Consider the following 113,729-nt stretch of genomic DNA (forward strand, 5'->3'; position numbering starts at 1 on the left):
CGAGTCTTCACAGGTCCCTCAGACCCCCAAGTCCTCCCGAATACCCAGGATCCCGTTCTGGGTCCAGATCCTGACCGGCCTCGTCCTGGGCGTGCTGCTCGGCTGGATCGCCAAGAGCGGTGACATCGGCTGGCTCACCTCCACGCTGCAGCACATCGGCGACCTCTTCATCCGGCTGCTGAAGCTGGCTGTCGCCCCGCTGGTCTTCTTCGCGATCCTGGTGTCGATCACCAACCTGCGGCAGGTCAACAACGCCGCCCGGCTCGCCACCCGCACCCTGCTGTGGTTCATGGTCACCTCGCTGATCGCCGTCGCCATCGGCCTGGCGATCGGCCTGCTCACCAACCCCGGCGAGGGCACCGGCCTCACCCCCAAGGGGGGCAAGCTCCCCGATCACGCCGGTTCCTGGATCGACTTCCTGACCGGCGTCGTCCCCTCCGACGTCATCACGCCGTTCACCGAGCTCAACGTCCTGCAGATCGTCTTCATGGCGGCCGTCGCCGGCATCGCGGCCCTGCAGCTCGGCGAGAAGGCCGAACCGGTCCTCAAGGTCAGCCGCGCCGCTCTCGAACTGCTCCAGAAGGCCCTGTGGTGGGTCATCCGCCTCGCCCCGATCGGCACCGTCGGCCTCATCGGCCACGCCATCGCGACGTACGGCTGGCACCTGATCGGCAAGTACGCGACCTTCACCGTCGACATCTACGTCGGCTGTGCCCTGGTGCTCTTCGGCGTCTACCCGCTGCTGCTGTCGACCGTCGCCAAGGTCAACCCGCTGCGGTTCTTCAAGGGCGCCTGGCCCGCCATCCAGCTGGCCTTCGTCTCCCGCTCCTCGGTGGGCACCATGCCCGTCACCCAGAAGGTCACCGAACGCCTCGGTGTGCCGCGCGAATACGCGTCCTTCGCGGTGCCGTTCGGTTCGACGACCAAGATGGACGGCTGCGCCTCGGTCTACCCGGCGATCGCCGCGATCTTCATCGCGCAGATCTTCGATGTGCCCCTGGGCATCGCCGACTACGTGCTGATCGCCTTCGTCTCGGTCATCGGCTCGGCCGCCACCGCCGGTCTGACCGGCGCCACGGTCATGCTGACCCTGACCCTCTCCACCCTGGGCCTCCCCCTGGAGGGCGTCGGCCTGCTGATGGCCATCGACCCGATCCTGGACATGATGCGTACGGCCACCAACGTCGCCGGCCAGTCCGTCATCCCGGTCCTGGTCTCCGCCCGCGAGAAGATCCTGGACCGCGACGCGTACAACGCGGCGAAGTCCTCGCCGATCGACGAGCCGGACGCATCCGAGGCCGAACAGCGGGTGACGGTGCCGGCCGCGGCGTAGGGCACACCGCTCGAACTGGAGCGCCCCGGATCCATGGCGATGGATCCGGGGCGCTCGGCCGTCGGCACTCGTGCGCCCCTCATGCCGCTGACGTCCTCGTATGACGTCTACGCCGTCTCCGTGTGGGCCGTTCCCGTGTGGGCCCGAATCGCGTCGGCCAGGGGCGCGTGTACGGCCGGCGGGAGGGCGTGTCCCATGCCGGGGATCTCGACGAGCCGTGCGCCGTTGATGACCTGGGCGAGGTGCTGGGGGTACGGGGGCGGGATCACCGGGTCGGCGGGGACGGCGATGACGAGCGTGGGGATCTCGTTCCGGGCGAGCTGGTCGGTGCGCAGCATCCCGTCATGGCCGGCGCGGCTGTGCGCGGTGGAAGTGCGGTAGTGGCCGGTGTGCTCGATGATGCGGCGTTCGAGAGAGCGGAAGTAGTCTGCGTCGAAGGGGAGTTGGCCACCGGCGAGTACGCGCCAGTGTGCGACACGGCGGTCCGGCTCGGCCTCCAGGCCGTGGTCCTCGACGGGACGGGACCACGGCTCCAGGACCTCGGGAGAGATCCAGGACAGTTCGTCCGCCGGCAGTCGGGCGCCGCCGGGGAGGGTGTAGGGGGTGGTGCTGAGGGCGCTGGTGCCGATGAGGCTGGCGCTGATCAACCGGTCGGGGTGGTCGGCGAGCGCCATCTGGGCCAGCATGCCGCCCATGGACATGCCGAGGTGGGCCCGGCCGATGCCGAGTCCGTCCAGGGCGGCGATCACGTCATCGGCGAGATCGGCGAGGCGGTAGGGCTGATCGGGGGCACCTCCCGTCCGAAGGGTGGGGGAGAGCGACCAGGTGGAACGGCCGGTGTCCCGGTGGTCGTAACGGATCACCCGGTGGCGGGTGGCGAGCGCTTCGATCAGCGGCTCGGGCCAGCCGAGGCCGGACGCCTGGGCGCCCATGATCAGCAGCAGTGGGGGCGCATCGGCCGGGCCGTGCTGTTCGGTCCGGAGACGGACACCGGGGGCGGCTTCGACGAACTGGCGCATGGGGGTCCTCCGGGGGCCGTGGGTGGTGAACGGCGGTCCGGGGAAACGCGGTGAACGACGGTTCTGGGAAATGCAGGCGGGGTTGCGCGCGTAGGTGTGCGCTGGCGCGTGCCCCAGTGTGTAACGAGACGTATCGTCTCGCCATTCCTGGATGACGTCACCGCGGGGAGGTGGGGGAGGGGAGGGCGTGAAGATCGTAGGCTTACTTTGCAGTAAAGGGGCGGGGAAGAAGGGCGTTTGGCGTGGGTGCTGTGAAGAGCAAGCGGGTGCCGCGGGCGGTGCGGGAGCAGCAGATGATGGACGCCGCGGTGCTGACGTTCGCGCGGCGCGGCTATCGGGCCGCTTCGATGGACGAGATCGCCGAAGTGGCCGGTGTCTCCAAGCCGTTGGTCTATCTCTATTTGAACTCGAAGGACGAGCTGTTCAGCGCGGTCATCCGGCGGGAGTCGGAGGCGCTGGTGGCCGCCGTGACGGCGGCCGTCGAGCCGGGGGCGCCGGCCGACCGACAGCTGTGGAGCGGGCTGAAGGGATTCTTCGCGCACACCACGGAGAATCCCGACGGGTGGGCGGTGCTGCACCAGCAGGCGCGGACGCAGGGGGAGCCGTTCGCCCGCGAAGTGGCCGCGATGCGGGCGGAGATCATGACCTTCGTGACGGCGCTGATCGGCGCGGCCGCCAAAGAGGCGGGCTGCGACGGCGAGCTGGCCGACCGCGAGGTGTCAGCGCTGGCGCACGCACTGGTCGGTGCGGCCGAATCGCTCGCCGAGTGGGTCAACACCGGTACGGACGAGGGCACTTCGGGTGAACGGGAGCGCCCGGCACCGAGGGACACCGCCGCCACGCTGATGAACTTCGCCTGGGCGGGCCTCGGCCGGCTGATCGGCGGGGGGCGGTGGTCGCCGGAGGGCTAGGCACCCGGCCCAGCCCTCCGGCGAGGGCTGGGCCGGGTGCCTCCGCGTGTTCACCTCCGCGCCGTCGACACGTTCACGTCCGCGCCGTCGGCGCGTGCCCGCCCTTGCCGTCGAAACGGACGCAGATGCCGTGGGTGTGGCTCTCACCCTTCCGCGGCGTGGCGAACACCTTTCCGCTGCCGGCCGGGCGCAGCTTGCGGGCGCCGTGCGCGATGACGGCCTCGATGCCGCCGCCATGTCGACGATCTTGGCTTTGTCCGGGGAGAACTCCATACCCTCGACGCTGTTTCCGGGCGATGCCCGGCACGTCAGGCGAAGGGGCAGCGTCCGACCGGCCATAAAGACGAGACCGGGCACTGGCCAACTTTCCTCCTCGGCAGTAACTTTACTCATCCGTAAAGTTACTGCCGGGTCAGGATTCGTTTGGCCGGCACACAGCACCACCACCCCGCCTCTCCCGATCACCTCCCCTCCCGCCCCCTCCCCTTCCGTTCTCTCCCGCCCCGTTCCTCCTTCGTTCACGCAACGCCACTCCACTCCACTTCGAAGAAGAAGATGAGGAGCCGCTCGTGTTCAGCCAGGAAAGCGCAGCCGCCAGCTCAGGCACCGGACCGGTCCCCGCCCCCAATCCGCCGACGGGAACCCCCCACTCAACGGGAGCCACTCCCGTCCTCACCCCGCCCCACAAGACCCTCGTCGACGGCACCGTACGAGAGGTGTCGGTGCCCGCCCTGGCGCCCACCGTCCACACCGGCTCGCTCGGTGACCTTCCCTTCACCAACGCCGCCGAAGCCCCCACCGAGATCGTCCTCGCCCGCAAGCAGCCCAGCGGCGCCTGGCGCGACATCACCACCGCCGAATTCGCCACCGAAGTGCACGCCGTCGCCAAGGGCCTGATCGCGCACGGTCTGCAGCCCGGCGACCGGCTCGCGATCATGGCCCGTACGACCTACGAATGGACCCTGCTCGACTTCGCCGCCTGGGCCGCCGGCCTGGTCACCGTCCCCCTCTACCCCACGTCCTCGGCCCACCAGGCGCAGTGGATCCTGCACGACTCCGGCGCTCGCGCCTGCGCCGTCGAGAACGTCGACGAGGCCCGCCTGATCAGCGGCATCCGCGCCGAGCTCCCCGCCCTCGACCACCTCTGGCAGTTCGACACCGGCGCCATCTCCCAACTGGTCGCGGCCGGAGGGGAGTGGCCGGACGCGGCGGTCGGCCAGCGCCGGGCCGCCGTCGTCCCGGAAGCACTCGCCACCCTCATCTACACCTCGGGCACCACCGGCCGTCCCAAGGGCTGCGCCCTCACCCACGCCAACTTCTTCGCCGAGGTCGACAACGCCATCGAGCTCCTCCACCCCGTCTTCAAGTCGGTCAGCGACGAGCCCGCCTCCACCCTCCTCTTCCTCCCTCTTTCACACGTTTTCGGCCGTATGGTCGCCGTCGGCTGCCTGCGCGCCCGCGTCCGCCTCGGCCACGCCCCCAGCATCGAGACCGACGACCTGCTTGCCGACCTGGCCGGTTTCCGCCCCACGTTCCTGCTCGCCATCCCCTACGTCCTGGAAAAGGTCTACAACACCGGCCGGGCCACCGCCGAGAAGATGGGCCGGGCCTCCTCCTTCGACCGCGCCTCCCGTATAGCCCGCGCCTACGGCGAGGCGGTCGAGGCCAGGGAACACGGCACCGGCCGCGGCCCCGGCCTGGGCCTCAAGGTGGCCCGCAAGCTCTATGACCCGCTCGTCTACCGCCGCATCCGCGCCGCCCTCGGCGGCAAGGTCCGCTACGCGATCTGCGGCGGTTCCCCCCTCGGTCACCGCCTCGCCGCCTACTACTCCGGCGCCGGCATCGAGATATTCGAGGGCTACGGCCTGACGGAGACGACCGCCGCCGCCACCGTCACCCCACCCCTGCGCCCCCGTATCGGCACCGTCGGCTGGCCCCTTCCCGGCACCGCCGTCCGCATCGCGGACGATGGCGAGATCCTGCTCCGGGGCGGGCACATCTTCTCCGGCTACTGGGACGCGGCGCTCGGCGCGGCCCGCCCGGTGACCGACCAGGGCTGGCTGCCCACCGGCGACCTCGGCGCTCTCGACGCCGACGGCTACCTCACCATCACCGGCCGCAAGAAAGAGATCATCCTGACGACCGGCGGCAAGAACGTCGCGCCCGCGCCCCTGGAGGACCGCCTCCGCGCGCATCCGCTCGTCGGCCAGTGCATGGTCATCGGCGAGAACCGCCCGTACATCACCGCACTGATCACCCTGGAACCGGACGGCCTCGCCCACTGGCGCCATATGAACAAGAAACGGGACGTCACGATCACGGAACTGGTCCACGACGAGCGCCTCCTCGCCGACCTCCAGCACGCCGTCGACGACGCCAACAAGCTCGTCTCGCGCCCCGAGTCCATCCGCCGCTTCGCGGTCCTGCCCGTGGAATTCACCGAGCAAACGGGGCATCTCACCCCTTCCCTGAAGCTCCGCCGTGCCGCCATCGCCCGTGACTTCACCAAGGAGATCGAGCGACTCTATGAAAGGAGGTGAAGAACTGGCCATCCCCTCTGGAGCGACGGCCCGCCGCACGTCAGACTGGAACCCCGTGTCACCTCTGTGGGGGAGGTGGCACGGGGCCTTCGACTCGCCCGTCGTGCTGTCTTTCCAGTCACTGCTGACACCCCGGGGCACCTTCATCACGGCCCTCAGGGGCACCACCCTCACCGGCTCCACGCCTCGCAGGGGCGCTCACCGTGGCGGTAACGCAACCGCCGTCTGCAAGTTGCAGGAATTGCACCAATACGCCCAGCCGTTCGCGTCCACGGACCGGGACCCGCACGCGAGACACGGGTCGCCCACGAAGCTCGCCGCCACCCAGCCGCCGGCCGATGCCGCCCGCCGCCCGATGGCCGTGCACTCCTCCGCGTAACAGGGGATGCACACCCCACCGCTCCGGCCCGGCAGCTTCATCGACCGCACCCCGCACAGGGCGCACGGCAATATGCCGACGTACTGCGCATCCAGGCCGACCGGCCTGCCGTTCCTCCTAAAGGCCGCCATGACTGCCTCCTCTATGCCGGGACGGTTCCGGTGTCGCCGCACCCGGAGCACTTCGTGGTGATCGTTTCGCCGCTCGACGTCTCCCACTCCACGGCGCCTCTGCCGCCGCAGTCGGGGCAGGGCTTCTGCGGGGGCATGTCCTCGCTCATCGTGCCCAAGGTATGCCACGTCATGTTCCGATGTGACCACTTTCCGTGATCGCTTCGTCATGCGTGGCAGTCCGGCTCGGAGGCGATGGCCAACGGTGGCTGCGTCCGTCGTGACGAGCGCCGGTGAGCCACGCACCCAGTGCCCGGCTCCCGGCATTGCGTCATGGCCGGCGGAACTTCGTTTCCCGTAAGCGGGGTACGCCTTTGGTTCGCTGGGGTGGCTGCCCGATCGGCGACGAAAGTGTCGGAGCGGGAGGTGAAAATTCATATTGCCGTCACTTAAGCGCGGTGGGGCGGACCGACGGCGGTACGAACGCGGCACAAAAGCAGCGTGGAGCCCTGCGAAGGCTGCGAGAAATCCGGAACGAAAGCCGGGGGCGAGAACGAAAGCGGCAAAAGGCAGGAGCCCCTCTCCCCACCGAAGTGGCGGAGCGGGGCTCCTTGGGTACTGCTAGGGGCGACCTGGAAGAGATTCCGGGCCGGGCAACTTAGTGCTTCGGCGTGACGTTCTCCGCCTGCGGGCCCTTCGGGCCCTGCGTGACGTCGAAGTCCACCTGCTGGTTCTCCTCCAGGGAGCGGAAACCAGAGGCGTTGATCGCCGAGTAGTGGACGAAGACATCCGGGCCGCCGCCGTCCTGGGCGATGAAGCCGAAGCCCTTTTCAGCGTTGAACCACTTGACGGTTCCGGTAGCCATAAGCCCTCCTTGGGCCAAAGGGTTGCCCTGCTCCAGAACCTGCAAACAAGTCTGAAAACTACAAAAGCCTGCGGGTCACATGCTCCGCAGGCTCTGTACTGCAAGGGAAACCAAACTGCAACTTGCGCTGAGCTTAGCATGTGCCGCTCGCGAGGTGGAAGAGCCAAAGATCACGTTTATTCGATCGCCGTTGCGGCCCCTACGCGGCCCCGCCGCATCGCCCCACAGCCGGCAGGTCTAGCCTCCGCATGTGGACAATTCAACCTTTGGAGACGCACCCGCGGGAGCCGAGGCCGACCACCGTCGCAGCCGGCCGCGGGTGGGCCACATCCAGTTCCTGAACTGCCTGCCCCTCTACTGGGGCCTCGCCCGTACCGGCACCCTGCTCGATCTGGACCTCACCAAGGACACCCCGGAAAAGCTCAGCGAACAGCTGATCCGCGGGGAACTCGACATCGCGCCGGTCACGCTCGTGGAATTCCTGCGCGCCGCCGATGACCTGGTGGCGTTCCCGGATCTGGCGGTCGGGTGCGACGGCCCGGTGATGTCCTGCGTGATCGTCTCGCAGAAGCCGCTGGAGCGGCTGGACGGCGCCCGCATAGCGCTCGGGTCGACCTCGCGCACTTCCGTCCGGCTCGCGCAGCTGCTGCTGGCCGAGAAGATCGGGGTACGGCCCGTGTACTACACGTGCCCGCCGGACCTCGGTCTGATGATGCAGGAGGCGGACGCGGCGGTGCTGATCGGGGACGCCGCGCTGCGCGCGAATCTGCACGACGGGCCGCGGCTGGGCCTGGAGGTGTACGACCTCGGCCAGATGTGGAAGGACTGGACGGGGCTGCCGTTCGTCTTCGCCGTCTGGGCGACCCGGCGGGATTATCTGGAGCGCGAGCCCGTCATGGTGCGGCGGGTGCACGAGGCGTTCCTCGCCTCCCGGGATCTGTCGCTGGAGGAGGTCACCAAAGTCGCCGAACAGGCGGCGCGCTGGGAGAACTTCGACGAGTCGGTGCTGGAGCGTTACTTCACCACGCTGGACTTCCGCTTCGGGGCCGATCAGCTGCGGGGCGTCGCGGAGTTCGCCCGGCGGGTCGGGCCGACGACCGGGTTCCCGGCGGATGTGCGGGTGGAGTTGCTGGGCGGGTAGCCGCCTGGGCGGAACCGTCCCGGCAGCGCGCCCCGGGCGCCGACCGGGGCCCCGCTACGCCGACGGCTCCGGGCCCCGGAGCACCTTGCTGATCGCCTCCAGGGTGGACTCCCGCATGCCCTGGACATAGCCCCTGGCGTTGTGGCCGCCGTCCTGGATGATGTGCAGATGGGCCTTGACCGGGCCCTTTCCGTACTCCCGGACGAAGCGTTCGAGGTTCTGCCGGCCGCTTTCCCGGGTGCCGGTCTGGAACTGGAGGTGGACGTCGGGCGCACCGGGCCGGGCCGCCAGCGCCTTGGCCAGCCGCTCCGGGTCGTTCGCCTGCATCTCCTTCTCGTGGCCGCGCCAGAGCGGTGAGTCCGGGCGGGTGTCGGGGCCGCTGGCGATCACGGCCTTGAAGCGGTCCGGGTGCTGGAGGACCTGCTTGAGGCCGACGAAGCCGCCCGAGGAGGAGCCCATGAAGGCCCAGCCGTCGCGTGACGCGTAGGTCCGGAAGTTGGCCTTGACCAGGTCCGGGACGTCGTCGGACATCCACGTCCCCATCTTCGGCCGACCCGGGATGTCGCTGCCGTCGTAGTAGTGGTCCGCGTCCGGGTTCAGTACCGGCATGACCACGATGAACGGCTTGCTCTTGCCCTGGGCCGCCAGCTCGCTGATCGTGCTCTGCAGCTTGAGGTCGGTGCCCATCCAGTAGTTCATGGGATAGCCGGGCCCGCCGGGCAGCGCGATCAGGACCGGGAAGGCGCTCTTGCGGTACCGCTCCTCGTAGTACTCCTTGGGCGCCCACACCCAGACCTTGCCGGTGAACCCGGACTCCTTCCCGTGCAGCGTCGTGACGCCGATCTTGGTGCCGTCGTCGAGGGTGTTGGCGATACGGAACTCCGCCTGCGGGCCGGTCGGCATCCGTACGGAGGCGTCGCCGGAGCCCGTCGATGCCCGGCCGTTGCCGCCGCCGTCCGGGCCGGTCCGGTTGAACGACATCGGCTCGCCGTTGTCGGAGAAGACGTCGAAGTGGTTCAGGACGAGGACGGCCGTCAGGCCCAGGACGGCGAGCAGGCCGCCGGCCAGCCACAGTCGCTTCTTCGGGCGGCGTCCGGCGCGGTACTCCCGTCGCGGGCCGTAGGGGGGCACTGCCCCGGGAGGCTGGTGCATGGACGTACTCCGGGCGGTCACGCTGCCGCGATGGGCAGGTTGGTCGACTTGCTCCCTGTTTGATGCGGAAAGCGGGGTGGAGGTTTCCCCGGACCGGGCATGACATGGGTCATAGGGTGGATGCGCCGTGACGAGGGGGAGGCAAGCCATGGAGCCGCTGGCTGGGGACGACCCACGGGCCTTGGGCGGGTACCGGTTGCTGGGCCGGCTCGGCGCGGGTGGCATGGGCCGGGTCTATCTGGGGCGCAGCGCGGGCGGCCGGACCGTCGCGGTGAAGGTCGTCCATGCGCATTTCGCCGCCGACGACCAGTTCCGGGCCCGGTTCCGGCGGGAGATCGAATCGGCGCGGCGGGTGGGCGGCGCCTGGACCGCGCCGGTGCTGGACGCCGATCCGGAGGCGGCCGCGCCCTGGATCGCCACCGGCTATGTCGCGGGCCCGTCGCTCTCGCAGGCGGTGAGCGAGGTCGGGCCGCTCGCCGAGCACTCCGTACGGGCCCTGGGCGCCGGGCTGGCCGAGGCGCTGGCGGCGGTGCACGCGCTCGGGCTGGTGCACCGGGACGTCAAACCGTCCAATGTGCTGCTGACCCTCGACGGCCCGGTGCTGATCGACTTCGGGATCGCGCGGGCCACCGAGGGCACCGCCTCGCTGACCTCGACCGGAGTCTCCATCGGCTCCCCCGGCTATATGGCGCCCGAGCAGATCCTCGGCAAGGGCACGGCCGGCGCCGCCGATGTGTTCTCGCTCGGCGCGGTGCTGGCGTTCGCGGCCACCGGCGCCGGCCCGTTCTCCGGGGACAGCTCGGCGGCGCTGCTCTACAAGGTCGTCCATGAGGAGCCGGAGCTCGGGCCGGAGCTCGATGGCGAACTGCATGAGCTGGTGGTGGCCTGCCTCACCAAGAGCCCCGCGGACCGTCCCGCCCCTGAGGTGCTCGCGGCGCGGCTCGCGGAGGAGCGCGGTGGTGGCGCCGCGGAGCTGGTACGCGCCGGCTGGCTGCCGGGAGTGCTGGTGGAGCGGGTCAGCCGGCAGGCGGTGGAGCTGCTGAACCTTGACGCGGGGGAGGGGGCGGAGCAGGGCGGGGCGGCGCGGGCGCCGCTCGGTGGGGCGTTCGGGCCGCCGGATCCGTCGTACGAGGCGACGCAGCCTTCGGCCGGGGCGGGGAACGGGGCGTACGGGGCGGGAGCGGCCGGGCGCGTGGCGGAGGCGCCGGGGTACGGGGCGGGTGCCGCGCGGACGGGCCCGGCGCACCCGGGGCCATCACACCCTGGGCCCTCGCGCCCGGGCCCGTCCTCCGAGGCGCCGCCGCAGGAAGCCGTGTCCGGGCTGGTGCCGTTCGACGCGCAGGTGCAGGGGCCCGCCGTCACGGGGCCCGGCATAGCGGGGGCAGGAGGTACGGATGGGGGTGCCGCTGGACAGGCGCCCGGGGCCGCCGGGCCCGCGATCCCGGCTCAGCAGCCCGGCCCTTCCCCAAGCTCTCAACTGCTCCCGCACGTTCTCGACTCCGCTCGAACAGGGGGGTCCCCCATGCGCAGGGGAGACCCCCATCCCGCCCCCTGGCCCGTCGCGGGGGCGTCCTCCGGCGGCCCGGCTCCCGCGCCGGGCGGCCCCGGGGCGGGAGCATCCGGCCCCGCCCTCGCCGATCTGCCGACCGGGGCCCCGGCCCCCAAGGAGCGGCGGATCGCACTCACCGGGGCGGTCGGCGGCAAGGATCGGCCGCGCCGGGTCAGCTGCTCGCTGGTGCTGTCGGTGGCCGGTGCGCTGGCCGCCGCGACCACCGCCGCGTTCGTCTTCCAGCTGCTGCCGGGCCGGGGCGGCGCCGACAACGCCGCGGAAGGGCCGCCGTCCGGGAGCAGGCCGACGCCCGGGGCCGCCCCCGAGAACGGGGACACCCGCGCCGAGGCCGCTGTCGCCAAGGGCTTCCTGGGCGCCTGGAAGGGCAGCGTCCGGACGCGGAGCGGGATCCCCAACGGGACCATGACCAGCGTCATCAAGCCCGGCGGCAAGGGCGACTACGTCATCCACACCACCTACGACGCGGTGCTGGTGGTCTGTGAGGCGAAGGCGAAGCTGGTGCGGTCCACCGCGACCAGGCTGGTGCTCACGGAACGCGCCGACGGCAAGCAGGGGCCGGGCTGTACCGGCAACCAGTCCACCGTGACCTACACCCTCCGCAAGGACGGCAAGATCGGCTTCACCTCGGACGACGACGCGGGCGGCACGCCGAAGGCGACGCTGACGAAGAGCGACTGACGAAGAGCGACTCACGAAGAGCCGCGGCTGAGGGCGGACGCTCGCCCCGGCCGCCACCACGGCTGTCGGACCCCTGGCGTACGCTGGATCGGTCGTTGAAACGCGTGGTTGTGCACATAGCGCGCGTCGTTATGTGCGTGATGCCTCGTGATGTCCGCCTCATGTCCGCCTCCGAAAGGGACGCCCCGGTGACCGAGAACGCCGACCTCCAGTCCGTACTCGACCGCGCCGCGCAGGGCGGCCGCATCACGCCGGAGGAAGCGCTCGACCTGTACCGCTCCGCGCCGCTGCACGCGCTCGGATCGGCCGCCGACGCCGTACGCCGCCGCCGCTACGCCGGCACCGAGCACATCGCGACGTACATCATCGAGCGCAACATCAACTACACCAATGTGTGCGTGACGGCCTGCAAGTTCTGCGCGTTCTACGCCCCGCCCAAGGACACCGCCAAGGGCTGGACCCGCGACCTCGACGACATCCTGCGCCGCTGCGCGGAGACCGTCGAACTGGGCGGCACCCAGGTCATGTTCCAGGGCGGCCACCACCCGGACTACGGCGTCGAGTACTACGAGAAGCACTTCTCGGCCATCAAGAAGGAATTCCCCCAGCTGGTCATCCACTCCCTCGGCGCGTCCGAGGTCGAGCACATGGCCCGGATCTCCAAGGTGTCCGTCGAGGAAGCCATCCAGCGCATTCACGCCGCCGGGCTCGACTCCTTCGCGGGCGCCGGCGCCGAGCTGCTGCCGGCCCGTCCCCGTAAGGCCATCGCCCCGCTGAAGGAGTCCGGCGAGCGCTGGCTGGAGATCATGGAGGTGGCCCATGGGCTGGGCGTGGAGTCGACCTCCACGATGCTGATGGGCACCGGCGAGACCAACGCCGAGCGCATCGAGCACCTCCGGATGATCCGCGACGTCCAGGACCGTACGGGCGGCTTCCGCGCCTTCATCCCGTACACCTACCAGCCGGAGAACAACCATCTGAAGGGCCGTACGCAGGCCACCCTCTTCGAGTACCTGCGGATGATCTCCATCGCCCGGCTCTTCCTCGACAACGTCGCGCACATCCAGGGCTCCTGGCTGACCGTCGGCAAGGAGGCGGGCCAGCTCTCCCTGCACTACGGGGCCGACGACCTGGGCTCCGTCATGCTGGAGGAGAACGTGGTCTCCTCGGCGGGCGCCAAGCACCGCTCCAACCGCCTGGAGCTGATCGACCTGATCCGCAAGGCGGGCCGGGTCCCGGCGCAGCGCGCGACGACGTATGAGCACCTGGTCGTGCACGACGACCCGGCGAACGACCCGATGGACGACCGCGTCGTCTCGCACATCTCGTCGACGGCCATCGAGGGAGGCACGGCGCATCCGGAGCTGAAGCTCGTCGAGGCGAACTGAGCGACGGATGCTGACGCTTCACCGGGTGCGCGGTGTCCGGCTCGTCGACGACGGCGAGTTGGCGGCCGGGTACGCGGTCGTGGTCTCCGGCGACCGGATCGCGGCCATCGGCCCGTACGAGCAGCTGTTCGCGGAATACGGGAGCAGGGCGCGGGTCCGCGAGTGGGACGGCGTGCTGACGCCCGGACGCCATGAGCCGGACGGCGCCGCGCTGTTGGAGGCCGTCTACCACCCTGATCCGCGCGAGGCGGACGAACTGGGCACCGAGCCGGTCAGGGGTGCGGCGCTGGCGGCCCTCGACATGACGGAGGCCCGCTGGGGCGCCGGCGCCCGGCGTGGGCTGCAACGGCTGCTCGGGTGCGGAACGACGACGCTGACCGGGCCGTTCACCCGGCCCGCGGTCCGTACGGCCGTCCAGCGGTCGGGGCTTGTGGAGCTGCCCGGGCTCGTGGGGCGGTCCGGGCTGGTGGGGCGGTCCGGAGACCGTCTACCCGGGGACCGTCCGCGCGCGCTGGCCACCGGCGGTGTGGCGAACTTCGCCGTTTTCGCGGAGGACGGCAGGTGTCTGGCCACCGTCCTGGCCGGCCGGCTGGTCTTCCGGCGGCGCTGAGGCCCGACGCTCCGGGATCCGACGCTCCGGGATCCGACGTTCTGGAGCGAGCGCCCTTCTCAAGATCGAGCAGCCCCTTCAAAGACGTCGCCGCCAAGAGATCGTCAATGCGGTCCCGTCGCATGTCAGGGCGGCGTCAACGGAAGGGACCGGGACATTCCCACCGGCATGATCGTTGCTGCGGGGACGGCCGGACCGGCCGCTCACGATGCACTGCACCGCTGCATCGCACGGATGTTCTGAGGGGAGCATACGGCCGTCCCCGCCCCCGTCCCCGTCCTGCGTTCCGCCGTGGGGTGTGCCCGGTGCGGGCCCGGCTCCCGCACGGTGGACAATGGGCGGGTGACCCGAGCAACCCTGGACAAGCAGCCGCACGAGGTCGCCGCGATGTTCGACGACGTGGCGGCGCGGTACGACCTCACCAACGACGTGATCTCCCTGGGGCAGGCCCGCCGGTGGCGCAGGGCGGTGGACCGGACGGTGGTCGCGCGGCCCGGCGAGCGGGTACTCGACCTCGCGGCCGGCACCGGCACCTCCTCGCTCCCGTTCGCCAGGACCGGGGCGTATGTCGTGCCGTGCGACTTCTCCGTCGGCATGCTGGGCGAGGGCAAGAAACGGCATCCGTGGCTGCCGTTCACCGCGGGGGACGGCACCCGACTGCCGTTCCGGGACGAGGTGTTCGACGCCGTCACCATCTCCTTCGGGCTGCGCAACATCCAGGACACGGACGCGGCGCTGGCCGAGCTCTACCGTGTCACCAAGCCCGGCGGCCGGATCGTGATCTGCGAGTTCAGCGAGCCGACCTGGGCGCCGTTCCGGACCGTCTACACCGAGTACCTGATGAGCGCGCTGCCGCCGGTCGCCCGCACGGTCTGCAGCAATCCGGACGCCTACGTCTATCTCGCCGAATCCATCCGAACCTGGCCCAACCAGCCGGAACTCGCCGCCAGGCTGCAGGGCGCGGGCTGGACCAAGGTCGCCTGGCGCAATCTGACGGGCGGTGTGGTGGCCCTGCACCGGGGGACCAAGCCGGCCGGCTGAGGGCGTCCGCGGGGGACGGCCCGCCAGGACAGCCGTCCCCAGGGACTCGCTGGCGTAACGGCCCTCCGCACCTCCCTTCACGGGGCGTGCATCACCGGGAACCATGCGTACGACAGCCGTTGGCACGCCACCACCTGTTCCCGTCGGGCCGCCACCGGTTCCCGCGGCGCCCACCGCCGAGCCCGGCGACGAACCCGGCGACGGTTCCCCGCCCCCTCACACATCGAGCCGTCAGCAATGCCGCCCGCTTCCCCGCCGGCGTGCTCACCGTCTCGGTCTGCCACGTCCCCAGCCGCCCGGTGTGCCGGTGCAGCGCGTCCTCTTCGCTGGCGACAGGCAGCTCGACGTCGAGCAGTGAGGCGTCCACAGTCTTCACAGACTCGGACTTCACGGGCTTCATGGGCTTCACGGGGCGTCACAGGCTTCATGGGCCAACCCTTCAGGTCTTCGATCACCAAGGCCCCATAGACTGCTCATGCCCAGTGCCGGTCGGCACCCAGCTTTCCAGATATCGACTTCCGGGAGACAGCGCCGTGACCGAGTCCGCGTCCGTGACCACACCCCGCTCAGAGCACAGCGCGGATGTGATCGTCGTCGGTGCCGGGCCGGCCGGCTCGACGACCGCCTACCACCTCGCCAAGGCCGGACTCGACGTCCTCCTCCTGGAGAAGACCGCGTTCCCCCGCGAGAAGGTCTGCGGCGACGGCCTCACCCCCCGCGCGACCAAGCAGCTGCTCGCGATGGGCATCGACGTCTCGGAGGAAGCGGGCTGGCTGCGCAACAAGGGCCTGCGCATCATCGGCGGCGGTTCCCGGCTCCAGCTCGACTGGCCGGAACTCGCCTCCTTCCCCGACTACGGACTCGTCCGCAAGCGCGATGACTTCGACGAGCAGCTGGCCCGGCAGGCCCAGAAGGCCGGCGCCCGGCTCTACGAGCGCTGCAACGTCAGCGGGCCCGTCATCAACGAACTCACCGGCCGTATCGAGGGCGTGCACGCCAAGCTCGGCGAGGCCGGGTCCGACTCACGGGACACGACCCCGGTCACCTTCCACGCCCCGCTCGTGGTCGCCGCCGACGGCAACTCGACGCGTCTGTCGCTGGCCATGGGCCTGCACCGCCGCGAGGACCGCCCCATGGGCGTCGCCGTACGCACCTACTTCACCTCGCCGCGGCACGACGACGACTACCTGGAGTCCTGGCTGGAGCTGTGGGACCGCCGCGGCCCCCAGGACCGTCTCCTCCCCGGCTACGGCTGGATCTTCGGTATGGGCGACGGCACGTCCAACGTCGGCCTCGGTGTGCTGAACACCTCTGCCGCCTTCAAGGAGCTGGACTGGCGGGAGATCCTCAAGGCGTGGTGCGCCTCCATGCCCGCCGACTGGGGCTACACCCCGGAGAACATGTCCGGCCCGATCCGCGGGGCCGCCCTGCCCATGGCGTTCAACCGCCAGCCGCACTACACCAAGGGCCTGCTGCTGGTCGGCGACGCGGGCGGCCTGGTCAACCCGTTCAACGGCGAGGGCATCGCGTACGCCATGGAGTCCGGCAGCCTCGCCGCCGAGGTCATCGTCCAGGCACACGGGCGCGCGACGTACACACAGCGCGAGCTGGCACTGGAGCGCTACCCGAAGATCCTCAAGGACACTTACGGCGGCTACTACTCCCTCGGCCGCGCTTTCGTGAAGCTCATCGGCAACCCCAAGGTCATGAAGGTCGCCACCCAGCGCGGCCTGACCCACCCCCTGCTGATGCGCTTCACCCTCAAGATGCTCGCCAACCTCACCGACCCGACGGGCGGCGACGCGATGGACCGCATCATCAACGGCCTGAGCAAGGTCGCGCCGAAGGCGTGACAAGGGGCGCGAGGAAGGCGCGACGGGGCCGATGGGTTTCGCCAACCCCTAAGGGCAGGTGCCGGGCGAGCCCCGACCCGCTCACTCCTCCTCGTCGGGGCTGCGCCGCATCAGGAGGTAGCCGCCGCAGCCCGCGACCGCGAGGGCGGCGCCGCCCGCGGCGATCAACACGGTGTTGCTCCGTTCCATGGAACCGCCGACGCCCGCACGCATCTTGCCGTGCGGTGTCTTGGCCTCGGCCCGGGTCCGGGCCGTGGCGCTCCACCGCTTGCCGTCCGGACACCGGCCCTCGATCCCCCACTCGGCCTGCCGGCCGGCCTGGCCGGCGCGGCCGGAGAGCTGGGCGATGACCCGGCCCGAGCCGCGGTATGTGCTGGTGCCGCCCTGGCGGTTGAGCGAGAGGCTGCCCTTGGCGAGGACCTGGCCGTAGCCGATGACGGTGCTGGGCAGCACCGCACGGTGCCCGCTGTCGCACATCACGGTGACGGTGATGGTCCCGCCCGGCCCGACGACCTCCGGGCTGACCGACGCGGACGGATCGGCGGACGCGGAGGGGGCGGCGACGCCGAGGGCCATGGCCGAGAGCGCGGAACCGACCAGGGTACGGCTGACTGGACGCATGGGGGTTCCTCCAGGAGTGCGGTTGCGGAGTGGTGATCCGCGAGCGTTAAGGCAGTGTCTTCGCGGCTTTTTCCGGTCTTTTCGCCGTCTTTTCGCTGTCTCTTCCTGGTGCCATGTCAAAGCAGCGCTCCACGGCCCGCACGTCGAGCCGTGCTCGGGGTTGGTCCGAAAGGGAGTCGGGGCGGGCCTGGGGAGGGGAGTTCGCGCACGTCCGCTGGCGTGTCGCGAGTGGCGCGGTTCGCCTGTTTGGCGCAGCCCGTTCGCTGCGCTTTGCCTGGGCCAGCTGGGTTGCTCGTCGTTGTCGGCTGTCCGCTGCGCTTTGCCTGGGCCGAGTTGTCCCGCCGTTTCGGTCGCCCGGCCGTGGGGGCGCCTGCGGCGGGCGTGCGCCCCACGTTGTCGGCTTTCCCGCCGTGTGGGTGTTTCGCCGTTGCGCCTGCGGCGGGCGTGGGGTTTTTCGGGTGCGGTGACGGGCCTCCGGACTCCGTCCTGCGGCCCGTGCCCTCCCGACGGTGGGCGAAAGAGGCCGGTGGGGGCGTGCATCGAGTGTCAGCTGTCTGTGATCCGGCTACGTCGCATCCCGTCAGGTCGCCCCGGAAGGCAGACCGTCCATGCCTCCCGCAGTGAACCCCCTCGCGCCCCACGCCGTGAATCTGGCCGAGAAGCTGTCGTTGTTCAGCGAGCTCTGGTCGCAGAACTGCCCCAAGGCGGACGAGGAGACCGCGTTCCTGCCGCTGGAGCCGGCCGGAACGCCGAACACCGGCGACATGGGTGGTGACCGGATCCGCCGGTGACGACGCTCGACTGACACGCTCGACTGACACACGCAAAGGGCCGCCCTTCCCAAGCGGGGGGAAGGGCGGCCCTCGGTAGCCGCGTATTTCAGGCGCTGCGCAATTCAGGCGCTGCGCACGCTCATGCGCTCTGCACGCTCATGCGCCTGCACGCCTACGCGCTGCGCTCGCTCACGATTCCGTGCGCGGCGGTCTCAGAGGACCCGTACCGCGCCGGTCGGCTGGTCGTAGCTGAGCGGGCGCTCGACGATGCCGGTGCTGGAGTTCTGCGCGCCGATGAAGTTGCCGTCGCCGACGTAGACGGCGACGTGGTAGGCACTGCCCGCGCTGCCCCAGTACAGGATGTCGCCGACCTGGAGGTTGCCCAGGCCGACCTGGGTGCCCCTGGTCGACTGGTTCTGCGAGACGCGGGGCAGGTCGATGCCGATCTGGCGGAACGCGGCCTGGGTCAGGCCGGAGCAGTCGAATGCGGAGGGGCCGCTGGAGCCCAGCACATAGGACTTGCCGAGCTGCGCCTTCAGGAAGGAGACCAGGGTCGCGACGCTGCCGGAGGCGGTGGAGCTCGACGGCGCGGACAGGGTGGTGCGCTCGGCGGAGCGCGAGGCGCGGGCCTGGGTGGCCTCCTCGGCCTTGCGTGCCGCCTCCGCCTTCCTCTCGGCCTCCGCCTTGGCCTTCTTCTCGGCGGCGGCCTGCTTCTTCTCCGCGACCTCGGCGGCCTTGGCGGCGGCGCTGTCCTGGAGCGCCTGCCGCTCGTAGGAGACCGCGACCTGCTGAGCGGTGTCGGCGCTCTTGGCGGCGGTGGTCGCGAGCGCCTCCGTGATGGTCGGCAGCTCCTGGGTCTCGGAGGCCGGCTTCTCGGTGGCGTTGGCCGGCATGGAGGCGCCGGTTACTGCGAGCGTGAGGAAGCCACCGGTCACGCCCGCGCGCAGCGCCCGCGAGGACGCGGAACGGCGGGGCTTCCGGTGGCTGGGTATGAGTGCGTTCGGGGACATGGCACCACGGCTATCAGGAGCCGGAGGTTGCTGCCAACAAAGGTGGAGTGCGCCACACTTGACGCGTACGCGCCGAATAAATCGGGCATTTGACTGTCCGTTGAACCGGAAGCGCGATGTCCGAATTTCGCGATCATGTTCCTACGCATGGCATTTGCTGCCCGATGCGGGCTCCGGAGGCGCCTACCACCTCTGCGCGCGCCACGCCAAGGCTTCCCAGCCGTCAAGGACTTATCGCTTCAAGTCGCGTGGGATAGGTCACTCGTGAGTGCCCGTTATGTTCCCGTTATGCGCCCGTGACTCGTGCGGAGCCGACGCGCCCAAGGGGGAGGCGCGCCGAGCTCCCGGACGGAGGGTGCGCCGTGCCCGCGAGTGACGGTGAGCGGTGCCCATGTGAGGCGGCGGGGCGTCGGCTTGCCGTCGGGTGTCGATCGCTCCCGACGGGAGATGCCGATCGTCCGCGAACGGAGTCGCGCGTCGTTCGTGCACGGCGGTACGCGCCGCTCGTGAAGGGAGGCGCGCACCGACGATCACGGTCGGATCGCGAGCCGACCACGCCTTCAGCCGCCCCTCCTATAGCAGTTGTGGCGGTCCAACGCCAATTTGCCTCCACGGTCAACCACTTGATATTGGCCAACCTGTCCTGACCAGCGCCGACCCGCGTGATTGTCACCTCTCGTGATCACCCGCGCGCTTCGTGTATGAAGATCACTGCTGATCCGACTTCATGATCGTTCGCCGGGTGGTGGAGATCACAAAGGCACTGCTCGACCCCGTGTCGCAGATCACAGGCCGACGGGCATAAGATGCAGTCGGCTTGGGCTTGTGAACTGCCTCACATAGCGCGATCTCCATGGGGGGCGGCCACGGAGCCCGAGCGGACCGCCATCCAGTCATCGTCGACTGAAGGGAGCGAGGACGGTGAACGCTTATGCGCCCATCCTCGTACTGGGAGCCCTCGGAGCAGGCTTCGCGATCTTCTCCGTGGTCATGGCCGCGCTCGTCGGGCCCAGGCGCTACAACCGGGCGAAGCTCGAAGCGTACGAGTGCGGAATCGAGCCGACCCCGCAGCCGTCCGGCGGTGGTCGTTTCCCGATCAAGTACTACCTGACGGCGATGCTCTTCATCATCTTCGACATCGAGATCGTCTTCCTCTATCCCTGGGCCGTCACCTTCGACGCCCTGGGGCTGTTCGGGCTCGTCGAGATGCTCCTCTTCGCGCTCACCGTCTTCGTCGCCTACGTCTATGTCTGGCGTCGTGGCGGCCTGGAATGGGACTAAGGGGCCACCAATGGGAATTGAAGAGAAGCTGCCGAGCGGCTTTCTGCTGACCACCGTCGAGCAGGCCGCGGGCTGGGTGCGCAAGTCCTCGGTCTTCCCCGCGACCTTCGGGCTGGCCTGCTGCGCCATCGAGATGATGACGACCGGCGCCGGGCGCTACGACATGGCCCGCTTCGGTATGGAAGTGTTCCGCGGCTCGCCCCGGCAGGCGGATCTGATGATCGTGGCCGGCCGGGTGAGCCAGAAGATGGCGCCCGTGCTGCGGCAGGTCTACGACCAGATGCCCAACCCGAAGTGGGTGATCTCCATGGGGGTTTGCGCCTCTTCGGGCGGCATGTTCAACAACTACGCAATCGTGCAGGGCGTCGATCACGTCATCCCGGTCGACATCTATCTGCCGGGCTGTCCGCCGCGGCCCGAGATGCTCCTGGACAGCATTCTCAAGCTGCACCACAAGATCCAGAGCGGCAAGCTCGGGGTCAACCAGCAGCAGGCGGCCCGCGAGGCCGAGGAAGCGGCGCTCAAGGCACTCCCGTTGATCGAGATGCCCTTCTCGACCGAAAAGAAAGGGCTGCCGCGGTGAGCGAGCAGGACGACCCGAACGCACCGGACCAGAACGTCCCGGCGCAACAGCGCGGCCACGCCGATGAGCTGATCGCGACCCGCCGCGGCATGTTCGGCCCCGCCAACGGCGGTGACACCTCCGGCTACGGGGGGCTCGTCCGGTCCGTCCGGATGCCCGGCGCGACGCCGCGGCCGTACGGCGGCCCGCGCGCCGAAGGCGCGTACGGAGAGTTCGACGAGATCGCCGACGAGCTGGAGGGCGCCCTCGACGAGCAGGGCCTGGTCCCCGAGAACGTCATCGAGAAGACGGTCGTGGACCGCGACGAGCTCACTTTCCATATCGCGCGGGAGTACCTCCCGGCCGTCGCCAAGATCCTCCGCGACGACCCGGCGCTGCGCTTCGAGCTGTGCACGGGCGTGAGCGGGGTGCACTTCCCCGGCGATCAGGGCCGTGAGCTGCACGCCGTCTACCACCTGCGCTCGATCACCCATAACCGGCTCCTGCGGCTGGAGGTCTCGGCGCCCGACGCCGATCCGCATGTGCCGTCGCTGGTGAGCGTCTATCCGACCAACGACTGGCACGAGCGCGAGACCTACGACTTCTTCGGCCTGGTCTTCGACGGCCATCCCGCGCTCACCCGGATCATGATGCCCGACGACTGGCAGGGCTTCCCGCAGCGCAAGGACTACCCGCTCGGCGGCATTCCCGTCGAGTACAAGGGCGCCCAGATCCCGGCTCCCGACCAGCGGAGGTCGTACAGCTGATGACATCCCCCACCACTCCCCGCGAGACCACCGAGGGCGCCGTCTACACCGTCACCGGCGGCGACTGGGACGAGGTCGCGGACGCGGCCCGCACGTCCGACGACGAGCGGATCATCGTCAACATGGGGCCGCAGCACCCCTCCACGCACGGTGTGCTCCGGCTGATCCTGGAGATCGACGGGGAGACCGTCACCGAGGCCCGCTGCGGCATCGGCTATCTGCACACCGGCATCGAGAAGAACCTCGAATACCGGACATGGACGCAGGGCAGCACGTTCGTGACGCGGATGGATTACCTGATGCCCTTCTTCAACGAGACGGCCTACTGCCTGGCCGTGGAGAAGCTGCTCGGTATCACCGACGACGTCCCCGACCGCGCCACCGTCATCCGCGTGATGCTGATGGAGCTCAACCGGCTCTCCTCCCATCTGGTGGCCATCGCCACCGGCGGTATGGAACTGGGCGCCACCACGGTCATGATCTACGGCTTCCGGGACCGTGAACTCATCCTCGACATCTTCGAGTTGATCACCGGTCTGCGGATGAACCACGCCTACATCCGTCCCGGCGGCCTCGCCCAGGACCTGCCCCCGGGCACCGTCGACCAGGTGCGCGGCTTCATCAAGAAGATGCGCAAGAACATCGTCGAGTACGACAAGCTCATCACCGGCAACCCGGTCTTCAAGGGCCGCATGGAGGGCATCGGCCACCTCGACCTGGCCGGCTGCATGGCCACCGGCGTCACCGGGCCCATCCTGCGCTCCGCCGGACTGCCCCACGACCTGCGCAAAGCGCAGCCGTACTGTGGATACGAGAACTACGAGTTCGAGGTGCCGACCGCCGACACCTGCGACGCCTACGGCCGGTTCCTGATCCGGCTGGAGGAGATGCACCAGTCGCTGCACATCGTCGAACAGTGCCTGGACCGGCTGGCGCCGGGCCCGGTGATGGTCGCCGACAAGAAGATCGCCTGGCCCGCACAGCTGGCCCTCGGTCCGGACGGCCTCGGCAACTCCCTCGACCACATCAAAAAGATCATGGGCACCTCGATGGAGGCCCTGATCCACCACTTCAAGCTGGTGACGGAGGGATTCCGGGTCCCGCCGGGACAGGCGTACGCCACCGTGGAGTCGCCCAAGGGCGAGCTGGGCGTGCATGCGGTCAGCGACGGCGGCACCCGCCCCTACCGGGTGCACTTCCGTGATCCGTCCTTCACCCATCTGCAGGCCATGGCGGCGATGTGCGAAGGCGGCCAGGTCGCCGACGTCATCGTCGCCGTCGCATCCATCGACCCCGTGATGGGAGGCGTCGACCGGTGACCACCGCATCGTCCCAGGGAGCGACCCCCAGGCCCCCGGTCAGTGTGGGGATGCCGCAGCTCCCCGCCCCCGACTACCCGGCCGACGTACGGGCCCGGCTCGAAGCCGACGCCGAAGGGCTGATCGCCCGCTATCCCGACTCCCGCTCCGCGCTGCTGCCGCTGCTGCACCTCGTCCAGGCCGAGGAGGGCCATGTCACCCGTACCGGTATCCGCTTCTGCGCCGAGCAGCTGGACCTGACCACGGCCGAGGTCACCGCGGTCTCGACCTTCTACACCATGTACCGCCGCTCGCCGGGCGGCGACTACCAGGTCGGGGTCTGCACCAACACGCTGTGCGCGGTGATGGGCGGCGACGCCATCTTCGAGGAGCTGAAGGAACACCTCGGCGTCGGCAACGGCGAGACCACCGAGGACGGCGCCGTCACCCTCGAACACATCGAGTGCAACGCGGCCTGCGACTTCGCGCCCGTGGTGATGGTCAATTGGGAGTTCTTCGACAACCAGACGCCGGACTCCGCCAAGCGGCTCGTCGACGACCTGAGGGCGGGCCGGACCGTCGAGCCCACCCGTGGTGCGCCGCTGTGCACGTACAAGGAGACGGCCCGGATGCTGGCCGGTTTCCCCGACGAGCGGCCGGGCGCGGTGGCGGCGACCGGCGGCGCGGGGCCCGCCTCGCTGATCGGACTCCGGCTCGCCAAGGGTGAGGCCGCCCCGGGCCGTGGCACCGACCACGTCATCGCGCCGCGCGCCGCGGGCCGGCCGCAGGACCAGGCCGGCGATGCGGCCGAGCACACGGACGAGGAGGGGGAGTGATGACGGTGGCACCCGAGTACGGCGGCACCTCGCGGCCGGAGGCCGGGGGAGAGACGAGCCCGGAGAAGATCCTGGCGCCCGTTCTGTCCGCCTTCTGGGACCAGCCCGAATCCTGGACCCTGGAGACCTATCTGCGGCACGAGGGCTACGCGGGCGCGCGCAAGGCGCTCGCGATGGCACCGGACGACGTCATCGCGTACGTCAAGGACTCCGGATTGCGCGGCCGCGGCGGCGCGGGTTTCCCGACCGGCATGAAGTGGCAGTTCATCCCGCAGGGCGACGGCAAACCGCACTATCTCGTCGTCAACGCCGACGAGTCGGAGCCCGGGACGTGCAAGGACATCCCGCTCCTGTTCGCGAACCCGCACGTCCTCATCGAGGGGATCGTGATCGCCTGTCATGCGATCCGGTCGAATCTCGCGTTCATCTATCTGCGCGGTGAGGTCGTGCCCGTGCTGCGGCGGCTGCACGAGGCGGTACGCGAGGCGTACGCGGCGGGCTACCTCGGCAAGAACATCCTGGGCTCGGGGCTCGACCTGGACGTCGTCGTGCACGCGGGCGCGGGCGCGTACATCTGTGGTGAGGAGACCGCGCTGCTGGACTCCCTGGAGGGCCGTCGCGGACAGCCCCGGCTGCGTCCTCCCTTCCCCGCGGTGGCGGGCCTGTACGCCTGCCCCACTGTCGTGAACAACGTCGAGTCCATCGCGTCGGTTCCCGCCCTCATGAACAAGGGCAAGGACTGGTTCCGGTCGATGGGCAGCGAGAAGTCCCCGGGCTTCACGCTCTACTCGCTCAGCGGTCATGTCGCCAACCCCGGCCAGTACGAAGGCCCGTTGGGCATCACCCTGCGCCAGCTGCTGGACATGAGCGGCGGGATGCGGCCCGGGCACCGGCTCAAGTTCTGGACGCCGGGAGGCTCCTCGACACCGCTGCTCACCGACGCACACCTGGACGTCCCGCTCGACTACGAGGGCGTCGGCGCGGCCGGCTCGATGCTCGGCACCAAGGCGCTGCAGTGCTTCGACGAGACCACCTGTGTCGTACGGGCCGTCACCCGCTGGACGGAGTTCTACGCGCACGAGTCCTGCGGCAAGTGCACACCCTGCCGCGAAGGCACCTACTGGCTGGTGCAGTTGCTGCGCGACATCGAGGCCGGCAAGGGCCGGATGGACGACCTCGACAAGATCGACGACATCGCCGACAACATCAACGGCAAGTCCTTCTGTGCCCTGGGCGACGGCGCGGCCTCGCCGATCTTCTCCTCGCTCCAGTACTTCCGCGAGGAGTACGAGCGGCACATCACCGGCAAGGGCTGCCCCTTCGACCCCGCCAAGTCGACCGTCTGGGCCGACAACGACGCTCACCTGGGGGTGAACGCATGACCGTCACGACCAACGCCCCCACTGGGGGCGGCGAGGCGGCCGTCCCGCCCGAGGACCTCGTCTCCCTGACAATCGACGGCATCGAGATCTCCGTTCCCAAGGGGACGCTGGTCATCCGCGCCGCCGAACTCCTCGGCATCGAGATCCCGCGCTTCTGCGACCACCCGCTGCTGGATCCGGCCGGCGCCTGCCGGCAGTGCATCGTCGAGGTCGAGGGGCAGCGCAAACCGATGGCGTCCTGCACCATCACCTGCACCGACGGGATGGTCGTCAAGACGCAACTCACCTCCCCGGTGGCCGAGAAGGCCCAGCGCGGGGTGATGGAACTGCTGCTGATCAACCACCCGCTGGACTGCCCGGTCTGCGACAAGGGCGGCGAGTGCCCGCTGCAGAACCAGGCGATGCAGGTCGGCGACCCGGACTCCCGTTTCGAGGGCAAGAAGCGGACGTTCCGGAAGCCGGTACCGATCTCCACGCAGGTGCTGCTGGACCGCGAGCGCTGTGTGCTGTGCGCGCGCTGCACCCGCTTCAGCGAACAGATCGCCGGTGACCCGATGATCGATCTGCTGGAGCGCGGCGCCCTGGAGCAGGTCGGCACCGGAGAGGGCGACCCGTTCCTCTCGTACTTCTCCGGGAACACCATCCAGATCTGCCCGGTCGGCGCGCTCACCTCCGCCGCCTACCGCTTCCGCTCCCGCCCCTTCGACCTGGTCTCCTCGCCGTCGGTGTGCGAACACTGCGCGGGCGGCTGTGCGACCCGTACGGACCACCGGCGCGGCAAGGTCCTGCGGCGGCTGGCGGCGGACGACCCCGAGGTCAACGAGGAGTGGATCTGCGACAAGGGGCGGTTCGCCTTCCGCTACGCGCAGCAGCGCGACCGGCTGGAGACCCCCCTGGTACGCGACGCGGACTCCGGCGAACTGGAGCCGGCGAGCTGGCCGGAGGCGCTGGCGGCCGCAGCCCGTGGGCTGGCCGCCGCCAACGGGCGCACCGGGGTGCTCACCGGCGGCCGGCTGACCGTCGAAGACGCCTACGCCTACGCCAAGTTCGCCCGGATCGCGCTGCACACCAACGACATCGACTTCCGGGCCCGGGTGCACAGCGCCGAGGAGGCCGACTTCCTGGCGGCCAGGGTCGCCGGGCGCGGCCGTGACCTCGGGGGCAGCGGGGGCGTCACGTACTCCGCGCTGGAGCAGGCGCCGGCCGTGCTGCTGGCCGGCATCGAGGCGGAGGAGGAGGCGCCGGGCGTCTTCCTGCGGCTGCGCAAGGCGCACCGTAAGCACGGACAGCGCACCTACGGGCTGGCCGGCCACGCCTCACGCGGGCTGATCAAGGCCGGTGGCACGTTGCTGCCGGCCGCCCCGGGGACCGAGACCGAATGGCTGACGGCTCTGTCTCAAGAGGGGTCGGCCGGCGTCGGCCTGGACGGCGTGGGAAAGGCCGCGGCCGAGGCGCTGCGGGCCGACGGCGCGGTGATCCTCGTCGGTGAGCGGCTGGCCGGGGTGCCCGGCGCGCTGACCGCGGCGGTGCGCGCCGCCTCCGTCACCGGCGCCCACCTGGTGTGGATGCCGCGGCGGGCGGGCGAGCGCGGCGCCCTTGAGGCGGGCGCCCTGCCGGGGCTGCTGCCCGGCGGCCGGCCCGCCACCGACCCCCGGGCCCGCGACGAGGTCGCCGCCGTCTGGGGCGTGGCCGAACTCCCGCACCGGCACGGGCGGGACACCGGCCAGATCATCGAGGCCGCGGCGACCGGTGAGCTCAGCGCGCTCCTGGTGGCCGGCGTGGAGACCGCGGATCTGCCGGACCCGGCGCGCGCGCTCACCGCCCTGGACGAGGTCGGCTTCCTGGTCAGCCTGGAGCTGCGGCCCTCGGAGGTCACCGAGCGGGCGGACGTGGTCCTCCCGGTGGCGGCCGTGGTCGAGAAGGCCGGCACCTTCCTCAACTGGGAGGGCCGGGCACGGCCGTTCGAGGCCGCGGTCAAGCCGGACCAGATGACCCGCAGGCATCTGCTGCCGGACGCCCGGGTGCTGCACATGCTGGCGGACGCTCTCGACGTCCACCTCGGGCTGCCGGATGTCCGCACCGTACGCCGCGAGCTGGACCGGCTCGGCGGCTGGGACGGCCCGCACGCGGCCGACCCCGTGGAGACCGGGCGCCCGCTGCCCCGCCCCGGCACCGGTGAGGCTCTCCTCGCGGGCCACCGGATGCTGCTCGACCAGGGGCGGCTCCAGGAGGGCGACGAAGCGCTGGCCGGCACCCGGCACGCCGCGGTCGCCCGGCTCTCGCAGGCCACCGCACAGGAGACCGGCGTCAAGGACGGGGACCTGCTGGCGGTCACCGGTCCGGCCGGATCGGTGCGGCTGCCCCTTCAGATCACGCCGATGCCCGACCGGGTGGTGTGGCTGCCGCTGAATTCCACCGGCGGTGGTGTCGCCGCCGACACCGGGGCGCGCCCCGGTGACCTGGTGAAGGTCTCCGCCGTGCCCGGTACCCCGGAGCGGGCCGAGGAGGGGGACGCATGATGCGGCAACTCGATCAACTGGCCACCGCGGGCACCGTGCTGGCCCAGGAAGACCTTTCGATGTTCGGCCGCGACCCGTGGTGGCTGATCCTCGTCAAGGCGGTCTTCTGCTTCGCGTTCCTGATGCTGACCGTGCTGTTCTCGATCGTCTGGGAACGCAAGGTCGTCGCCTGGATGCAGCTGCGGATCGGCCCCAACCGGCACGGCCCCTGGGGCATGCTCCAGTCCCTCGCCGACGGCATCAAGCTGATGCTGAAGGAGGACGTGGTCGTCAAGAAGGCCGACAAGGCGGTCTATGTCCTCGCGCCGGTCGTGGCGGCCGTACCGGCCTTCATGGCCATCGCGGTGATCCCGTTCGGCCCGGCGGGCAACGAGATCTCGATCTTCGGTGTCCGTACGCCGATGCAGCTGACGGACCTGCCGATCGCCATCCTCTACATCCTGGCCGCCGCTTCCGTCGGCATCTACGGCATCGTGCTGGCGGGCTGGTCCTCCGGCTCGACGTACCCACTGCTCGGGGGGTTGCGCGCCTGCGCCCAGATGATCTCCTACGAGATCGCGATGGGTGCGGCGTTCGCTTCGGTCTTCCTCTACTCCGGGTCGATGTCGACCTCGACGATCGTGGAGTCGCAGCAGGACAAGTGGTACATCCTGCTGCTGCCGGTCTCGTTCCTCATCTACATCGTGACGATGGTGGGGGAGACCGACCGCGCGCCGTTCGACATGCCGGAGTCCGAGGGCGACCTCGTCGGCGGCTTCAACACCGAGTACTCGTCCATCAAGTTCGCGATGTTCATGCTCGCCGAGTACATCAACATGGTGACGGTGGCGGCGGTCGCGACCACGCTCTTCCTGGGCGGCTGGCGGGCCCCGTACCCCGTCTCCACGTTCTGGGAGGGCGCGAACCACGGCTGGTGGCCGCTGCTCTGGTTCGTCGTCAAGGTGCAGCTGCTGCTGTTCTTCTTCATCTGGCTGCGCGGCACGCTCCCCCGGGTGCGTTACGACCAGCTGATGAGGCTGGGGTGGAAGGTCCTCATCCCGGTGTCGCTGGTCTGGCTGATGCTGGTGGCCACCGTCCGGGCGCTGAAGAACGAGGGCTTCGCCTTCCAGCAGATCGTGCTGTACGTCGCCGGGGCGGCCATCGCCCTGCTGCTGGTCTCCCTCGTCGCGGACTTCTTCCGGCGAGGTGAGGAGGAAGCCGAAGGGGAGAAGGACGGTGGCGGGGCCTTCGACCCGATGGCCGGCGGATTCCCCGTGCCGCCGCTGCCCGGTCAGAGCCTGCCGCCCGTGCCACGCCGACGCCCTCGCCGTGACGGTGAGTTGATTGTCAGTGGCGGGGTGGACACTGTCAGTGACAGAAACGGAAACGACGGAAAGGGGGGCGACGGTGCCTGAGTTCCAGAACCCCGTGGCCGGCTTCGGCGTGACCTTCCGGGCCATGTTCAAGAAGCGGCTGACCGAGCAGTACCCGGAGGAGAAGAAGCCGACGGCGCCGCGCTTCCACGGCCGGCATCAGCTCAACCGCCATCCGGACGGCCTGGAGAAGTGCATCGGCTGCGAGTTGTGCGCCTGGGCCTGCCCGGCGGACGCGATCTATGTCGAGGGCGCGGACAACACCGAGGAGGAGCGTTACTCCCCGGGCGAGCGCTACGGCCGCGTCTACCAGATCAACTATCTGCGCTGCATTCTGTGCGGCCTGTGCGTGGAGGCCTGCCCGACCCGCGCGCTGACCATGACCAATGAGTACGAACTCGCCGACAAGTCCCGCGAATCGCTGATCTACACCAAGGAGGAGCTGCTCGTCGGCCTGGAGGAGGGGATGGTCGACTCACCGCATGCGATCTACCCCGGCATGACGGAGAAGGACTACTACAACGGCCTGGTGACGGAGGCCGCGCCCGGCACCGTCCGTCAGGTCGCGGTCTCCGAGGGCGAGCAGCCCACCGATGAGGGGGTGCAGGCATGACCGCCCTCGCCTTCACCGCGACCTCCTCGGGGGAGGCCGTGCAGTTCTGGATCCTGGGCACCGTCGCCGTCTGCGGCGCGCTGGGCACGATCTTGATGAAGAAGGCGGTGCACAGCGCCCTCTCGCTCGCCGGGACCATGATCGTCCTGGCGATCTTCTATCTGGCCAACGGCGCGTACTTCCTCGGTGTCGTCCAGATCATCGTCTACACCGGCGCGATCATGATGCTGTTCCTGTTCGTCGTCATGCTGGTCGGGGTCACCGCGGCCGATTCCCTCAAGGAGACGCTCAAGGGCCAGCGTTGGCTCGCCGCGGGCCTGGGCATCGGCTTCGGCATCCTGCTCGTCGCCGGCATCGGCAACGCCTCGCTCAGGGAGTTCAACGGCCTGGGCGAGGCCAACGCCGGCGGCAATGTGCAGGGCCTGGCCGCAATCATCTTCACCAAGTACGTCTTCGCCTTCGAAGTCACCGGCGCGCTGCTGATCTCCGCGGTCGTCGGCGCGATGGTGCTCACCCACCGGGAGCGCACGGAGCGCGCCAAGAGCCAGCGCGAGCAGTCCGAGGCCCGGGTCCGCGAAGGCAAGCAGGTACCGCCGCTGCCCGCCCCCGGTGTCTACGCCCGGCACAACGCCGTCGACATCCCCGGACTGCTTCCGGACGGCACCCCGTCCGAGCTGACCGTCAGCCCGACGCTGCGGGAGCGCGGCCAGATCCGCGATGTCTCCGGTGAGTCGCTCGCCGAGCTGAAGGCGCTGGAGCAGCGCTCCGAGGACTGGCTGGGGCGGGGCTCCGACGAGGAGCCGGAGCCCCCGTCATCCGGTGGCGCGACACCGAAGGGGCACAAGGAGGGGGCCCAGAAATGAACCCGGTCTACTACCTCTATCTCGCCGCCCTGCTGTTCACCATCGGCGCGGCCGGGGTCCTGACCAGGCGGAACGCCATCGTGGTGTTCATGTGCATCGAGCTGATGCTCAACGCCTGCAATCTCGCCTTGGTGGTCTTCGCACGGATGCACGGGAATCTGGACGGCCAGATCATCGCGTTCTTCACGATGGTCGTCGCCGCGGCCGAGGTCGTGGTCGGCCTGGCGATCATCGTGTCGATCTTCCGCACCCGTCATACCGCCTCGGTCGACGACGCCAGCCTGATGAAGCTGTAAGGGGTCGCACAAAGTGGAGAACTTGATCGCGCTGCTTGTCGCGGCACCGCTGGTCGGTGCGGCCCTGCTGTTGTGCGGCGGCACACGTCTGGACCGCGCCGGCCCCTGGATCGGCTCGCTCTTCGCGGTGGCGTCGTTCGCCGTCGGGGCGGTGCTCTTCGCCGACATGCTCGGCAGGGGCGCCGAGGACCGTGCCCTGCATCAGCATCTGTTCAGCTGGATCCCGGTCGGCGGCTTCCGGGCCGATGTGGCCTTCCAGCTCGACCAGCTGTCGATGACCTTCGTCCTGCTGATCACCGGTGTCGGATCGCTGATCCACATCTACTCCATCGGCTACATGGAGCACGACGAGCGGCGCCGCCGCTTCTTCGGCTATCTCAACCTGTTCCTCGCGGCGATGCTGCTGCTCGTCCTCGCCGACAACTACCTGCTGCTGTACGTCGGCTGGGAGGGCGTCGGCCTCGCCTCGTATCTGCTCATCGGGTTCTGGCAGCACAAGCCCAGCGCGGCCACCGCCGCCAAGAAGGCATTCCTCGTCAACCGCGTCGGTGACGTCGGCCTGTCCATCGCGGTCATGCTGATGTTCACCACGTTCGGGACGTTCGCCTTCGGGCCGGTGCTCGCCGCGACGGCGGACACCGGTGAGGGCAAGCTGACGGCCATCGGGCTGATGCTGCTGCTGGCCGCCTGCGGCAAGTCGGCGCAGGTGCCGCTGCAGTCCTGGCTCGGGGACGCGATGGAGGGCCCGACCCCGGTCTCGGCCCTGATCCACGCCGCCACGATGGTCACCGCCGGGGTGTATCTGATCACCCGCTCCGGCGCGATCTTCAACGCCGCACCGGACGCCCAGACCGCCGTCGTCGCGGTCGGCGCGGTCACGCTCCTCTTCGGTGCGATCGTCGGATGTGCCAAGGACGACATCAAGAAGGCGCTGGCCGCCTCGACGATGTCGCAGATCGGCTACATGGTCCTGGCCGCCGGCCTCGGCCCGGTCGGCTATGCCTTCGCGATCATGCACCTGATCACCCACGGTTTCTTCAAGGCGGGCCTCTTCCTCGGCGCCGGTTCCGTGATGCACGCCATGAACGACGAGGTGGACATGCGCCGTTACGGCGGCCTGCGCAGGTATATGCCGATCACCTTCGTCACCTTCGGGCTCGGCTATCTGGCGATCATCGGCTTCCCGGGGCTGTCCGGCTTCTTCTCCAAGGACAAGATCATCGAGGCGGCGTTCGCCAAGGGCGGCACCGAGGGCTGGATCCTCGGCGGCGCGGCCCTGCTGGGCGCCGCGATCACCGCGTTCTACATGACCCGGGTGATGCTGATGACGTTCTTCGGCGAGAAGCGCTGGGCCGGGACGGCGGCCGCCGCCGAGCCGGGGCAGGCGGTCCAGCATCCCCACGAGGCGCCGAAGGCCATGACGATCCCCATGATCGTGCTGGCCGTCGGCTCGGTCTTCGCGGGCGCGCTGTTCAGCGTCAACGAAACCTTTGTGACCTGGCTGGAGCCGGTGACCTCGTTCGCGCACGGTCACTCCCCGCTCAGCGCCACCGCGATCACCGCCTCGACGATCGTGGTACTGCTGATCGGCGTCGGCCTGGCCTGGCAGATGTACGGCCGCAAGCCCGTCCCGCTCGCCGCACCGCGCGGCTCGCTGCTGACCCGGGCCGCCCGCCGCGATCTGCTCCAGGACGACGTCAACCATGTCGTCCTGGTGCGCGGCGGCGAGCATCTCACCCGCACGCTCGTCTACCTCGACCACTCCGTGGTGGACGGCGCGGTCAACGGCACGGCGGCCTCGATGGGCGGACTCTCCGGCCGGCTGCGCCAGTTGCAGAGCGGCTTCGTTCGCTCGTACGCGGTCCAGATGCTGGGCGGGGCCGCCGTTCTCGTCGCCGCGACCCTGCTGATGAGGGGTGTCTGAGCCATGGCGGATCTTTCCTTCCCCCTGCTGACGGCGACCGCCGCGGTACCGGCGATCGGCGCGATCGCCACCGCCGCGGTGCCCGCCGCCCGCCGCACCGCCGCCAAATGGGTGGCGCTGCTGTTCTCGCTGGCCACGTTCGCACTGGCGGTGCTGATCGCGGTCCGCTTCCGGCCCGGCGCCGAGGGCCCGTACCAACTGACCGAATCGCACGCCTGGATCCAGGACTTCGGCGTCCGCTACGACCTCGGCGTGGACGGCATCGCGGTCGCCCTGATCGCGCTGACCGCCCTGCTGATCCCGTTCGTCATCCTGGCGGGCTGGCATGACGCCGACCCGCCGACCGCATCTGATAGTGGCTCCGCCATGGGCGCGTCCGACAGTGGCTCCGACACGGCCACCCCCAACCGCCACTGGCGGCCCACCCAGGGCTTCTTCGCGCTGATCCTGGCCGTCGAGGCGATGGTGATCCTCTCCTTCGAGGCCACCGACGTCTTCCTCTTCTACATCTTCTTCGAAGCCATGCTGATCCCGATGTACTTCCTCATCGGCGGCTTCGGGGACCGCGCCGGACCGCACGGCGAGGAGCAGGCCGCCACCCAACGGTCCTACGCCGCGGTGAAGTTCCTGCTCTACAACCTCGCCGGCGGACTGATCATGCTGGCCGCGGTGATCGGGCTGTACGCCGTCACCGCCGACCAGCTCGGCAGCGGCACCTTCTCGCTGCAGCAGATCGTCGAGGCCCGGGCGGCCGGCACGCTGGACTTCGGCACCGGCACGGAACGGCTGCTGTTCCTCGGTTTCTTCTTCGCCTTCGCGGTGAAGGCGCCGCTGTGGCCGCTGCACACCTGGCTGCCCAACGCCATGGGCGAGTCCACCGCGCCGGTCGCGGTGCTGATCACCGCGGTGGTGGACAAGGTCGGCACCTTCGCGATGCTGCGCTTCTGCCTCCAGCTCTTCCCGGAGGCCAGCAGCTGGGCCACCCCGGCCATCCTGGTGCTCGCCCTGATCAGCGTGATCTACGGCGCGCTGCTCGCGGTCGGCCAGCGGGACATCAAGCGGCTGATCGCCTACGCCTCGATCTCCCACTTCGGCTTCATCATCCTGGGCATCTTCGCGATGACGTCCCAGGGGCAGAGCGGCGCGACGCTCTACATGGTCAACCACGGCATCTCCACCGCCGCGTTGATGCTGGTCGCGGGGTTCCTGATCACCCGCCGCGGCTCGCGGCTGATCGCGGACTACGGCGGCGTCCAGAAGGTCGCCCCGATCCTCGCCGGCACCTTCCTCGTCGGTGGTCTGGCGACCCTGTCGCTGCCCGGCCTGGCCCCGTTCGTCAGCGAATTCCTGGTTCTGGTCGGCACGTTCAGCCGCTATCCGGTGATCGGGATCATCGCCACCGTCGGAATAGTGCTTGCCGCGCTCTACGTCCTCGTCCTCTACCAGCGGACGATGACCGGCCCGGTGAAGTCCGAGGTCAGCCGGATGCCCGACCTCAGGGCCCGGGAGCTGGTGGTGGTCGCGCCGCTGATCGCGCTGCTGCTCTTCCTCGGGGTGTACCCCAAGCCGCTCACCGACATCGTCAATCCGGCGGTCGACCACACCCTGTCCGTCGTGGACAAGAAGGATCCCCAGCCCCCGGTGCAGGTCGACGCCGTCCCCGGCGGGGGCCGGTCCGGCCATACCGTGCCTGATCAAGATGTGGAGGCCGCGAAGTGAGTTCCGTGGCAAGTGTCCACAGCCTGTGGACAGTGGCGGCCGAGCTGCCGGGCGACATCCCGGCGCCGCATATCGAGTACGGCCAGCTGGCACCGACGCTGATCGTCCTCGGTGCCGCGGTGATCGGCATCGTGATCGAGGCGTCGCTGCCGCGCCGCAGCCGCTACTACGCCCAGCTGCTGCTGTCCGTGGTCGCGCTGTCCGCCGCGTTCGCCGCGGTGATCGGCCTGGCGGCCGGCGGCTTCGGCTCGGCCAAGGCCGGGATCGTCGCGATGGGCGCCATCGCCGTCGACGGCCCCGCGCTGTTCCTGCAGGGCACCATCCTGCTGGTGTCCCTGGTCGCCGTCTTCACCTTCGCCGAGCGCCGGCTCGACCCGGCGGCGCACGGCAAGAGAGTGGACTCCTTCGCCGCCCAGCCCGCGGCCGTCCCCGGCGGCAGTGCCGAACAGGCCGCGGTCAAGGCCGGGTTCACCACCACCGAGGTCTTCCCGATCGCGCTCTTCGCGGTCGGCGGCATGCTGATCTTCCCGGCGGCCAATGACCTGCTGACCCTCTTCGTCGCCCTGGAGGTCCTCTCCCTCCCGCTCTACATCCTGTGTGCGCTGGCCCGCCGCCAGCGCCTGCTGTCGCAGGAGTCGGCGATGAAGTACTTCCTGCTCGGCGCCTTCTCCTCGGCCTTTTTCCTGTTCGGCATCGCCCTCCTGTACGGCTACGCGGGCAAGGTCACCTACGCCGGGATCGCCGAGGTCATCGCGGACGGCGCCAAGCAGATCGATCCGGCGCTGGCCGGCACGATGGGCAATGACGCGCTGCTGCTGATCGGTGGGGCGCTGGTCCTGATGGGCCTGCTGTTCAAGGTCGGCGCGGTCCCGTTCCACATGTGGACGCCGGATGTCTACCAGGGCGCGCCGACCCCGGTCACCGGCTTCATGGCGGCCGCCACCAAGGTCGCCGCCTTCGGCGCGCTGCTGCGTGTGCTGTACGTCGTCCTCCCGGGCATGCGCTGGGACTGGCGCCCGGTGATGTGGGGCGTGGCGATCATCACGATGCTGGTCGGCGCCATCGTCGCCATCACACAGACCGACATCAAGCGGCTGCTCGCCTACTCCTCCATCGCCCACGCCGGCTTCATCCTCGCCGGTGTCATCGCCACCAGCGAGGAGGGCGTCTCCTCGGTGCTCTTCTACCTCGCCGCGTACTCCTTCGTGACGCTCGGCGCCTTCGCCGTCGTCACCCTGGTGCGGGATGCGGGCGGCGAGGCGACGCATCTGTCCAAGTGGGCGGGGTTGGGCCGGCGTTCACCCCTGGCGGCGGCCGTCTTCGCGGTCTTCCTGCTGGCCTTCGCGGGTATCCCGCTGACCTCAGGGTTCGCCGGGAAGTTCGCGGTCTTCAAGGCGGCGGCGCAGAGCGGCGCGGGCTGGCTGGTCGTGATCGGTGTGATCTCCTCGGCGATCGCCGCGTTCTTCTACATCCGGGTGATCGTGCTGATGTTCTTCAGCGAGCCGAAGCCGGAGGGGCCGACGGTCGCGGTGCCCAGCCCGCTGACGACCACGGCCATCGCGATCGGCGTCGCGGTCACGTTCGTGCTCGGTCTGGCGCCGCAGTACTTCCTCGACCTGGCCGGGCAGGCGGGGGTCTTTGTGCGCTGAGGGCGGTGCCTGAGCGCTGCGGACGGTCTCTGTGCACTGGAAAGACGGTCTCTGTGCACCGAGAACAGTCTCTGAGCGCCGCGGACGACGCTCCGCCGTACGGGCAACGGCCGCCGCCCGGCACCCTCTTGGGGTTGCCGGGCGGCGGCCGTCGTGTGTGCCGGGGCAGCCGGGCCGGTCAGCCGTCCATGCCGCCGAGGTCGGTCGGCATACCCGTCGGCATGTCGGTGGGCAATTCCGGCATATCGGGGATCTTCACGCTGCCGTCGGTCGACTTCGTGTACTTCTCCGTCGGGCCGTTCTTCCAGTCGACCGTCAGGCTCTTGCCGTCGGCGCTCGGCTTGAGCGTCCCCGTCGTGCGGGTGTCGTCCCCATCGGTGCACTTGAGGACGGCCGCGGTCACTCCGGCCATGTTCTGGACCTTGCCGAGACAAGCGGTCTTGGTGCCGTTGCTGAGCGCGACGGTGCCCTTGGCGATGGCGAGGATCAGCTTGCCGTCGGCGGACTTGGCCTCCCAAGCACCCTCGACCGCCGCGCTGTTCGCGGGTTTGTCCGCACCCTCCGGAGCCGACGGGGCGCTCTCCGGCGCCTTGCTCGCCGGGCTGTCCCTCTTGTCGCCGCCGCTGCCTCCGCAGCCGCCGAGCAGCATCGCGGCGATGGCGGCGGCCCCGACGACCTGCGTTGCCTTGCGCACGTACGCCTCCTCCGTCGTCGTACAGGGAAACGAGAGGCTAGCAGGCGGCCGGCGGCCCGGGGCGGCCGCGCGGAGCCGGCCCGGAACTGCGGCAACGCCGGTACGGAGTTGGTGTCCGGTCGTGACGTAAAAGTGGGTCAGGGAGGGTGAACTGGGGTGAAGGGGGCGGTCGGCCGCAACGGTGCCGACCGCCCTTGTCGAGGCTCGGCCTTGCCGAGGCTTCAGACCACGTCCGCCCCGGCCCCTCAGGGCGCGTCGCGGCCCGGGGCGGCCGTGGCGACGACGGCGGCCTCCACACCCAGCTCCGGCGCCGGCAGCACCCGTCCCACGACCTCGCCCAGGCCGATCCGGGCGCCGTCCGGCCCCGGTGCCCACGCGGTGAGGGTGACCTCGTCGCCGTCCTGGAGGTAGGGGCCCTTGCCCTGGGTGAGTTCCAGCAGGCAACCCAGCTGGTCGGGCTCGGGCCCGGAGACCGTACCGGAAGCGAAGAGATCACCGGTGCGCAGCGAGGCGCCGTTGACCGTCATGTGGGCGAGCTGCTGGGCGGCCGTCCAGTACATCGTGGAGAACGGCGGCCGGGAGACCGTCTCGCCGTTGATGCGCACCTCGATGCGCAGATCGATGCCGCCCGCCTCCGCGGCCGAGTCGTCGAGGTAGGGCAGCAGCGGGAAGTCCCGGGCGGGCGGTGGCGTACGGGCCTCGTCGAGGGCGTCGAGCGGGGTGATCCAGGCGGAGACGGAGGTCGCGAAGGACTTGCCGAGGAAGGGGCCGAGCGGCACGTACTCCCACGCCTGGATGTCGCGTGCGGACCAGTCGTTGACCAGGCAGACACCGAAGACATGGTCGCGGAAGGCGGCCAGGCCGACCGGCTCATGGAGGGTGGAGGGCGTGCCGACGACGAAGCCGACCTCGGCCTCGATGTCCAGACGGGCCGACGGACCGAAGGTCGGCGCGGCATCGTCCGGGGCCTTGCGCTGGCCGTGGGGACGGACCACCGGGGTGCCGGTGACGACAACGGTGCCCGACCGGCCGTGGTAACCGATCGGCAGATGCTTCCAGTTGGGCGGCAGCGCCTCCCCGTTGGGGCGGAAGATCCGGCCCACGTTCGTGGCGTGATGCTCGCTGGCGTAGAAGTCGACGTAGTCGGCGACCTCGAAGGGAAGGTGCAGGGTGACGTCGGCCAGCGGGTGGAGAAGCGGCGTCACGGCGGTGCGGTGCGCGGGGTCCGTCACGGCGGTACGGACGGCCGCGCGAACCTCCTGCCATACGGGACGGCCGGCGGCCAGCAGTGGGTTCAGGGTCGGCGCGGCGAGCAGCTCGGCGTGTGACGGCCGGACGGCGGCGGGCAGCGCGCTGATGTCGAGAACATGGTGGCCGTAGCGGACGCCGATCCTGCGCCGGTCGGGCGCGTCGGCCGTACTGAACACGCCGTACGGGAGGGTGTGCTCGCCGAAGGGGTCGCCTTCGGCGAGATCGAACGGGCTCTGCTCCGGGCGCTGGTGGGGCATGGACAGCTCCTTCGCTGCGCTGGTCTTCCGCTGCGCTTTGCCTGGGCCGGTTTGGTGCTCGCCGTTTTTGGCGGCCCCGCCATTGTGCCCGTCCGCTGCGCTCTGCCTGTCCGATGCGCATTACTTGAGCCGACGTTTTGGATGTCCGCTGCGCTTTGCCTGGGCCCCACGTTTTTGGCTGTCTGCTGCGCTTTGCCTGAGCCCACGTTTTTGGCTGTCCCGCCGTTGCTCCTGCGGTGGGCTGTGGTCCGCTGCGCGGGGCTGTTCGGCAGCGGCGCCGGACCTCCGGACTCCGTCCTGCGGTCCAGCACCTCCCGAGGGGGCGGGAGAAAGACGGTGGGGTGCACGTAGTCGGTCGTGTGCGCCTTGTGGACGCGGTCACGGACAGTTGACACTCGACGCTCGCCACCACCGGCCTTTTCCACCCACCGTCGCGAGGATGGGGGTACCTCCCATGCCCTTCAGGCTGGGGGGAGGGCCGCAGGACGGAGTCCGGCGGCCCGTCACCGCACCCGAAAACGGGGCGATGGCGATAAGTGCCGCCGCACCAAGGGAGGGACCGAAGTGAGCATCCCGGTAGCGGTCATTGGGGCCGGTCCGTACGGCCTGTCGGCGGACGCGCATCTTCGGGCGCGCGGCCTGCCGGTGCGGGTCTTCGGGCAGCCGATGGAGAGCCGGCGGGCGCGGATGCCGGCGGGCATGCTGCGCTGGACAGCGGTGAGCAGGCCGCCGCGCGGGCGGTGATCGTCGCCACCGGCGTGACCGGGATCGCTGCCGCCCGAACTGGCCGCCGCCGTCCCGGAGGGGCCGTCCGCAACGGGGGCGGTCTCGCACGGTTCGCAGCATCACGACCTGTCGGCGCTGGCCGGCCGGGATGTGATCGTGGTCGGTGCCGGGCAGTCGGCCCTGGAGAGCGCGGTGCTGTTGGCGGGGGCGGGCGTCGCGTCCGTACGGGTGGTGGCGCGCGGGCGCGCGGCGGTGGGCTTCGGGGTGCCGCCGGACCGTCAGCCCCGCCTGCGGCCCCGTACGCCGTTCGGCAATGCCTGGTCGCTGTACGCACTGACGTATTACGCGGTTTTCACGGGGCTGCCGGCGGCCGCGTCATTCGGCCCGGTGATGCGCTTCGTCTGCGGTCGGAGTTCGCCTCACCACAGCTGGCGCGGGCGGTGGCGCGGCGGACGTACGGGTGAGCGCCGGCGATGCAGGCCCGAGCGGCTCCCCGCCACCCCCACCTCGCAAATCCCACCCCGCACCCCTCCCACGCCCCTCCCGCAGCCCTGCCACACACACGTTTCCCGCACCACATCTCTCCCATCGCGCACGCCTCCCACACCAGTTCTCCGGCGCGCCAATCCATTACTAATGGGAGATGAAAGGGCATAACGCCCGAGTGGTCAGCGTGCTTCCCGGTGGTTCGGGGGACGGGCGCTCACGGTGATCGAAGTGCGACCGGATACGCTGGCCAAGGTGGAGACAGCGACAGATCGACATTAGGTTTGATCGTCAGCAGACAGGAGTACCCCTCGTGACCGTCGTCGGGCCCTTCGGGCTGAGCGTGCGGGACCAGGCTCTTGAGGCCGATGTCCAGGCCGGATTGGCGGCTGTCGAGGAGGGCCTGCTGGAGGCCACCAAGAGCGACGTGCCGTTCATCACCGAAGCCGCGCAGCATCTCGTGCGCGCGGGAGGCAAGCGGTTCCGGCCGCTGCTGGTGATGCTGGCCGCGCAATTCGGTGACCCGTACAGTCTCGGGGTGGTGCCCTCGGCCGTCGTCGTCGAGCTGACGCATCTGGCGACGCTCTATCACGACGACGTGATGGACGAGGCCGATGTGCGCCGTGGGGTGCCCAGCGCCAACGCCCGCTGGGGCAACTCCGTCGCGGTCCTGACGGGCGACTTCCTCTTCGCCCGGGCCTCGCACATCCTCGCCGACCTCGGGCCCGAGGCGGTCCGGATCCAGGCCGAGGCGTTCGAACGCCTGGTGACCGGCCAGATCCTGGAGACCGCGGGCCCGCGCGACGGCCGTGATCCCATCGACCACTATCTGGACGTCCTGGCCGGCAAGACCGGCTCGCTGGTCGCGGTCTCGGGCCGTTTCGGCGCCATGATGTCCGGTGCCGACGAGTCGGTGGTCAACATCCTCACCCAGTACGGCGAGCGGCTGGGCACCGCGTTCCAGCTGGCGGACGACGTCCTGGACATCGCCAGCGACTCGCACGAGTCCGGCAAGACGCCCGGCACGGACCTGCGTGAGGGGATCCCGACGCTGCCGGTGCTGCATCTGCGCGCCCTGGCCGAGGGGGAGTCCGGTACGGCCGAGGACCGTGCGCTGTCCGAGCTGCTGGCCGGCGACCTCACCGACGACGCCCGGCACGCCGAGGCGCTGGCCGCGCTGCGCGCCCACCCGGCGCTGGAGCAGGCCCGCCGCGACACCGTGCGCTACGCCGAAGAGGCCCGCGCGACGCTGGCGCCGCTGCCGTTCTGCAAGGCCAAGACGGCGCTTGAGGGGCTGTGCGACTCGGTGGTGCACCGCGCCGGGTGAGTGAGCGGGGCAGCGGGCGGGGCCGTCCCCTCAACCCCTCGGTTCACCTGCCGTCTCACCCTCTCAACCCCTGGTGTGACGTGCCGTCATATCGCGGCCGTCCCTCAGGGGGGTGATCAGTCTCCGGTCGTACGGGCTCGGCCGTGCGGTGACCGGATGTCATCCCTCAGCAGTACGACGAGTTGCTTCCGCGGGGTGACGCTTTGTGCCGGGCGATTTGGTGGGATGGGAAGCACCAGAGCACGGCGGACGGTTCACAATGAGCCCGAGGGGTGGGCGAGTGCATCGCGCAGCAACCGCCGCATACGACGGAGGTACGGCACATGCCACGGAACGAACCGACAGAGTTCACCGACGGAGCGGACGTGGAGCGCTCGCTGAAGCGCCGTAAGGCGATGCGGTACGCGGTGCCGGTCGCGGTGGCGGGGGTTGCGGCGGCGACGATCGGGCTGGTCCCGGCGTTCGCCGGCGTCGGTTCTCCCGATCTGCCGAAGATTTCGGCACAGGATTTGGTCGCCAAGATAGCCAGGTCGGATGTCCAGCAGCTGTCCGGCACGGTCCGGGTCAGCGCGGACCTGGGTCTGCCGTCCCTGCCGGGCGGTGCCGGCGCCAGCGCGTTCGGCGGCGAGGGTGAGCGGGGCGGCGAGCAGGGCGGGGACGGCGCGTCCGCGTCGCCGCAGAGCAAGCTGATGGAGCTGGCGTCCGGTGCGCATACGCTGCGCGTCGCCACCGACGGCCCCGACAGGCATCGGGTGTCGATCGTCGACAAGGCCGCCGAGTACAGCATCGTCCACAACGGCGCCGAGGTCTGGGCGTACGACAGCGGCAGCAACACCGCCATCCACAGCACGGCCGACGGCGCCCGGCGCGGCAAGCACCACGAGGCGCACAAGGGCCGGCCCGAGGGCCTGCCCAAGGGCCTGAAGGACGCCACTCCGCAGGACCTCGCGAAGGAGGCCCTCAAGGCGGCGGGCGACACCACCTCGGTCACGGTCGACGGCACGGCCAAGGTCGCCGGGCGGGACGCCTACCAGCTGGCGATCAAGCCGAAGCAGTCCGGCTCGACGATCGGAGCGATACGGATCGCGGTGGACGCCGAGAACGGCGTCCCGCTGAAGTTCACCCTCACTCCCAAGAGCGGCGGCGCGGCGGTGATCGACGCGGGCTTCACCAACGTCGACTTCGCCAAGCCCGATGCGAGCACCTTCTCCTTCACGCCGCCGAAGGGCGCCAAGGTCGTCGACGGCGACAAGGAGCACGCGAAGGCGCGGCAGGACTTCGAGGCCGGCAAGGGCCGCGAGGGCCTGAACAAGCACCACGAGGCTCTGAAGCACATCAAGGGCGGCCCGGACGGGTTCGACGTCATCGGCAAGGGCTGGACGTCCATCGCCAAGATCAAGGGTTCCGGCTCGGGGCTGCCCTCCGGCAAGGAGCAGGGCGCGGCCGGCGACGCGGGCAAGTTCCTCGACAGCATCGGCGACAAGGTGACCGGCTCCTTCGGCTCCGGCCGTGTCTTCAGCACCCGCCTGGTCAACGCCCTGCTGACGGACGACGGCACGATCTACGTCGGAGCTGTCGACAAGCAGTCCCTGATAGCCGCGGCCAACGCCGCGAAGTAAGGGAACGGGACGGTAGGAAGCAGCCGTCAGCCGTCAGCCGTCAGCCGTCACCGTCGGCCGTAGCCGAGGCGGCTGAGGGATCGCCGCGCCACTCGTCCCCGGGTGGCGCGGCGCAGCCCGTACCTTCGACGCCACACGTACGCCTTCGACGCCATACGTACGCCACGACACCGGGGGAGCCGATGGCACAGCCACCCGCCGCGGGGCACCGACGCGAACACCCGCCCGCCGAGGAGCGGGTGATCGAGACGCGCGGGCTGACCAAGGCGTACCGCGGCAGCCGGCTCGCCGTCGACGGTCTTGATCTGGCCGTACCGCGCGGCAGTGTCTTCGGCTTCCTCGGCCCCAACGGTTCCGGCAAGACCACCACCATCCGCATGCTGATGGGCCTGATCGAACCGACCGCCGGCAGCGCGCGGGTGCTCGGGCGGCAGATGCCCGGCGCGGGCCGCCGGGTGCTTCCCAAGGTCGGAGCCCTCATCGAGGGCCCGGCTCTCTACGGCTTCCTCAGCGGCCGCGACAATCTGCGGCGGCTCGACTCCGCCGACCCGGCGGCCGACCCCCGCACCCGCGCCGCGCGCGTCGGCAGCGCGCTGGAGCGGGTGGGCCTGGCCGCCGCGGCAGGCAAGAAGGCGCGTACCTACTCCCTCGGCATGAAGCAGCGCCTGGGGCTGGCCGCGGCCCTGCTGCAACCCCGTGAGCTGCTGGTTCTCGATGAGCCGACCAACGGCCTCGACCCGCAGGGCATGCGGGAGATCAGGGCCCTGGTCCGGGAGCTGGCGGCGGACGGCACCACCGTCTTCCTCTCCTCGCACCTCCTCGATGAGATCGAGCAGGTCTGTACCCATGCCGCGGTGATGGCCCGCGGCCGGCTGATCGCCCAGAGCACGGTCGCCGACCTCTCCGCCACGGTGCTCGGCTCACACGGCCTCGGCAGGCTGTCGGTGACCACCCCCGATACGGCGGACGCGGTGCGTGTCCTGAAGGAGCACGGCGTGACCGACCTCAAGGTCACCGACGACCGGGTGACGGGCGAGCTCCCCTCCGAGCCGGAACTCGCCGATCTGAACGCCGCGCTCGTCCACGCCGACATCCGGGTCCGCGCCTTCGGCGCTCAGCGCCCCTCACTGGAGGACGTCTTTGTGCAGCTGACCGGGGAGGGCTTCGATGTCGCAGGCTGAGGCGGTACTGCGCCGGCCCCGATCGCTGTGGTCGCTGGGCCTGCTGCGCAGCGAGATCGGTGTGACGTTCCGGCGCTGGCGCACCCTCGCGCTGCTGGCCGTCCTGGCGGGCGTACCGATCCTGGTCGGTATCGCGGTGAAGATCGAGACCGGGGACGGCGGTTCGGCAGGCGGCGGCCACGGAGGCGGCCCCGCGTTCATCTCGCAGATCACCAACAACGGACTCTTCCTGGTCTTCACCTCGCTCGCCGTGACGCTCCCGTTCTTCCTGCCGATGTCCGTGGGGGTGATCGCGGGCGACTCCATAGCGGGTGAGGCCAACGCCGGGACGCTGCGCTATCTGCTCGTCGCCCCCGCCGGCCGCACCCGCCTCCTGCTGGTCAAATACGCCACGACCATGACGTTCTGCCTGGTGGGCACCCTGACCGTGGCGATATCGGCCCTGGCCACCGGCGCGCTGCTGTTCCCGCTGGGCGATGTCACCCTGCTCTCCGGCACCTCCGTGTCCTTCGGCGCGGGGCTGCTGCGCGCGCTGGCCATCGCCTGTGTCGTAGCGCTCTCCCTCATAGGGGTGGCCGCCGTCGGCCTGTTCATCTCGACGCTCACCAGCAGCGGTATCGCCGCGATGGCGACGACGGTCGGCCTGCTGATCACCGTGCAGATCCTGGACACGATCCCGCAGCTGGACGGCGTCCAGCCCTATCTCTTCCCGCACTACTGGCTGTCCTTCGCCGACCTGCTCCGCGACCCCGTCTACTGGGACCAGCTCCAGAAGAACCTCGGACTGCAAGCGCTGTACGCCGTCGTCTTCGGCTCGGCCGCCTGGGCGCGGTTCACGACGCGGGACATCACGGCGTGATGCCGCCTGCCCTCAGCCCTTCGCCACCAGCCCGAAGCCGGCCCACCGCTCGGGCGGCATCTCTGCGGGGAAGACCGTAAGACCCACCAAAAACGGGGAGGTTGGCGCCAGGTACCGCATCATCCCGACCGTCGACAGCGGCAACCGCACCGCCGCCGCGCCGCAGCAGATCAGCGGCACCGCGGTCACGGTCCCGCACTCCGCGAGCACCAGCGCCGCCGAACAGCCCCGCGCAGCGGCAACCAGCCCACCGCGTGGGGGTACCGCCCACGCCGTTCAGGCAGTGGGGGAGCAACGGCGGGACGGCCACAACGTCGGCTCAGGCAAAGCGCGGCGGACGCCCGCAGCAAGCGTCACGGTGGGACAGCCGGAAACGTGGGGCTCAGGCCAAGCACAGCGCCTACCCGAGGACGGTCCAGGTGTCGTTGCCGGCCAGCAGTGCGGCGAGGTCCCCCTTGCCCTGCTGTTCGATGGCGGTGTCGAGTTGGTCGCTCATCTCGGTGTCGTAGACCGGCCGGTCGACGTTGCGCAGCACGCCGATGGGGGTGTGGTGGAGGGTGTCGGGGTCGGCGAGGCGGGAGAGAGCGAAGGCCGTGGTGGGCGACGGGTTGTGCGCGTCGTGTACCAGCACACCGTCCGCGCCCTCCTCAGCCACGTCGATGATCTTGAGGTCGCCGGTGGCCGGGTCGCGGACGACGCCCTTGGCGCCGAGGCCGTCGGCGGCCGGTGTGCCGAAGCGGATGGGCTGCCCGTGCTCCAGGCGGATCACGGCTTCCTGGGCCTGGTCCTTGTCCTTGAGGATCTCGAAGGCGCCGTCGTTGAAGATGTTGCAGTTCTGGTAGATCTCCACCAGAGCCGTGCCGGGGTGCTCGGCGGCCTGGCGCAGCACCGAGGTGAGGTGTTTGCGGTCGGAGTCGACGGTGCGGGCGACGAAGGACGCCTCCGCACCGATCGCCAGCGAGACCGGGTTGAACGGCGCGTCCAGTGAGCCCATCGGTGTCGATTTGGTGATCTTGCCGACTTCGGAGGTCGGCGAGTACTGGCCTTTGGTCAGGCCGTAGATCCGGTTGTTGAACAGCAGGATCTTGAGGTTGACGTTGCGGCGCAGGGCGTGGATGAGGTGGTTGCCGCCGATGGACAGGGCGTCGCCGTCGCCCGTGACGACCCAGACGGACAGGTCGCGCCGTGAGGAGGCGAGGCCGGTGGCGATGGCGGGGGCGCGGCCGTGGATGGAGTGCATCCCGTAGGTGTTCATGTAGTACGGGAAGCGGGAGGAGCAGCCGATGCCGGAGACGAAGACGATGTTCTCCCTGGCCAGGCCGAGTTCGGGCAGGAAGCCCTGGACGGCGGCGAGGACGGCGTAGTCACCGCAGCCGGGGCACCAGCGCACTTCCTGGTCGGACTTGAAGTCCTTCATGGACTGCTGGGCGTCGGCTTTGGGTACCAGGGAGAGCGCCTCGGTCTGTGAGGGGCTCTCCGAGATCGTCTCAGTCATTGATGGCCTCCTTAAAGATCTCCGCGAGCTGCTCGGCCTTGAACGGCATACCGCTGACCTGGGTGTAACTGTGGGCGTCGACCAGGTACTTCGCCCGGATCAGGGTGGCGAGCTGCCCGAGGTTCATCTCCGGCACGATCACCTTGTCGTAACGCTCCAGCACGTCGCCGAGATTCCCGGGGAAGGGGTTGAGGTGGCGCAGATGGGCCTGGGCGATGGTGTGGCCCGCGTTGCGTACGCGGCGTACCGCGGCGGTGACCGGCCCGTACGTCGACCCCCAGCCCAGGACGAGGAGGCGGGCCTGGCCGGTGGGGTCGTCGACGTCGAGGTCGGGGATCTCGATGCCGTCGACCTTGGCCTGGCGGGTGCGGACCATCAGGTCGTGGTTGGCCGGGTCGTAGGAGATGTTGCCGGTGCCGTCCTGCTTCTCGATGCCGCCGATACGGTGTTCCAGGCCCGGGGTGCCCGGGATCGCCCACGGGCGGGCCAGGGTCTGCTCGTCGCGTTTGTAGGGCCAGAACACCTCGGTGCCGTCCGCCAGGGTGTGGTTCGGCGAGGTGGCGAACTGCACGCGCAGGTCCGGGAGTTCGTCGACGTCGGGGATGCGCCAGGGCTCGGAGCCGTTGGCGAGGTAGCCGTCGGAGAGCAGGAAGACGGGGGTGCGGTAGGCCAGCGCGATGCGGGCCGCGTCGAGTGCCGCGCCGAAGCAGTCGGCCGGGGTCTTCGGCGCCACGATCGGCAGCGGCGCCTCCCCGTTGCGCCCGTACATCGCCTGCAGCAGATCGGCCTGCTCGGTCTTGGTCGGCAGGCCGGTGGAGGGGCCGCCGCGCTGGATGTCGACGATCAGCAGCGGCAGCTCCAGGGAGACGGCGAGGCCGATGGTCTCCGACTTCAGCGCCACGCCCGGGCCCGAGGTCGTCGTCACCGCCAGTGAGCCGCCGAACGCCGCGCCCAAGGCGGCTCCGATCCCGGCGATCTCGTCCTCCGCCTGGAACGTGCGCACACCGAAGTTCTTGTGCCTCGACAGCTCATGCAGGATGTCCGAGGCCGGCGTGATCGGATACGAGCCCAGATACAGCGGCAGATCCGCCTGCCGGGACGCGGCGATCAGCCCGTAGGACAGGGCCAGGTTCCCCGAGATGTTGCGGTACGTGCCGGCCGAAAACGCCCTGGTGGCCGGCGCGACCTCGTAGGAGACCGCGAAATCCTCCGTCGTCTCACCGAAATTCCAGCCCGCCCGGAACGCCGCGACATTCGCCTCCGCGATATCCGGCTTCTTCGCGAACTTCGCCCGCAGAAACTCCTCCGTGCCCTCCGTCGGCCGGTGATACATCCACGACAGCAGACCCAGCGCGAACATGTTCTTGCTGCGCCCGGCCTCCTTCCGCGACAGCCCGAAATCCTTCAACGCCTCGATCGTCAGCGTCGTCAGCGGTACCGGGTGGACGTGGTACGCCTCCAGCGACCCGTCCTCCAGCGGACTGGTCTCATAGCCGACCTTCGCCATCGGTCGCTTGGTGAACTCATCGGTGTTGACAATGATCTCCGCGCCGCGCGGCACATCCGCCAGATTCGCCTTCAGCGCCGCCGGATTCATCGCCACCAGCACATTCGGCGCGTCACCGGGCGTGAGAATGTCATGGTCAGCGAAGTGCAGCTGGAAACTCGACACACCCGGCAGCGTCCCGGCGGGTGCCCGGATCTCCGCAGGGAAATTCGGCAGCGTCGACAGATCATTACCGAACGACGCCGTCTCCGAGGTGAACCGGTCACCCGTCAGCTGCATACCGTCACCGGAATCCCCGGCGAACCGGATGATCACCCGGTCCAGACGACGGACTTCCTTGCCTTCGCTGCCGTCACCGGATGCGCGCTGTTCCCCGACAAGCGCTCCGTCGGCCTGCTCGGCGGGGCTACTGACCTGGCTCGTCACTGCTTCGGACCTCCCTCGGGGGTGCTTCCCCGCCTGAGGCAGGGCTCGGGACGTGTCGTACCGACCGGTTGTCCCAATATCCATCGTACGTGGGTAAGGGTGCCCTTCCCTGGGGTCGATCACATGCTGGACATCAAGGCGAGACGCTGCGCCGGCGCGCTTTGTCATAAAATCACCGCCCTCGTTCTCCCTTCTTCAAGACGCTCCGGACTCGTCCATTGGTTCTACGTCCGCAGTCCTGGTTCCCGGCCGGGTACGGTCCCGGCCTGCACATCTGAAAGCGTGTCAGTCGGTCAGGAGTTGAGATAGGTCAGCACCGCGAGCACCCGGCGGTGATCCCCGTCACTCTGCGACAGGCCCAGCTTCAGGAAGATGTTGCTGACGTGCTTCTCGACCGCACCATGGCTGACCACCAGCTGCCGGGCGATCGCGGAGTTCGTCCGGCCCTCGGCCATCAGCCCCAGCACCTCCCGCTCCCTCGGCGTCAGATGGGCCAGCACATCCTGCTTGCGGCTGCGGCCGAGCAGCTGCGCGACCACCTCCGGGTCCAGCGCGGTGCCGCCCTCGGCGACCCGCACCATCGCGTCGACGAACTCCCGTACCTCGGCCACCCGGTCCTTCAGCAGATAGCCGATGCCCCGGCTCGAACCGGCCAGCAGCTCCGTCGCGTACTGCTCCTCGACGTACTGCGAGAGCACCAGCACACCCAGCTCCGGGTGGTCCCGGCGCAGCCGGATCGAGGCCCGTACCCCCTCATCGGTGTGCGTCGGCGGCATTCGTACGTCCGCCACCACCACATCCGGCAGCGCGCCCTCGGCCGCCAGCTCCCCGATCACCTTGATCAGCGCCTCGGCGTCCCCCACGCCCGCCACGACCTCGTGGCCCCGGTCGGTCAGCAACCGTGTCAGGCCCTCCCGAAGCAGCACCGAATCCTCGGCGATGACCACCCGCACCCTGTCCTCCACGGTTCCGATTCCCCCATGCCTTGTCATCCCCCGCCCTGCCAGCCCCAGCATTCCAGCATCCGGACGGTGACGTGGCGAGGGACGGGGATGAGAGGGAGGCCGGGGATCGGGGTGCGGGAGGGGAGTGGGCGCGGGGGCCGGGCGGGGGTAATGGCTCTGGGGTAATGGCTCTGGGGTGGGGGTGCTGACGGTGGGCGGGGGCGTGAGGCGGGTGGGAAGCCGGGGCCGGCGGCCGGGGCCGGACCCCCGTCCCGGCCCCAGCCGCCGGCCGGTAGGCCGTCGCCGCCGACTACCCGGCCGCCGCTATCCGCGCCACGGCAGCTCGGCGGTGATGGAGGTCGGGCCGCCGTTCGGGGAGTCCACGAGCAGCAGGCCGTCGACGGATCCGAGCCGCTCGGCGAGACCGGCCAGGCCGGTGCCGACCTCGGTGTTCGCGCCGCCGCGGCCGTTGTCCCGCACCAGCAGCATGATCCGGTCCGCGGAGTGCCAGACATCCACCGTCGCGCTCGTCGCCCGCGAGTGCTTCGAGACGTTCTGCAGCAGCTCGGAGACGGTGAAGTACGCGATGCCCTCGATCGCCGCGGCCGGGCGCCGGTCCAGATCGACGGACACCGTCACCGGCACCGTGCAGCGCGCGGCCAGCGCGGACAGCGCCGGGCCCAGGCCCCGGTCGGTCAGGATCGCCGGGTGGATCCCGCGCGCCAGGTCCCGCAGCTCCTGCAGCGCGATCTTCACCTCGCCATGGGCCTCGTCCACCATCTTCGCGGCGGCGTCGGGATCCTCCGCCAGCTTCTCCCTGGCCAGGCCCAGGTCCATGGCGAGCGAGACCAGCCGGGCCTGTGCGCCGTCGTGCAGATCGCGCTCGATACGCCGCAGATCGGCCGCCGCGGTGTCGACCACGAACCCGCGGTCCGACTCCAGCTCCGAGACCCGGGTGGCGAGGGAGGAGGGGCCCAGCAGGCCATGGACCATGACCCGGTCCACCTGCGTCAGCCCGTGGATCACCCACGGCCCCGCCATCACGAGCAGCAGCCCGACGGCGCTGGTGACCCCTATCTCCAGCGGGGTGTCGACGTAGGCGCCGTTGCCGTGTCCATCGCCCCAGATCTGCATGCCCGGCCGGCCGAGATACGCGGGGAACGTCCACCGCCACAGCGGATAGGCCAGCAGTCCCCAGCCCACGGCCCAGAACGTCGTCGAGGAGATGAAGGAGAACAGCGCCCACGGGAAGTGCAGAAACGCGTACAGAAGGTGCCGCCAGGAGACCCCGCTCTTCAGCACGGCCCCGACCCATGCCATCAGGCCCGGCTTGGCCGCGCGGACCGGCTCGGGGTCCGCCACCTCCTGGCCCAGCAGGGCACGGGCCCGCGCCCGCTCCAGCCCACCCAGCGCCCGGCATCCGGCCAGCCCGCCCGCCAGCACCGGGATGCCCAGGAACGTGATCAGCAGTCCGGCGCCGAGCGAGATCACCGTTATCGCGTACGCGAACATGAGGACGGCCATCGGGACGCTCAGGAAGAGGTGGAGGTACTCCCGCCAGGTGTGCCCGGAGAACGGGGCACGCAGCCCTACGGGCACCCGGGAGCCGCGAGGCCGCGGTGCGTAAGCGGTATCCATCGTCTCGTCGTCCGTTCCGCCGGGCGCGGTCCCTGCCGTGGGCCCCTGCCGTGGGCCCCTGCCACGGCTGCCGTGCGCCGGCTCTGTTGCGTATGTCCAGGGTCTGGGGCCGCGCCCGCCCGCGCCATGAGGCTCTTCGCAGTCTTTTCCGGGGGTTTTCCCCACCCCGGACCTGGGTTGGGCGCAACGGCCAGGTCGGGAGGGGACGAGGGGCAGGGAGCTCGGCTGCGGTCAGCCCCCGCCTACCCGCCCGTCCGTGCCCGCCACGGCAGCTCCGCCGTCACCCGCGTCGGCCCGCCGACCGGTGAATCCAGCACGAACAGCCCGTCCACCGAGCCCAGCCGCTCGGCGAGCCCGGCCATCCCGCTGCCGCCGTCCAGCCGTGCCCCGCCCCGTCCGTCATCCCGCACCTGGATCAGCAGCCGGTCCCCGGCCCGCCACACCTCGACCTCCGCCCGCCGCGCCGCACTGTGCTTCGAGACGTTCTGCAGCAGCTCGGAGACGGTGAAGTAGGCGATGCCCTCGATGGCGGGCGCGGGCCGCTCGGGCAGGTCCACGGAGGTGGTGACCGGCACCGTGCAGCGCGCGGCCAGCGCGGACAGCGCCGGGCCCAGACCCCGGTCGGTCAGGATCGCCGGATGAATGCCCCGGGCCAGATCACGCAGTTCCTGGAGCGCCAGCTTCACCTCGCCGTGCGCCTCGTCCACCATGGCCGCCGCCGCTTCCGGATCCTCCAGCAGTTTCTCCTTGGCCAGGCCGAGCCCCATGGCCAGGGTGACCAGCCGGGCCTGTGCGCCGTCGTGCAGATCGCGCTCGATACGCCGCAGATCGGCCGCGACGGTGTCGGTGACCGTCGCCCGGTCCGACTCCAGCTGGGCGATCCGGCGCTCCAGTTCGTCGGACGGCGAGAGCAGCCCGCGCACCATGGCCCGGTCCACGTTCGACAGCCAACGGGTCACCCACGGCAGCACCGGCCACGCCACGAAGAGCGAGACGAGGGTGAGCGTGAAGGTGAAGACGGCCCACGGCAGCCGGATGAACGTGAAAAGCGCGTGCCGCCAGGCGACCGGATCCTTCAGACACGTCCACAGCCAGGGGAAGAAGCCCCGGTCGCGCGGCCGCAACGCACTCGGCTCCGGTACATGCACCCCGAGCAACACCCGTGCCCGCGCACGCTCCAGCCTCCCGTACTGCCGGCACACCATCAGCCCCACTGCCAACAGCGGCAGCCCGATCACCGTGACGGACAGCCCGAGCCCCAGCGTGAGCCAGACGACCACCAGCAAGAATGCGGCCACACCCAACGGGAAATTGGACAGAAGGTACGCGATTTCCCGCCAGGTCCAGGAGCTGAGGGGCGCTCTGGGCGCTGGTGGCGAGGTGCCGTCGAGGCCGCCTTGAGCAGCACTGAGCTGGGAATTGTCCGTCATGGTCCCCAGCCTGCCCGGCCCTGGCTCCGCGTGCCATGGGGTTCCTGGGGTGCAGCGGGTGGGGTTTGCCCTACCCCCCAGCGCCCCCTCCCCACCTCGGTCGGGTAACCGTTTGTGATCGATTGCCGTGCGCTTCGGGCCCTTTGCGTCCGTCAGGGAAGCCGCACCGGATCGCCGTGCGCACCCACGGGAGCGCCGTTCTGACGGCTCGTCCGTAGTCCGTGCCCTCGCGTGGGCGCTGGGGAGTGCCTATGTCGTTATCCACAGGATGGACACCGCGCGGCGGCGGGACCGTAAGGTGAGGCGATTAAGGAACGGAGGGGCGAGGGACGATGACGCGGGATCACGACAGCCGGTTGCCGGCGTCGGATTCCGTCCGGCGTCCCCCGTTGCAGAGCACAGGGGCCGCGTCGACATGGCGAGTGGGAGTACGGGCGTGACCGCGGGGGCAGGGCAGCGGACCGGCCTCAGCCGGGTGACCCTGGTCGGTGAGCGACGGCGCGTCGAGCTCGTCGTCCCCGCGCGGGAGCCCATAGGGGTGCTGCTGCCCGACATTCTTCGGCTGCTCGGCGAACGGGCGGGCAGCGGCCCCACGACGCGCCGGCTGATCACGCCCCATGGCGCGGTGCTCGCACCGCACGACTCCTTGGCCTCCGCGAACGTGCCCGACGGCGCCGTACTGCGCCTCATACGGGGGCAGGGCGGTGCCCCGCAGCGCCCCGAGCGGGACCTCACGGACGAAGCGGCCGCCCCCCTCGACGTCCGCGGCTGGGGCTGGGGCGAGCGGAGCAGAGCCTGGACCGCGGTGACGGCGAGCGTGCTGCTCGCGGCGGTCGCCGGGGTCTGCGCCGCCGTCTGGTACGCGGACGGCGGCACCGCCCTCTGGCTCGGCGTCGTGGCCGTGGCCGTCACGGTCGCCGGAGCGGTGAGCGGCGCCAGGGCCGGACGGACGGGACAACAGGTGCCGGGCGCCGCCCTGTTGCTGGCCGGTGGCGCTCTCGGCGTGATCGCCTCCTGGCAGGCGGCATCGGGCGGCAGCGCCAGACTGGCGGCCGTCGGACTGACAGCCGCTGCCGTGCTCGCGCTCCTCGGCCTGTGCACGTCCCTGGGGCGCGGCGGCCTGATCGGTGCGACGACGCTCGCGCTCGCGGTGGGCGCCTGGGAACTCGGGCTGGCGCTGACCACCCCCGCCCGTACGGGGGTTGCGCTCGGCTTCGTCTCCGTCCTCGTCCTCGGCCATCTGCCGCGGCTCGCCCTGATGGCGGCCGGTCTGACCCGTCTTGACGACCGGCGGTCCGGCGGCACCCCGGTCAGCAGGCACCAAGTGGCGGCCGCTCTGGGAGCCACGCACCGCGGGCTGGCGCCGGCCACCGTGGCGATGGCGGTATCGGCGGGTGCGGCGGGCGTCCTGGCGGCGGGTGCGCCCGGTGCCTGGACCGTGCTCGCCGCCGTCCTCCTGTGCGTCGTGCTGTTCTCGCGGGCGCGCGCCTATCCGCTGGCGGTGGAGGTGGTCGCCCTGTGGGCGGCGGGAACGGCCGTGTGTGTACGGCTCGTTCTGCTGTGGGCGACGGATGGTGGGGCGCCGGCGGGCGCACTGGCCGCGCTGTGTGCGCTGGCGGTGCTCCCGGTCGCCGGGCTCACGGTGCGGGTGCCCGCGCCCGTACGGGCGCGGCTGCGCCGGTGGCTGGACGTGGTCGAGTCGGTCGGCGTGATGGCGCTGATCCCGGTGGCGCTCGGGGCCTTCGGGGTCTACGGCCTGCTGCTGGACGCGTCCTGACCGAGAAGGCGGAGGAGAGGCCAGTGCGTACGGCAGGAGAATCGGGCACGTCGGGCGGGATGGACAAGCCGGCGCGATGGGGGCGATGAGTGTGACGGGCAGGGCGGGGATGACGGGCGAGGCCGGTGTGACGGGCGAGGCCGGTTTGACGAGCGAGATGGGCCGGACGGTCGGGATGAGTGGCGGGGCGGCGGGGGTCGGCGGCGCGCCGGGGGCGCATGGGGTGCTCGGCGTGCCTGGTGTGTCGGACGTGCCTGGGGAGTCTGGTGTGCCGGGCGTTCCTGGGGTGTCTGGGGCGCATGGGGTGTCTGGGACGTGTGGGACGTCTGGGGCGCATCCGGGGGCGTCGCCGGTGCCGGGGGCGGGGCCGATGCCTGTGGCGGCGTCTGCTCCGGGGGCGCCTTCGGCCGGGCCGCTGCCTGCCGCGCAGGGCCCTGTCTCCGCTGCCCTTTCGGCGCCCGCCGGGCAAGTCCCTGCCTCCTCGGCGCCTGCCGTGCACGCACCTGTGTCCGCTGCCCCTTCGGCGCCCGCCGGGCAGGCCCCTGCCTCCTCGGCACCCGTCGCGCAGCCGTCCGCCCCGGAAGCGCCGCCCGCCCCGGGGCGCTATGGCCGGTCCGGGCTGCCGGCGCGGACGCCCGTCTCCGTACCTCTGCTGCCGCCCGAACTGGCCGAAGGCCCCAAGCCACGGCGCGGTGACCCCCTGACCCGCCGTGCCGGGCGGGCGCTGCGCCGGGTGTTCGCCTCGTCCCCGGCCGCCGAGACGGCCGCCGTCACACATGCCGCGCACGCCATCCAGCAGCCCGTGACCACGGGCCGGCAGATCGCCGTGTCCAGCATCCGCGGCGGCGCGGGCAAGTCCACCGTCGCCGCCCTGCTGGCGCTCACATACGCCCACTACCGACCCGACCCGGTGCTCGCCATCGAGGCCGATCCGGCGCTCGGCACGCTGCCGCACCGGCTCGGCGCGCGGGAGGTGCGCTGGTCGGGCAGCGATCTGGCGCAGATCGTCGACCCGTCCATGCTGATCACGGACCTGACCGGCTACCTCCTGCCGTTCGCGGGCGGCGGCTGGCTGCTGCCCGGCAGCCAGGGCGCCATCGGCACGCGGCTGGACATCGATACGTACCGGGTCGTGATGACCTCACTGCGCCGGCACTTCGCGGCCACGGTCGTGGACTGCGAAACGCTGCCCGCCGAGGTGGCGCGCACCGCGCTGGTGACGACACAGGCGCGGGTGCTGGTCACCCCGGCGACCCCGGAGGGCGTGGCGGCCACCCGTTCCGTACTGGACTGGGTCGGCGGTCTGCACCCGGGCCTGCTGCCGACCACCGTGGTCGTGCTCACCCACTCCTCGCCCGACAGCGGGGTCGATGTCCGCAAGGCCGCCGAGCATCTGGGGGCCGGGGGAGCGGCGGTGCTCCCGTTGCCGTACGACCGCCATCTGGCGGCCGGTGGCGCGATCCGTACGGAACTGCTGGGGGAGCGGACGCGGGAGGCGGCGGCGCGGATCGCGGCCGAGGTGATGGATCGCGCGGTCTCACGGGAGCCGGGGAGGCGGCCGCAGGCGCAGCCGGATCAGTCAGCGCGCCAGCAGCCGGCGGGCCAGGCTCAGCCGGTTCCGCACGCTCCCCGCACACACCGGCCCCGGCCGATGCCGCAGGGGCACATCCCGTCGCAGCCTGCGCCGCAGTACCCCCAGATTCAGCCGCACCACACTCAGCCCCACCACACCCCGCCCCCAGCGACGCAGCAGACGCCTGCCGCACCGCCGACCGTGCCCGCGATGCCGGCTCAGCCCCCGGCGTCGGCCCCGCCCCCGGCCTCGTCCCCCGCACCAGCACCCACCCCGGTGCCCGCGGCCCCGACCACCTCAGCCACCCCCACCACGCCTACGACGCTCACGACGCCCACCACCCCCATCAGCCTCTCCAAGCCCACCACCCCCTCCGCCCCCTCCACCGCTACGAACCCCTCCACCCCCGATCTCCGCAGCCCATTCGACGGCGGCCCGGTTCCCTGACCCCCGTCCGCCCTGGCGGGCACCGCACCAGGCCGTCGCTGCCCGGGCCCAGGCCGGATGAAGCGCCGCACCAGGTGGGCACCAGGTGGGACAAAGGGATGCCCCAGGTGGGACGAAGTGGGCACAACCCACCATCGGCGCGATCCGGCTGCTCCAGACGGGCGGGGCAGGGCCTAGACTCCCGTGCGTACAGATCGTCGAAGTCGTTTAACAAGCGCAGTCAGGGAGCGAGGGCGGACGTGCCGGACACGACCGTACGCACCACCGTCGCCGCGGACTACTTCCAGGGCTATGCGGTCGTCGGGATCATCGCCGTGGTGGGCGTGCTCTTCGTCGCCGTGGCCTTCGGGGCCGGGCGGTTGCTGCGCCCTGTGGCGCCGACGCCCGAGAAGCTGCTGACGTATGAATGCGGTGTGGACCCGGTCGGTGAGGGCTGGGCGCACACCCAGGTCCGCTACTACGTCTACGCCTTCCTCTACGTCATCTTCGCCATCGACTCGATCTTCCTTTTCCCCTGGGCGACGATCTTCGCCGCCCCCGGTTTCGGCGGTGTGACGCTCGTGGAGATGTTCGTCTTCCTGGGCTTCCTCACCGTCGGCCTGCTCTACGCATGGAAGAAGGGCGTCCTGCAATGGACGTGACTCCCGCCTCGAACGGCTCCGTGGCCGCTTCCGAGGGCACCGCCCCCGAGTTCCTGCCGGAGCCCCGGCGCCTGGGCACCCTGGCCCGGCTCGCGCCGGAACCCATGAAGGTGGTCCTCAACTGGGGCCGCCGCTACAGCCTGTGGGTCTTCAATTTCGGCCTCGCCTGCTGCGCCATCGAGTTCATCGCCGCTTCCATGGCCCGGCACGACTTCATCCGGCTCGGCGTGATCCCGTTCGCGCCCGGCCCGCGCCAGGCCGACCTGATGGTCGTCTCCGGCACGGTCACCGACAAGATGGCGCCCGCGGTCAAGCGGCTCTACGAGCAGATGCCCGAGCCGAAGTATGTGATCTCCTTCGGAGCCTGCTCCAACTGCGGCGGCCCCTACTGGGACTCGTACTCCGTCACCAAGGGCGTCGACCAGATCATTCCGGTCGATGTGTACGTACCGGGCTGCCCGCCGCGGCCGGAGGCGCTGCTGCAGGGCGTCCTCAAGCTGCAGGAGAAGATCGCCCGTGAGTCGCTGGGGGAGCGGTACGGGCACCGGCGCGACGGTGCCGGCCGGCCTTCGGCGGCCGCGCTGCGCAGCGGGCTGGTGGCGCCGCCCGCCCCGAAGGCGGCGGTGGAGGAGCCCCGATGAGCGAGCAGCAGCCTGAGCGGAAGGCATCGGGAGAGACGTCGGCGAAGGCGGCAGAGACACCGCAGACACCGGCGATACCGCAGGCATCGCAGGCACGCCAGACACCGGAGACGGCGGCGTCGACACGAGCGGCTGAGTCGGCCGAGCCGGCTGAGGCCGCTGCGCCTGCTGAGGCCGGTACGCCCGTTGAGCCGGCCGAGCCGGTTGCCGAGCCCGTCGTCGGCTGGCTGCCGCGGCCCGCGAGCGAGATCTTCGGTACCGGGGCCACGGCGGAGCTGGCGTACGAGCTGCTGACCGTGGACGTGCCCGCCGACGGCTGGCTCACGGCACTGACGGCGGCTCGCGACGATCTCGGCTGCGCCTACTTCGACTGGCTGAGCGCCGTCGACGAGCCCGGCACCGGCTTCCGGATCTGCGCCCACCTCGCGAACGTGGCGCATCCGGGCGCCGTCCACCGGCTGGTCGTACGGACGACCGTGCCGCACGACGCCGCCGCGCTGCCCACCGCCGTGGGGGTGTACGCGGGGGCGGCCTGGCATGAGCGCGAGACCCACGAGATGTTCGGGGTGGATTTCACCGGCCATCCGCACCTCGTACCGCTGCTGCTCCCGGAGTCGTTCGAGGGGCATCCGCTGCGCAAGGACTTTGTGCTGGCGGCGCGGGTCGCCAAGGCGTGGCCGGGCGCCAAGGAGCCGGGAGAGTCCGGGCACGGTGGGCCCAAGCGTCGTCAGATGCTGCCCCCGGGTGTCCCGGATCCCAATGAGTGGGGCCCGCTGAAGGGCCAGCTGCCGCCCGCCCCCGCGCGGCCGGCGCGTGGTGCCCGTGCGGCGGGTGGTGCTCGTGGGGCGGGTGCCGCCGCGGGCGAGCGTCCGGCCCGGCGTACGCGGACCGCGGGCGCGGGCTCGGCGAGCCAGCAGGCGGCGGGCGAGGGGGCGACTCCGGCGACGGCGGACGCGGGCGCGGGAGCGGCTCCGGCCGAACGCCCCGAGCGTCCCGTCCGTGCCGAACGCCCTGAACACCCCGAACGTCCCCCCCGTGCCGAACGCCCGGACCGTCCCGCTCGCCGGACGCGTTCCGCGAGCGAGGGCTCGGCCAGCCAGCAGGCGGCCGAGGGTGCCCCGGCAGCGCCGAGCGCTCCGGCAGCCCCGCGCTCCGCCGACGCGCCCTGGCACCACGCACGCCCGGCCTTCGCCGACGCGGAGCAGAAACCGGAGCCCAAGCGGGAGCCGGGCACCAAGCCGGAGCCGGAGCCGACGGACCAGCCGAAGCCGGAGGCCGAGGCGGAGCCTGGGGCCCGGCCGGAACCGGAGGCGAAGCCGGCGTCGGCCGCCGAGCCGGAGCCCAAGGCCCCGCCCGCCACCGAACAGGCCCCGCCCGCGCCCGCCACCGAACAGGCCCCAACGCCGAAGCCCGAGCCCGAACAGGCCCCGGGCCCCGAGCCCGAGGCGACCCCCAAGCCTGAGCCTGAGGCGACCCCCGAAGCACCGGCCACCCCCGACCAGCCCCCCACCCCCCAAGACCCGGCAGGAGGCGAGACGTCATGAGCGATGCTCTCGACATCGCGCTCCGCCTCGCCGTCGTCTTCGTCGTGTTCCTGGCCCTCCCGCTGATCATCGGGCAGACCGAGCACAAGGTCATGGCCCATATGCAGGGACGGCTCGGCCCCATGTACGCGGGTGGCTTCCACGGCTGGGCGCAGCTCGTCGCGGACGGTGTGAAGTTCGCGCAGAAGGAGGACGTCGTTCCGGCCGGCGCCGACCGGCGGATCTTCCAGCTCGCGCCCGCCGTCGCCCTCCTGCCGTACCTCCTCGTCCTGGTCGTCATCCCGGTGGGGCCGCACAACGCCGTCGGGCAGGTCATCGACGCGGGCATCTTCTTCGTGCTCGCCGTCATGGGCGTCGGTGTGCTGGGCTCGCTGATGGCGGGCTGGGCGTCGGCCAACAAGTTCTCGCTGCTCGGCGGTCTGCGGACGGCCGCGCAGCTGCTCGCGTACGAACTGCCGATGCTGCTCGCCGCCGCGTCCGTCGCGATGGCGGCCGGCACGCTCTCCCTCCCCGGCATCCTGGACGCGTTCCAGTGGTGGTGGGTGCCGTGGCAGATCGTCGGCGGTCTGGTCTTCTTCACCGCCGGGCTCGCCGAACTGCAGCGCCCGCCCTTCGACATGCCGGTCGCCGACTCCGAGATCATCTTCGGCGCGTACACCGAGTACACCGGGCTGCGCTTCGCCCTCTTCCTCCTCGCCGAGTACGCGGGCATCGTCGTCCTCTGCGCGCTGACCACCGTTCTCTTCCTCGGCGGCTGGCACAGCCCGTTCGGCGGGGACGGCCTGGGCTGGCTGTGGACGCTGCTGAAGACCGCGATCCTCGCCTTCGGCGTCATCTGGCTCCGGGTCACCTACCCCCGGCTCCGTGAGGACCAGCTGCAGAAGCTCGCCTGGACGGTTCTCATCCCGCTCGCTCTCGCCCAGATCGCCCTGACCGGCGTCGTCAAGGTGGTGATCTCCTGATGGGCATCCCCGGATCAGGTCTGGCCAAGGGCCTGGCCGTCACCCTGCGGACATTGACGAAACGGTCGGTCACCGCGCAGTACCCGGACGTCCAGCCCGACCTCGCGCCGCGCACCCGCGGCGTCATCGCACTGTTCGAGGAGAACTGCACGGTCTGCATGCTGTGCGCCCGTGAGTGCCCGGACTGGTGCATCTACATCGACTCCCACAAGGAGACGGTGCCGCCGGCCGCCCCCGGAGGCCGCGAGCGCAGCCGGAATGTGCTGGACCGCTTCGCGATCGACTTCGCGCTGTGCATGTACTGCGGTATCTGCATCGAGGTCTGCCCCTTTGACGCGCTGTTCTGGTCCCCGGAGTTCGAGTACGCCGAGACGGACATCCGCGATCTGACCCACGAGCGCGACAAGCTGCGCGAGTGGATGTGGACGGTGCCCGAGCCGCCCGCGCTCGACCCGGCGGCCGAGGAGCCCAAGGAGGTCGGCGCCGCCCGTAAGGCCGCGGACAAACGCGCCGCCCAGGAGGCCGAGGCAGCCCAGCGGGAGGCCGAGGCAGCCCAGAAGCAGGCCCCCGACCAGCCCCAGGACCGACCGGACACACCCAAGGAGGGATCGTGACGCTCGCCGCCGCAAGCCATGGCTTTCTCTCGCCCACCGGTGTCGAGATCGCGTTCCTCCTCGTCGGCGTCGCCACGCTCGGCGCGGCGGTGATCACCGTCACGACCAGGCAGCTGGTGCACTCCGCCCTCTGGCTGGTCGTCGCCCTCGGCGGGATCGCCGTCGAATATCTCCTCCTCACCGCCGAATTCATCGCCTGGGTACAGGTGCTGATCTACGTCGGTTCCGTGGTCGTCCTCCTGCTGTTCGGGCTGATGCTCACCAAGGCGCCCATCGGCCGCTCCCCGGACGCGGATTCGGGCAACCGCTGGGCCGCGCTCCTCGTGGCCGGCGCCTCGGCCGCCGCACTGGTCTGGGTCGTCGTCGACGCGTTCCGTGCCACCTGGATCAACCTCGACGGTCCCGTCCACGGCTCCACCAGCGCCACCGGGCGCAGCCTCTTCCAGTACTGGGTGCTGCCCTTCGAGGCGCTGTCCGTGCTGCTGCTCGCCGCGCTCGTCGGGGCGATCGTGCTGTCCCGCAAGCACGGTGCGGCGGCCCCCCGGAGCGGTGCCGTCGCCCAGGCGTCCCCCGCCGGCCCGGCCGTCCCCGCCCCCGGAGAGGACCGCTGATGCATCTCGCTTATCCGGCCGTCCTTTCCGTCCTCCTCTTCTGCACCGGTCTGTACGGCGTGCTCGCCCGCCGCAACGCGATCCTGGTGCTGATGTCCGTCGAGCTGATGCTCAACGCCGTCAACCTCAACCTCGTCGCCTTCGACGTCTGGCTGCGCGACACCCTGCACGCGGGCCAGGCGCTCACCCTGTTCACCATCACCGTCGCCGCCGCCGAGATCGGCATCGGCCTGGCGATCGTGCTGCTCGTCTACCGCAACCGCGGCAGCTCCGACATCGACCGGCTCCGTGACCTCGCCGAGAAGGCGGGTGCGGCGGACCCGGACACGCAGCAGCCGGACACCGAGGCGGAGGCCACCGCGTGACGCTCACGACCACCGCCGTCCTCGTTCCCCTCCTGCCCTTCCTCGGAGCCGTCGCGGGCCTCCTTCTGGGCCGCGGCAGGCCCGGCTTCGTCCGGCCGCTGGCCGTCCTGCCGACGCTGGCCGCGGCCGCGCTCGCCATCGGCGTCGCCGTCGCACAGGGCGGCGGCGCGGCCACGGACGTCGCCACCCGGCTCACCCCGACCGGCTCGGTCCCGATCGACCTGTCCCTGCACATCGACGGCTTCGCCGCGCTGATCGCCGTCCTCGTCGGCGTCGTCGCGACCTGCGTGCAGATCTACTCCACCGGCTATCTGCGCGACGATCCGCGCTACCCCTCCTACGCCGCGCTGGTCTCGCTCTTCACCTCCGCGATGCTGCTGGTCGTCTACACGGGCGATCTGATGGTGCTGCTGGTCGGCTGGGAAGTCATGGGCATCTGCTCGTACTTCCTCGTCGGCCACTACTGGGAGACCGAGACCGCCCGCGCCGCCTCCCTCAAGGCGTTCCTCGTCACCAAGCTCGGCGATGTCCCCTTCCTCTTCGGCATCTTCGCGCTGGCCGCCGACACCGGGACCTTCCGGATCACCGGCATCCTCAGCTCCGTCGCCCGCGACGGCCTGGACCACCCCACCCTGATCGCACTGCTGCTGCTGGCCGGCGTCGCGGGCAAGTCGGCGCAGTTCCCGCTGCACACCTGGCTCCCGGACGCGATGGCCGGCCCGACGCCCGTCTCGGCGCTCATCCACGCCGCGACGATGGTGGCGGCCGGTGTCTATGTCGTGGCCCGTCTCCTCCCCGTCTTCGCCGCCTCCGCGGCCGCGATGATCGTGCTCGCCGTCATGGCCGCGGTCACCATGGTCGGTTCCGGTCTGGCGGCCCTGGCCCAGGACGACATCAAGCGCGTCCTGGCCTATTCGACAGTCGGCCAGCTCGGCTACATGACCGGCGCACTGGCCGTCGGCGACCGCGGTGCCGCCGTCTTCCACCTCCTTTCGCACGGTGCGTTCAAGGCGCTCCTCTTCCTCGGCGCGGGCGTGATCATCCACGCCGCGGGCACCAACTCACTGGCCGCCATGTCCAGGATGACCGGCCTGGCCCGGCGTATCCCGGACGCCTTCTGGACGATGACCGTCGCGCTGCTCGCGCTCGCCGCGATCCCGCCCTTCGCCGGCTTCTTCTCCAAGGAAGCCGTCCTGGGCGCCGCCGAGCACGCCACCATCGGTGACGCGCACGGCATCCCCGGCGCGGCCGGCTGGACCGTACTGCTCTCCGGACTGCTCACCGCCCTCCTCACCGCGGCCTACGCCACCCGCCTGTGGCTGCTGGTCTTCCGGGGCAGGGGCACCGAGGCCCCCGACCACGGTGCGCAGCCGATCGCCATGAACGCCGTGCTGTGGGTGCTCTTCATCCCCACCGCCGCGCTCGGCCTGGCCGCCCCCTTCCTGCCCGACTGGTTCGACGGGCGTTCGCTCGATCCGACGCTCACCACCTCCGTCCTGGGCACCGGTGTCGCCCTCGTCGGCGGCCTGATCACCTATGCCGCCTGGCGCCACACCACCGCCCTCGCCGTCCGCACCCCCATGGGCGCGGTCGTCATCGCCCCGGACACCGCCCCCGGGCTCTCCGAGGAGACGGCCATCGCCACCCACACCCCCGTCTACGGGAACATCGCGGGCGCCGCCGACCCCGCCGACCCGGGCCACCTCCTCCTCGGCCCGCTGCACCGCCACGCGGCCGTCGGCTTCCACCTCGACACCGTCTACTCCGCCCTGTTCGTGCGGCCCACCCGCGCCGCCGCCAGGCTCGTCGCCTTCCTCGACCGCGAGGTCGTCGACACCTACGTACGCGGTGCGGGCACCGCCCCCCGCTGGCTGGGCGCCGCCGTCCGCCGCGCCCAGACCGGCAATGTGCAGACCTACCTCGGCGCGCTGCTCGCGGGCTCGCTCGTCCTGGCCATCGCCGCCGTCCTCGTCGCTACGGGCACGGGGGCCTGACCGTGCTGCCATCCCCCGGGGGCAGGCCCCCGTACCCCCAGCCGACAGACCGCGTGGCCTGCCTCGCCGGAACCGGAACCCTGAGGAGGGCCTGACCCGTGAATCACACCGCCATGCAGATCCTCCTCGCGGGCATCGTCGTCCTTCCCCTCGTCGGCGCGCTGGCCGCCCTGCTCCCGGCCCCGGCCGGCCTCCGGGGCCGCAACCCCGACCAGGCCGTACTGCGCCATGGCGTGACCGTCACCGGAGTCGTCCTCGCCGCGTCCATCGCGCTGGCGGCCGGCTTCGACCACGATCACCCGGCCCGTATGCAGGCCACCACCGACCTCAGCTGGATCCCGGCGCTCGACATCCGTATCCATCTCGGCGTCGACGGCATCTCGCTCCCCCTTCTCGTCCTGACCGCGCTGCTCACCTTCCTCTGCGCGCTCTACACCTACTTCGCCATGCCAACGGGCCCGTCTCCCAAGGCATTTGTGGCCCTGCTGCTCTTCCTTGAGGCCGGCACCCTCGCCACCTTCGCCGTCCTCGACCTGATGCTGTTCTTCCTCGCCTTCGAGATGGTCCTCATCCCGATGTACTTCCTCATCGCCCGCTGGGGCGGGGCGGGAAAGCAGGCGGCCGCTTGGAAGTTCATCCTCTACACGCTGCTCGGCTCCGTCGTGATGCTGCTCGGCCTCCTCCTCATCGGCCTGAAATCCGGCACGTTCGACATGGTCGCACTCGCCACTGACAACGGCCCGAATGCCCAGCTCAGCCACACGGTTCAGCTGATCGCGGTGCTCGCCGTCGGCATCGGACTGGCCGTCAAGACCCCGATGTGGCCGCTGCACAGCTGGCTGCCGGACGCCCACACCGCCGCCCCCACCGTCGGCTCGGTGCTGCTGGCCGGTGTGCTGCTGAAGATGGGCACCTACGGTTTCGTGCGCATCGCGCTGCCCATCACGCCCGAGGGCATGCACACCTTCGCCCCGTACCTCGCCGCGCTCGCCGCCGTCGGCATCATCTACGGATCGCTCGCCTGCCTCGCCCTGGTCCGCAAGGGCGCCGGCGGCGACCTCAAGCGCCTGATCGCATACAGCTCCGTCGGCCACATGGGCTTCGTCCTGCTCGGCATCGCCAGCCTGAACCCCGCCGGCGTCAACGGCGCGCTGTTCGCCAACATCGCGCACGGCCTGATCACCGGCCTGCTCTTCTTCCTGGTCGGCGCCCTCAAGGACCGCACCGGCAGCACCGACCTCGACGCGCTCGCGGGCACCACAGGGGCCGGCCTCTACGGCCGGGCGCCGCGCTTCGGCGGCCTGCTCGCCTTCGGCGCCGTCGCCTCGCTGGGTCTGCCCGGACTGGCCGGCTTCTGGGGTGAGATGCTCGCGATGTTCGGCGCCTTCCAGCCGGCCGCGGGCCTCAGCCGCCCCGCCTTCCTCACGTTCATGGTGCTGGCCGGCCTGGGCACCCTGTTGACCGCCGCGTACCTGCTGCTCGTCGTCCGCCGCGTCTGCATGGGCGGCACCCCGCACCTCGCACCGATCGCCCCGCTCGCCGACGGGAGCGACCCGGACGACCCCGCCCCGGGAGAGCCCGCACCGGCCCCCGTCATCCCCGACCTCGCGCGCTACGAATACGCGGCCTGGAGCCCCCTGGCCGTCCTCACCGTCCTCGCCGGACTGTGGCCCGCGGCCCTCCTCGGCCTCACCGACCCGGCCGTCCAGCAGCTCCTCGGAGGCGGTAAGTGATGAGCCCGATGATCCCGATGGCCGCGTCCCCGGTGGCCTCTCTGGTCCAGTCCGTCGACTGGATCGCCATCGCACCACCCACCATCGCCGCGGCCGTCGCCCTGGTGGTGCTGGTCGCCGACCTCTTCCTCCCCGGCGCCAAGAAGCCGCTGCTGGGCTGGATCGCGGCGGGCGGCCTCGCCCTCGCGGTGCTCTCCCTCCTCCCCCTCCTGGACGGCGACCGCAGCACCTTCTGCCTCACGGGCCACCCGTCCGTCTGCAGTTACGTGGCCGACCCGTTCACCCTCGTCATCCAGTTCCTGGTGCTGGCCGCGGCGTTGCTGACCGCCCTGCTGTCGGTCGACACCATCAAGGAGCACGACCTGCCCACCGGGGAGTACTGGTTCCTGCTGCTCTCCTCGGCGGCCGGCGCGGCCCTGCTGCCCGCCTCCCGGGACCTCGCCACCCTCGTCATCGCCCTGGAGGTCGCCTCCCTCCCCGCCTTCGCCCTCGTCGGACTGCGTCGCGGTGACCGGCTCTCCTCCGAGGCGGCGCTGAAGTTCTTCCTCTCCTCGGTGGCCGCCACCGCAGTGATGCTGCTCGGTGTGAGCTTCCTGTACGCCGCCACCGGGAGCCTCCACCTCTCCCGGGTGGCGCAGACCCTCACCGACCTCCCCGACCCCCGGCTGGCCACCCTGGCCAGCGCCGGCGTCGCGCTCACCCTCGTCGGCTTCGCCTTCAAGACCGCGGCCGTACCGTTCCACTTCTGGGTGCCCGACACCTATGTGGGCGCGCCGCTCCCCATCGCCGCCTACCTGTCGGTGGTCGGCAAGGCCGTCGGCTTCTCCGGCCTGATCCTCGTCACGGTCCGCGGCTTCCCCACGTACGCGGACGTCTGGGGCCCGGCGCTGGCCGTCATCGCGGCGCTCACCATGACGGTGGGCAACGTCGCGGCGCTGCGCCAGAACCCGGACCGCGCGCACAGCGCCGTCCGCCTGCTCGCCTGGTCCTCCGTCGGCCAGGCCGGCTACCTCCTGGTCCCGATCGCGGCGGCGGGCTACCTCGACGACCCGGCCCGCGCGATCGGCGCCACCGTCGCCTACGCCCTGATGTACGCGGCGGTGAACCTGGGCGCCTTCGGGGTCGTCGCCCTGGTGGCCCGTACCCGCGCCGCCAACCGCGTCACCGACTACCGCGGCCTGTACGGCCGACGCCCCCTGGCCGCCTTCGCGCTCGGCTTCTTCCTCCTCAACCTGGCGGGCCTGCCGCCGGGCATCATCGGTCTCTTCGCCAAGGTCACGGTCTTCTCCGCGGCCGTCGACGCGGGCCTGGGCTGGCTCGCCGTGGTCATGGCCGTCAACGTGGTGATCGCGCTCTACTACTACCTCCAGTGGACGGCGGTGCTCTTCCGCGCCGAGGCGCCGGAGGAACGCCCGGCAGAGCGGCTCGCCACCGGGACGGCCGCCCCGGCCCGCGCCAGGGTCCCGGCCGCCCTCACCACCGCCATCACCGTCGCCGCGGTCCTGGGCGTCGCCCTCTCCGGGGCCCCGCAAGCCGTCCTGCGGTTCGCCTCAGGGGCGCTCCTCTAGCGGTACGGGCCTACGGCCACCCGTCCGGCCGTGGGCCCTCGGGGAGCCCGCTCGCCCGGCCCCACCCGTGCCACCGCGCGTGCACAAGGGAACTAGCCCTGCTCATCCCGCGTTGACCAGTGAGTAAGGGTCCACTGGAGAGTGGAGAAACAGAGCACAGGGTTCCCCTGCCGCACCGCTTGGAGGGCGTACCGTGCACCGCCGGCACAACGGGCTCAGAACCGCAGTACTCCTCGGGGGACTGTCCGCACTCATCATCGTCATCGGCGGCCTCTTCGGCCGTACGGGCCTGGTCATCGCCGTCCTCCTCGCGCTGGGCACCAACGCCTACGCGTACTGGAACAGCGACAAGCTCGCCCTCAGAGCCATGCGTGCCCGCCCCGTCAGCGAGTTCGAGGCCCCGGGGCTCTACCGCATGGTCCGCGAGCTCTCCACGGCCGCCCGCCAGCCCATGCCGCGCCTCTACATCTCCCCGACCCAGGCCCCCAACGCCTTCGCCACCGGGCGCAACCCCCGCAACGCCGCCGTCTGCTGCACCGACGGCATCCTGCGGCTTCTCGACGAACGCGAACTGCGCGGCGTCATCGGGCATGAACTCAGCCACGTCTACAACCGCGACATCCTCATCTCGTCCGTAGCGGGAGCCCTCGCCTCGGTCGTGATGTTCCTCGTCAACTTCGCCTGGCTGATTCCGATAGGCCGGTCCGACGACGATGAGGGCCCCGGCATCCTGGGCATGCTGCTGATCATGATCCTCGGGCCGGTCGCGGCCTCGCTGATCCAGCTCGCGGTCAGCCGCTCCCGCGAATACCAGGCGGACGCCTCCGGCGCACGGCTCACCGGCGACCCCCTGGCCCTCGCCTCCGCCCTGCGCAAGCTCGAACACGGCACTGCGCGGCTCCCGCTGCCCCCCGAGCCGCGCCTGGAGACCGCCGGCCACATGATGATCGCCAACCCGTTCCGCGCGGGCGAGGGCATGTCCAGGCTCTTCTCCACCCACCCCCCGATGCGCGAACGCATCACCCGCCTGGAGCAGATGGCGGGCCACCGCCCCTGAAGCCCCAGGGCGGCGCACCCGGCGGCTTCAAGGACGAGGCGTCGTCGGCTCGTCACACCCATGACGCCCGTGACACCCGTGACGTGATCGGTGCGGACGTCGGCACCGGCATCGAGATCAACACCGGCCGTGCCGGTGCAACGGCCCGCACAGGCAGGCGCGTCTTTTACCAGGCTGTAACGATTTTCCTCCGCGCCCATGGAAGGCTGCCGATCATGAAGTTCATCCTCAACATTCTCTGGCTGGTCCTGAGCGGCTTCTGGCTGGCGATCGGCTACGTCATCGCGGGCATCGTCTGCTGCATCCTGATCATCACCATCCCCTTCGGCATCGCCAGCTTCCGTATCGCGGGCTATGCCCTGTGGCCCTTCGGCCGTACGACCGTCGAGCGCCATGACGCGGGTGCCGGTTCGGCGATCGGCAATGTCATCTGGATCATCCTCGCGGGCTGGTGGCTGGCCCTGGGGCATATCGTCACCGGCCTGGCCCTGTGCGTGACGATCATCGGCATCCCCTTCGGCATCGCCAACTTCAAGATGATCCCGATCTCCCTGATGCCGCTCGGCCGCGAGATCGTTCCCACCGACCACCCGTTCGCGACCCGCTGACCGACCACCCCGGACCGGCCCCTCACGCCCGTACGCGTCATGCCCGTACGCGTCATGCCCGTACGCGGTTACGCCCGTACGAGCCCCCGAGGGGCCGTATACCGCCGGAACCCGAGCGGTTCGACGCCCGCCAGGCCCCCGATGAAGCGCATCACCGGCCCGTCGCCGTGCACGATGGAGCCGACCTCGCGCTCATGCGCCTCCGGGGCCGTCCACTCGCTGTAATTGACGACCCGCGTCCCGTCGTCGCTGAGGTGGAAGTGCGACGCGATCCCGCCCTCGCCGATCTGCCGGCCGCCCATCATCTCCACCAGGCCGTCGACGAGCTCCCGGGCCGCGTGGTGCCCCGTCGTCCGGAAGGCGACCCGTACGACGCAGCCCGCCACCTGCGGCTCTCCCTGCGGCAGCAGGCTGCGATAGAGCCGGAACAGTGTGGGCCCGGCGTCACCGGCGCCCTCGACGCCGTCCAGCACCGCCGCCATGCGCTCGCTCAGTCCTGCGCCCTCGGCCCGTAGGAACTCCTGGCGTGCCGTATCGCTCGTCCACTGCCCGTAGTTGAGCACGCTGTGCCCGTCCGTCCCGGCGAACAGTACCCGGGACAGGAAGCCCGCCGGCAGAGGTGTCTCCCCCCAGGCGCGGGCGACGCCGTCCAGGACGGCCCGCTGGCCCTCCGGGCTGCCCGCGTCCCACTCGCTGATCACTGCGGCGCCGGCGTCCGGCCGCCGGATCTCGGGGAACACGTCGGTGCGGAAAGGGGAGCCGTCATTGCGTGTGTCGTGAGCCGAAGTCATGCCAACACCCTGCAAGCTCAAGCGAAGTTGAGGTCAAACCTCCCCCGTGGCGCACCCCTCCGGACCGCGCCCCGGACGCCGACGGGGCGGCACGCCCACGGCGCACCACCCCGTCCGCTCCCCCCGAACCTCGGGCGGCTATCGGTAGTTCACGAACTGGATCGCGAAATCCAGGTCCTTCCCCTTGAGCAGCTGCTGTACCGCCTGCAGATCGTCCCGGCTCTTCGAGCTGACCCGCAGTTCATCGCCCTGCACCTGCGCCTTGACGCCCTTCGGGCCCTCATCGCGGATCATCTTGGCGACCTTCTTCGCGTTCTCCTGCGAGATCCCCTCCTGGATCGACGCGAAGATCTTGTACTCCTTGCCCGAGGGCTGCGGCTCGCCGGCGTCCAGCGCCTTCAGCGAGATCCCGCGCTTGACCAGCTTGGACTGGAAGATGTCGAGTACCGCCTTCACCCGCTCCTCGGCGTTGGCCCGCATCTCGATCTTCTCGCCCGACCATGCGATCGAGGCGTCCACACCCTTGAAGTCGTAGCGCTGCGAGATCTCCTTGGCGGCCTGGTTGAGGGCGTTGTCGACCTCCTGCCGCTCGACCTTCGAGACGATGTCGAAACTGGAGTCGGCCATGTTGAGTTGGCTCCTCATACGTAGATCCGTCAGGGGTACGGCCCCACCGGGACCGCCCCGCAAGCCTAGCCACCCGGCCATGATCCGGCGCTCGGGAATCGAGTGGCGAACCACCCCCAGCCATCGGGTATGGTTTACGTCGTTGCCACAGAGCACCGCCCCACAGCGGGTCTCCGGGCAGCAAACCCTGGCGGTGTGCCCGAGCGGCCAAAGGGAGCAGACTGTAAATCTGCCGGCTCAGCCTTCCCAGGTTCGAATCCTGGCGCCGCCACAAGTAGGGAAGCGGCCCCTGATCTGCGGAAACGTAGATCAGGGGCCGTTTTGGTGTGGCCCGCCCCGCCGCCGTCAGCGGCGGGGCGCGGCCTTGGCGGATCGGTTCATCCGATCAGCCGGTGGGTCAGTGCGATGCCACCGCCTTGACGGCTTCCGTTACCGGTACATCTCCGCCGATCAGCTCCAGCGTCCGGCCGGCGGTGCGCGGTTCGTCGAGCAGCGCTACCAGGGTGGCCGCCACATCGTCGCGGGTCACGTCGGCCCGGCCGGTCGACTCGGCCAGGGTCACCAGTCCCGAGCCGGGCTCGTCGGTCAGGCGGCCGGGGCGCAGGATCGTCCAGTCGAGTCCGGAGCGGGCCCGTACGTCCGCGTCCGCCGCGCCCTTCGCGCGCAGATACGCCGCGAAGACCGGGTCGGTGCCCTCCGGCGGCTCACGGTCCGCGCCCATGGACGAGACGACGAGGAAGCGCCGTACGCCCGCCGCCTCGGCCGCGTCCGCGAACAGCGCCGCCGCGGCGCGGTCCACGGTGTCCTTGCGTGCGGTGCCGCTGCCGGGGCCGGCGCCCGCCGCGAAGACGGCCGCGTCCGCACCCTCCAGATGCCGCGCGACGTCACCCACCGACGCCGACTCCAGGTCGCAGACCACCGGCTCGCCTCCCGCGGCCAGCAGATCGCCGGCCTGCTCCGGCCGGCGGACGATGCCCGCGACCTCGTCCCCGCGCCCGTGGAGCAACCGCTCCAGCCGCAGCGCGATCTGACCATGTCCACCTGCGATGACAATGCGCATGATGCCGACCGTACGCCCAAGCGGCGCCGCGCACCGCGGGACCGGCCGGTGCCGGGGCTGCGGATACCTCCCGCTCATGGGAGAGGAGCCGGGAGCGGGGAAGGAGCCGGGAGCGGGAGAGGAGCCGGGGGCGGGGGACGCTTCGGTGCCCTGGCTCAGCGCTGCGACTGCCGGGGCAGGTCCAGCGCCACGTCCACCGCCGAATCGCAGTACTCGCGCACCGCGCTGGTACGTGCCACCACCCGCCCCCGGTGCACCACGATCCGGCTGTAGGCGAGCGAGAGCACCCCGGCGATCCGCTCGCCGCGTACCGCCAGCAGTTCCGCCGGGAAGCCCGCCTCGACCCGTACCTCCGGCAGGCCCAGCGTCGCCCGCGCCGCCGAGCTCACCGTCTCGTACGCCGCCTCCGGCGTGGCCTCGCCCAGGGACGCCAGCAGATAGGCGGCCTCCAGGGGATCGCCGCGCCCCACCGGGTTCGCCACATCGCGCAGCGCCCCGCTGCCCGCCGCGACCCGCACCCCGGCCGCGCGCAGCAGCCGTACCGGGGCCGGCCGGGACACCCGGGAGCCGTAGCGCTCCAGGCCCGTGCAGTCGCCCTGCGGCAGACAGACGACGGCGACATCGGCGGCCGCCAGCTGTTCGGCGACCCGTGCCGCCACGCTGCGCGGCATCCGCGTCATGCCCGCGCACGGCCCGATGGCCACCCCGGGCCGCAGCCCGCCGGACATCGCCGCGAACCGCGCCAGCCGCGCCGGATCGTCACCGTCGGTGTGCAGGTCCACCGGGCAGCCGTGTTCGCCCGCCACCTCCAGGACGGCCTCGACATGCCCGGCCGGATCCGGATCGAGGTCCGGGCAGCCGCCGATCACCGAGGCGCCCATCTTCACCGCGTCCCGCAGCATCGCCAGCCCGTCCGCGCCGGCCACCCCGGTGAGCACCCGGGGCACCGCGACCGTCGCCAGGTCGGCGAGGCCGCGCAGCGATCTGCGGGCCTGCAGCACCGCCTCCAGCGCGCGCAGGCCCTGGACGCCGCCGATCCTGACGTGGCTGCGGGAGGCGGTGGCGCCGTGCCCGAGCTGCAGCAGCGCGGCCTCCGTGGTACGCCGTTGGACGTCCTCGGGGGAGTCGGAGGCGGGGCCGTCGGTGTCCGCCGTCAGGGCGGTGTCGCAGTGCGCGTGCGGTTCGGCCGGGGCGGGGAGCAGGAGGTAGCCGGCCAGGTCGACGCGGGAGCCCTGCGGGGCGAGGCTGCCGGCCGTTCCGACGGCCTCGATGCGCCCGCCGCCCAGCCGTACGTCCACGGTGCGGCCATCGGCGAGCCGGGCGCCGCACAGAACCAGCGCGCCCGCGTCGGACCGGGCACGCCGGCCGGTGCCGTGCGGCCGGCCCGGCTGGTCCGGCTGTGGCTGCGGCGAACTGCTGTCGGACATCGCGCTCCTCGAAGGCACGGGCGTGCAAGATCACGCAGCGGTGTTCCGAGCGTAGGGGGCGGCCGGGAGAGCGTCGCGCAGGCGCGAAATAGTCGTACCGGTGTGGTGCGGGGTCCCGCTGGAGTGGGGCCCGGATACGGATTTCACCTTTGGCTGCGGGCCGTGTAATGTCTTCATCGCTCGCCCCAATAGCTCAGTCGGCAGAGCGTCTCCATGGTAAGGAGAAGGTCTACGGTTCGATTCCGTATTGGGGCTCTGATGTGTGGGACACCTCGTCTTCGGGCGAGGGACTCTCCATCACAGCGGTGTAGCTCAGTCGGTAGAGCAAGCGGCTCATAATCGCTGTGTCACCGGTTCAAGTCCGGTCACCGCTACTGACAGTAGCCGATTGTGGGGTCGGTCCTCCGGTCGGCTACTCATCTTTGCGTTCCATCCGTCCATCTGTCCGTCGAGGAGCACTCACGTGGCCACCACCGACGTCCGCCCCAAGATCACGCTGGCCTGCGTGGAGTGCAAGGAGCGGAACTACATCACCAAGAAGAACCGGCGCAACCACCCGGACCGTCTTGAGATGAAGAAGCACTGCCCCCGTTGCAACTCGCACACGGCGCACCGCGAGACGCGATAACACAGGCTCGTTCCTGAGGCCGTCCCCAATTGCTGGGGGCGGCCTCACGGCGTTGTCACCACTTCAGTACAGGGAGGTCGCGAGCCCATGGCGCTCGACCCGTCTTTTGTCGGACGCACGTACCCGCCCACCGACCCGTACGAGGTCGGGCGGGAAAAGATCCGCGAATTCGCCGAGGCGATCGGCGAAACCAACGCCGCTTACACGGATTCCGCCGCGGCCAAGGCCCTCGGCCACCCCGATGTGATCGCGCCGCCGACTTTTGTGTTCGCCATCACCTTCAGGGACGCGGGTCAGGTCATAGCGGATCCGCAACTGGGGCTGGACTACAGTCGCATGGTGCACGGCGACCAGAAGTTCGCCTACACCCGCCCGGTGCGCGCCGGTGACCGGCTGACCGTCACCTCCACCATCGAGGCGATCAAGTCCATGGCGGGCAACGACATCATCGATATCCGCGGTGAGGTGCACGACGAGGCGGGCGAACTCGTCGTGACCGCCTTCTCCAAGCTGGTCGTCCGCGCCGAGAAGGAGGACTGAGATGACCGCGCAGATCTCTTACGACGACGTCGAGGTCGGCACCGAACTCCCGGCGCGGTCCTTCCCCGTGACCCGCGCCACCCTGGTCCGGTACGCGGGCGCCTCCTGCGACTTCAACCCGATCCACTGGAACGAGAAGTTCGCCAAGGAGGTCGGGCTGCCGGACGTCATCGCACACGGCATGTTCACCATGGCCGAGGCGATCCGCGTGGTCACCGACTGGGTCGGCGACCCGGGCGCCGTCGCCGAGTACGGCGTGCGCTTCACCAAGCCCGTCGTCGTCCCCAACGACGAGACCGGCGCACTGATCGAGGTCAGCGCCAAGGTCGCCGCGAAGCTGGACGACGACGACCGCACGGTCCGTGTCGACCTCACCGCGAAGAGCGCGGGCCAGAAGGTGCTGGGCATGTCCCGCGCCGTCGTCCGCCTCGCCTGAACCGTGTCGGGGGCGGCCGCCGAGGACTGTCGGACCGCCCCCGTACTCTTGGGCCCGTGCAGGAACGCCACGTGGAACACAACGCCCCCCTCGCCCCGCTGACCACCTTCCGGCTCGGCGGCCCGGCGACCCGCCTCGTCACCGCCACCACCGACGACGAGGTGATCGCCGCCGTCCGCGAAGCCGACGACGCCGGCACCCCCCTGCTGATCATCGGCGGCGGCAGCAACCTCGTCATCGGCGACAAGGGCTTCGACGGCACGGCGCTGCGCATCGCCACCCGCGGCTTCGCCCTGGAGGGCACGGCGCTGGAGCTCGCCGCGGGCGAGAACTGGTCCGACGCGGTGGCCCGTACGGTCGAGACCGGGCTGGCCGGCATCGAGTGCCTGGCCGGCATCCCCGGCTCCGCCGGTGCCACGCCGATCCAGAACGTCGGCGCGTACGGCCAGGAGGTCTCCGCCACCATCACCGAGGTCGTCGCCTACGACCGCCGCGCGCGCGAGACCGTCACGATCCCCAACGAGGAGTGCGGCTTCTCCTACCGCCACAGCCGTTTCAAGCAGGACCCGGACGCGTTCGTCGTGCTGCGGGTGCGCTTCGCCCTGGAGGACGCCGGCGGCCTCTCCGCGCCCCTGAAGTACGCCGAGACCGCCCGCACGCTCGGTGTCGAGCCCGGAGACCGGGTCCCGGCCGCCATCGCCCGGGAGACCGTTCTCGCGCTGCGGGCCGGCAAGGGCATGGTCCTGGACCCCGGAGACCACGACACCTGGTCGGCCGGCTCCTTCTTCACCAACCCGGTCCTCACCGAAGCCGCGCACGCCGCCTTCGTCCGGCGCGTCCGGGAACGCCTCGGCCCGGACGCCGCACCCCCCGCCTTCCCGGCCGGGGACGGCATGGTGAAGACCTCCGCCGCCTGGCTCATCGACCGGGCCGGCTTCACCAAGGGCTACGGCACCGGCCCGGCCCGTATCTCCACCAAGCACACCCTCGCGCTCACCAACCGCGGCGCGGCCACCACCGAGGACCTGCTGGCCCTGGCCCGTGAGGTACGGGACGGGGTTCATGAGACGTTCGGAGTCACGCTGGTGAACGAGCCGGTGACGGTCGGCGTCAGCCTCTGAGCGTCCGCCCGGAGCGGCGCCATGGCGCCGTGACCCGCCCTACGCCGCCAGCCAGGCGTCGATGCCCGTCAGCAGGCGCTGCCGCTCGTCCTCGGGGGCCCGGGAGGCGCGGATCGACTGGCGTGCCAGCTCGGCCAGTTCGGCGTCGGAGAAGCCGTGCGCGTGGCGGGCGATCTCGTACTGCTCGGCCAGCCGCGCGCCGAACAGCAGCGGGTCGTCCGCGCCCAGCGCCATCGGCACCCCCGCGTCGTAGAACGCCCGCAGCGGCACGTCCTCCGGCTTGTCGTACACGCCCAGCGCCACATTCGACGCCGGGCACACCTCGCAGGTCACCCCGCGCTCGGCCAGCCGGCGCACCAGCGCCGGATCCTCCGCCGCCCGTACGCCGTGCCCGACCCGGCCGGCGTGCAGATCGTCCAGGCAGTCGCGCACGCTCGCCGGCCCCGACAGCTCACCGCCGTGCGGCGCGGCCAGCAGACCGCCGTCCCGGGCGATGGCGAAGGCCCGGTCGAAGTCCCGGGCGAGCCCGCGGCGTTCATCGTTGGACAGCCCGAAGCCGATCACGCCCTGGTCGGCGTAGCGCACCGCGAGCCGCGCCAGCGTCCGGGCGTCGAGCGGGTGCTTCATACGGTTCGCGGCGACCAGGACGCGGATGCCCAGGCCGGTGTCGCCGGAAGCGCGCCGGACGGCGTCCAGGATGATCTCCAGCGCCGGGATCAGCCCGCCGAGCCGCGGTGCGTACGAGGTCGGGTCGACCTGGATCTCCAGCCAGCCCGACCCGTCCCGGACGTCCTCCTCGGCGGCCTCGTGCACCAGCCGCTGGATGTCCTCCGGCGACCGCAGACACGACCGCGCGATGTCGTACAGCCGCTGGAACCGGAACCAGCCGCGCTCATCCGTGGCCCGCAGCTGGGGCGGCTCGCCGCCGCGCAGCGCCTCCGGCAGATGGACGCCGTACTTGTCGGCCAGCTCCAGCAGGGTCGTGGCCCGCATCGAACCGGTGAAGTGCAGGTGCAGGTGGGCCTTCGGCAACAGGCGCAGATCTCGAACGGCGGCTCCGCCGCGGGCACGGCCGCCCGGGGGGTTCGTTGCGCCTTCCCCTGAAAAGTGCTGCATCCGCAGATCCTGCCGCATGCACCCGCCCGGCCGGTAGGGCCTTTCCCGAAGGGGTGTCCGGAGGAACGCGCGAGCGGGCCGGAACACGCTCCGGCCCGCTCGCGCCTCGGCACCTCCTCACGTGAGGAGGTGCCGCCCTACTTCGCCTCGGCCAGCAGCTTCTGCAGCCGCGAGACGCCCTCCACCAGGTCCTCGTCGCCCAGCGCGTACGAAAGCCGCAGGTAGCCGGGGGTGCCGAACGCCTCGCCCGGGACGACCGCGACCTCCGCCTCCTCCAGGATCAGCTCGGCCAGCTCGACGCTGGTCCGCGGGCGCTTGCCGCGGATCTCCTTGCCCAGCAGCTCCTTCACCGACGGGTACGCGTAGAACGCGCCCTCCGGCTCCGGGCACAGCACACCGTCGATCTCGTCGAGCATCCGCACGATCGTCTTGCGGCGCCGGTCGAAGGCGGTCTTCATCTCCTCGACGGCGGCCAGATCGCCGGAGACCGCCGCGATCGCCGCGGCCTGTGCGACGTTCGAGACGTTGGAGGTGGCGTGCGACTGGAGGTTCGTGGCGGCCTTGATGACGTCCTTGGGGCCGATCGCCCACCCGACGCGCCAGCCGGTCATCGCGTAGGTCTTCGCCACACCGTTGACGATGATGCACCTGTCCCGCAGCTCGGGGACCACGACCGGCATGGACGTGAACCGGGCGTCGCCGTAGACGAGGTGCTCGTAGATCTCGTCGGTCAGCACCCACAGGCCGTGCTCGGCGGCCCAGCGGCCGACCGCCTCGACCTGGTCGCGGGTGTAGACCGCACCGGTCGGGTTCGACGGCGAGACGAACAGCACCACCTTGGTGCGGTCCGTACGGGCCGCCTCCAGCTGCTCCACGGTCACCCGGTAGCCGGTCGTCTCGTCCGCGACCACGTCCACCGGCACCCCGCCCGCGAGCCGGATCGACTCGGGGTAGGTGGTCCAGTACGGCGCCGGGACGATGACCTCGTCGCCCGGGTCGAGGATGGCCGCGAACGCCTCGTAGATGGCCTGCTTGCCGCCGTTCGTCACCAGCACGTTTGCGGGCTCGATCGCGTAGCCGGAGTCCCGCCGCGTCTTCTCGACGATCGCGGACTTCAGCTCGGGGAGGCCGCCGGCCGGCGTGTAGCGGTGGAACTTCGGGTTGCGGCAGGCTTCGACGGCCGCCTCGACGATGTAGCCGGGCGTGGGGAAGTCGGGCTCACCGGCGCCGAAGCCGATCACCGGGCGCCCGGCGGCCTTGAGGGCCTTCGCCTTGGCGTCGACGGCGAGGGTGGCGGACTCGGAGATCGAACCGACGCGGGCCGAGACCCGGCGGTCGGCGGGGGACGTCGGGGAAGGTGTAGCAGCGCTCATGAAAGCATCGTCGCAGACCGCTGACGGGCCGCACACACGGGTTTGCGGGCACCACCCGGGACGTTTCTGTTCGACGCCCGGCTCCGAAGCACGTACACTCGCTGACCGTTGGCTCCCAACGGGCTGCGGCACACGCACTTAGTGCACTCGGTCGCATGCGGTAGGTTGGGGGAACCACAAAGGGTCGTAGCTCAATTGGTAGAGCACTGGTCTCCAAAACCAGCGGTTGGGGGTTCAAGTCCCTCCGGCCCTGCTACACGCACTCACCACGGTGCGTGCACGCGTACGTATGAAATGCACCGCCGTGCGGCTCAACCGGGCGCGGCACGGCCCACGACCCGGATTCAGGTGAGGACGAGTGACGGACGCCCTGGGCTCCATCGACATGCCTGAGCGCGGTCGTTCCGAGGACGAGGCCGCGGAATCCCAGAAGAAGCCCCGCCGCGGCGGCAAGCGCGGCAAGAAGGGGCCCTTCGCGCGTCTCGCGCTCTTCTACCGCCAGATCGTGGCGGAGCTCCGTAAGGTCGTCTGGCCCACGCGCAACCAGCTGTCGACGTACACCACCGTGGTGATCGTCTTCGTTGTCATCATGATTGGTCTCGTAACCGTGATTGACTTGGGTATCAACCGAGTCGTCGGGTACGTCTTCGGCTGACCCCGCGGAGGGCGCCTCGGCGGACGCCCTTTCGCATGTTCAACCCCTTGAAGCAAGGAAGAAGCAGCCACGTGTCTGACCCGAACCTGAACGACGCCACCGAGCCCGTCGCGGCTGCAGAGGCCGACGTTGACGAGGCCGTCCCGGCCGAGGTCGAGGGGGACGCTGCGACCAGTGGCGGCCACGAGGGCGTCGCGGACGTCGTCGAGAGCGCTGAGGGCGCCGCTGCCGGTGAGCCCGCGGGAGAAGCCGCGGTGACCACCGAGGGCGACGCCGGGACCACCGCCGAGGAAGCCGAGGAGGAGCAGGAGCCGGTCGACCCGGTGGCTGCTCTCCGTGACGAGCTGCGTGGCCTCCCCGGCGAGTGGTATGTCATCCACACCTACGCGGGGTACGAGAACCGCGTGAAGACCAACCTTGAGCAGCGTGCCGTTTCGCTGAACGTCGAGGACTTCATCTTCCAGGCCGAGGTGCCGCAGGAGGAGGTCGTCCAGATCAAGAACGGTGACCGCCGTACGGTCCGCCAGAACAAGCTCCCGGGCTATGTGCTGGTGCGTATGGACCTCACGAACGAGTCCTGGGGCGTCGTCCGCAATACGCCGGGTGTCACCGGCTTCGTCGGCAACGCCTACGACCCGTACCCGCTGACGCTGGACGAGATCGTCAAGATGCTCGCCCCGGAGGCCGAGGAGAAGGCCGCCAAGGAGGCCGCCGCGGCCGAGGGCAAGCCGGCGCCGTCCCGCAAGGTCGAGGTGCAGGTCCTGGACTTCGAGGTGGGCGACTCCGTCACCGTCACCGACGGCCCGTTCGCGACGCTGCAGGCGACGATCAACGAGATCAACGCCGACTCGAAGAAGGTCAAGGGCCTGGTCGAGATCTTCGGCCGGGAGACCCCGGTCGAGCTGAGCTTCGACCAGATCCAGAAGAACTAGGTTCTTCCGGACCCACCAGCCGCCGACCAGGTCAGACGGGCGCCAGCGCCGGTCTGACCTGCTCGGTTTTTGGCCGCGCGACGCTACCCGTTATCGTTGTGCGGTATGCCTCCATCCGGATGGCCGGATCGCGGGGCGGACCAACTCCCACGCGGCGGTAGCCGCAGATCGATTGCTCAGGACCCGGAGAGAGCATGCCTCCCAAGAAGAAGAAGGTCACGGGGCTTATCAAGCTCCAGATCCAGGCCGGTGCCGCGAACCCGGCTCCGCCGGTCGGCCCCGCGCTGGGTCAGCACGGCGTCAACATCATGGAGTTCTGCAAGGCCTACAACGCCGCGACCGAGTCGCAGCGTGGCATGGTCGTGCCGGTGGAGATCACGGTCTACGAGGACCGTTCCTTCACCTTCGTCACCAAGACCCCGCCGGCCGCGAAGCTGATCCTGAAGGCCGCGGGCGTGGAGAAGGGCTCCGGCGAGCCGCACAAGACCAAGGTCGCCAAGATCAGCCGCGACCAGGTCCGTGAGATCGCCACCACCAAGATGCCCGACCTGAACGCCAACGACCTGGACGCCGCCGAGAAGATCATCGCCGGCACCGCCCGTTCCATGGGCGTCACGGTCGAGGGCTGATCCTCAGCATCGTCCTTGGGCTCGCGCGGCAACCGCGCATCGGCCCCGTGGCAGGACCAGGCGCTGGTCCGGACCACGACTCCAACCCACCGCATCAGGAGCAGCAGTGAAGCGCAGCAAGACTCTTCGCAACGCGGACGCGAAGGTCGACCGGGAGCGTCTGTACGCCCCGCTCGAAGCCGTCCGTCTCGCCAAGGCCACCTCGGCCGTGAAGTTCGACGCGACCGTCGAGGTCGCCATGCGTCTGGGCGTTGACCCGCGCAAGGCCGACCAGATGGTCCGTGGCACCGTGAACCTTCCGCACGGCACCGGTAAGACCGCCCGGGTCCTGGTCTTCGCGACCGGTGACCGTGCTGCGGCCGCGGAGGCCGCGGGCGCCGACATCGTCGGCTCCGACGAACTGATCGACGAGGTCTCCAAGGGCCGTCTGGACTTCGACGCCGTCGTCGCCACCCCGGACCTCATGGGCAAGGTCGGCCGCCTCGGCCGTGTGCTCGGTCCGCGTGGTCTGATGCCGAACCCGAAGACCGGCACCGTCACCCCGGATGTCGCCAAGGCCGTCAGCGACATCAAGGGCGGCAAGATCGAGTTCCGTGTCGACAAGCACGCGAACCTCCACTTCATCATCGGCAAGGTCTCCTTCGACGAGAAGAAGCTGGTGGAGAACTACGCCGCGGCGCTTGAGGAGGTCACCCGTCTCAAGCCGTCCGCCGCCAAGGGCCGCTACATCAAGAAGGCCAGCATCACCACCACGATGGGCCCCGGCATCCCGGTGGACGCCAACCGCACCCGCAACCTCCTCGTCGAGGAGGACCCCGCGGCCGTCTGATCTCCCTGATCGACGCCGCGTAGCGCGCTGTACGTAGGCAGGCCCCGCTTTCCGTCTGGGAAAGCGGGGCCTGCCGCATTCCGTGTCGGCGCTCTCGGCTACAGTCGCCCCGAGGTCCATACAGGAGATCTAAAGGGGGAGCCTCTAGTGCGTAGCATGCGTATGACCGCCGCTGTGGCGGGAGTTGTCATGTTGGTGGGCGGTCTCAGCGCCTGTAACAGCGACAAGGACGACAACGGCGCCGGCAGCAGTAGCAGCGGTGGGAAGAGCGACGCCGCGGGGCAGAAGAAGCCGCAGTCTCCGCTCGACGCCGCCCTGGCGTCGCTGAAGACGGCCTCGCAGCAGACGAACGACAAGAAGTCCGCCAAGGTGGACGGCACCGTCAAGAACGGCGCGACGGAGCAGTCCATGAAGGGCGGCCTGGACTGGTCGAACGGCATGAACATGTCCGTCGACATCCGCATGAAGGGCGGGTCCGGCATGGGCTCCGGCAAGCCCATGAAGGCGCTCTACACGCCCGACGCGATGTACATGAACATGGGCGTGCCGATGCAGGGCAAGTCCTGGATCAAGTACGACTACGACGTGCTGGCCAAGAAGATGGGCCCGTCCGGCGCGCTCATGAAGGACATGATGCAGAACAACAACCCGGGCCGTTCGGTGGATCTGCTGATCGCCTCGGGCAAGGTCAAGGAAGTCGGCAAGGAGGACGTCCGCGGCGTCCAGGCGACCCACTTCACCGGCACCCTCGCGGTGGCCGAGCTGGCCCGCATGCAGTCCGAGAACGTCAGCGAGTCGGACCTCAAGGCGCTGGAGAAGCAGCTGGAGCAGGCCGGCGCCAAGAACGAGACCATCGATCTGTGGATCGACGGCGACAACCTGCTCGTCAAGAAGCGCGAGCGGATGGACGGCAACAGCCCCTACGACTCGACGGTCTTCTACTCGGACTACGGCACCGAGGTCACGGTGACCCCGCCGCCGGCGGGCGACACGATGGACTACAAGTAAGCAGCGGTAGCGGCCGGGCGGGGGCGCCGTGGATGCCCCCGCCCGGCCGATTTGCCTGAGCGCAGGCCGTTCCCGTACCGTACCCGGGAAGCCAAAGACCGCTGGTTGTCCCCGCGCGTCCGATCCCGGGCGTGTGGTGGCCGAAGGATCCGCTAGCTGCGGACGGCCTGCGCAGGTGTGTATGAGACGAACTCCCGGATGCCGTCCGGTCGAGTCACGCCCCGTGCTCCTGCGCCGGGGCGTTTGTTTTGCCCAGCCCCTTCTGCGCGGTCCTCATCACCCGGAAGGAGGCCGAGGCCCATGGCGACGTCCGACAAGAACGCAGCCGTTGCGGAGATCACGGAGAAGCTCCGTTCCTCCAACGCAGCCGTTGTGACTGCTTACACCGGACTGACTGTGGCGCAGCTCAAGGAGCTGCGCCGTTCTCTCGGCGAGAACGCTCAGTACCGTGTGGTGAAGAACACGCTGACCAAGATCGCGGCCAACGAGGCCGGGATCCAGCTGGACGAGCACCTCAAGGGCTCGACGGCTGTCGCCTTCGTGACCGGTGACCCGGTCGAGGCGGCGAAGGGTCTTCGTGACTTCGCCAAGGAGAACCCCGCTCTCGTCATCAAGGGCGGTGTCCTTGAAGGCAAGACGCTGACCGCCGACGAGATCAAGAAGCTTGCGGACCTTGAGTCCCGCGAGGTTCTGCTCGCCAAGCTGGCGGGTGGCATGAAGGCGTCCATGGCCAAGGCCGCGGCGACCTTCCAGGCCCCCCTCACGAAGTTCGCCCGCACCGCGGACGCGCTTCGCAGCAAGGTCGAGCAGGGCGGTGCCGGTACGCCGGCTCCCGCCGAGGCCGCCGAGTAAGTATTCGGTCGCCCAGCGGGCCCGTACGCCCGCCATTCATGTTCATCCGGCACCAGCCGAATTAGTGGAAGGACCGCCACCATGGCGAAGCTCAGCCAGGAAGACCTGCTCGCGCAGTTCGAGGAGATGACCCTCATCGAGCTCTCCGAGTTCGTGAAGCTCTTCGAGGAGAAGTTCGACGTCGAGGCCGCCGCCCCGGCCGCCGTCGCCGTTGCCGCCCCGGCCGCCGCGGCCGCCGAGGCCGCCGAGGAGCAGGACGAGTTCGACGTCGTCCTCACCGGCGCCGGCGACAAGAAGATCCAGGTCATCAAGGTCGTGCGTGAGCTGACCTCCCTGGGTCTGAAGGAGGCCAAGGACCTCGTCGACGGCACCCCGAAGCCCGTCCTGGAGAAGGTCGACAAGGCCGCCGCGGACAAGGCCGCCGAGTCCCTCAAGGGCGCCGGCGCCTCCGTCGAGGTCAAGTGACCTCGCTGAGTCTCCGACTCATGTCCTGAGCGCCTCCGGCGCTCCGTGGACACAGAGAAGGGCGATCACCCATGCGGGTGGTCGCCCTTCGGCGTGCTCGGCCACGGCTGCGTTGTCCCGCTCCGGCGTGCGAGTATGGTGATCTTCGTTGCCCGGACGTGCCCCGCATGTGACGAGCTCCCAGAGGTGGGGGGCCTTGACGAACCGGACGCGGCGCGCAATTCTCGGGACGCGACGCAGAAGCGATCCAGGGTCCGAGGCATGGATCGCCGACGAAGAGGGAAGCATCGGGATGCGCCACTGGCGCAGGGCTTTCGGCAGGCGCAGGGCATTGGGCGTAGAGAAGAACAACGAGGGGTTCCTCCCGAGCGGAGGGCTTGACTCCCGGAGGGAGAAGATCGGTATCACGCTGTTGAACCGGTCTCCGGAAGCTCGCTCTGGACATCAGTGTGCCAAGTGGCTACACTGACCCTTTGCGCTGCCTGTTAGCTGCTCCCTGCCCGTCACCAGGGGCATACCCGAGCCCGAGCATAGCTGAATGATCCGCCCTGACCTGGGCTTTCCCTCAGTCTGCTCGATTCGGGACCGGTACGCGCGTAGTGAGTCCGAGCCCTCGGAAGGACCCCCTCTTGGCCGCCTCGCGCAACGCCTCGACTGCCAATACGAACAACGGCGACAGCACCGCCCCGCTGCGCATCTCTTTTGCGAAGATCAAGGAGCCCCTCGGGGTTCCGAACCTCCTTGCGCTGCAGACCGAAAGCTTCGACTGGCTGCTCGGCAACAACGCATGGAAGGGTCGCGTCGAGGCTGCGCTGGAGAGTGGGCAGGACGTACCCACCAAGTCCGGTCTGGAAGAGATCTTCGAAGAGATCTCCCCGATCGAGGACTTCTCCGGGTCGATGTCGCTGACGTTCCGCGACCACCGCTTCGAGCCCCCGAAGAACTCCATCGACGAGTGCAAGGAGCGCGACTTCACGTACGCGGCTCCGCTGTTCGTCACCGCTGAGTTCACCAACAACGAGACCGGCGAGATCAAGTCCCAGACGGTCTTCATGGGCGACTTCCCGCTCATGACGAACAAGGGCACCTTCTGCATCAACGGCACCGAGCGTGTCGTCGTCTCGCAGCTGGTCCGCTCGCCCGGCGTCTACTTCGACAGTTCCATCGACAAGACGTCCGACAAGGACATCTTCTCCGCCAAGATCATCCCGTCCCGGGGTGCCTGGCTGGAGATGGAGATCGACAAGCGCGACATGGTCGGTGTGCGCATCGACCGCAAGCGCAAGCAGTCCGTGACCGTCCTGCTCAAGGCTCTCGGTTGGACGACCGAGCAGATCCTTGAGGAGTTCGGCGAGTACGAGTCCATGCGCGCCACCCTGGAGAAGGACCACACCCAGGGCCAGGACGACGCGCTGCTCGACATCTACCGCAAGCTGCGTCCGGGCGAGCCGCCGACGCGCGAGGCCGCGCAGACGCTGCTGGAGAACCTCTACTTCAACCCCAAGCGCTACGACCTCGCCAAGGTCGGCCGCTACAAGGTCAACAAGAAGCTCGGCGGCGAAGAGCCGCTGGACGCCGGTGTGCTCACCACCGACGACATCATCGCCACGATCAAGTACCTGGTGAAGCTGCACGCCGGTGAGACCGAGACGACCGGCGAGTCCGGCCGGACGATCGTCGTCGAGACCGACGACATCGACCACTTCGGCAACCGTCGTCTGCGCAACGTCGGCGAGCTCATCCAGAACCAGGTCCGTACGGGGCTGGCCCGGATGGAGCGCGTCGTGCGCGAGCGCATGACCACCCAGGACGTCGAGGCGATCACGCCGCAGACCCTGATCAACATCCGGCCGGTCGTCGCCTCCATCAAGGAGTTCTTCGGCACCAGCCAGCTGTCCCAGTTCATGGACCAGACCAACCCGCTGTCGGGTCTGACCCACAAGCGCCGTCTGTCGGCGCTGGGCCCGGGTGGTCTGTCCCGTGAGCGGGCCGGTCTCGACGTCCGTGACGTGCACCCCTCGCACTACGGCCGGATGTGCCCGATCGAGACCCCCGAAGGTCCCAACATCGGTCTCATCGGCTCGCTGGCCTCCTACGGCCGGGTCAACGTCTTCGGCTTCATCGAGACCCCGTACCGCAAGGTCGTCGATGGCCAGGTCACGGAGGAGGTGGACTACCTCACCGCCGATGAGGAGGACCGCTACCTCATCGCCCAGGCCAACGCGAAGCTGACCGACGACATGCGGTTCGCCGAGCAGCGGGTGCTGGTCCGCCGTCGTGGCGGCGAGGTCGACCTGGTCCCCGCCGACGAGGTCGACTACATGGACGTCTCGCCGCGCCAGATGGTGTCGGCCGCGACCGCCATGATCCCGTTCCTTGAGCACGACGACGCCAACCGCGCGCTCATGGGATCGAACATGATGCGCCAGGCGGTTCCGCTGATCAAGGCGGAGTCGCCGCTGGTCGGCACCGGTATGGAGTACCGCTGCGCGGTCGACGCCGGTGACGTCATCAAGGCGGAGAAGGACGGTGTGGTCCAGGAGATCTCCGCGGACTACATCACGGTCGCCAACGACGACGGCACGTACACCACGTACCGCGTCGCCAAGTTCACCCGCTCCAACCAGGGCACCTCCTTCAACCAGAAGGTGATCGTGGACGAGGGCGCGCGGGTCGTCGAGGGCCAGGTCCTCGCCGACGGTCCGTCCACGGACCAGGGCGAGATGGCGCTCGGCAAGAACCTGCTCGTCGCGTTCATGCCGTGGGAGGGCCACAACTACGAGGACGCGATCATCCTGTCGCAGCGCCTCGTGCAGGACGACGTCCTCTCCTCGATCCACATCGAGGAGCACGAGGTCGACGCCCGTGACACCAAGCTCGGCCCCGAGGAGATCACCCGGGACATCCCGAACGTCTCCGAGGAGGTCCTCTCCGACCTCGACGAGCGCGGCATCATCCGCATCGGTGCCGAGGTCGTCGCCGGCGACATCCTCGTCGGCAAGGTCACGCCCAAGGGCGAGACCGAGCTGACCCCCGAGGAGCGCCTGCTCCGCGCGATCTTCGGTGAGAAGGCGCGCGAGGTGCGCGACACCTCGCTGAAGGTGCCGCACGGTGAGATCGGCAAGGTCATCGGCGTACGCGTCTTCGACCGCGAGGAGGGCGACGAGCTGCCGCCGGGCGTGAACCAGCTGGTCCGCGTCTACGTCGCGCAGAAGCGCAAGATCACCGACGGTGACAAGCTCGCCGGCCGCCACGGCAACAAGGGCGTCATCTCGAAGATCCTGCCGGTCGAGGACATGCCGTTCCTGGAGGACGGCACCCCGGTCGACATCATCCTCAACCCGCTGGGTGTCCCGTCCCGAATGAACCCGGGACAGGTCCTGGAGATCCACCTCGGCTGGCTCGCCAGCCAGGGCTGGAAGGTCGAGGGCGCCGACGAGTGGCAGCAGCGGCTGCAGGCGATCGGCGCCGACGACGTCGCGCCGCGCACCAACGTCGCCACCCCGGTCTTCGACGGCGCGCGCGAGGACGAGCTGGCGGGTCTGTTCGAGTCGACGCTCCCCAACCGCGACGGCGAGCGGATGGTCAAGAGCTCCGGCAAGGCCCAGCTCTTCGACGGCCGCTCCGGTGAGCCGTTCCCGGACCCGATCTCGGTCGGGTACATGTACATCCTCAAGCTCCACCACCTGGTCGACGACAAGCTGCACGCCCGCTCGACCGGTCCGTACTCGATGATCACCCAGCAGCCGCTGGGTGGTAAGGCTCAGTTCGGTGGCCAGCGCTTCGGTGAGATGGAGGTGTGGGCGCTGGAGGCTTACGGCGCCGCATACGCCCTCCAGGAGCTGCTGACCATCAAGTCCGACGACGTCACCGGTCGCGTGAAGGTCTACGAGGCCATCGTCAAGGGCGAGAACATCCCCGAGCCCGGCATCCCCGAGTCCTTCAAGGTGCTCATCAAGGAGATGCAGTCCCTGTGCCTCAACGTGGAGGTGCTGTCCTCGGACGGCATGTCCATCGAGATGCGCGACACCGACGAGGACGTCTTCCGCGCTGCGGAGGAGCTCGGCATCGACCTGTCCCGGCGCGAGCCGAGCAGCGTCGAAGAGGTCTGACGGGTCTGGTCGGGATCTCTCTCGTACGAGAAAGATCCCGGCCCCGCCCCGGACCCCGACAGACCATTGAGACACGACCCTGAGAGGGATTGACGCATAGTGCTCGACGTCAACTTCTTCGACGAGCTGCGGATCGGCCTCGCCACCGCTGACGACATCCGTCAGTGGTCCCACGGTGAGGTCAAGAAGCCGGAGACCATCAACTACCGCACCCTCAAGCCCGAGAAGGACGGACTCTTCTGCGAGAAGATCTTCGGCCCGACCCGGGACTGGGAGTGCTACTGCGGTAAGTACAAGCGAGTCCGCTTCAAGGGCATCATCTGCGAGCGCTGCGGCGTCGAGGTCACTCGCGCCAAGGTGCGCCGTGAGCGGATGGGCCACATCGAGCTGGCCGCTCCCGTGACCCACATCTGGTACTTCAAGGGCGTACCGAGCCGGCTGGGCTACCTGCTGGACCTCGCGCCCAAGGACCTTGAGAAGGTCATCTACTTCGCCGCCTACATGATCACGTGGGTGGACGAGGAGCGCCGTACGCGCGATCTGCCCTCGCTGGAGGCGCATGTCTCCGTCGAGCGCCAGCAGATCGAGCAGCGCCGCGACTCCGACCTGGAGGCCCGCGCCAAGAAGCTCGAAACCGACCTGGCCGAGCTGGAGGCCGAGGGCGCCAAGGCCGATGTGCGCCGCAAGGTGCGCGAGGGCGCCGAGCGCGAGATGAAGCAGCTGCGTGACCGTGCGCAGCGCGAGATCGACCGTCTCGACGAGGTCTGGAACCGCTTCAAGAGCCTCAAGGTCCAGGACCTGGAGGGGGACGAGCTCCTCTACCGCGAGCTGCGTGACCGCTTCGGCACGTACTTCGACGGCTCCATGGGTGCCGCTGCCCTGCAGAAGCGCCTGGAGACCTTCGACCTGGAGGAGGAGGCCGAGCGCCTCCGCGAGATCATCCGTACCGGCAAGGGCCAGAAGAAGACCCGTGCGCTCAAGCGCCTCAAGGTCGTCTCCGCCTTCCTGCAGACCCGCAACAGCCCCAAGGGCATGGTGCTGGACTGCATCCCGGTGATCCCGCCGGACCTGCGTCCGATGGTGCAGCTGGACGGTGGCCGCTTCGCGACCTCCGATTTGAACGACCTGTACCGCCGGGTCATCAACCGCAACAACCGTCTGAAGCGACTGCTCGACCTCGGCGCGCCCGAGATCATCGTCAACAACGAGAAGCGCATGCTTCAGGAGGCTGTTGACGCCCTCTTCGACAACGGCCGCCGCGGTCGCCCGGTCACCGGTCCCGGTAACCGCCCGCTGAAGTCGCTGTCCGACATGCTCAAGGGCAAGCAGGGCCGCTTCCGTCAGAACCTGCTCGGTAAGCGAGTCGACTACTCGGCGCGTTCCGTCATCGTCGTCGGCCCGCAGCTCAAGCTGCACCAGTGCGGTCTGCCCAAGGCCATGGCGCTGGAGCTCTTCAAGCCGTTCGTGATGAAGCGTCTGGTCGACCTGAACCACGCGCAGAACATCAAGTCGGCCAAGCGCATGGTCGAGCGCGGCCGCACGGTCGTCTACGACGTGCTCGAAGAGGTCATCGCCGAGCACCCGGTGCTGCTGAACCGTGCGCCCACCCTGCACCGCCTCGGTATCCAGGCGTTCGAGCCGCAGCTGGTCGAGGGCAAGGCCATTCAGATTCACCCGCTCGTCTGCACCGCGTTCAACGCGGACTTCGACGGTGACCAGATGGCCGTCCACCTCCCGCTGTCCGCGGAGGCGCAGGCCGAGGCCCGCATCCTGATGCTGTCCTCGAACAACATCCTCAAGCCGGCCGACGGCCGTCCGGTCACCATGCCGACCCAGGACATGGTGCTCGGCCTCTTCTTCCTCACCACGGACGAGGCGGAGCGCGAGGTCAAGGGCGAGGGCCGGTCGTTCGGCTCTGTCGCCGAGGCCATCATGGCTTTCGACGCCCGTGAACTGTCGCTCCAGGCCAAGGTCGACATCCGCTTCCCGATCGGCACCGTCCCGCCCCGTGGCTGGACCCCGCCGGTTCCGGAGGAGGGCGCTGCGTTGGACAGCGGCTTCGCCGTGGGCGAGTGGCAGCAGGGTGACAGCTTCCGGCTGCGGACGACCCTGGGCCGCGCGCTCTTCAACGAGCTGCTGCCCGAGGACTACCCGTTCGTCGACTACTCGGTCGGCAAGAAGCAGCTCTCCCAGATCGTCAACGACCTGGCCGAGCGCTACCCGAAGGTCATCGTGGCGGCGACGCTCGACAACCTGAAGGCGGCCGGCTTCTACTGGGCGACCCGTTCCGGTGTCACCGTCGCCGTGTCGGACATCGTCGTTCCGGACGCGAAGAAGGACATCGTCACGGGCTACGAGGCCCAGGACGAGAAGGTCCAGAAGCAGTACGAGCGCGGTCTGATCACCAAGGACGAGCGCACTCAGGAACTGATCAACATCTGGACCAAGGCGACCAACGAGGTCGCCGAGGCGATGAACGACAACTTCCCCAAGACCAACCCCATCTTCATGATGGTTGACTCGGGTGCCCGAGGAAACATGATGCAGATGCGGCAGATCGCCGGTATGCGTGGTCTGGTGTCGAACGCCAAGAACGAGACGATCCCGCGGCCGATCAAGGCGTCGTTCCGCGAGGGTCTCTCCGTCCTTGAGTACTTCATCTCCACGCACGGTGCGCGTAAGGGTCTGGCGGACACCGCCCTGCGTACCGCCGACTCGGGTTACCTGACCCGTCGTCTGGTGGACGTCTCGCAGGACGTCATCATCCGCGAGGAGGACTGCGGCACCGAGCGCGGCCTCAAGCTGCGGATCGCCGCCAAGGGCGCCGACGGCGTCCTGCGCAAGGCGGACGACGTCGAGTCCTCCGTGTACGCGCGGATGCTCGCCGAGGATGTCGTCGTCGACGGCAAGGTCATCGCCTCCGCGAACGTCGACCTCGGTGACGTGCTCATCGACCAGCTGGTCGCGCACGGCGTCGAGGAGGTCAAGACCCGCTCGGTCCTGACCTGTGAGTCCGCGGTCGGCACCTGTGCCTACTGCTACGGCCGTTCGCTGGCCACCGGCAAGCTGGTCGACATCGGCGAGGCGGTCGGCATCATCGCCGCCCAGTCCATCGGTGAGCCCGGCACCCAGCTGACGATGCGTACCTTCCACACCGGTGGTGTGGCCGGTGACGACATCACCCTGGGTCTGCCGCGTGTGGTCGAGCTCTTCGAGGCCCGTACGCCCAAGGGTGTCGCCCCGATCTCGGAGGCGGCCGGCCGCGTCCGGATCGAGGAGACCGAGAAGACCAAGAAGGTCATCGTCACCCCGGACGACGGCAGCGACGAGACGTCCTACGGCGTCTCCAAGCGTGCCCGTCTCCTGGTGAGCGAGGGCGATCACGTCGAGGTCGGCCAGGCGCTGACCGTGGGCGCGATCAACCCGCACGACGTGCTGCGGATCCTCGGCCAGCGTGCCGTCCAGGTCCACCTGGTCGGCGAGGTCCAGAAGGTCTACAACAGCCAGGGCGTGGCGATCCACGACAAGCACATCGAGATCATCATCCGGCAGATGCTGCGCCGGGTGACGATCATCGAGTCCGGCGACGCGGAGCTGCTGCCGGGCGAGCTGGTGGAGCGCACGAAGTTCGAGGGCGAGAACCGTCGGGTCGTGGCGGAAGGCGGCCACCCGGCCTCCGGCCGTCCGCAGCTGATGGGTATCACCAAGGCCTCGCTGGCCACCGAGTCCTGGCTGTCGGCGGCGTCCTTCCAGGAGACGACCAGGGTCCTGACCGACGCGGCGATCAACGCCAAGTCGGACTCCCTGATCGGCCTCAAGGAGAACGTCATCATCGGCAAGCTCATCCCGGCCGGTACGGGCCTGTCCCGCTACCGCAACATCCGGGTCGAGCCCACCGAGGAGGCCAAGGCCGCGATGTACTCGGCCGTCGGTTACGACGACATCGACTACTCGCCCTTCGGCACCGGCTCCGGCCAGGCGGTCCCGCTGGAGGACTACGACTACGGGCCGTACAACCAGTAAGTCTGGTCCGTACGACAGCGACAGGGCGGTCATCCCGAACGGGGTGGCCGCCCTGCGGCGTTGGGCGGCCGTCGTGCCGCGATCCGTACAACCATGGGAACTCGTCCCCCCATTGCTGCGTCAGTGATGAGAAGATGGGGGAACTGTCGAGCGGGGGAGGTTGGTGTAGTGGCATTCCAGCCGTGGCAGGGTGGGCAGCCCGCTCAGCCGCATCAGGTGCCGGCGATGCGGGCTTCGCATGCCGATCGTGAGCGCGCGGTCGATGTGCTGAAGGCGGGCTTCGCCGAGGGGCGGCTCGGGCAGGCCGAGTACGAGCAGCGGATGGACCGCGCCTATCAGGCACAGACCCATCACGAACTGCAGATGCTGGTCGCGGATCTGCCACAGGGGCCGATGCCGCAGGCGCAGTTCCAGCCGCGGCCGGTGCCGGCGACGTTCATGCCGATGCAGATGCCGATGCCGGTGCCCGTGCACACCAACAGCTCCGCGACGGGGGCCCTGGTCTGCGGGATCATGGCGCCGATGACGTGGGGGCTGACGGCGATCCCGGCCGTGATCCTCGGGCACAAGGCGCGCGCCGAGATCCGCCGGACGGGGGAGCGCGGGGACGGCCAGGCCATCGCCGGTCTGGTGATCGGCTGGCTGGGCATCGGCGCGTGGGCGCTGTTCTTCCTGGTGTTCGTGCTGCTGGCCGCGGTGAACTGAGGCGGACGGGGCCGCCATATCATGGATCATGATCGTGTGGGGCCCTCGCCGTCCGGTGGCCGGGGCCGAGGTCGGCGGCGTGTTGCCTTCTTCCGTACGGCGGTGGATCCCACTACGGTGGCCGCAACGCCGTGAGGAGTCCGGCGTGTCCTTCGCGTGTGCATTTGTTTTGACCGCAGCCCATGCGGTAGGTACGCTCTGACCTTGTGCCTGGGGTGTCCCTGGGCTGCCGTGCGCGCAATCTCCCCTCGGGGGTCACCTTCCGGGCCGTCAGGCCCACGGGGGCCTCATACGGGAGTGCCCACCAGCGCGGAAGCCAGGTTTTGACACCGCAATCTGCCGCCTCCCTCGTTCCAGCGGGGTCGGTCTGCAGTATTCGACACACCCGACCGCGTGGGTCGGTGAATGTTCCAGGTTAGCTTTACCGAGACTGGCACACAGAAACCGGAGAAACGGTGCCTACGATCCAGCAGTTGGTCCGCAAGGGCCGGCAGGACAAGGTCGAGAAGAACAAGACGCCCGCGCTTGAGGGTTCCCCCCAGCGTCGTGGTGTCTGCACGCGTGTTTTCACGACCACCCCGAAGAAGCCGAACTCGGCCCTGCGTAAGGTCGCGCGTGTGCGTCTGACCAGCGGGATCGAGGTCACCGCTTACATTCCGGGTGAGGGCCACAACCTGCAGGAGCACTCGATCGTGCTCGTGCGCGGCGGCCGTGTGAAGGACCTGCCGGGTGTTCGGTACAAGATCATCCGCGGCTCCCTCGACACGCAGGGCGTCAAGAACCGCAAGCAGGCTCGCAGCCGCTACGGCGCCAAGAAGGAGAAGTAAGAATGCCTCGTAAGGGCCCCGCCCCGAAGCGCCCGGTCATCATCGACCCGGTCTACGGCTCTCCTCTGGTGACCTCCCTCATCAACAAGGTTCTGCTGAACGGCAAGCGCTCCACCGCTGAGCGCATCGTTTACGGCGCCATGGAGGGTCTGCGCGAGAAGACCGGCAACGACCCGGTCATCACGCTCAAGCGCGCGCTCGAGAACATCAAGCCGACCCTTGAGGTCAAGTCCCGCCGCGTCGGTGGCGCGACCTACCAGGTCCCGGTCGAGGTCAAGCCCGGCCGTGCCGCGACTCTCTCGCTCCGCTGGCTCGTGGGTTACTCCCGCGCCCGCCGCGAGAAGACCATGACCGAGCGCCTCATGAACGAACTGCTCGACGCCTCCAACGGCCTCGGCGCTTCGGTCAAGAAGCGTGAGGACACGCACAAGATGGCCGAGTCCAACAAGGCCTTCGCGCACTACCGCTGGTAGTCGCAACCCACATCGAGACCGAGAGAAGATTGAGCCACTATGGCCACCACTTCGCTTGACCTGGCCAAGGTCCGCAACATCGGGATCATGGCCCACATCGACGCGGGCAAGACGACCACCACCGAGCGGATCCTGTTCTACACCGGTGTCTCCTACAAGATCGGTGAGGTCCACGACGGCGCTGCCACGATGGACTGGATGGAGCAGGAGCAGGAGCGCGGCATCACGATCACGTCTGCCGCGACGACCTGCCACTGGCCGCTGGAGAACGTCGACAACACCATCAACATCATCGACACCCCGGGGCACGTCGACTTCACCGTCGAGGTGGAGCGTTCCCTGCGTGTGCTCGACGGTGCGGTGACGGTGTTCGACGGCGTCGCCGGTGTCGAGCCCCAGTCCGAGACCGTTTGGCGTCAGGCGGACCGCTACGGCGTGCCGCGTATCTGCTTCGTCAACAAGCTCGACCGTACGGGTGCCGAGTTCCACCGCTGCGTCGACATGATCGTGGACCGCCTGGGCGCGACCCCGATCGTGATGCAGCTGCCGATCGGCACCGAGGCGGACTTCAAGGGTGTCGTCGACCTCGTGAAGATGAAGGCCCTGGTCTGGTCGGCCGAGGCCGCCAAGGGCGAGATGTACGACACCGTCGACATCCCGGCCACGCACACCGAGGCCGCCGACGAGTGGCGCGGCAAGCTGCTGGAGACCGTCGCCGAGAACGACGAAGAGATCATGGAGCTGTACCTGGAGGGCGAGGAGCCCACCGAGGAGCAGCTGTACGCGGCGATCCGCCGTATCACGATCGCTTCCGGCAAGGCCGAGAACACCACCGTCACCCCGGTGTTCTGCGGTACCGCGTTCAAGAACAAGGGCGTCCAGCCCCTGCTCGACGCGGTGGTGCGCTACCTCCCCTCCCCGTTGGACGTCGAGGCCATCGAGGGCCACGCGGTCAACAACCCGGAGGAGGTCGTCGAGCGCAAGCCGTCCGAGAGCGAGCCGCTGTCCGCCCTGGCGTTCAAGATCGCGAGCGATCCCCACCTGGGCAAGCTCACCTTCATCCGTGTCTACTCGGGCCGCCTTGAGGCCGGCTCGCAGGTGCAGAACTCGGTGAAGGGCAAGAAGGAGCGCATCGGCAAGATCTACCGGATGCACGCGAACAAGCGTGAGGAGATCGAGTCGGTGGGTGCCGGTGACATCGTCGCCGTCATGGGTCTGAAGCAGACCACCACCGGTGAGACCCTCTGCGACGCGGGCAGCCCGGTGATCCTGGAGTCGATGGAGTTCCCGGCCCCGGTCATCCAGGTCGCCATCGAGCCCAAGTCGAAGGGCGACCAGGAGAAGCTGGGTGTCGCCATCCAGCGTCTCGCCGAGGAAGACCCCTCGTTCCAGGTGCACACCGACGAGGAGACCGGCCAGACCATCATCGCGGGTATGGGCGAGCTGCACCTCGACGTGCTGGTCGACCGTATGAAGCGTGAGTTCCGGGTCGAGGCCAACGTCGGTAAGCCGCAGGTCGCCTACCGCGAGACCCTGCGCAAGACCGTCGAGCGCTACGACTACACGCACAAGAAGCAGACCGGTGGTTCCGGTCAGTTCGCGAAGGTCCAGATCGCGCTCGAACCGCTTGAGGGCGACGGCTACGAGTTCGAGAACAAGGTCACCGGTGGCCGTATCCCGCGGGAGTACATCCCGTCCGTGGACGCGGGCTGCCAGGAGGCCATGGAGTTCGGTGTACTCGCCGGCTACCCGCTGACGGGTGTCAAGGTCGTCCTCCTCGACGGCGCCTTCCACGAGGTCGACTCGTCGGAAATGGCGTTCAAGATCGCCGGTTCGATGGCCTTCAAGGAGGCCGCCCGCAAGGCCGGCCCGGCCCTGCTCGAACCGATGATGAAGGTCGAGGTCACCACGCCCGAGGACTACATGGGCGATGTGATCGGCGACATCAACTCCCGTCGCGGTCAGATCCAGTCCATGGAGGACCGCCACGGTGCCAAGCTCGTTACGGGCCTGGTTCCGCTCTCGGAGATGTTCGGCTACGTCGGAGACCTCCGCAGCAAGACGTCGGGTCGCGCAAGCTACTCGATGCAGTTCGACTCCTACGCCGAGGTTCCGCGGAACGTCGCCGAGGAGATCATCGCGAAGGCCAAGGGCGAGTAGCTCCGTCTCCGGAGAGTCGGAACACGCTTTAGGCTTGACACCGTCTGCCGGGGTATTCCCCGCGAACCGTGAGGAACGCCCCGGCAGCCGGCACCCCAGCAAAGATCACCTGGCGCCGATGAGTAAGGCGTACAGAACCACTCCACAGGAGGACCCCAGTGGCGAAGGCGAAGTTCGAGCGGACTAAGCCGCACGTCAACATCGGCACCATCGGTCACATCGACCACGGTAAGACGACCCTTACGGCCGCCATTACCAAGGTGCTGCATGACGCGTACCCGGACCTGAACGAGGCCTCGGCCTTCGACCAGATCGACAAGGCTCCTGAGGAGCGCCAGCGCGGTATCACCATCTCCATCGCGCATGTCGAGTACCAGACCGAGCAGCGTCACTACGCCCACGTCGACTGCCCCGGTCACGCGGACTACATCAAGAACATGATCACCGGTGCGGCGCAGATGGACGGCGCCATCCTGGTGGTCGCCGCCACCGACGGCCCGATGCCGCAGACCAAGGAGCACGTGCTCCTGGCCCGCCAGGTCGGCGTGCCGTACATCGTTGTCGCCCTGAACAAGGCCGACATGGTGGACGACGAGGAGATCCTGGAGCTCGTCGAGCTCGAGGTCCGTGAGCTCCTCAACGAGTACGAGTTCCCCGGCGACGACGTTCCGGTCGTCAAGGTCTCCGCTCTGAAGGCCCTTGAGGGCGACAAGGAGTGGGGCGACTCCGTCCTCAAGCTGATGCACGCTGTCGACGAGGCGATCCCGGAGCCGGAGCGCGACACCGACAAGCCGTTCCTGATGCCGATCGAGGACGTCTTCACGATCACCGGTCGCGGTACGGTCGTCACCGGCCGTATCGAGCGCGGTGTCCTGAAGGTCAACGAGAACGTCGACATCATCGGTATCAAGGAGGAGAAGACCTCCACCACGGTTACCGGTATCGAGATGTTCCGCAAGCTGCTCGACGAGGGCCAGGCCGGTGAGAACGTCGGTCTGCTCCTCCGTGGCATCAAGCGCGAGGACGTCGAGCGCGGCCAGGTCATCATCAAGCCGGGTTCGGTCACCCCGCACACCGAGTTCGAGGCCCAGGCCTACATCCTGTCGAAGGACGAGGGTGGCCGCCACACCCCGTTCTTCAACAACTACCGCCCGCAGTTCTACTTCCGTACGACTGACGTGACCGGTGTGGTGACCCTCCCCGAGGGCACCGAGATGGTCATGCCGGGCGACAACACCGCCATGTCCGTCCAGCTGATCCAGCCGGTCGCCATGGAGGAGGGCCTGAAGTTCGCCATCCGTGAGGGTGGCCGGACCGTCGGCGCCGGCCAGGTCACCAAGATCGTCAAGTAAGACGGTCCGGTTGATCCGGTAGCTCCAACGAGCAGTTGAAGGAGCCCCGTCCACCATTAGGTGGGCGGGGCTCCTTGACAGTTGGGCCTCGATTGGCCTTACGCGTCCCGCGTGTGGCACACTGTCCAGGTTGCTCGGTTGAGTGCCGATGCTGCGCGCCTCCCGCCGGGAGGACCGGAAGCGAGTCCCAGGTATTCGTCGTCCCAGGTTGTGTATCGCGAGATGCAGGGGCGGAAGTACGGGAATCTTCCGGGAAGCGTCAGCGGGGTGCCGGCCAGGCGCCCGGTGGGTGTTCTACCCCCACATCTCCTTCTCGAAGGATCTCCTTTGTGGAGATTTACGAGAAGGGGTGCGACACGCCCGACCGCGTGGGTCGGAGGTTGGACGGTGCTCCGCACGGAGCACAGCGCATCGGGTCCCAGAGCGTTTACGAGAGACAGGACTACTGAGTAGCCATGGCGGGACAGAAGATCCGCATCCGGCTCAAGGCCTACGACCACGAGGTCATCGACTCCTCGGCGAAGAAGATCGTCGAGACGGTGACCCGCACTGGTGCGTCGGTCGCGGGCCCGGTGCCGCTGCCCACTGAGAAGAACGTGTACTGCGTCATCAAGTCGCCGCACAAGTACAAGGACTCGCGCGAGCACTTCGAGATGCGCACGCACAAGCGCCTGATCGACATCCTCGACCCGACGCCCAAGACCGTTGACTCGTTGATGCGCCTGGACCTTCCGGCCGGCGTTGACATCGAGATCAAGCTCTGAGAGGCGCGGAGAGATGGCTAAGCAGATCAAGGGCATCCTGGGCGAGAAGCTCGGCATGACCCAGGTCTGGGACGAGAACAACCGTGTCGTCCCGGTGACCGTGGTGAAGGCCGGCCCCTGTGTCGTTACCCAGGTGCGTACCAATGACCAGGACGGTTACGACTCCGTCCAGATCGCCTTCGGCGAGATCGACCCGCGCAAGGTGAAGAAGCCCCTCAAGGGCCACTTCGCCAAGGCCGATGTCACCCCCCGTCGTCACCTCGTCGAGGTCCGTACCTCGGACGCGTCCGAGTACACCCTCGGCCAGGAGCTGACCGCCGAGACCTTCGAGTCCGGCGTCAAGGTGGACGTGACCGGCAAGAGCAAGGGCAAGGGCTTCGCCGGCGCCATGAAGCGTCACGGCTTCCACGGCGGCAAGGCCTCGCACGGTGCCCACCGTGTGCACCGTAAGCCCGGCTCCATCGGTGGCTGCGCCACCCCGGGCCGCGTGTTCAAGGGCACGCGGATGGCCGGCCGTATGGGCAATGAGCGGGTCACCACCCAGAACCTGACCGTCCACGCCGTTGACGCGGAGAAGGGTCTGCTGCTCATCAAGGGCGCAGTTCCTGGTCCGAACGGCGGCCTCGTCCTGGTCCGTACCGCGGCCAAGGGGGCCTGAGGTAACCGATGAGCACCATTGACATCCTTTCGCCGGCAGGCGACAAGGCCGGGTCCGTCGAGCTCCCCGCGGAGATCTTCGACGCCAAGGTCAGCGTTCCGCTGATCCACCAGGTCGTTGTCGCGCAGCTGGCCGCGGCCCGTCAGGGCACGCACAAGACCAAGACCCGCGGCGAGGTCCGCGGCGGCGGCAAGAAGCCGTACCGCCAGAAGGGCACCGGCCGCGCGCGCCAGGGTTCCACCCGTGCGCCGCAGTTCGCCGGCGGTGGCATCGTCCACGGCCCCGTGCCGCGTGACTACAGCCAGCGGACGCCCAAGAAGATGAAGGCCGCCGCCCTGCGCGGTGCCCTCACCGACCGGGCCCGCAACGCGCGCGTCCACGTCGTCTCCGACGTGGTCGAGGGCGACATCTCCACCAAGGCCGCCAAGGCTCTCCTCGGCAAGATCAGCGAGCGCAAGAACGTGCTCCTGGTCGTCGAGCGGGAGAACGAGAAGGCCCTGCTGTCCGCCCGCAACCTGCCCCAGGTTCACATCCTGGAGCCGGGCCAGCTGAACACGTACGACGTGCTCGTCTCCGACGACGTGGTCTTCACCAAGGCCGCTTTCGAGTCCTTCGTGTCTGGCCCCAAGGCCAATGAGACCGAAGGGAGCGAGGCCTGATGGCTACGCGTCACCCCAGCATCGCTTCCAAGGCCGCCAAGGCAGCCAAGGAAGCGCGCAAGGCCAAGGCCCTCCGGCCCACCGTGCCGGTCGAGCCCACGCCGCTGAGCAAGTCGCTCTCGGACCCGCGTGACGTTCTCGTCAAGCCGGTCGTCTCCGAGAAGAGCTACGCGCTGCTGGACGAGAACAAGTACACGTTCATCGTCGACCCGCGCGCCAACAAGACCCAGATCAAGGAGGCCGTCCAGGCGGTCTTCTCGGTCAAGGTCACCGGGGTCAACACGATCAACCGGCAGGGCAAGCGCAAGCGCACCCGCACCGGCTTCGGCAAGCGCGCCGACACCAAGCGCGCCATCGTGACCCTCGCCGAGGGCGACCGTATCGACATCTTCGGCGGCCCGGTCTCCTAACCAGGAGTCCGAGTCGTCCGGAATCGGACGAGGACTGAGAAATGGGTATCCGCAAGTACAAGCCGACGACCCCGGGCCGTCGTGGCTCCAGCGTCGCCGACTTTGTCGAGATCACGCGGTCCACGCCGGAGAAGTCGCTGGTCCGCCCGCTGCACAGCAAGGGCGGCCGTAACAACGCCGGTCGTGTGACCACTCGCCACCAGGGTGGTGGCCACAAGCGCGCCTACCGCGTGATCGACTTCCGTCGGCACGACAAGGACGGCGTGCCGGCCAAGGTCGCGCACATCGAGTACGACCCCAACCGCACCGCGCGCATCGCGCTGCTGCACTACGCAGACGGCGAGAAGCGCTACATCATCGCGCCCCGTGGCCTGGTCCAGGGTGCCCGGATTGAGAACGGCCAGGGCGCCGACATCAAGCCGGGTAACAACCTGCCGCTGCGTCACATCCCCGTGGGTACGACGATCCACGCGATCGAGCTGCGTCCGGGCGGCGGTGCGAAGTTCGCCCGCTCGGCCGGTGCCTCCGTGCAGCTGCTGGCGAAGGAGGGCTCGATGGCCCACCTTCGTATGCCGTCCGGTGAGATCCGCCTGGTCGACGTGCGCTGCCGCGCCACCGTCGGCGAGGTCGGCAACGCCGAGCAGTCGAACATCAGCTGGGGCAAGGCCGGCCGTATGCGCTGGAAGGGCGTCCGCCCGACCGTGCGTGGTGTCGTGATGAACCCGGTCGACCACCCGCACGGTGGTGGTGAGGGCAAGACCTCCGGTGGTCGCCACCCGGTCTCGCCCTGGGGCCAGAAGGAGGGTCGTACTCGCTCGCCGAAGAAGGCCAGCAACAAGTACATCGTCCGCCGCCGCAAGACGAACAAGAAGCGCTAGGAGCGGGTTTAGATGCCGCGCAGTCTCAAGAAGGGGCCCTTCGTCGACGACCACCTGATCAAGAAGGTGGATGTTCAGAACGATGCAGGCACCAAGAACGTCATCAAGACCTGGTCCCGCCGCTCCATGATCGTCCCGGCCATGCTGGGTCACACGATCGCGGTGCACGACGGCCGCAAGCACGTCCCGGTGTTCGTCACCGAGTCGATGGTCGGCCACAAGCTCGGCGAGTTTGCGCCGACCCGCACCTTCCGCGGCCACGAGAAGGACGACCGCAAGTCGCGTCGTCGCTGATCGACCGGAGTGCGAAGACTATGACTGACACCGAAGGGACAACCATGGAAGCCAGGGCCCAGGCGCGGTACATCCGCGTCACGCCCATGAAGGCCCGCCGCGTGGTGGACCTTATCCGTGGCATGGATGCCACGGAGGCTCAGGCGGTCCTGCGTTTCGCCCCGCAGGCCGCGAGCGTACCGGTCGGCAAGGTGCTGGACAGCGCCATCGCCAACGCCGCGCACAACTACGACCACACCGACGCCGGCAGCCTCGTCATTTCCGAGGCATACGTCGACGAGGGCCCGACCCTGAAGCGGTTCCGTCCGCGCGCCCAGGGCCGTGCCTACCGGATCCGCAAGCGGACCAGCCACATCACCGTGGTCGTCAGCAGCAAGGAAGGAACCCGGTAATGGGCCAGAAGGTAAACCCGCACGGGTTCCGGCTCGGCATCACCACCGACTTCAAGTCGCGCTGGTACGCCGACAAGCTGTACAAGGACTACGTCAAGGAAGACGTCGCCATTCGTCGCATGATGACGAAGGGCATGGAGCGCGCCGGTATCTCCAAGGTGGAGATCGAGCGCACCCGTGAGCGCGTCCGCGTTGACATCCACACCGCTCGTCCGGGCATCGTCATCGGCCGCCGCGGCGCCGAGGCCGACCGCATCCGCGGTGAGCTGGAGAAGCTGACCGGCAAGCAGGTCCAGCTGAACATCCTTGAGGTCAAGAACCCCGAGACCGATGCTCAGCTGGTGGCCCAGGCCGTCGCCGAGCAGCTGTCGTCCCGCGTCTCCTTCCGTCGCGCCATGCGCAAGAGCATGCAGTCGACGATGAAGGCCGGCGCCAAGGGCATCAAGATCCAGTGTGGTGGCCGTCTCGGCGGCGCCGAGATGTCCCGCTCGGAGTTCTACCGCGAGGGCCGCGTGCCCCTGCACACGCTCCGCGCGAACGTCGACTACGGCTTCTTCGAGGCCAAGACCACCTTCGGCCGTATCGGTGTGAAGGTCTGGATCTACAAGGGCGACGTCAAGAACATCGCCGAGGTGCGCGCCGAGAACGCCGCCGCCCGTGCGGGTAACCGCCCGGCCCGTGGTGGCAGCGACCGCCCGCGTCGTGGTGGCGAGCGCGGCGGCCGAGGCCGCAAGCCGCAGCAGCAGACCGCCGCCGCCGAGGCCCCCAAGGCCGAGGCTGCTGCCGCTGCTCCGGCGGAGACCCCCGGAACGGAGGCCTGACCGACATGCTGATCCCTCGCAGGGTCAAGCACCGCAAGCAGCACCACCCCAAGCGCCACGGCATGGCCAAGGGTGGCACCGAGCTGGCCTTCGGTGAGTACGGCATCCAGGCCGTGACCCCGGCCTACGTGACGAACCGGCAGATCGAGTCCGCTCGTATCGCCATGACCCGTCACATCAAGCGTGGCGGCAAGGTGTGGATCAACATCTACCCGGACCGTCCGCTGACGAAGAAGCCGGCCGAGACCCGCATGGGTTCCGGTAAGGGTTCTCCGGAGTGGTGGGTCGCGAACGTCAAGCCCGGTCGGGTGATGTTCGAGCTGTCTTTCCCGAACGAAAAGGTTGCCCGGGAGGCGCTGATCCGCGCTGCCCACAAGCTTCCGATGAAGTGCCGCATCGTGCGGCGCGAGGCAGGTGAGTCGTGATGGCGGCCGGTACCAAGGCGACCGAGCTGCGCGAGCTGAACAACGAGGACCTCGTTGCCAAGCTTCGTGAGGCCAAGGAGGAGCTGTTCAACCTCCGCTTCCAGGCGGCGACCGGACAGCTTGAGAACCACGGCCGGCTGAAGGCCGTCCGCAAGGACATCGCCCGGATCTACACCCTGATGCGTGAGCGCGAGCTGGGCATCGAGACGGTGGAGAGCGCCTGATGAGCGAGAAGAATGTGACTGAGACGAACGACCGCGGTTTCCGCAAGACCCGTGAGGGTCTCGTCGTCAGCGACAAGATGGACAAGACCGTCGTCGTCGCTGTGGAAGACCGCGTCAAGCACGCGCTGTACGGCAAGGTCATCCGCCGTACCAACAAGCTCAAGGCGCACGACGAGCAGAACGCCGCTGGTGTCGGTGACCGCGTCCTCCTGATGGAGACCCGGCCGCTGTCCGCCACGAAGCGCTGGCGCATCGTCGAGATCCTCGAAAAGGCCAAGTAATCCCTCCTAGGGGGATTCCCTAGGAATAGTTCCGCCAGGCTCGGCAGGGACGTGCGCCGAATTTCTTCGGCGTGTACGTCCCTGCCGGGAACCGGCAGACGATCAGGAGATAGACGTGATCCAGCAGGAGTCGCGACTGCGCGTCGCCGACAACACTGGTGCGAAGGAAATCCTTTGCATCCGTGTTCTCGGTGGCTCCGGTCGCCGCTACGCGGGCATCGGTGACGTCATCGTCGCCACCGTCAAGGATGCGATCCCCGGTGGCAACGTGAAGAAGGGTGACGTCATCAAGGCCGTCATCGTTCGCACCGTCAAGGAGCGCCGCCGCCCGGACGGCTCGTACATCCGCTTCGACGAGAACGCGGCCGTCATCCTCAAGAACGATGGCGACCCCCGCGGCACCCGCATCTTCGGCCCCGTGGGCCGGGAGCTGCGCGAGAAGAAGTTCATGAAGATCATCTCGCTCGCGCCGGAGGTGCTGTAACCGATGAAGATCAAGAAGGGCGACCTGGTCCAGGTCATCACCGGTAAGGACAAGGGCAAGCAGGGCAAGGTCATCGCGGCCTACCCCCGCGAGGACCGGGTCCTGGTCGAGGGTGTCAACCGGGTCAAGAAGCACACCAAGGCCGGTCAGACCGCTCGCGGTTCCAAGACCGGCGGCATTGTGACGACCGAGGCCCCCGTCCACGTGAGCAACGTTCAGCTCGTCGTGGAGAAGGACGGCAACAAGGTCGTGACGCGCGTCGGATACCGCTTCGACGACGAGGGCAACAAGATCCGCGTTGCCAAGCGGACCGGTGAGGACATCTGATGACTGCCACCACCAATGCGCCGCGACTGAAGCAGCGCTACCGCGAAGAGATCGCCGGGAAGCTGAAGGACGAGTTCTCGTACGAGAACGTCATGCAGATTCCCGGCCTGACCAAGATCGTGGTCAACATGGGTGTGGGCGACGCCGCCCGCGACTCCAAGCTGATCGACGGTGCCGTCAAGGACCTCGCCACGATCACCGGCCAGAAGCCGGCCGTCACCAAGGCCCGTAAGTCCATCGCGCAGTTCAAGCTGCGTGAGGGCCAGCCGATCGGTGCCCACGTCACCCTCCGTGGTGACCGCATGTGGGAGTTCCTGGACCGTCTGCTGTCGCTCGCGCTGCCGCGCATCCGCGACTTCCGCGGTCTGTCGCCGAAGCAGTTCGACGGCCGTGGCAACTACACCTTCGGTCTCACGGAGCAGGTCATGTTCCACGAGATCGACCAGGACAAGATCGACCGCGTCCGGGGTATGGACATCACCGTGGTCACCACGGCGACCAACGACGAAGAGGGCCGTGCCCTTCTCCGTCACCTCGGCTTCCCGTTCAAGGAGGCGTGAGCGAGATGGCGAAGAAGGCTCTCATCGCGAAGGCTGCTCGCAAGCCCAAGTTCGGCGTGCGCGCGTACACCCGCTGCCAGCGCTGCGGTCGTCCGCACTCCGTGTACCGCAAGTTCGGCCTGTGCCGCGTGTGCCTTCGTGAGATGGCTCACCGTGGCGAGCTGCCGGGCGTGACCAAGAGCTCCTGGTAAGCCCCCAGTTGGGTTTACCGGAGGCTCTCGGTAAGCATCTGGTCCGGCGGGAGCGCCAGCCCCTCTTCCCGTAGGGTGGAAGGGTTGGGCGCCCGCCGCGCCCAGGACTGACCGCGGGCCCAGCCCGCATAGTCGCTTACTACGCCGTAGGTCCCCGCGCCGCACCCGTCCCGACTCTGATCGGGGAGAGGGATGGCGCACATAGGAAACCCCGGCGAGAGAGGCCGAAGGCCAATTCATGACCATGACTGATCCCATCGCAGACATGCTGACCCGTCTGCGGAACGCGAACTCGGCGTACCACGACACCGTCGTGATGCCGCACAGCAAGATCAAGTCGCACATCGCGGAGATCCTCCAGCAGGAGGGTTACATCACCGGCTGGCGCGTCGAGGACGCCGAGGTCGGCAAGAACCTCATCCTCGAGCTGAAGTTCGGCCCGAACCGTGAGCGCTCGATCGCCGGCATCAAGCGGATCTCGAAGCCGGGCCTGCGGGTCTACGCAAAGTCCACCAACCTGCCGAAGGTCCTCGGCGGCCTGGGCGTGGCCATCATCTCCACGTCCCACGGTCTCCTGACCGGCCAGCAGGCGCAGAAGAAGGGCGTGGGTGGGGAAGTCCTCGCCTACGTCTGGTAACCAGGGAACGGAGGAAAAGCCAATGTCGCGTATTGGCAAGCTGCCCATCCAGGTTCCCGCTGGTGTGGACGTCACCATCGAAGGCCGCACGGTTTCGGTGAAGGGCCCCAAGGGTTCCCTTTCACACACCGTGGCCGCGCCCATCGAGGTCGCCAAGGGTGAGGACGGCGTCATCGCCGTCACCCGTCCGAACGACGAGCGTCAGAACAAGGCCCTGCACGGCCTGTCCCGCACGCTGGTGGCGAACATGATCACCGGCGTGACCCAGGGCTACAGCAAGGCCCTTGAGATCAGCGGTGTCGGCTACCGAGTTCAGGCGAAGGGCTCCAACCTGGAGTTCTCGCTGGGCTACAGCCACCCCGTCGTCGTCGAGGCTCCCGAGGGCATCACCTTCAAGGTCGAGTCCCCGACCAAGCTGAGCGTCGAGGGCATCGACAAGCAGAAGGTCGGCGAGGTTGCGGCGAACATCCGCAAGCTGCGCAAGCCTGACCCGTACAAGGCCAAGGGCGTCAAGTACGCCGGCGAGGTCATCCGCCGCAAGGTCGGAAAGGCTGGTAAGTAAGCCATGGCATACGGTGTGAAGATCGCGAAGGGTGACGCCTACAAGCGCGCCGCCGCCAAGCGGCGCCACATCCGCATCCGTAAGCGGATTTCGGGTACCCCGGAGCGTCCGCGTCTGGTTGTGACGCGGTCCAACCGCGGCATCTTCGCCCAGGTCATCGACGACATCGCGGGCCACACGCTGGCCTCGGCGTCGACCCTGGACGCGTCGATCCGTGGTGGCGAGGGCGACAAGAGCGCTCAGGCCAAGAAGGTCGGTTCCCTGGTCGCCGAGCGTGCCAAGGCCGCCGGTGTCGAGGCCGTCGTGTTCGACCGTGGTGGCAAGAAGTACGCCGGGCGGATTGCCGCTCTGGCCGACGCCGCCCGCGAAGCCGGGCTGAAGTTCTAAGCCCCGGTTCCGGAGCTAGCGGACGTAACAGAGAGAGGTAATTCCAATGGCTGGACCCCAGCGCCGCGGAAGCGGTGCCGGTGGCGGCGAGCGGCGGGACCGGAAGGGTCGCGACGGTGGCGCTGCCGCCGAGAAGACCGCGTACGTTGAGCGCGTTGTCGCGATCAACCGCGTCGCCAAGGTTGTCAAGGGTGGTCGCCGTTTCAGCTTCACCGCGCTGGTCGTGGTGGGCGACGGTGACGGCACCGTAGGTGTCGGTTACGGCAAGGCCAAGGAAGTTCCGGCTGCCATCGCCAAGGGCGTGGAAGAGGCCAAGAAGAACTTCTTCAAGGTTCCCCGTATCCAGGGCACCATCCCGCACCCCATCCAGGGCGAGAAGGCCGCGGGCGTCGTCCTGCTCAAGCCCGCTTCCCCCGGTACCGGTGTGATCGCCGGTGGTCCCGTGCGCGCCGTCCTGGAGTGCGCGGGCATCCACGACGTCCTGAGCAAGTCGCTCGGGTCGGCGAACCCGATCAACATCGTGCACGCCACGGTGGAGGCCCTCCGGGGGCTGCAGCGTCCCGAGGAGATCGCCGCCCGTCGTGGCCTGCCGCTGGAGGACGTTGCTCCCGCCGCTCTGCTGCGGGCGCGTGCTGGGGTGAGTGCGTAATGGCTCGCCTTCAGATCACGCAGACGAAGTCCATCATCGGCAGCAAGCAGAACCACCGTGACACCCTGCGTTCGCTCGGTCTGAAGAAGATCAACGACGTGGTTGTCAAGGAGGACCGCCCCGAGTACCGCGGCATGGTGCACACCGTCCGCCACCTCGTGACGGTTGAGGAGGTCGACTGACATGGCGGAGAGCAACCCGCTGAAGGTCCACAACCTCCGGCCCGCCCCGGGTGCCAAGACCGCCAAGACCCGTGTCGGTCGTGGTGAGGCGTCCAAGGGTAAGACCGCTGGTCGTGGTACCAAGGGCACCAAGGCCCGTTACCAGGTTCCGGAGCGCTTCGAGGGTGGGCAGATGCCCCTCCACATGCGGCTCCCGAAGCTGAAGGGCTTCAAGAACCCCGCCCACAAGCAGTTCCAGGTCGTGAACCTGGACAAGCTGTCCGCGCTCTACCCGCAGGGTGGCGAGGTCACGGTGGCCGACCTGGTCGCCAAGGGCGCGGTGCGCAAGAACGAGCTCGTCAAGGTCCTGGGCCAGGGCGAGATCTCCGTGGCGCTGCAGGTGACGGTTGACGCCGTTTCCGGCTCCGCCAAGGAGAAGATCGCCGCCGCCGGCGGCAGCGTCACCGAGCTCAGCTGAGTTCGTTGATTCAACTGACCGGGGATGCCCATTGATTGGGGCATCCCCGGTTGGTCGTTCCAAGGGGGTACGGTCGCCGGTAAGGTGGCCTGCACTGTTGTTTTTTCCGGGCTTGCCCCGGACTCGCGCCGCGCGGGGCAATTCCCGGGCGGTGTTTGGCCACCAGATATTCGTCTAGCAATTCGTCGATCCTCAAGACCGTCACCTCTCGCACGCGAGGCGGGAGGCGCAGGAGGCACCGTGCTCACCGCGTTCGCCCGAGCGTTCAAGACGCCCGACCTGCGCAAGAAGCTGCTGTTCACGTTGGGCATCATCGTGCTCTACCGGATCGGGGCACAGATCCCGATCCCTGGGGTGAACTACGCGAACGTCCAGACCTGCATGAAGGAGTCCGGCGGGTCCACGGGGTTGTTCGCCCTGGTGAACATGTTCAGCGGTGGAGCGCTGCTGCAGATCACGATCTTCGCGCTGGGAATCATGCCGTACATCACGGCGAGCATCATCCTCCAGCTGCTGACCGTGGTGATCCCCCGGCTGGAGGCCCTCAAGAAGGAAGGGCAGTCCGGCCAGGCGAAGATCACCCAGTACACCCGGTATCTGACCGTGGCGCTCGCCGTCCTGCAGGGCACCGGCCTGGTGGCCACCGCCCGCAGCGGTCAGCTCTTCCAGAACTGCTCGGTCCGCTCCGAGATCGTGCCCAGCGACTCCATCTTCACCACCATCACGATGGTCATCACGATGACCGCCGGCACTGCCCTGATCATGTGGCTCGGTGAGCTGGTCACCGACCGCGGTATCGGCAACGGCATGTCGATCCTGATGTTCATCTCGATCGCCGCCGGCTTCCCGGGCGCCCTGTGGCAGATCAAGCTCACCGGCAAGCTGGCCGACGGCTGGATCGAGTTCGGAGCGGTGATCGCGGTGGGGCTGGCGATGGTCGCCCTGGTGGTCTTCGTCGAACAGGCCCAGCGGCGCATTCCGGTGCAGTACGCGAAGCGGATGATCGGCCGCCGGTCGTACGGCGGTACGTCCACGTACATTCCGCTCAAGGTGAATCAGGCAGGTGTGATTCCTGTCATCTTCGCGTCGTCGCTGCTCTACATTCCGGCCCTTATCACACAGTTCAGCGGGTCGAAGGCGGCCTGGGCGACGTGGATCGCCACCAACTTCACCACGGGAAAGCACCCGGTTTACATCGTTACGTACTTCCTGCTGATCGTGTTCTTCGCGTTCTTCTACGTCGCCATCAGCTTCAACCCCGAAGAAGTTGCCGACAACATGAAGAAGTATGGTGGCTTCATCCCGGGTATCCGGGCTGGTCGCCCGACGGCCGAGTACCTCAGCTACGTGCTCAACCGGATCACGTGGCCGGGCTCGCTGTATCTGGGGCTGATCGCGCTCGTACCAACAGTGGCGTTGGTGCTGTTCAACGCGAACCAGAACTTCCCGTTCGGCGGGACGAGCATCCTGATCATCGTGGGTGTGGGTCTGGAGACCGTGAAGCAGATCGAGAGCCAGCTTCAGCAGCGCAACTACGAAGGGTTCCTCCGCTGATGCGAATCGTCCTCGTCGGACCTCCGGGGGCCGGCAAGGGTACGCAGGCCGCGTACCTTGCCCGGAACCTCCAGATCCCGCACATCTCCACGGGCGACCTCTTCCGCGCCAACATCAGCCAGGGCACGCCTCTGGGTGTCGAGGCGAAGTCGTACATGGACGCCGGCAATCTGGTGCCCGACTCGGTCACCATCCGGATGGCCGAGGACCGCATGAACCAGGCCGACGCCGCCGAGGGCTTCCTCCTGGACGGCTTCCCGCGCAACCTCGGCCAGGCCGAGTCGCTGGACGCGTACCTCAAGGGCAAGGACCTCACGCTGGACGCCGTCCTGGACCTGGAGGTCCCGGAGGACGAGGTCGTCAAGCGGATCGCCGGCCGGCGCATCTGCCGCAAGGACAGCAGCCACGTCTTCCACACGGAGTACAACAAGCCGAAGACCGAGGGCGTCTGTGACGTCTGCGGCGGCGAGCTGTACCAGCGTGACGACGACCACGAGGAGACCGTCCGCAAGCGGCTGGAGGTCTACCACACGGAGACCGAGCCGATCATCGACTACTACAAGGCCCAGGACCTGGTCGTCACGATCTCGGCGATGGGGAAGGTCGACGAGGTCACCGAGCGCGCGATGGGTGCGCTGCAGCGCGGAGAATAGACCAGCAGCTCTGAACGGCCGCGGTGTCCCCCAGGGGCGCCGCGGCCGTACTGTTGGTCAGGCAACACGGACAGCGAAGGCGAAAGGCCCTGGGCATGGTGGAGATCAAGACCCCCGATCAGATCGCGAAGATGCGCGAGGCGGGGCTGGTGGTCGCCGCCATCCACGCGGCGACCCGGGAGGTCGCGGTGCCCGGCGCCTCGACCAAGGACCTGGACGACGCGGCGCGCAAGGTGCTGGCCGAGCACGGCGCGAAGTCGAACTTCCTCGGCTACGGCGGCTTCCCCGCGACGATCTGCACCTCGGTGAACGACGTCGTGGTGCACGGAATTCCCGACGCGGACACGATCCTGCAGGACGGCGACCTGATCTCCGTCGACTGCGGCGCGATCATCGAGGGCTGGCACGGCGACGCGGCGTACACCGCCTTCGTCGGATCCGGTCACTCCGCGGAGCTGGTCGAGCTCAACCGGGTCACCGAGGCGTCGCTGTGGGCCGGCATCGCGGCCGTCAGCAAGGGCAACCGCCTGGTGGACGTCTCCAAGGCGATCGAGGGCTACATCCGGCGCCAGCCCCGGCCATCCTGCGGCAAGTACGGCATCGTCGAGGAGTACGGCGGCCACGGCATCGGCTCGCAGATGCACATGGAGCCGCATGTGCTGAACTACGTCGAGCGCCGGCGCGGCCGCGGGCCGAAGCTGGTGCCCGGTTTCTGCATCGCGATCGAGCCGATGATCAATCTCGGCACGCACAAGACCCACGTCCTCGACGACGAGTGGACGGTCAAGACGAACGACGGCAGCCGGTCCTCGCACTGGGAGCACTCGGTCGCGCTGACCGAGGACGGCCCGCTGGTGCTGACCGCCCCGGACGGGGGCAAGGCCCGGCTGGCGGAGCTGGGCATCGAGGCAGCACCCGACCCGCTCGGGTGACGCGGTCCGGCGGATGGCCCGCCGCAGAGCGAGTGATGTCACGGTGGCGCAGCCGCCCCTGGCGTAAGGATCACCCTGGGTGGGCAATACTCCTGGATTCGTCTTTTCCTGGGCGCTGGCGTAGACTGACGCGTCGGCTCTCGTGCATCCGTCTGCCCTGAAGCAGACGAATTGATGTGAGAGTTGATCAAGGTAGCCGATTCGAAGGGCGAAGCGTGGCCAAGAAGCAAGGTGCCATCGAAATCGAGGGCACCGTGATCGAGTCCCTCCCGAACGCCATGTTCAAGGTGGAGCTCCAGAACGGTCACAAGGTCCTCGCGCACATCAGCGGCAAGATGCGGATGCACTACATCCGCATCCTCCCGGATGACCGGGTCGTGGTGGAGCTTTCTCCGTACGACCTGACGCGTGGCCGGATCGTCTACCGCTACAAGTAGATCTTGTCGGAGCCCCCTCCCGTGGGGTGACGGCACTGACCCGGAGAACCTCACATCCCATGAAGGTCAAGCCGAGCGTCAAGAAGATCTGCGACAAGTGCAAGGTGATCCGCCGCCACGGCCGGGTCATGGTCATCTGCGACAACCTGCGCCACAAGCAGCGCCAGGGCTGACGCACACCGACCAACCTGCATTTCGCAGTTTTTCGCGCGACGCAAGCACAACACGTACATACGCAGTCACCCGACCCCCGCACTCGCGTGGGGACGACACCCCCGGCTCGGAGGCCGGGGACCCGGCTCGTAATGCCGCGGAGTTTTACGGGAACGGTGCTGCGGAAGACCTCCGAATAGCCATCAGGAGCCACATCAATGGCACGCCTCGCAGGCGTTGATCTCCCGCGCGAAAAGCGTGTGGAGGTCGCCCTCACCTACGTCTTCGGTATCGGGCGGACGCTGTCGCAGCAGACTCTCGCCGCCACCGGCGTGAACCCGAACACGCGTGTTCGCGACCTGGCCGAGGAAGACCTCGTCAAGATCCGCGAGTACGTCGACAACAACCTCCGGACCGAGGGTGACCTCCGTCGCGAGATCCAGGCCGACATCCGCCGCAAGGTCGAGATCGGCTGCTACCAGGGTCTGCGTCACCGTCGCGGTCTGCCGGTGCACGGTCAGCGCACCAGCACGAACGCCCGTACCCGCAAGGGTCCGCGTCGCGCGATCGCCGGCAAGAAGAAGCCGGGCAAGAAGTAGTCCTCAGCAGGACGCTCACCAGCGGTCTTCGCTGTAGGACCGACCACCTCCACGGGAGAAATTCATGCCTCCGAAGGGCCGTACGGCCGGCGCCAAGAAGGTGCGCCGCAAGGAGAAGAAGAACGTCGCCCACGGGCACGCTCACATCAAGAGCACGTTCAACAACACGATCGTCTCGATCACCGACCCGACCGGGAACGTGATCTCTTGGGCGTCGGCCGGCCACGTCGGCTTCAAGGGCTCGCGCAAGTCCACCCCCTTCGCCGCGCAGATGGCCGCCGAGTCGGCCGCCCGCCGCGCGCAGGAGCACGGCATGCGCAAGGTCGACGTCTTCGTCAAGGGCCCGGGTTCGGGTCGCGAGACGGCCATCCGCTCGCTCCAGGCCACCGGCCTTGAGGTGGGCTCGATCCAGGACGTCACCCCCACCCCGCACAACGGATGCCGCCCGCCGAAGCGTCGCCGCGTCTGACCAGCTGCTGAAGTAGGAGACAACACAACATGGCGCGTTACACCGGGGCCGACTGCAAGCGTTGCCGTCGGGAAAAGCAGAAGCTGTTCCTCAAGGGCAGCAAGTGTGAGAGCGCAAAGTGCCCGATCGAGATTCGTCCTTACCCCCCGGGTGAGCACGGACGCGGGCGCACCAAGGACAGCGAGTACCTGCTCCAGCTTCGTGAGAAGCAGAAGTGCAGCCGTATCTACGGTGTCCTTGAGAAGCAGTTCGTGAACTACTACAAGGAAGCGAACCAGAAGACCGGCAAGACCGGTGAGAACCTTCTGCGCATCCTTGAGACCCGTCTCGACAACGTGATCTACCGGGCCGGCTTCGCCAAGTCCCGCGATCACGCCCGTCAGCTGGTCCGTCACGGACACATCACCGTCAACGGGAAGAAGAACAACATCCCGTCGGCGCGGGTGGCCGTGAACGACATCATCGAGGTCCGCGAGGGCTCTCGGAACCTGACACCCTTCCAGGTGGCTCAGGCCGAGGCCGGCGAGAAGACCGCTCCGGCCTGGCTGGAAGCGATCCCGTCGAACCTCCGGATCCTCGTGCACAGCCTGCCCGAGCGCCAGGTGATCGACACCCAGGTGCAGGAGCAACTGATCGTCGAGCTGTACTCGAAGTAATTCGGGTCGGCCGACTACTCCGGCGCCTGGTCCGCAGGCCGCGCCCCGTGTGCGGCTTGGGGTCCGGGGAATACTCCCCAGGGTGACGCATCATCGCCACCCAGGTGCAGGAGCAGCTGATCGTCGAGCTCTGCTCCACGTAAGAGCTTGCGGTCTCGGGCGGTACGGATCCGTTGGGCCGTACCGCCCGTACCCTTAGTCAGTACAGCGGGCGTCAAATAGCGGGCGCCCACGACTGAAGGATCAATCATCATGCTGATCGCTCAGCGTCCCTCTCTGACCGAAGAGGTCGTCGACGAATACCGCTCCCGGTTCGTGATCGAGCCGCTGGAGCCGGGCTTCGGCTACACCCTCGGCAACTCTCTGCGTCGGACCCTCCTGTCGTCGATCCCCGGTGCGGCTGTCACCAGCATTCGCATCGACGGCGTTCTGCACGAGTTCACCACCGTGCCGGGCGTCAAGGAGGACGTCACCGACCTCATCCTCAACATCAAGCAGCTGGTCGTGAGCAGCGAGCACGACGAGCCCGTGGTGATGTACCTGCGCAAGCAGGGTCCGGGCCTGGTGACCGCCGCCGACATCGCGCCGCCGGCCGGTGTCGAGGTGCACAACCCGGACCTGGTCCTCGCCACGCTGAACGGCAAGGGCAAGCTGGAGATGGAGCTGACCGTCGAGCGCGGTCGCGGCTATGTCTCCGCCGTCCAGAACAAGCAGGTGGGCCAGGAGATCGGCCGGATCCCGGTCGACTCCATCTACTCCCCGGTGCTCAAGGTCACGTACAAGGTCGAGGCGACCCGTGTCGAGCAGCGCACCGACTTCGACAAGCTGATCGTCGACGTCGAGACCAAGCAGGCCATGCGTCCGCGTGACGCCATGGCGTCGGCCGGTAAGACCCTGGTCGAGCTGTTCGGTCTGGCGCGTGAGCTCAACATCGACGCCGAGGGCATCGACATGGGCCCGTCCCCGACGGACGCCGCCCTGGCCGCCGACCTGGCGCTGCCGATCGAGGAGCTGGAGCTCACCGTTCGGTCGTACAACTGCCTCAAGCGCGAGGGCATCCACTCGGTGGGCGAGCTGGTGGCCCGCTCCGAGGCGGACCTGCTCGACATCCGTAACTTCGGTGCGAAGTCGATCGACGAGGTGAAGGCGAAGCTGGCCGGGATGGGGCTCGCTCTGAAGGACTCGCCTCCTGGATTCGACCCGACCGCCGCCGCCGACGCCTTCGGCGCCGACGACGACGCGGACGCCGGGTTCGTCGAGACCGAGCAGTACTGAGTCGCTGGGGGCCACCCCAGAGGATCGCAACGGCTGCGGGCCGGCTGTGGTCGGTCGCGCCCACGCGGCGGAGCCGCATGAAGTCCGCAGTCCCGCGCCCCTTTCAGGGCGCTGGTTGTTGCCGGTGAGCACCCGCTCATCGGGCCCTGACCCCGGTACCTGATACGGCCGGGGCAGATACCAAGGAGAAAGAAAATGCCGAAGCCCTCCAAGGGCGCCCGTCTGGGCGGCAGCCCCGCGCACGAGCGCGCCATGCTGCGCAACCTGGCGACCAGCCTCTTCGAGCACGGCCGCATCACGACGACCGAGGCCAAGGCCCGCCGTCTGCGTCCGTACGCGGAGCGTCTGGTGACCAAGGCGAAGAAGGGTGACCTTCACAACCGCCGTCAGGTCATGCAGCTGGTCTCGGACAAGAGCGTCGTGCACACGCTCTTCACGGAGATCGCGCCGCGGTTCGCGGAGCGTCCGGGTGGCTACACCCGTATCACCAAGATCGGCAACCGCCGTGGTGACAACGCTCCGATGGCCGTCATCGAGCTGGTCGAGGGCGAGATCGCCAAGAAGGCGACCGTCGCCGAGGCCGAGGCC

At 69.3% G+C, this 113,729-nt stretch carries 111 protein-coding genes, 4 tRNA genes and 1 pseudogene (2 of these 116 only partly in view); 96 read left to right on the forward strand and 20 right to left on the reverse strand.

The window, feature by feature from the left end; genetic code table 11:
* Positions 1-1,333: the 3' portion of a dicarboxylate/amino acid:cation symporter gene (locus tag K9S39_RS24535; protein WP_248865489.1), read on the forward strand. 23 nt of this gene lie to the left of the window's left edge; the window shows 1,333 of its 1,356 coding nt (coding positions 24-1,356); its start codon lies off the left edge, out of view; it ends in the stop codon at positions 1,331-1,333.
* A gap of 107 nt (positions 1,334-1,440) precedes the next feature.
* Here K9S39_RS24535 and K9S39_RS24540 read toward each other — a convergent pair whose 3' ends face one another.
* Positions 1,441-2,352, reverse strand: a complete 912-nt coding sequence (locus K9S39_RS24540; RefSeq protein ID WP_248865490.1) for an alpha/beta fold hydrolase — start codon at positions 2,350-2,352, stop codon at positions 1,441-1,443.
* 242 nt (positions 2,353-2,594) lie between these two features.
* Here K9S39_RS24540 and K9S39_RS24545 point away from each other — a divergent pair, with 242 nt between their 5' ends.
* Both K9S39_RS24545 and K9S39_RS24550 read left to right on the forward strand, forming a co-directional pair.
* Positions 2,595-3,263, forward strand: coding sequence for a TetR/AcrR family transcriptional regulator (locus K9S39_RS24545; RefSeq protein WP_248865491.1), 669 nt, complete (start codon positions 2,595-2,597; stop codon positions 3,261-3,263).
* 569 nt (positions 3,264-3,832) lie between these two features.
* Positions 3,833-5,803, forward strand: coding sequence for an AMP-dependent synthetase/ligase (locus K9S39_RS24550; RefSeq protein ID WP_406708006.1), 1,971 nt, complete (start codon positions 3,833-3,835; stop codon positions 5,801-5,803).
* A 521-nt stretch (positions 5,804-6,324) separates the two neighbouring features.
* Here K9S39_RS24550 and K9S39_RS24555 read toward each other — a convergent pair.
* Positions 6,325-6,486, reverse strand: a complete 162-nt coding sequence (locus K9S39_RS24555; RefSeq protein WP_248865492.1) for a hypothetical protein — start codon at positions 6,484-6,486, stop codon at positions 6,325-6,327.
* A gap of 464 nt (positions 6,487-6,950) precedes the next feature.
* The gene (locus tag K9S39_RS24560; protein WP_248865493.1) at positions 6,951-7,157 is read right to left on the reverse strand and encodes a cold-shock protein; all 207 of its coding nucleotides are present in this window, start codon (positions 7,155-7,157) and stop codon (positions 6,951-6,953) included.
* A gap of 250 nt (positions 7,158-7,407) precedes the next feature.
* On the opposite strand from K9S39_RS24560, the gene K9S39_RS24565 reads away from it, so the two are divergent.
* Positions 7,408-8,298: a menaquinone biosynthetic enzyme MqnA/MqnD family protein gene (locus K9S39_RS24565; RefSeq protein ID WP_248865494.1), complete on the forward strand. Its 891-nt coding sequence runs from the start codon at positions 7,408-7,410 to the stop codon at positions 8,296-8,298.
* A gap of 54 nt (positions 8,299-8,352) precedes the next feature.
* On the opposite strand, the gene K9S39_RS24570 is transcribed toward K9S39_RS24565, so the two are convergent.
* Positions 8,353-9,450 (reverse strand): alpha/beta hydrolase, encoded by a 1,098-nt coding sequence (locus tag K9S39_RS24570; protein WP_248865495.1) that lies wholly within the window; start codon positions 9,448-9,450, stop codon positions 8,353-8,355.
* Positions 9,451-9,598: 148 nt separating this feature from the next.
* Here K9S39_RS24570 and K9S39_RS24575 point away from each other — a divergent pair, with 148 nt between their 5' ends.
* From K9S39_RS24575 to K9S39_RS24595, 5 genes are all read left to right on the forward strand, one after another.
* A complete protein-coding gene (locus tag K9S39_RS24575; protein ID WP_248865496.1) occupies positions 9,599-11,698 on the forward strand; it encodes a serine/threonine-protein kinase in 2,100 nt (699 codons plus the stop codon).
* Positions 11,699-11,886: 188 nt separating this feature from the next.
* A complete protein-coding gene (gene mqnC / locus K9S39_RS24580) occupies positions 11,887-13,086 on the forward strand; it encodes a cyclic dehypoxanthinyl futalosine synthase (RefSeq protein WP_248868942.1) in 1,200 nt (399 codons plus the stop codon).
* 7 nt (positions 13,087-13,093) lie between these two features.
* Entirely contained in the window at positions 13,094-13,696 is a 603-nt protein-coding gene (locus tag K9S39_RS24585; RefSeq protein WP_248865497.1) for a hypothetical protein, read from the forward strand.
* A 342-nt stretch (positions 13,697-14,038) separates the two neighbouring features.
* Positions 14,039-14,737, forward strand: coding sequence for a demethylmenaquinone methyltransferase (locus K9S39_RS24590; RefSeq protein WP_248865498.1), 699 nt, complete (start codon positions 14,039-14,041; stop codon positions 14,735-14,737).
* Positions 14,738-15,270: 533 nt separating this feature from the next.
* Positions 15,271-16,590, forward strand: coding sequence for a geranylgeranyl reductase family protein (locus tag K9S39_RS24595; protein WP_406708007.1), 1,320 nt, complete (start codon positions 15,271-15,273; stop codon positions 16,588-16,590).
* Positions 16,591-16,671: 81 nt separating this feature from the next.
* On the opposite strand, the gene K9S39_RS24600 is transcribed toward K9S39_RS24595, so the two are convergent.
* Positions 16,672-17,211 (reverse strand): hypothetical protein, encoded by a 540-nt coding sequence (locus K9S39_RS24600; RefSeq protein ID WP_248865499.1) that lies wholly within the window; start codon positions 17,209-17,211, stop codon positions 16,672-16,674.
* A gap of 608 nt (positions 17,212-17,819) precedes the next feature.
* Between K9S39_RS24600 and K9S39_RS24605 the strand changes: the two genes are divergently transcribed.
* Positions 17,820-18,002 (forward strand): hypothetical protein, encoded by a 183-nt coding sequence (locus K9S39_RS24605; RefSeq protein WP_248865500.1) that lies wholly within the window; start codon positions 17,820-17,822, stop codon positions 18,000-18,002.
* 194 nt (positions 18,003-18,196) lie between these two features.
* Here the strand turns inward: K9S39_RS24605 and K9S39_RS24610 are convergent, their stop codons facing one another.
* Positions 18,197-18,994: a C40 family peptidase gene (locus K9S39_RS24610; RefSeq protein ID WP_248865501.1), complete on the reverse strand. Its 798-nt coding sequence runs from the start codon at positions 18,992-18,994 to the stop codon at positions 18,197-18,199.
* A gap of 921 nt (positions 18,995-19,915) precedes the next feature.
* On the opposite strand from K9S39_RS24610, the gene K9S39_RS24615 reads away from it, so the two are divergent.
* From K9S39_RS24615 to nuoN, 14 genes are read left to right on the forward strand one after another with little or no spacing between them, the layout of a single operon-like run.
* On the forward strand, positions 19,916-20,275 hold the full coding sequence (locus K9S39_RS24615; RefSeq protein WP_248865502.1) for an NADH-quinone oxidoreductase subunit A: 360 nt from the start codon (positions 19,916-19,918) through the stop codon (positions 20,273-20,275).
* A 10-nt stretch (positions 20,276-20,285) separates the two neighbouring features.
* Complete coding sequence (locus K9S39_RS24620; protein WP_248865503.1) at positions 20,286-20,858, forward strand: NuoB/complex I 20 kDa subunit family protein; 573 nt, start codon at positions 20,286-20,288, stop codon at positions 20,856-20,858.
* The gene (locus K9S39_RS24625) at positions 20,855-21,604 is read left to right on the forward strand and encodes an NADH-quinone oxidoreductase subunit C (RefSeq protein ID WP_248865504.1); all 750 of its coding nucleotides are present in this window, start codon (positions 20,855-20,857) and stop codon (positions 21,602-21,604) included. The genes K9S39_RS24620 and K9S39_RS24625 overlap by 4 nt, the downstream gene beginning before the upstream one ends.
* Entirely contained in the window at positions 21,604-22,923 is a 1,320-nt protein-coding gene (locus K9S39_RS24630; RefSeq protein ID WP_406708008.1) for an NADH-quinone oxidoreductase subunit D, read from the forward strand. Before K9S39_RS24625 ends, K9S39_RS24630 begins: the two co-directional genes overlap by 1 nt.
* A 50-nt stretch (positions 22,924-22,973) precedes the next feature.
* Entirely contained in the window at positions 22,974-23,738 is a 765-nt protein-coding gene (nuoE, locus tag K9S39_RS24635; protein WP_248868945.1) for an NADH-quinone oxidoreductase subunit NuoE, read from the forward strand.
* Positions 23,738-25,120 carry an NADH-quinone oxidoreductase subunit NuoF gene (gene nuoF, locus K9S39_RS24640; protein WP_248865505.1) on the forward strand — a complete coding sequence of 461 codons (1,383 nt, stop codon included), beginning with the start codon at positions 23,738-23,740 and terminating at the stop codon, positions 25,118-25,120. The genes nuoE and nuoF overlap by 1 nt, the downstream gene beginning before the upstream one ends.
* Positions 25,117-27,639: an NADH-quinone oxidoreductase subunit G gene (locus tag K9S39_RS24645; protein ID WP_248865506.1), complete on the forward strand. Its 2,523-nt coding sequence runs from the start codon at positions 25,117-25,119 to the stop codon at positions 27,637-27,639. The genes nuoF and K9S39_RS24645 overlap by 4 nt, the downstream gene beginning before the upstream one ends.
* Complete coding sequence (nuoH, locus tag K9S39_RS24650) at positions 27,639-29,033, forward strand: NADH-quinone oxidoreductase subunit NuoH (protein ID WP_248868946.1); 1,395 nt, start codon at positions 27,639-27,641, stop codon at positions 29,031-29,033. The genes K9S39_RS24645 and nuoH overlap by 1 nt, the downstream gene beginning before the upstream one ends.
* Entirely contained in the window at positions 29,026-29,604 is a 579-nt protein-coding gene (gene nuoI, locus K9S39_RS24655) for an NADH-quinone oxidoreductase subunit NuoI (protein ID WP_248865507.1), read from the forward strand. The genes nuoH and nuoI overlap by 8 nt, the downstream gene beginning before the upstream one ends.
* Positions 29,601-30,467: an NADH-quinone oxidoreductase subunit J gene (locus K9S39_RS24660; protein ID WP_248865508.1), complete on the forward strand. Its 867-nt coding sequence runs from the start codon at positions 29,601-29,603 to the stop codon at positions 30,465-30,467. Before nuoI ends, K9S39_RS24660 begins: the two co-directional genes overlap by 4 nt.
* Positions 30,464-30,763: an NADH-quinone oxidoreductase subunit NuoK gene (nuoK, locus tag K9S39_RS24665; protein WP_248865509.1), complete on the forward strand. Its 300-nt coding sequence runs from the start codon at positions 30,464-30,466 to the stop codon at positions 30,761-30,763. The genes K9S39_RS24660 and nuoK (K9S39_RS24665) overlap by 4 nt, the downstream gene beginning before the upstream one ends.
* 13 nt (positions 30,764-30,776) lie before the next feature.
* Positions 30,777-32,687 (forward strand): NADH-quinone oxidoreductase subunit L, encoded by a 1,911-nt coding sequence (gene nuoL / locus K9S39_RS24670; RefSeq protein ID WP_248865510.1) that lies wholly within the window; start codon positions 30,777-30,779, stop codon positions 32,685-32,687.
* A 3-nt stretch (positions 32,688-32,690) separates the two neighbouring features.
* Entirely contained in the window at positions 32,691-34,406 is a 1,716-nt protein-coding gene (locus K9S39_RS24675) for an NADH-quinone oxidoreductase subunit M (RefSeq protein WP_248865511.1), read from the forward strand.
* Positions 34,403-36,055: an NADH-quinone oxidoreductase subunit NuoN gene (gene nuoN, locus K9S39_RS24680; RefSeq protein ID WP_248865512.1), complete on the forward strand. Its 1,653-nt coding sequence runs from the start codon at positions 34,403-34,405 to the stop codon at positions 36,053-36,055. The genes K9S39_RS24675 and nuoN overlap by 4 nt, the downstream gene beginning before the upstream one ends.
* Before the next feature lie 178 nt (positions 36,056-36,233).
* Here the strand turns inward: nuoN and K9S39_RS24685 are convergent, their stop codons facing one another.
* Together K9S39_RS24685 and fahA are read right to left on the reverse strand one after the other, a co-directional pair.
* Entirely contained in the window at positions 36,234-36,749 is a 516-nt protein-coding gene (locus tag K9S39_RS24685; RefSeq protein WP_248865513.1) for a hypothetical protein, read from the reverse strand.
* Positions 36,750-36,994: 245 nt separating this feature from the next.
* Positions 36,995-38,257 carry a fumarylacetoacetase gene (gene fahA / locus K9S39_RS24690; protein ID WP_248865514.1) on the reverse strand — a complete coding sequence of 421 codons (1,263 nt, stop codon included), beginning with the start codon at positions 38,255-38,257 and terminating at the stop codon, positions 36,995-36,997.
* A gap of 564 nt (positions 38,258-38,821) precedes the next feature.
* Here fahA and K9S39_RS24695 point away from each other — a divergent pair.
* The 5 genes and pseudogenes from K9S39_RS24695 to K9S39_RS24715 form a co-directional block, all read left to right on the forward strand.
* Positions 38,822-39,331, forward strand: a pseudogene (locus tag K9S39_RS24695) (SidA/IucD/PvdA family monooxygenase); the annotation flags it as partial.
* A 451-nt stretch (positions 39,332-39,782) separates the two neighbouring features.
* Positions 39,783-40,796 (forward strand): polyprenyl synthetase family protein, encoded by a 1,014-nt coding sequence (locus tag K9S39_RS24700; protein WP_248865515.1) that lies wholly within the window; start codon positions 39,783-39,785, stop codon positions 40,794-40,796.
* A 323-nt stretch (positions 40,797-41,119) separates the two neighbouring features.
* Positions 41,120-42,415, forward strand: a complete 1,296-nt coding sequence (locus tag K9S39_RS24705; RefSeq protein ID WP_248865516.1) for a LolA family protein — start codon at positions 41,120-41,122, stop codon at positions 42,413-42,415.
* A 182-nt stretch (positions 42,416-42,597) separates the two neighbouring features.
* On the forward strand, positions 42,598-43,596 hold the full coding sequence (locus K9S39_RS24710; protein WP_248865517.1) for an ABC transporter ATP-binding protein: 999 nt from the start codon (positions 42,598-42,600) through the stop codon (positions 43,594-43,596).
* Complete coding sequence (locus K9S39_RS24715; protein WP_248865518.1) at positions 43,583-44,455, forward strand: ABC transporter permease; 873 nt, start codon at positions 43,583-43,585, stop codon at positions 44,453-44,455. Before K9S39_RS24710 ends, K9S39_RS24715 begins: the two co-directional genes overlap by 14 nt.
* 12 nt (positions 44,456-44,467) lie before the next feature.
* On the opposite strand, the gene K9S39_RS24720 is transcribed toward K9S39_RS24715, so the two are convergent.
* From K9S39_RS24720 to K9S39_RS24745, 6 genes are all read right to left on the reverse strand, one after another.
* Positions 44,468-44,644, reverse strand: a complete 177-nt coding sequence (locus K9S39_RS24720) for a hypothetical protein (protein ID WP_406708009.1) — start codon at positions 44,642-44,644, stop codon at positions 44,468-44,470.
* A gap of 211 nt (positions 44,645-44,855) precedes the next feature.
* A complete protein-coding gene (locus tag K9S39_RS24725; RefSeq protein WP_248865519.1) occupies positions 44,856-45,950 on the reverse strand; it encodes a 2-oxoacid:ferredoxin oxidoreductase subunit beta in 1,095 nt (364 codons plus the stop codon).
* Positions 45,943-47,883 carry a 2-oxoacid:acceptor oxidoreductase subunit alpha gene (locus K9S39_RS24730; RefSeq protein ID WP_248865520.1) on the reverse strand — a complete coding sequence of 647 codons (1,941 nt, stop codon included), beginning with the start codon at positions 47,881-47,883 and terminating at the stop codon, positions 45,943-45,945. Before K9S39_RS24730 ends, K9S39_RS24725 begins: the two co-directional genes overlap by 8 nt.
* Positions 47,884-48,176: 293 nt before the next feature.
* Positions 48,177-48,836, reverse strand: a complete 660-nt coding sequence (locus tag K9S39_RS24735; protein WP_248868947.1) for a response regulator transcription factor — start codon at positions 48,834-48,836, stop codon at positions 48,177-48,179.
* 315 nt (positions 48,837-49,151) lie between these two features.
* A complete protein-coding gene (locus tag K9S39_RS24740; RefSeq protein ID WP_248865521.1) occupies positions 49,152-50,465 on the reverse strand; it encodes a sensor histidine kinase in 1,314 nt (437 codons plus the stop codon).
* A 242-nt stretch (positions 50,466-50,707) separates the two neighbouring features.
* Positions 50,708-51,895 (reverse strand): sensor histidine kinase, encoded by a 1,188-nt coding sequence (locus K9S39_RS24745; protein WP_248865522.1) that lies wholly within the window; start codon positions 51,893-51,895, stop codon positions 50,708-50,710.
* Between the two features lie 415 nt (positions 51,896-52,310).
* Here K9S39_RS24745 and K9S39_RS24750 point away from each other — a divergent pair, with 415 nt between their 5' ends.
* The 14 genes from K9S39_RS24750 (at position 52,311) to K9S39_RS24815 (ending at position 68,030) form a co-directional block, all read left to right on the forward strand.
* A complete protein-coding gene (locus tag K9S39_RS24750) occupies positions 52,311-53,672 on the forward strand; it encodes an EsaB/YukD family protein (RefSeq protein ID WP_406708010.1) in 1,362 nt (453 codons plus the stop codon).
* A gap of 505 nt (positions 53,673-54,177) precedes the next feature.
* Positions 54,178-55,692: a hypothetical protein gene (locus K9S39_RS24755; RefSeq protein ID WP_248869243.1), complete on the forward strand. Its 1,515-nt coding sequence runs from the start codon at positions 54,178-54,180 to the stop codon at positions 55,690-55,692.
* A 239-nt stretch (positions 55,693-55,931) separates the two neighbouring features.
* Positions 55,932-56,333 carry an NADH-quinone oxidoreductase subunit A gene (locus tag K9S39_RS24760; RefSeq protein WP_248865524.1) on the forward strand — a complete coding sequence of 134 codons (402 nt, stop codon included), beginning with the start codon at positions 55,932-55,934 and terminating at the stop codon, positions 56,331-56,333.
* Entirely contained in the window at positions 56,324-56,974 is a 651-nt protein-coding gene (locus tag K9S39_RS24765; protein WP_248865525.1) for an NADH-quinone oxidoreductase subunit B, read from the forward strand. Before K9S39_RS24760 ends, K9S39_RS24765 begins: the two co-directional genes overlap by 10 nt.
* Positions 56,971-58,518 carry an NADH-quinone oxidoreductase subunit C gene (locus tag K9S39_RS24770; RefSeq protein ID WP_248865526.1) on the forward strand — a complete coding sequence of 516 codons (1,548 nt, stop codon included), beginning with the start codon at positions 56,971-56,973 and terminating at the stop codon, positions 58,516-58,518. The genes K9S39_RS24765 and K9S39_RS24770 overlap by 4 nt, the downstream gene beginning before the upstream one ends.
* The gene (locus tag K9S39_RS24775) at positions 58,515-59,480 is read left to right on the forward strand and encodes a complex I subunit 1/NuoH family protein (RefSeq protein ID WP_248865527.1); all 966 of its coding nucleotides are present in this window, start codon (positions 58,515-58,517) and stop codon (positions 59,478-59,480) included. Before K9S39_RS24770 ends, K9S39_RS24775 begins: the two co-directional genes overlap by 4 nt.
* Positions 59,480-60,094 (forward strand): NuoI/complex I 23 kDa subunit family protein, encoded by a 615-nt coding sequence (locus K9S39_RS24780; protein ID WP_248865528.1) that lies wholly within the window; start codon positions 59,480-59,482, stop codon positions 60,092-60,094. The genes K9S39_RS24775 and K9S39_RS24780 overlap by 1 nt, the downstream gene beginning before the upstream one ends.
* Positions 60,091-60,705, forward strand: a complete 615-nt coding sequence (locus K9S39_RS24785; protein ID WP_248865529.1) for an NADH-quinone oxidoreductase subunit J family protein — start codon at positions 60,091-60,093, stop codon at positions 60,703-60,705. The genes K9S39_RS24780 and K9S39_RS24785 overlap by 4 nt, the downstream gene beginning before the upstream one ends.
* A complete protein-coding gene (nuoK, locus tag K9S39_RS24790; RefSeq protein ID WP_248865530.1) occupies positions 60,705-61,070 on the forward strand; it encodes an NADH-quinone oxidoreductase subunit NuoK in 366 nt (121 codons plus the stop codon). The genes K9S39_RS24785 and nuoK (K9S39_RS24790) overlap by 1 nt, the downstream gene beginning before the upstream one ends.
* On the forward strand, positions 61,067-63,064 hold the full coding sequence (locus K9S39_RS24795) for an NADH-quinone oxidoreductase subunit 5 family protein (RefSeq protein WP_248865531.1): 1,998 nt from the start codon (positions 61,067-61,069) through the stop codon (positions 63,062-63,064). The genes nuoK (K9S39_RS24790) and K9S39_RS24795 overlap by 4 nt, the downstream gene beginning before the upstream one ends.
* Positions 63,065-63,177: 113 nt before the next feature.
* On the forward strand, positions 63,178-64,797 hold the full coding sequence (locus K9S39_RS24800) for a complex I subunit 4 family protein (protein WP_248868948.1): 1,620 nt from the start codon (positions 63,178-63,180) through the stop codon (positions 64,795-64,797).
* An 8-nt stretch (positions 64,798-64,805) separates the two neighbouring features.
* Positions 64,806-66,365, forward strand: a complete 1,560-nt coding sequence (locus K9S39_RS24805) for an NADH-quinone oxidoreductase subunit N (RefSeq protein ID WP_248868949.1) — start codon at positions 64,806-64,808, stop codon at positions 66,363-66,365.
* A gap of 193 nt (positions 66,366-66,558) precedes the next feature.
* Complete coding sequence (gene htpX, locus K9S39_RS24810; RefSeq protein ID WP_248865532.1) at positions 66,559-67,422, forward strand: zinc metalloprotease HtpX; 864 nt, start codon at positions 66,559-66,561, stop codon at positions 67,420-67,422.
* 215 nt (positions 67,423-67,637) lie between these two features.
* Entirely contained in the window at positions 67,638-68,030 is a 393-nt protein-coding gene (locus tag K9S39_RS24815) for a YccF domain-containing protein (RefSeq protein WP_248868950.1), read from the forward strand.
* A 68-nt stretch (positions 68,031-68,098) separates the two neighbouring features.
* Here the strand turns inward: K9S39_RS24815 and K9S39_RS24820 are convergent, their stop codons facing one another.
* Together K9S39_RS24820 and K9S39_RS24825 are read right to left on the reverse strand one after the other, a co-directional pair.
* Complete coding sequence (locus K9S39_RS24820; RefSeq protein ID WP_248865533.1) at positions 68,099-68,821, reverse strand: hypothetical protein; 723 nt, start codon at positions 68,819-68,821, stop codon at positions 68,099-68,101.
* A 138-nt stretch (positions 68,822-68,959) separates the two neighbouring features.
* Positions 68,960-69,448, reverse strand: a complete 489-nt coding sequence (locus K9S39_RS24825; protein WP_248865534.1) for a YajQ family cyclic di-GMP-binding protein — start codon at positions 69,446-69,448, stop codon at positions 68,960-68,962.
* 189 nt (positions 69,449-69,637) lie between these two features.
* On the opposite strand from K9S39_RS24825, the gene K9S39_RS24830 reads away from it, so the two are divergent.
* Positions 69,638-69,719 (forward strand) — tRNA-Tyr (locus K9S39_RS24830).
* A gap of 126 nt (positions 69,720-69,845) precedes the next feature.
* Here the strand turns inward: K9S39_RS24830 and K9S39_RS24835 are convergent.
* The gene (locus tag K9S39_RS24835; RefSeq protein ID WP_248865535.1) at positions 69,846-70,508 is read right to left on the reverse strand and encodes an NAD(P)H-binding protein; all 663 of its coding nucleotides are present in this window, start codon (positions 70,506-70,508) and stop codon (positions 69,846-69,848) included.
* 155 nt (positions 70,509-70,663) lie between these two features.
* Complete coding sequence (locus K9S39_RS24840; RefSeq protein ID WP_248865536.1) at positions 70,664-71,935, reverse strand: amidohydrolase family protein; 1,272 nt, start codon at positions 71,933-71,935, stop codon at positions 70,664-70,666.
* Between the two features lie 182 nt (positions 71,936-72,117).
* On the opposite strand from K9S39_RS24840, the gene K9S39_RS24845 reads away from it, so the two are divergent.
* From K9S39_RS24845 to K9S39_RS24870, 6 genes are all read left to right on the forward strand, one after another.
* Positions 72,118-72,190: transfer RNA gene (locus tag K9S39_RS24845), tRNA-Thr, on the forward strand.
* Positions 72,191-72,236: 46 nt separating this feature from the next.
* A tRNA-Met gene (locus K9S39_RS24850) sits at positions 72,237-72,309 on the forward strand.
* A gap of 89 nt (positions 72,310-72,398) precedes the next feature.
* Entirely contained in the window at positions 72,399-72,563 is a 165-nt protein-coding gene (gene rpmG / locus K9S39_RS24855) for a 50S ribosomal protein L33 (RefSeq protein ID WP_248865537.1), read from the forward strand.
* A gap of 87 nt (positions 72,564-72,650) precedes the next feature.
* Positions 72,651-73,103 carry a MaoC family dehydratase N-terminal domain-containing protein gene (locus K9S39_RS24860; protein WP_248865538.1) on the forward strand — a complete coding sequence of 151 codons (453 nt, stop codon included), beginning with the start codon at positions 72,651-72,653 and terminating at the stop codon, positions 73,101-73,103.
* Position 73,104: 1 nt separating this feature from the next.
* Positions 73,105-73,539 (forward strand): MaoC family dehydratase, encoded by a 435-nt coding sequence (locus K9S39_RS24865; protein WP_248865539.1) that lies wholly within the window; start codon positions 73,105-73,107, stop codon positions 73,537-73,539.
* A gap of 56 nt (positions 73,540-73,595) precedes the next feature.
* Positions 73,596-74,660 carry a UDP-N-acetylmuramate dehydrogenase gene (locus K9S39_RS24870; protein ID WP_248865540.1) on the forward strand — a complete coding sequence of 355 codons (1,065 nt, stop codon included), beginning with the start codon at positions 73,596-73,598 and terminating at the stop codon, positions 74,658-74,660.
* A 39-nt stretch (positions 74,661-74,699) separates the two neighbouring features.
* Here K9S39_RS24870 and K9S39_RS24875 read toward each other — a convergent pair whose 3' ends face one another.
* Positions 74,700-75,794, reverse strand: coding sequence for an adenosine deaminase (locus K9S39_RS24875; RefSeq protein WP_406708011.1), 1,095 nt, complete (start codon positions 75,792-75,794; stop codon positions 74,700-74,702).
* Between the two features lie 119 nt (positions 75,795-75,913).
* Complete coding sequence (locus K9S39_RS24880; RefSeq protein WP_248865541.1) at positions 75,914-77,149, reverse strand: pyridoxal phosphate-dependent aminotransferase; 1,236 nt, start codon at positions 77,147-77,149, stop codon at positions 75,914-75,916.
* 180 nt (positions 77,150-77,329) lie between these two features.
* Between K9S39_RS24880 and K9S39_RS24885 the strand changes: the two genes are divergently transcribed.
* The 46 genes from K9S39_RS24885 to rplQ form a co-directional block, all read left to right on the forward strand.
* Positions 77,330-77,402, forward strand: a tRNA-Trp gene (locus K9S39_RS24885).
* 105 nt (positions 77,403-77,507) lie between these two features.
* Positions 77,508-77,804, forward strand: coding sequence for a preprotein translocase subunit SecE (gene secE, locus K9S39_RS24890; RefSeq protein WP_248865542.1), 297 nt, complete (start codon positions 77,508-77,510; stop codon positions 77,802-77,804).
* Positions 77,805-77,875: 71 nt separating this feature from the next.
* A complete protein-coding gene (gene nusG / locus K9S39_RS24895; RefSeq protein ID WP_248865543.1) occupies positions 77,876-78,736 on the forward strand; it encodes a transcription termination/antitermination protein NusG in 861 nt (286 codons plus the stop codon).
* Between the two features lie 194 nt (positions 78,737-78,930).
* Positions 78,931-79,365, forward strand: coding sequence for a 50S ribosomal protein L11 (rplK, locus tag K9S39_RS24900; RefSeq protein WP_137966925.1), 435 nt, complete (start codon positions 78,931-78,933; stop codon positions 79,363-79,365).
* A gap of 106 nt (positions 79,366-79,471) precedes the next feature.
* Positions 79,472-80,194, forward strand: a complete 723-nt coding sequence (gene rplA / locus K9S39_RS24905) for a 50S ribosomal protein L1 (protein WP_248865544.1) — start codon at positions 79,472-79,474, stop codon at positions 80,192-80,194.
* A 162-nt stretch (positions 80,195-80,356) separates the two neighbouring features.
* Entirely contained in the window at positions 80,357-81,202 is an 846-nt protein-coding gene (locus tag K9S39_RS24910) for a hypothetical protein (protein WP_248865545.1), read from the forward strand.
* A gap of 300 nt (positions 81,203-81,502) precedes the next feature.
* On the forward strand, positions 81,503-82,054 hold the full coding sequence (gene rplJ, locus K9S39_RS24915) for a 50S ribosomal protein L10 (RefSeq protein WP_248865546.1): 552 nt from the start codon (positions 81,503-81,505) through the stop codon (positions 82,052-82,054).
* Between the two features lie 81 nt (positions 82,055-82,135).
* Positions 82,136-82,519, forward strand: coding sequence for a 50S ribosomal protein L7/L12 (gene rplL, locus K9S39_RS24920; protein ID WP_248865547.1), 384 nt, complete (start codon positions 82,136-82,138; stop codon positions 82,517-82,519).
* A 629-nt stretch (positions 82,520-83,148) separates the two neighbouring features.
* Positions 83,149-86,631 (forward strand): DNA-directed RNA polymerase subunit beta, encoded by a 3,483-nt coding sequence (gene rpoB, locus K9S39_RS24925; RefSeq protein ID WP_248865548.1) that lies wholly within the window; start codon positions 83,149-83,151, stop codon positions 86,629-86,631.
* Positions 86,632-86,730: 99 nt separating this feature from the next.
* Positions 86,731-90,654, forward strand: coding sequence for a DNA-directed RNA polymerase subunit beta' (locus K9S39_RS24930; protein WP_248865549.1), 3,924 nt, complete (start codon positions 86,731-86,733; stop codon positions 90,652-90,654).
* Between the two features lie 225 nt (positions 90,655-90,879).
* Positions 90,880-91,359, forward strand: a complete 480-nt coding sequence (locus K9S39_RS24935) for a DUF1707 and DUF4190 domain-containing protein (protein WP_248865550.1) — start codon at positions 90,880-90,882, stop codon at positions 91,357-91,359.
* 455 nt (positions 91,360-91,814) lie between these two features.
* Complete coding sequence (gene rpsL / locus K9S39_RS24940) at positions 91,815-92,186, forward strand: 30S ribosomal protein S12 (protein WP_003948652.1); 372 nt, start codon at positions 91,815-91,817, stop codon at positions 92,184-92,186.
* A 2-nt stretch (positions 92,187-92,188) separates the two neighbouring features.
* Positions 92,189-92,659 (forward strand): 30S ribosomal protein S7, encoded by a 471-nt coding sequence (rpsG, locus tag K9S39_RS24945; protein ID WP_004571813.1) that lies wholly within the window; start codon positions 92,189-92,191, stop codon positions 92,657-92,659.
* 39 nt (positions 92,660-92,698) lie between these two features.
* Positions 92,699-94,819 carry an elongation factor G gene (fusA, locus tag K9S39_RS24950; RefSeq protein WP_248865551.1) on the forward strand — a complete coding sequence of 707 codons (2,121 nt, stop codon included), beginning with the start codon at positions 92,699-92,701 and terminating at the stop codon, positions 94,817-94,819.
* A 158-nt stretch (positions 94,820-94,977) separates the two neighbouring features.
* The gene (gene tuf, locus K9S39_RS24955; protein WP_248865552.1) at positions 94,978-96,171 is read left to right on the forward strand and encodes an elongation factor Tu; all 1,194 of its coding nucleotides are present in this window, start codon (positions 94,978-94,980) and stop codon (positions 96,169-96,171) included.
* A 455-nt stretch (positions 96,172-96,626) separates the two neighbouring features.
* A complete protein-coding gene (rpsJ, locus tag K9S39_RS24960) occupies positions 96,627-96,935 on the forward strand; it encodes a 30S ribosomal protein S10 (protein ID WP_003948644.1) in 309 nt (102 codons plus the stop codon).
* Positions 96,936-96,948: 13 nt separating this feature from the next.
* A complete protein-coding gene (gene rplC / locus K9S39_RS24965; protein ID WP_248865553.1) occupies positions 96,949-97,593 on the forward strand; it encodes a 50S ribosomal protein L3 in 645 nt (214 codons plus the stop codon).
* Positions 97,594-97,601: 8 nt separating this feature from the next.
* Positions 97,602-98,252 (forward strand): 50S ribosomal protein L4, encoded by a 651-nt coding sequence (rplD, locus tag K9S39_RS24970; RefSeq protein WP_248865554.1) that lies wholly within the window; start codon positions 97,602-97,604, stop codon positions 98,250-98,252.
* Positions 98,252-98,662: a 50S ribosomal protein L23 gene (rplW, locus tag K9S39_RS24975; protein ID WP_248865555.1), complete on the forward strand. Its 411-nt coding sequence runs from the start codon at positions 98,252-98,254 to the stop codon at positions 98,660-98,662. Before rplD ends, rplW begins: the two co-directional genes overlap by 1 nt.
* Positions 98,663-98,703: 41 nt before the next feature.
* On the forward strand, positions 98,704-99,540 hold the full coding sequence (gene rplB / locus K9S39_RS24980; protein ID WP_248865556.1) for a 50S ribosomal protein L2: 837 nt from the start codon (positions 98,704-98,706) through the stop codon (positions 99,538-99,540).
* A 12-nt stretch (positions 99,541-99,552) separates the two neighbouring features.
* The gene (gene rpsS, locus K9S39_RS24985) at positions 99,553-99,834 is read left to right on the forward strand and encodes a 30S ribosomal protein S19 (protein ID WP_093851456.1); all 282 of its coding nucleotides are present in this window, start codon (positions 99,553-99,555) and stop codon (positions 99,832-99,834) included.
* 44 nt (positions 99,835-99,878) lie between these two features.
* The gene (rplV, locus tag K9S39_RS24990) at positions 99,879-100,226 is read left to right on the forward strand and encodes a 50S ribosomal protein L22 (RefSeq protein WP_006604878.1); all 348 of its coding nucleotides are present in this window, start codon (positions 99,879-99,881) and stop codon (positions 100,224-100,226) included.
* Positions 100,226-101,047: a 30S ribosomal protein S3 gene (gene rpsC / locus K9S39_RS24995; protein WP_248865557.1), complete on the forward strand. Its 822-nt coding sequence runs from the start codon at positions 100,226-100,228 to the stop codon at positions 101,045-101,047. Before rplV ends, rpsC begins: the two co-directional genes overlap by 1 nt.
* Before the next feature lie 5 nt (positions 101,048-101,052).
* Positions 101,053-101,472, forward strand: a complete 420-nt coding sequence (gene rplP, locus K9S39_RS25000) for a 50S ribosomal protein L16 (protein ID WP_248865558.1) — start codon at positions 101,053-101,055, stop codon at positions 101,470-101,472.
* Positions 101,472-101,696, forward strand: a complete 225-nt coding sequence (rpmC, locus tag K9S39_RS25005) for a 50S ribosomal protein L29 (protein WP_004950453.1) — start codon at positions 101,472-101,474, stop codon at positions 101,694-101,696. The genes rplP and rpmC overlap by 1 nt, the downstream gene beginning before the upstream one ends.
* Positions 101,696-101,977 (forward strand): 30S ribosomal protein S17, encoded by a 282-nt coding sequence (gene rpsQ / locus K9S39_RS25010; RefSeq protein ID WP_248865559.1) that lies wholly within the window; start codon positions 101,696-101,698, stop codon positions 101,975-101,977. The genes rpmC and rpsQ overlap by 1 nt, the downstream gene beginning before the upstream one ends.
* Positions 101,978-102,092: 115 nt before the next feature.
* Entirely contained in the window at positions 102,093-102,461 is a 369-nt protein-coding gene (gene rplN, locus K9S39_RS25015) for a 50S ribosomal protein L14 (protein WP_003992364.1), read from the forward strand.
* A 3-nt stretch (positions 102,462-102,464) separates the two neighbouring features.
* Complete coding sequence (gene rplX / locus K9S39_RS25020; RefSeq protein ID WP_248865560.1) at positions 102,465-102,788, forward strand: 50S ribosomal protein L24; 324 nt, start codon at positions 102,465-102,467, stop codon at positions 102,786-102,788.
* Positions 102,788-103,348: a 50S ribosomal protein L5 gene (gene rplE, locus K9S39_RS25025; protein ID WP_248865561.1), complete on the forward strand. Its 561-nt coding sequence runs from the start codon at positions 102,788-102,790 to the stop codon at positions 103,346-103,348. Before rplX ends, rplE begins: the two co-directional genes overlap by 1 nt.
* 5 nt (positions 103,349-103,353) lie before the next feature.
* Positions 103,354-103,539 carry a type Z 30S ribosomal protein S14 gene (locus tag K9S39_RS25030; protein ID WP_003956452.1) on the forward strand — a complete coding sequence of 62 codons (186 nt, stop codon included), beginning with the start codon at positions 103,354-103,356 and terminating at the stop codon, positions 103,537-103,539.
* Positions 103,540-103,777: 238 nt separating this feature from the next.
* Entirely contained in the window at positions 103,778-104,176 is a 399-nt protein-coding gene (rpsH, locus tag K9S39_RS25035) for a 30S ribosomal protein S8 (RefSeq protein ID WP_248865562.1), read from the forward strand.
* Positions 104,177-104,198: 22 nt separating this feature from the next.
* Positions 104,199-104,738 (forward strand): 50S ribosomal protein L6, encoded by a 540-nt coding sequence (gene rplF, locus K9S39_RS25040; RefSeq protein ID WP_248865563.1) that lies wholly within the window; start codon positions 104,199-104,201, stop codon positions 104,736-104,738.
* Between the two features lie 3 nt (positions 104,739-104,741).
* The gene (rplR, locus tag K9S39_RS25045) at positions 104,742-105,125 is read left to right on the forward strand and encodes a 50S ribosomal protein L18 (RefSeq protein ID WP_248865564.1); all 384 of its coding nucleotides are present in this window, start codon (positions 104,742-104,744) and stop codon (positions 105,123-105,125) included.
* A gap of 46 nt (positions 105,126-105,171) precedes the next feature.
* Positions 105,172-105,774, forward strand: a complete 603-nt coding sequence (rpsE, locus tag K9S39_RS25050) for a 30S ribosomal protein S5 (protein WP_248865565.1) — start codon at positions 105,172-105,174, stop codon at positions 105,772-105,774.
* On the forward strand, positions 105,774-105,956 hold the full coding sequence (rpmD, locus tag K9S39_RS25055; RefSeq protein WP_248865566.1) for a 50S ribosomal protein L30: 183 nt from the start codon (positions 105,774-105,776) through the stop codon (positions 105,954-105,956). The genes rpsE and rpmD overlap by 1 nt, the downstream gene beginning before the upstream one ends.
* 1 nt (position 105,957) lies before the next feature.
* Positions 105,958-106,413, forward strand: coding sequence for a 50S ribosomal protein L15 (rplO, locus tag K9S39_RS25060; protein WP_248865567.1), 456 nt, complete (start codon positions 105,958-105,960; stop codon positions 106,411-106,413).
* 240 nt (positions 106,414-106,653) lie between these two features.
* The gene (gene secY, locus K9S39_RS25065) at positions 106,654-107,967 is read left to right on the forward strand and encodes a preprotein translocase subunit SecY (RefSeq protein WP_248865568.1); all 1,314 of its coding nucleotides are present in this window, start codon (positions 106,654-106,656) and stop codon (positions 107,965-107,967) included.
* Positions 107,967-108,620, forward strand: a complete 654-nt coding sequence (locus K9S39_RS25070) for an adenylate kinase (RefSeq protein WP_248865569.1) — start codon at positions 107,967-107,969, stop codon at positions 108,618-108,620. The genes secY and K9S39_RS25070 overlap by 1 nt, the downstream gene beginning before the upstream one ends.
* Before the next feature lie 95 nt (positions 108,621-108,715).
* Entirely contained in the window at positions 108,716-109,552 is an 837-nt protein-coding gene (gene map, locus K9S39_RS25075) for a type I methionyl aminopeptidase (protein ID WP_248865570.1), read from the forward strand.
* Positions 109,553-109,767: 215 nt separating this feature from the next.
* Positions 109,768-109,989, forward strand: a complete 222-nt coding sequence (gene infA / locus K9S39_RS25080; RefSeq protein ID WP_003956442.1) for a translation initiation factor IF-1 — start codon at positions 109,768-109,770, stop codon at positions 109,987-109,989.
* Between the two features lie 59 nt (positions 109,990-110,048).
* Positions 110,049-110,162, forward strand: coding sequence for a 50S ribosomal protein L36 (gene rpmJ, locus K9S39_RS25085; protein WP_003956441.1), 114 nt, complete (start codon positions 110,049-110,051; stop codon positions 110,160-110,162).
* Between the two features lie 198 nt (positions 110,163-110,360).
* The gene (gene rpsM / locus K9S39_RS25090; protein ID WP_248865571.1) at positions 110,361-110,741 is read left to right on the forward strand and encodes a 30S ribosomal protein S13; all 381 of its coding nucleotides are present in this window, start codon (positions 110,361-110,363) and stop codon (positions 110,739-110,741) included.
* 64 nt (positions 110,742-110,805) lie between these two features.
* Positions 110,806-111,210 carry a 30S ribosomal protein S11 gene (gene rpsK, locus K9S39_RS25095; RefSeq protein ID WP_004571845.1) on the forward strand — a complete coding sequence of 135 codons (405 nt, stop codon included), beginning with the start codon at positions 110,806-110,808 and terminating at the stop codon, positions 111,208-111,210.
* Positions 111,211-111,239: 29 nt separating this feature from the next.
* Positions 111,240-111,866 carry a 30S ribosomal protein S4 gene (rpsD, locus tag K9S39_RS25100; protein WP_248865572.1) on the forward strand — a complete coding sequence of 209 codons (627 nt, stop codon included), beginning with the start codon at positions 111,240-111,242 and terminating at the stop codon, positions 111,864-111,866.
* Positions 111,867-112,118: 252 nt separating this feature from the next.
* The gene (locus K9S39_RS25105; protein WP_003956430.1) at positions 112,119-113,141 is read left to right on the forward strand and encodes a DNA-directed RNA polymerase subunit alpha; all 1,023 of its coding nucleotides are present in this window, start codon (positions 112,119-112,121) and stop codon (positions 113,139-113,141) included.
* Positions 113,142-113,336: 195 nt separating this feature from the next.
* A protein-coding gene (gene rplQ, locus K9S39_RS25110) for a 50S ribosomal protein L17 (protein WP_248865573.1) crosses the window boundary here: on the forward strand, positions 113,337-113,729 show its 5' portion. It continues 81 nt past the right edge of the window; only the first 393 of its 474 coding nucleotides appear in the window; its start codon is at positions 113,337-113,339; its stop codon lies off the right edge, out of view.

The organism is Streptomyces halobius (assembly GCF_023277745.1).
GTDB classification, from domain to species: domain Bacteria; phylum Actinomycetota; class Actinomycetes; order Streptomycetales; family Streptomycetaceae; genus Streptomyces; species Streptomyces halobius.

Bases quoted from the DNA above. Each gene is read 5' to 3' on its own strand.
- rplJ (WP_248865546.1), top strand. From the start codon at position 81,503: ATGGCGACGTCCGACAAGAACGCAGCCGTTGCGGAGATCACGGAGAAG.
- K9S39_RS24600 (WP_248865499.1), bottom strand. From the start codon at position 17,211: ATGCGTCCAGTCAGCCGTACCCTGGTCGGTTCCGCGCTCTCGGCCATG.
- rplR (WP_248865564.1), top strand. From the start codon at position 104,742: ATGGCATACGGTGTGAAGATCGCGAAGGGTGACGCCTACAAGCGCGCC.
- rplD (WP_248865554.1), top strand. From the start codon at position 97,602: ATGAGCACCATTGACATCCTTTCGCCGGCAGGCGACAAGGCCGGGTCC.
- fahA (WP_248865514.1), bottom strand. From the start codon at position 38,257: ATGCCCCACCAGCGCCCGGAGCAGAGCCCGTTCGATCTCGCCGAAGGC.
- rplO (WP_248865567.1), top strand. From the start codon at position 105,958: ATGGCGGAGAGCAACCCGCTGAAGGTCCACAACCTCCGGCCCGCCCCG.
- rplL (WP_248865547.1), top strand. From the start codon at position 82,136: ATGGCGAAGCTCAGCCAGGAAGACCTGCTCGCGCAGTTCGAGGAGATG.
- rpsQ (WP_248865559.1), top strand. From the start codon at position 101,696: ATGAGCGAGAAGAATGTGACTGAGACGAACGACCGCGGTTTCCGCAAG.
- K9S39_RS24585 (WP_248865497.1), top strand. From the start codon at position 13,094: ATGCTGACGCTTCACCGGGTGCGCGGTGTCCGGCTCGTCGACGACGGC.
- K9S39_RS24715 (WP_248865518.1), top strand. From the start codon at position 43,583: ATGTCGCAGGCTGAGGCGGTACTGCGCCGGCCCCGATCGCTGTGGTCG.
- K9S39_RS24825 (WP_248865534.1), bottom strand. From the start codon at position 69,448: ATGGCCGACTCCAGTTTCGACATCGTCTCGAAGGTCGAGCGGCAGGAG.
- nuoE (WP_248868945.1), top strand. From the start codon at position 22,974: ATGCCGCAGCTCCCCGCCCCCGACTACCCGGCCGACGTACGGGCCCGG.
- K9S39_RS24705 (WP_248865516.1), top strand. From the start codon at position 41,120: ATGCCACGGAACGAACCGACAGAGTTCACCGACGGAGCGGACGTGGAG.
- K9S39_RS24780 (WP_248865528.1), top strand. From the start codon at position 59,480: ATGGGCATCCCCGGATCAGGTCTGGCCAAGGGCCTGGCCGTCACCCTG.
- K9S39_RS24800 (WP_248868948.1), top strand. From the start codon at position 63,178: ATGCAGATCCTCCTCGCGGGCATCGTCGTCCTTCCCCTCGTCGGCGCG.
- K9S39_RS24835 (WP_248865535.1), bottom strand. From the start codon at position 70,508: ATGCGCATTGTCATCGCAGGTGGACATGGTCAGATCGCGCTGCGGCTG.
- K9S39_RS24555 (WP_248865492.1), bottom strand. From the start codon at position 6,486: ATGACGTGGCATACCTTGGGCACGATGAGCGAGGACATGCCCCCGCAG.
- K9S39_RS24660 (WP_248865508.1), top strand. From the start codon at position 29,601: ATGACCGCCCTCGCCTTCACCGCGACCTCCTCGGGGGAGGCCGTGCAG.
- rpsG (WP_004571813.1), top strand. From the start codon at position 92,189: ATGCCTCGTAAGGGCCCCGCCCCGAAGCGCCCGGTCATCATCGACCCG.
- K9S39_RS24620 (WP_248865503.1), top strand. From the start codon at position 20,286: ATGGGAATTGAAGAGAAGCTGCCGAGCGGCTTTCTGCTGACCACCGTC.
- rplF (WP_248865563.1), top strand. From the start codon at position 104,199: ATGTCGCGTATTGGCAAGCTGCCCATCCAGGTTCCCGCTGGTGTGGAC.
- K9S39_RS24815 (WP_248868950.1), top strand. From the start codon at position 67,638: ATGAAGTTCATCCTCAACATTCTCTGGCTGGTCCTGAGCGGCTTCTGG.
- rpsD (WP_248865572.1), top strand. From the start codon at position 111,240: ATGGCGCGTTACACCGGGGCCGACTGCAAGCGTTGCCGTCGGGAAAAG.
- K9S39_RS24740 (WP_248865521.1), bottom strand. From the start codon at position 50,465: ATGGATACCGCTTACGCACCGCGGCCTCGCGGCTCCCGGGTGCCCGTA.
- K9S39_RS24770 (WP_248865526.1), top strand. From the start codon at position 56,971: ATGAGCGAGCAGCAGCCTGAGCGGAAGGCATCGGGAGAGACGTCGGCG.
- K9S39_RS24935 (WP_248865550.1), top strand. From the start codon at position 90,880: ATGCGGGCTTCGCATGCCGATCGTGAGCGCGCGGTCGATGTGCTGAAG.
- K9S39_RS24910 (WP_248865545.1), top strand. From the start codon at position 80,357: ATGACCGCCGCTGTGGCGGGAGTTGTCATGTTGGTGGGCGGTCTCAGC.
- K9S39_RS24840 (WP_248865536.1), bottom strand. From the start codon at position 71,935: ATGTCCGACAGCAGTTCGCCGCAGCCACAGCCGGACCAGCCGGGCCGG.
- K9S39_RS24775 (WP_248865527.1), top strand. From the start codon at position 58,515: ATGAGCGATGCTCTCGACATCGCGCTCCGCCTCGCCGTCGTCTTCGTC.
- rpsE (WP_248865565.1), top strand. From the start codon at position 105,172: ATGGCTGGACCCCAGCGCCGCGGAAGCGGTGCCGGTGGCGGCGAGCGG.
- K9S39_RS24820 (WP_248865533.1), bottom strand. From the start codon at position 68,821: ATGACTTCGGCTCACGACACACGCAATGACGGCTCCCCTTTCCGCACC.
- K9S39_RS25070 (WP_248865569.1), top strand. From the start codon at position 107,967: ATGCGAATCGTCCTCGTCGGACCTCCGGGGGCCGGCAAGGGTACGCAG.
- K9S39_RS24605 (WP_248865500.1), top strand. From the start codon at position 17,820: ATGCCTCCCGCAGTGAACCCCCTCGCGCCCCACGCCGTGAATCTGGCC.
- K9S39_RS24750 (WP_406708010.1), top strand. From the start codon at position 52,311: ATGGCGAGTGGGAGTACGGGCGTGACCGCGGGGGCAGGGCAGCGGACC.
- rpmC (WP_004950453.1), top strand. From the start codon at position 101,472: ATGGCGGCCGGTACCAAGGCGACCGAGCTGCGCGAGCTGAACAACGAG.
- nuoK (WP_248865509.1), top strand. From the start codon at position 30,464: ATGAACCCGGTCTACTACCTCTATCTCGCCGCCCTGCTGTTCACCATC.
- nuoF (WP_248865505.1), top strand. From the start codon at position 23,738: ATGACGGTGGCACCCGAGTACGGCGGCACCTCGCGGCCGGAGGCCGGG.
- rplP (WP_248865558.1), top strand. From the start codon at position 101,053: ATGCTGATCCCTCGCAGGGTCAAGCACCGCAAGCAGCACCACCCCAAG.
- K9S39_RS25105 (WP_003956430.1), top strand. From the start codon at position 112,119: ATGCTGATCGCTCAGCGTCCCTCTCTGACCGAAGAGGTCGTCGACGAA.
- K9S39_RS24570 (WP_248865495.1), bottom strand. From the start codon at position 9,450: ATGCACCAGCCTCCCGGGGCAGTGCCCCCCTACGGCCCGCGACGGGAG.
- rpsM (WP_248865571.1), top strand. From the start codon at position 110,361: ATGGCACGCCTCGCAGGCGTTGATCTCCCGCGCGAAAAGCGTGTGGAG.
- rplV (WP_006604878.1), top strand. From the start codon at position 99,879: ATGGAAGCCAGGGCCCAGGCGCGGTACATCCGCGTCACGCCCATGAAG.
- K9S39_RS24610 (WP_248865501.1), bottom strand. From the start codon at position 18,994: ATGTCCCCGAACGCACTCATACCCAGCCACCGGAAGCCCCGCCGTTCC.
- rplE (WP_248865561.1), top strand. From the start codon at position 102,788: ATGACTGCCACCACCAATGCGCCGCGACTGAAGCAGCGCTACCGCGAA.
- rpmD (WP_248865566.1), top strand. From the start codon at position 105,774: ATGGCTCGCCTTCAGATCACGCAGACGAAGTCCATCATCGGCAGCAAG.
- rplK (WP_137966925.1), top strand. From the start codon at position 78,931: ATGCCTCCCAAGAAGAAGAAGGTCACGGGGCTTATCAAGCTCCAGATC.
- K9S39_RS24540 (WP_248865490.1), bottom strand. From the start codon at position 2,352: ATGCGCCAGTTCGTCGAAGCCGCCCCCGGTGTCCGTCTCCGGACCGAA.
- K9S39_RS24675 (WP_248865511.1), top strand. From the start codon at position 32,691: ATGGCGGATCTTTCCTTCCCCCTGCTGACGGCGACCGCCGCGGTACCG.
- rpsK (WP_004571845.1), top strand. From the start codon at position 110,806: ATGCCTCCGAAGGGCCGTACGGCCGGCGCCAAGAAGGTGCGCCGCAAG.
- nuoK (WP_248865530.1), top strand. From the start codon at position 60,705: ATGCATCTCGCTTATCCGGCCGTCCTTTCCGTCCTCCTCTTCTGCACC.
- rplW (WP_248865555.1), top strand. From the start codon at position 98,252: ATGGCTACGCGTCACCCCAGCATCGCTTCCAAGGCCGCCAAGGCAGCC.
- K9S39_RS24560 (WP_248865493.1), bottom strand. From the start codon at position 7,157: ATGGCTACCGGAACCGTCAAGTGGTTCAACGCTGAAAAGGGCTTCGGC.
- rplC (WP_248865553.1), top strand. From the start codon at position 96,949: ATGGCTAAGCAGATCAAGGGCATCCTGGGCGAGAAGCTCGGCATGACC.
- K9S39_RS24645 (WP_248865506.1), top strand. From the start codon at position 25,117: ATGACCGTCACGACCAACGCCCCCACTGGGGGCGGCGAGGCGGCCGTC.
- K9S39_RS25030 (WP_003956452.1), top strand. From the start codon at position 103,354: ATGGCGAAGAAGGCTCTCATCGCGAAGGCTGCTCGCAAGCCCAAGTTC.
- rplX (WP_248865560.1), top strand. From the start codon at position 102,465: ATGAAGATCAAGAAGGGCGACCTGGTCCAGGTCATCACCGGTAAGGAC.
- K9S39_RS24880 (WP_248865541.1), bottom strand. From the start codon at position 77,149: ATGAGCGCTGCTACACCTTCCCCGACGTCCCCCGCCGACCGCCGGGTC.
- K9S39_RS24745 (WP_248865522.1), bottom strand. From the start codon at position 51,895: ATGACGGACAATTCCCAGCTCAGTGCTGCTCAAGGCGGCCTCGACGGC.
- fusA (WP_248865551.1), top strand. From the start codon at position 92,699: ATGGCCACCACTTCGCTTGACCTGGCCAAGGTCCGCAACATCGGGATC.
- rpsH (WP_248865562.1), top strand. From the start codon at position 103,778: ATGACCATGACTGATCCCATCGCAGACATGCTGACCCGTCTGCGGAAC.
- K9S39_RS24865 (WP_248865539.1), top strand. From the start codon at position 73,105: ATGACCGCGCAGATCTCTTACGACGACGTCGAGGTCGGCACCGAACTC.
- K9S39_RS24875 (WP_406708011.1), bottom strand. From the start codon at position 75,794: ATGCGGCAGGATCTGCGGATGCAGCACTTTTCAGGGGAAGGCGCAACG.
- rpsS (WP_093851456.1), top strand. From the start codon at position 99,553: ATGCCGCGCAGTCTCAAGAAGGGGCCCTTCGTCGACGACCACCTGATC.
- rpsC (WP_248865557.1), top strand. From the start codon at position 100,226: ATGGGCCAGAAGGTAAACCCGCACGGGTTCCGGCTCGGCATCACCACC.
- K9S39_RS24575 (WP_248865496.1), top strand. From the start codon at position 9,599: ATGGAGCCGCTGGCTGGGGACGACCCACGGGCCTTGGGCGGGTACCGG.
- K9S39_RS24765 (WP_248865525.1), top strand. From the start codon at position 56,324: ATGGACGTGACTCCCGCCTCGAACGGCTCCGTGGCCGCTTCCGAGGGC.
- K9S39_RS24710 (WP_248865517.1), top strand. From the start codon at position 42,598: ATGGCACAGCCACCCGCCGCGGGGCACCGACGCGAACACCCGCCCGCC.
- map (WP_248865570.1), top strand. From the start codon at position 108,716: ATGGTGGAGATCAAGACCCCCGATCAGATCGCGAAGATGCGCGAGGCG.
- K9S39_RS24860 (WP_248865538.1), top strand. From the start codon at position 72,651: ATGGCGCTCGACCCGTCTTTTGTCGGACGCACGTACCCGCCCACCGAC.
- rpmJ (WP_003956441.1), top strand. From the start codon at position 110,049: ATGAAGGTCAAGCCGAGCGTCAAGAAGATCTGCGACAAGTGCAAGGTG.
- K9S39_RS24725 (WP_248865519.1), bottom strand. From the start codon at position 45,950: ATGACTGAGACGATCTCGGAGAGCCCCTCACAGACCGAGGCGCTCTCC.
- K9S39_RS24805 (WP_248868949.1), top strand. From the start codon at position 64,806: ATGATCCCGATGGCCGCGTCCCCGGTGGCCTCTCTGGTCCAGTCCGTC.
- K9S39_RS24630 (WP_406708008.1), top strand. From the start codon at position 21,604: ATGACATCCCCCACCACTCCCCGCGAGACCACCGAGGGCGCCGTCTAC.
- rpsJ (WP_003948644.1), top strand. From the start codon at position 96,627: ATGGCGGGACAGAAGATCCGCATCCGGCTCAAGGCCTACGACCACGAG.
- nuoH (WP_248868946.1), top strand. From the start codon at position 27,639: ATGCGGCAACTCGATCAACTGGCCACCGCGGGCACCGTGCTGGCCCAG.
- rplB (WP_248865556.1), top strand. From the start codon at position 98,704: ATGGGTATCCGCAAGTACAAGCCGACGACCCCGGGCCGTCGTGGCTCC.